At 73.0% G+C, this 112,005-nt stretch carries 102 protein-coding genes (2 of these 102 only partly in view); 48 read left to right on the top strand and 54 right to left on the bottom strand.

All coding sequences use genetic code 11. From position 1 onward, the window contains the following. The 4 genes from WMF24_RS25080 to WMF24_RS25065 all read left to right on the top strand — a co-directional run. A protein-coding gene (locus WMF24_RS25080; RefSeq protein ID WP_437729903.1) for a SulP family inorganic anion transporter crosses the window boundary here: on the top strand, positions 1–906 show its 3' portion. It extends 729 nt beyond the left edge of the window; only the last 906 of its 1,635 coding nucleotides appear in the window; the start codon falls outside the window, past its left edge; its stop codon occupies positions 904–906. Positions 907–980: 74 nt separating this feature from the next. After that, positions 981–4,052, top strand: coding sequence for a YbcC family protein (locus WMF24_RS25075; RefSeq protein WP_437729902.1), 3,072 nt, complete (start codon positions 981–983; stop codon positions 4,050–4,052). Continuing rightward, positions 4,042–5,502, top strand: a complete 1,461-nt coding sequence (locus tag WMF24_RS25070; protein WP_437729901.1) for a proton-conducting transporter transmembrane domain-containing protein — start codon at positions 4,042–4,044, stop codon at positions 5,500–5,502. Before WMF24_RS25075 ends, WMF24_RS25070 begins: the two co-directional genes overlap by 11 nt. Further along, positions 5,499–7,040: a complex I subunit 4 family protein gene (locus WMF24_RS25065; protein WP_437729900.1), complete on the top strand. Its 1,542-nt coding sequence runs from the start codon at positions 5,499–5,501 to the stop codon at positions 7,038–7,040. Before WMF24_RS25070 ends, WMF24_RS25065 begins: the two co-directional genes overlap by 4 nt. 35 nt (positions 7,041–7,075) lie before the next feature. On the opposite strand, the gene cysK is transcribed toward WMF24_RS25065, so the two are convergent. Together cysK and WMF24_RS25055 are read right to left on the bottom strand one after the other, a co-directional pair. Then, complete coding sequence (gene cysK, locus WMF24_RS25060; protein ID WP_437738852.1) at positions 7,076–7,966, bottom strand: cysteine synthase A; 891 nt, start codon at positions 7,964–7,966, stop codon at positions 7,076–7,078. Positions 7,967–8,226: 260 nt separating this feature from the next. Further along, positions 8,227–9,087: an endonuclease/exonuclease/phosphatase family protein gene (locus tag WMF24_RS25055; RefSeq protein ID WP_437729899.1), complete on the bottom strand. Its 861-nt coding sequence runs from the start codon at positions 9,085–9,087 to the stop codon at positions 8,227–8,229. 147 nt (positions 9,088–9,234) lie between these two features. Between WMF24_RS25055 and WMF24_RS25050 the strand changes: the two genes are divergently transcribed. The 3 genes from WMF24_RS25050 (at position 9,235) to WMF24_RS25040 (ending at position 12,050) form a co-directional block, all read left to right on the top strand. Then, positions 9,235–9,630 carry a hypothetical protein gene (locus tag WMF24_RS25050; RefSeq protein ID WP_437729898.1) on the top strand — a complete coding sequence of 132 codons (396 nt, stop codon included), beginning with the start codon at positions 9,235–9,237 and terminating at the stop codon, positions 9,628–9,630. A 172-nt stretch (positions 9,631–9,802) separates the two neighbouring features. Continuing rightward, a complete protein-coding gene (locus WMF24_RS25045; RefSeq protein ID WP_437729897.1) occupies positions 9,803–10,801 on the top strand; it encodes an SDR family NAD(P)-dependent oxidoreductase in 999 nt (332 codons plus the stop codon). Positions 10,802–10,904: 103 nt separating this feature from the next. Then, the gene (locus tag WMF24_RS25040; RefSeq protein ID WP_437729896.1) at positions 10,905–12,050 is read left to right on the top strand and encodes a DegT/DnrJ/EryC1/StrS family aminotransferase; all 1,146 of its coding nucleotides are present in this window, start codon (positions 10,905–10,907) and stop codon (positions 12,048–12,050) included. Here WMF24_RS25040 and WMF24_RS25035 read toward each other — a convergent pair. Beyond that, a complete protein-coding gene (locus WMF24_RS25035; protein WP_437729895.1) occupies positions 12,039–12,749 on the bottom strand; it encodes a nucleotidyltransferase family protein in 711 nt (236 codons plus the stop codon). The genes WMF24_RS25040 and WMF24_RS25035 overlap by 12 nt on opposite strands. A 189-nt stretch (positions 12,750–12,938) precedes the next feature. On the opposite strand from WMF24_RS25035, the gene WMF24_RS25030 reads away from it, so the two are divergent. Further along, on the top strand, positions 12,939–13,292 hold the full coding sequence (locus WMF24_RS25030) for a hypothetical protein (protein ID WP_437729894.1): 354 nt from the start codon (positions 12,939–12,941) through the stop codon (positions 13,290–13,292). An 11-nt stretch (positions 13,293–13,303) separates the two neighbouring features. Next, entirely contained in the window at positions 13,304–13,672 is a 369-nt protein-coding gene (locus WMF24_RS25025) for a hypothetical protein (RefSeq protein WP_437729893.1), read from the top strand. 103 nt (positions 13,673–13,775) lie between these two features. Here WMF24_RS25025 and WMF24_RS25020 read toward each other — a convergent pair whose 3' ends face one another. Beyond that, positions 13,776–14,528 carry a tetratricopeptide repeat protein gene (locus WMF24_RS25020; RefSeq protein ID WP_437729892.1) on the bottom strand — a complete coding sequence of 251 codons (753 nt, stop codon included), beginning with the start codon at positions 14,526–14,528 and terminating at the stop codon, positions 13,776–13,778. Positions 14,529–14,650: 122 nt separating this feature from the next. Between WMF24_RS25020 and WMF24_RS25015 the strand changes: the two genes are divergently transcribed. Both WMF24_RS25015 and WMF24_RS25010 read left to right on the top strand, forming a co-directional pair. Further along, positions 14,651–15,076, top strand: a complete 426-nt coding sequence (locus tag WMF24_RS25015; protein WP_437729891.1) for a tellurite resistance TerB family protein — start codon at positions 14,651–14,653, stop codon at positions 15,074–15,076. 160 nt (positions 15,077–15,236) lie between these two features. Beyond that, on the top strand, positions 15,237–16,094 hold the full coding sequence (locus WMF24_RS25010) for a serine/threonine protein kinase (protein ID WP_437729890.1): 858 nt from the start codon (positions 15,237–15,239) through the stop codon (positions 16,092–16,094). Between the two features lie 90 nt (positions 16,095–16,184). Here WMF24_RS25010 and WMF24_RS25005 read toward each other — a convergent pair whose 3' ends face one another. Then, positions 16,185–16,796: an FKBP-type peptidyl-prolyl cis-trans isomerase gene (locus WMF24_RS25005; protein WP_437729889.1), complete on the bottom strand. Its 612-nt coding sequence runs from the start codon at positions 16,794–16,796 to the stop codon at positions 16,185–16,187. Positions 16,797–16,944: 148 nt separating this feature from the next. On the opposite strand from WMF24_RS25005, the gene WMF24_RS25000 reads away from it, so the two are divergent. From WMF24_RS25000 to WMF24_RS24970, 7 genes are all read left to right on the top strand, one after another. Next, positions 16,945–18,801, top strand: coding sequence for a hypothetical protein (locus WMF24_RS25000; RefSeq protein WP_437729888.1), 1,857 nt, complete (start codon positions 16,945–16,947; stop codon positions 18,799–18,801). A 15-nt stretch (positions 18,802–18,816) separates the two neighbouring features. Then, positions 18,817–19,689: a matrixin family metalloprotease gene (locus tag WMF24_RS24995; protein WP_437729887.1), complete on the top strand. Its 873-nt coding sequence runs from the start codon at positions 18,817–18,819 to the stop codon at positions 19,687–19,689. Positions 19,690–19,780: 91 nt separating this feature from the next. Continuing rightward, positions 19,781–21,076 carry a hypothetical protein gene (locus WMF24_RS24990; RefSeq protein WP_437729886.1) on the top strand — a complete coding sequence of 432 codons (1,296 nt, stop codon included), beginning with the start codon at positions 19,781–19,783 and terminating at the stop codon, positions 21,074–21,076. A 263-nt stretch (positions 21,077–21,339) separates the two neighbouring features. Next, positions 21,340–21,681: a YciI family protein gene (locus WMF24_RS24985; RefSeq protein WP_437729885.1), complete on the top strand. Its 342-nt coding sequence runs from the start codon at positions 21,340–21,342 to the stop codon at positions 21,679–21,681. After that, entirely contained in the window at positions 21,681–22,937 is a 1,257-nt protein-coding gene (locus tag WMF24_RS24980) for an RNA polymerase sigma factor (protein WP_437729884.1), read from the top strand. The genes WMF24_RS24985 and WMF24_RS24980 overlap by 1 nt, the downstream gene beginning before the upstream one ends. A gap of 125 nt (positions 22,938–23,062) precedes the next feature. Then, the gene (locus tag WMF24_RS24975) at positions 23,063–23,365 is read left to right on the top strand and encodes a hypothetical protein (protein WP_437729883.1); all 303 of its coding nucleotides are present in this window, start codon (positions 23,063–23,065) and stop codon (positions 23,363–23,365) included. A gap of 94 nt (positions 23,366–23,459) precedes the next feature. Then, a complete protein-coding gene (locus WMF24_RS24970; RefSeq protein ID WP_437729882.1) occupies positions 23,460–24,653 on the top strand; it encodes a radical SAM protein in 1,194 nt (397 codons plus the stop codon). Positions 24,654–25,039: 386 nt separating this feature from the next. Here WMF24_RS24970 and WMF24_RS24965 read toward each other — a convergent pair whose 3' ends face one another. Both WMF24_RS24965 and WMF24_RS24960 read right to left on the bottom strand, forming a co-directional pair. Further along, a complete protein-coding gene (locus WMF24_RS24965) occupies positions 25,040–25,618 on the bottom strand; it encodes a VOC family protein (protein WP_437729881.1) in 579 nt (192 codons plus the stop codon). Beyond that, positions 25,615–26,268 carry a TetR/AcrR family transcriptional regulator gene (locus WMF24_RS24960; RefSeq protein WP_437729880.1) on the bottom strand — a complete coding sequence of 218 codons (654 nt, stop codon included), beginning with the start codon at positions 26,266–26,268 and terminating at the stop codon, positions 25,615–25,617. The genes WMF24_RS24965 and WMF24_RS24960 overlap by 4 nt, the downstream gene beginning before the upstream one ends. A gap of 105 nt (positions 26,269–26,373) precedes the next feature. Here WMF24_RS24960 and WMF24_RS24955 point away from each other — a divergent pair, with 105 nt between their 5' ends. Continuing rightward, entirely contained in the window at positions 26,374–27,006 is a 633-nt protein-coding gene (locus WMF24_RS24955; protein ID WP_437729879.1) for a TetR/AcrR family transcriptional regulator, read from the top strand. Then, positions 27,003–27,941: an alpha/beta fold hydrolase gene (locus tag WMF24_RS24950; RefSeq protein WP_437729878.1), complete on the top strand. Its 939-nt coding sequence runs from the start codon at positions 27,003–27,005 to the stop codon at positions 27,939–27,941. Before WMF24_RS24955 ends, WMF24_RS24950 begins: the two co-directional genes overlap by 4 nt. Positions 27,942–28,015: 74 nt before the next feature. On the opposite strand, the gene WMF24_RS24945 is transcribed toward WMF24_RS24950, so the two are convergent. The 3 genes from WMF24_RS24945 to WMF24_RS24935 form a co-directional block, all read right to left on the bottom strand. Next, on the bottom strand, positions 28,016–28,945 hold the full coding sequence (locus tag WMF24_RS24945; RefSeq protein WP_437729877.1) for an aldo/keto reductase: 930 nt from the start codon (positions 28,943–28,945) through the stop codon (positions 28,016–28,018). Between the two features lie 122 nt (positions 28,946–29,067). Next, entirely contained in the window at positions 29,068–29,901 is an 834-nt protein-coding gene (locus WMF24_RS24940; protein WP_437729876.1) for an ABC transporter permease, read from the bottom strand. Next, entirely contained in the window at positions 29,894–30,763 is an 870-nt protein-coding gene (locus WMF24_RS24935) for an ABC transporter ATP-binding protein (RefSeq protein WP_437729875.1), read from the bottom strand. Before WMF24_RS24935 ends, WMF24_RS24940 begins: the two co-directional genes overlap by 8 nt. Before the next feature lie 408 nt (positions 30,764–31,171). Between WMF24_RS24935 and WMF24_RS24930 the strand changes: the two genes are divergently transcribed. Then, positions 31,172–32,404 (top strand): PAS domain S-box protein, encoded by a 1,233-nt coding sequence (locus tag WMF24_RS24930; protein ID WP_437729874.1) that lies wholly within the window; start codon positions 31,172–31,174, stop codon positions 32,402–32,404. Positions 32,405–32,439: 35 nt separating this feature from the next. Here WMF24_RS24930 and WMF24_RS24925 read toward each other — a convergent pair whose 3' ends face one another. Then, positions 32,440–33,348, bottom strand: coding sequence for a LysR substrate-binding domain-containing protein (locus WMF24_RS24925; protein ID WP_437729873.1), 909 nt, complete (start codon positions 33,346–33,348; stop codon positions 32,440–32,442). Between the two features lie 119 nt (positions 33,349–33,467). Between WMF24_RS24925 and WMF24_RS24920 the strand changes: the two genes are divergently transcribed. Next, positions 33,468–33,761 (top strand): hypothetical protein, encoded by a 294-nt coding sequence (locus WMF24_RS24920; RefSeq protein ID WP_437729872.1) that lies wholly within the window; start codon positions 33,468–33,470, stop codon positions 33,759–33,761. A 26-nt stretch (positions 33,762–33,787) separates the two neighbouring features. On the opposite strand, the gene WMF24_RS24915 is transcribed toward WMF24_RS24920, so the two are convergent. The 5 genes from WMF24_RS24915 to WMF24_RS24895 all read right to left on the bottom strand — a co-directional run bounded on the left by WMF24_RS24915 (position 33,788) and on the right by WMF24_RS24895 (position 38,106). Next, positions 33,788–34,024: a hypothetical protein gene (locus WMF24_RS24915; protein ID WP_437729871.1), complete on the bottom strand. Its 237-nt coding sequence runs from the start codon at positions 34,022–34,024 to the stop codon at positions 33,788–33,790. 31 nt (positions 34,025–34,055) lie between these two features. Further along, a complete protein-coding gene (locus tag WMF24_RS24910) occupies positions 34,056–34,250 on the bottom strand; it encodes a hypothetical protein (RefSeq protein WP_437729870.1) in 195 nt (64 codons plus the stop codon). A gap of 308 nt (positions 34,251–34,558) precedes the next feature. Then, positions 34,559–36,613, bottom strand: a complete 2,055-nt coding sequence (locus tag WMF24_RS24905) for an OPT family oligopeptide transporter (protein WP_437729869.1) — start codon at positions 36,611–36,613, stop codon at positions 34,559–34,561. A 258-nt stretch (positions 36,614–36,871) separates the two neighbouring features. Then, a complete protein-coding gene (locus WMF24_RS24900) occupies positions 36,872–37,537 on the bottom strand; it encodes a hypothetical protein (RefSeq protein WP_437729868.1) in 666 nt (221 codons plus the stop codon). Positions 37,538–37,674: 137 nt separating this feature from the next. Then, positions 37,675–38,106: an STAS/SEC14 domain-containing protein gene (locus tag WMF24_RS24895; RefSeq protein WP_437729867.1), complete on the bottom strand. Its 432-nt coding sequence runs from the start codon at positions 38,104–38,106 to the stop codon at positions 37,675–37,677. 253 nt (positions 38,107–38,359) lie between these two features. On the opposite strand from WMF24_RS24895, the gene WMF24_RS24890 reads away from it, so the two are divergent. Further along, positions 38,360–39,832 carry a thioredoxin family protein gene (locus WMF24_RS24890; RefSeq protein ID WP_437729866.1) on the top strand — a complete coding sequence of 491 codons (1,473 nt, stop codon included), beginning with the start codon at positions 38,360–38,362 and terminating at the stop codon, positions 39,830–39,832. A 38-nt stretch (positions 39,833–39,870) separates the two neighbouring features. Here the strand turns inward: WMF24_RS24890 and WMF24_RS24885 are convergent, their stop codons facing one another. From WMF24_RS24885 to WMF24_RS24870, 4 genes are all read right to left on the bottom strand, one after another. Then, positions 39,871–40,665, bottom strand: a complete 795-nt coding sequence (locus tag WMF24_RS24885; RefSeq protein WP_437729865.1) for a hypothetical protein — start codon at positions 40,663–40,665, stop codon at positions 39,871–39,873. Positions 40,666–40,804: 139 nt separating this feature from the next. After that, a complete protein-coding gene (locus WMF24_RS24880) occupies positions 40,805–41,005 on the bottom strand; it encodes a YgiT-type zinc finger protein (RefSeq protein WP_437729864.1) in 201 nt (66 codons plus the stop codon). A gap of 3 nt (positions 41,006–41,008) precedes the next feature. After that, a complete protein-coding gene (locus WMF24_RS24875) occupies positions 41,009–41,230 on the bottom strand; it encodes a DUF4258 domain-containing protein (RefSeq protein ID WP_437729863.1) in 222 nt (73 codons plus the stop codon). Positions 41,231–41,466: 236 nt separating this feature from the next. Beyond that, entirely contained in the window at positions 41,467–42,312 is an 846-nt protein-coding gene (locus tag WMF24_RS24870; protein WP_437729862.1) for an aldo/keto reductase, read from the bottom strand. Positions 42,313–42,581: 269 nt separating this feature from the next. Here WMF24_RS24870 and WMF24_RS24865 point away from each other — a divergent pair, with 269 nt between their 5' ends. Next, complete coding sequence (locus WMF24_RS24865; RefSeq protein ID WP_437729861.1) at positions 42,582–43,448, top strand: SCE4755 family polysaccharide monooxygenase-like protein; 867 nt, start codon at positions 42,582–42,584, stop codon at positions 43,446–43,448. Positions 43,449–43,489: 41 nt separating this feature from the next. Here WMF24_RS24865 and WMF24_RS24860 read toward each other — a convergent pair whose 3' ends face one another. Next, the gene (locus WMF24_RS24860) at positions 43,490–44,395 is read right to left on the bottom strand and encodes a PP2C family protein-serine/threonine phosphatase (RefSeq protein ID WP_437729860.1); all 906 of its coding nucleotides are present in this window, start codon (positions 44,393–44,395) and stop codon (positions 43,490–43,492) included. Between the two features lie 57 nt (positions 44,396–44,452). Between WMF24_RS24860 and WMF24_RS24855 the strand changes: the two genes are divergently transcribed. Beyond that, entirely contained in the window at positions 44,453–45,370 is a 918-nt protein-coding gene (locus WMF24_RS24855; protein WP_437729859.1) for a phosphotransferase family protein, read from the top strand. Between the two features lie 48 nt (positions 45,371–45,418). On the opposite strand, the gene WMF24_RS24850 is transcribed toward WMF24_RS24855, so the two are convergent. Continuing rightward, entirely contained in the window at positions 45,419–45,967 is a 549-nt protein-coding gene (locus tag WMF24_RS24850) for a peroxiredoxin-like family protein (RefSeq protein ID WP_437729858.1), read from the bottom strand. Between the two features lie 75 nt (positions 45,968–46,042). Between WMF24_RS24850 and WMF24_RS24845 the strand changes: the two genes are divergently transcribed. Together WMF24_RS24845 and WMF24_RS24840 are read left to right on the top strand one after the other, a co-directional pair. Next, positions 46,043–46,993: a LysR family transcriptional regulator gene (locus WMF24_RS24845; protein ID WP_437729857.1), complete on the top strand. Its 951-nt coding sequence runs from the start codon at positions 46,043–46,045 to the stop codon at positions 46,991–46,993. A 243-nt stretch (positions 46,994–47,236) separates the two neighbouring features. Beyond that, positions 47,237–48,208, top strand: a complete 972-nt coding sequence (locus tag WMF24_RS24840; protein WP_437729856.1) for a glycoside hydrolase family 43 protein — start codon at positions 47,237–47,239, stop codon at positions 48,206–48,208. Between the two features lie 172 nt (positions 48,209–48,380). Here the strand turns inward: WMF24_RS24840 and WMF24_RS24835 are convergent, their stop codons facing one another. The 5 genes from WMF24_RS24835 to WMF24_RS24815 form a co-directional block, all read right to left on the bottom strand. After that, complete coding sequence (locus WMF24_RS24835; RefSeq protein WP_437729855.1) at positions 48,381–48,998, bottom strand: glutathione S-transferase family protein; 618 nt, start codon at positions 48,996–48,998, stop codon at positions 48,381–48,383. 137 nt (positions 48,999–49,135) lie between these two features. Beyond that, positions 49,136–49,906 carry a YkgJ family cysteine cluster protein gene (locus tag WMF24_RS24830; RefSeq protein WP_437729854.1) on the bottom strand — a complete coding sequence of 257 codons (771 nt, stop codon included), beginning with the start codon at positions 49,904–49,906 and terminating at the stop codon, positions 49,136–49,138. A 6-nt stretch (positions 49,907–49,912) separates the two neighbouring features. Beyond that, positions 49,913–50,596 (bottom strand): uracil-DNA glycosylase, encoded by a 684-nt coding sequence (gene ung, locus WMF24_RS24825; protein WP_437738851.1) that lies wholly within the window; start codon positions 50,594–50,596, stop codon positions 49,913–49,915. A gap of 5 nt (positions 50,597–50,601) precedes the next feature. After that, complete coding sequence (gene nth / locus WMF24_RS24820; RefSeq protein WP_437729853.1) at positions 50,602–51,234, bottom strand: endonuclease III; 633 nt, start codon at positions 51,232–51,234, stop codon at positions 50,602–50,604. Between the two features lie 38 nt (positions 51,235–51,272). Next, positions 51,273–52,409 (bottom strand): penicillin-binding transpeptidase domain-containing protein, encoded by a 1,137-nt coding sequence (locus tag WMF24_RS24815; RefSeq protein WP_437729852.1) that lies wholly within the window; start codon positions 52,407–52,409, stop codon positions 51,273–51,275. A gap of 1,037 nt (positions 52,410–53,446) precedes the next feature. On the opposite strand from WMF24_RS24815, the gene WMF24_RS24810 reads away from it, so the two are divergent. Further along, positions 53,447–55,810 (top strand): SdrD B-like domain-containing protein, encoded by a 2,364-nt coding sequence (locus tag WMF24_RS24810; RefSeq protein ID WP_437729851.1) that lies wholly within the window; start codon positions 53,447–53,449, stop codon positions 55,808–55,810. 211 nt (positions 55,811–56,021) lie between these two features. Next, entirely contained in the window at positions 56,022–56,705 is a 684-nt protein-coding gene (locus WMF24_RS24805) for a hypothetical protein (protein ID WP_437729850.1), read from the top strand. A 163-nt stretch (positions 56,706–56,868) separates the two neighbouring features. On the opposite strand, the gene WMF24_RS24800 is transcribed toward WMF24_RS24805, so the two are convergent. After that, entirely contained in the window at positions 56,869–57,426 is a 558-nt protein-coding gene (locus tag WMF24_RS24800; RefSeq protein ID WP_437729849.1) for an EF-hand domain-containing protein, read from the bottom strand. Positions 57,427–57,732: 306 nt separating this feature from the next. Between WMF24_RS24800 and WMF24_RS24795 the strand changes: the two genes are divergently transcribed. Together WMF24_RS24795 and WMF24_RS24790 are read left to right on the top strand one after the other, a co-directional pair. Next, positions 57,733–58,716 carry an aldo/keto reductase gene (locus tag WMF24_RS24795; RefSeq protein WP_437729848.1) on the top strand — a complete coding sequence of 328 codons (984 nt, stop codon included), beginning with the start codon at positions 57,733–57,735 and terminating at the stop codon, positions 58,714–58,716. After that, positions 58,713–59,237, top strand: coding sequence for a MerR family transcriptional regulator (locus WMF24_RS24790; protein ID WP_437729847.1), 525 nt, complete (start codon positions 58,713–58,715; stop codon positions 59,235–59,237). The genes WMF24_RS24795 and WMF24_RS24790 overlap by 4 nt, the downstream gene beginning before the upstream one ends. Positions 59,238–59,430: 193 nt before the next feature. Here WMF24_RS24790 and WMF24_RS24785 read toward each other — a convergent pair whose 3' ends face one another. Next, positions 59,431–60,183, bottom strand: a complete 753-nt coding sequence (locus WMF24_RS24785; RefSeq protein ID WP_437729846.1) for a hypothetical protein — start codon at positions 60,181–60,183, stop codon at positions 59,431–59,433. Positions 60,184–60,460: 277 nt separating this feature from the next. On the opposite strand from WMF24_RS24785, the gene WMF24_RS24780 reads away from it, so the two are divergent. From WMF24_RS24780 to WMF24_RS24765, 4 genes are all read left to right on the top strand, one after another. Further along, complete coding sequence (locus WMF24_RS24780; RefSeq protein WP_437729845.1) at positions 60,461–60,955, top strand: hypothetical protein; 495 nt, start codon at positions 60,461–60,463, stop codon at positions 60,953–60,955. Between the two features lie 109 nt (positions 60,956–61,064). Continuing rightward, the gene (locus tag WMF24_RS24775) at positions 61,065–61,946 is read left to right on the top strand and encodes a DUF2391 family protein (protein ID WP_437729844.1); all 882 of its coding nucleotides are present in this window, start codon (positions 61,065–61,067) and stop codon (positions 61,944–61,946) included. Beyond that, positions 61,943–62,383 (top strand): hypothetical protein, encoded by a 441-nt coding sequence (locus WMF24_RS24770; RefSeq protein WP_437729843.1) that lies wholly within the window; start codon positions 61,943–61,945, stop codon positions 62,381–62,383. Before WMF24_RS24775 ends, WMF24_RS24770 begins: the two co-directional genes overlap by 4 nt. Positions 62,384–62,442: 59 nt before the next feature. Beyond that, the gene (locus tag WMF24_RS24765) at positions 62,443–63,279 is read left to right on the top strand and encodes a class I SAM-dependent methyltransferase (protein ID WP_437729842.1); all 837 of its coding nucleotides are present in this window, start codon (positions 62,443–62,445) and stop codon (positions 63,277–63,279) included. A 531-nt stretch (positions 63,280–63,810) separates the two neighbouring features. Here WMF24_RS24765 and WMF24_RS24760 read toward each other — a convergent pair. From WMF24_RS24760 to WMF24_RS24730, 7 genes are all read right to left on the bottom strand, one after another. Then, positions 63,811–64,134 carry a hypothetical protein gene (locus tag WMF24_RS24760; RefSeq protein ID WP_437729841.1) on the bottom strand — a complete coding sequence of 108 codons (324 nt, stop codon included), beginning with the start codon at positions 64,132–64,134 and terminating at the stop codon, positions 63,811–63,813. After that, on the bottom strand, positions 64,131–64,784 hold the full coding sequence (locus WMF24_RS24755; RefSeq protein WP_437729840.1) for a hypothetical protein: 654 nt from the start codon (positions 64,782–64,784) through the stop codon (positions 64,131–64,133). The genes WMF24_RS24760 and WMF24_RS24755 overlap by 4 nt, the downstream gene beginning before the upstream one ends. Before the next feature lie 218 nt (positions 64,785–65,002). After that, entirely contained in the window at positions 65,003–66,013 is a 1,011-nt protein-coding gene (locus WMF24_RS24750) for a DUF6602 domain-containing protein (protein WP_437729839.1), read from the bottom strand. A gap of 147 nt (positions 66,014–66,160) precedes the next feature. Further along, the gene (locus WMF24_RS24745; RefSeq protein WP_437729838.1) at positions 66,161–67,468 is read right to left on the bottom strand and encodes a vWA domain-containing protein; all 1,308 of its coding nucleotides are present in this window, start codon (positions 67,466–67,468) and stop codon (positions 66,161–66,163) included. After that, a complete protein-coding gene (locus WMF24_RS24740; RefSeq protein WP_437729837.1) occupies positions 67,465–68,823 on the bottom strand; it encodes an AAA family ATPase in 1,359 nt (452 codons plus the stop codon). The genes WMF24_RS24745 and WMF24_RS24740 overlap by 4 nt, the downstream gene beginning before the upstream one ends. A 314-nt stretch (positions 68,824–69,137) precedes the next feature. After that, positions 69,138–69,719 (bottom strand): hypothetical protein, encoded by a 582-nt coding sequence (locus WMF24_RS24735; RefSeq protein WP_437729836.1) that lies wholly within the window; start codon positions 69,717–69,719, stop codon positions 69,138–69,140. Between the two features lie 77 nt (positions 69,720–69,796). Beyond that, positions 69,797–69,925, bottom strand: a complete 129-nt coding sequence (locus WMF24_RS24730) for a hypothetical protein (RefSeq protein ID WP_437729835.1) — start codon at positions 69,923–69,925, stop codon at positions 69,797–69,799. 171 nt (positions 69,926–70,096) lie between these two features. Between WMF24_RS24730 and WMF24_RS24725 the strand changes: the two genes are divergently transcribed. Continuing rightward, the gene (locus tag WMF24_RS24725) at positions 70,097–70,690 is read left to right on the top strand and encodes a Uma2 family endonuclease (protein ID WP_437729834.1); all 594 of its coding nucleotides are present in this window, start codon (positions 70,097–70,099) and stop codon (positions 70,688–70,690) included. Positions 70,691–70,793: 103 nt separating this feature from the next. On the opposite strand, the gene WMF24_RS24720 is transcribed toward WMF24_RS24725, so the two are convergent. The 4 genes from WMF24_RS24720 to WMF24_RS24705 all read right to left on the bottom strand — a co-directional run bounded on the left by WMF24_RS24720 (position 70,794) and on the right by WMF24_RS24705 (position 75,370). After that, a complete protein-coding gene (locus tag WMF24_RS24720) occupies positions 70,794–71,786 on the bottom strand; it encodes a hypothetical protein (protein ID WP_437729833.1) in 993 nt (330 codons plus the stop codon). Positions 71,787–71,927: 141 nt separating this feature from the next. Beyond that, positions 71,928–72,977, bottom strand: a complete 1,050-nt coding sequence (locus WMF24_RS24715; protein ID WP_437729832.1) for a hypothetical protein — start codon at positions 72,975–72,977, stop codon at positions 71,928–71,930. 398 nt (positions 72,978–73,375) lie between these two features. Further along, complete coding sequence (locus WMF24_RS24710; protein ID WP_437729831.1) at positions 73,376–74,116, bottom strand: hypothetical protein; 741 nt, start codon at positions 74,114–74,116, stop codon at positions 73,376–73,378. 45 nt (positions 74,117–74,161) lie between these two features. Continuing rightward, positions 74,162–75,370: an epoxide hydrolase family protein gene (locus WMF24_RS24705; RefSeq protein ID WP_437729830.1), complete on the bottom strand. Its 1,209-nt coding sequence runs from the start codon at positions 75,368–75,370 to the stop codon at positions 74,162–74,164. A 574-nt stretch (positions 75,371–75,944) separates the two neighbouring features. Here WMF24_RS24705 and WMF24_RS24700 point away from each other — a divergent pair. Continuing rightward, positions 75,945–78,161, top strand: a complete 2,217-nt coding sequence (locus tag WMF24_RS24700) for a TonB-dependent receptor plug domain-containing protein (RefSeq protein ID WP_437729829.1) — start codon at positions 75,945–75,947, stop codon at positions 78,159–78,161. A 238-nt stretch (positions 78,162–78,399) separates the two neighbouring features. After that, on the top strand, positions 78,400–79,461 hold the full coding sequence (locus tag WMF24_RS24695) for a hypothetical protein (protein ID WP_437729828.1): 1,062 nt from the start codon (positions 78,400–78,402) through the stop codon (positions 79,459–79,461). A gap of 19 nt (positions 79,462–79,480) precedes the next feature. On the opposite strand, the gene WMF24_RS24690 is transcribed toward WMF24_RS24695, so the two are convergent. The 3 genes from WMF24_RS24690 to WMF24_RS24680 all read right to left on the bottom strand — a co-directional run bounded on the left by WMF24_RS24690 (position 79,481) and on the right by WMF24_RS24680 (position 85,100). Next, entirely contained in the window at positions 79,481–80,143 is a 663-nt protein-coding gene (locus tag WMF24_RS24690) for an NUDIX hydrolase (protein WP_437729827.1), read from the bottom strand. A gap of 66 nt (positions 80,144–80,209) precedes the next feature. After that, a complete protein-coding gene (locus WMF24_RS24685; RefSeq protein WP_437729826.1) occupies positions 80,210–81,907 on the bottom strand; it encodes a carboxylesterase/lipase family protein in 1,698 nt (565 codons plus the stop codon). Between the two features lie 124 nt (positions 81,908–82,031). Beyond that, a complete protein-coding gene (locus WMF24_RS24680; protein ID WP_437729825.1) occupies positions 82,032–85,100 on the bottom strand; it encodes an ATP-binding protein in 3,069 nt (1,022 codons plus the stop codon). A gap of 490 nt (positions 85,101–85,590) precedes the next feature. Here WMF24_RS24680 and WMF24_RS24675 point away from each other — a divergent pair, with 490 nt between their 5' ends. The 3 genes from WMF24_RS24675 to WMF24_RS24665 all read left to right on the top strand — a co-directional run bounded on the left by WMF24_RS24675 (position 85,591) and on the right by WMF24_RS24665 (position 89,851). After that, positions 85,591–85,998, top strand: coding sequence for a hypothetical protein (locus tag WMF24_RS24675; protein WP_437729824.1), 408 nt, complete (start codon positions 85,591–85,593; stop codon positions 85,996–85,998). 164 nt (positions 85,999–86,162) lie between these two features. Then, positions 86,163–87,521 carry a hypothetical protein gene (locus tag WMF24_RS24670; protein ID WP_437729823.1) on the top strand — a complete coding sequence of 453 codons (1,359 nt, stop codon included), beginning with the start codon at positions 86,163–86,165 and terminating at the stop codon, positions 87,519–87,521. After that, positions 87,458–89,851, top strand: coding sequence for a tetratricopeptide repeat protein (locus WMF24_RS24665; protein ID WP_437729822.1), 2,394 nt, complete (start codon positions 87,458–87,460; stop codon positions 89,849–89,851). Before WMF24_RS24670 ends, WMF24_RS24665 begins: the two co-directional genes overlap by 64 nt. Before the next feature lie 118 nt (positions 89,852–89,969). On the opposite strand, the gene WMF24_RS24660 is transcribed toward WMF24_RS24665, so the two are convergent. Then, complete coding sequence (locus WMF24_RS24660; protein WP_437729821.1) at positions 89,970–90,455, bottom strand: GNAT family N-acetyltransferase; 486 nt, start codon at positions 90,453–90,455, stop codon at positions 89,970–89,972. A gap of 188 nt (positions 90,456–90,643) precedes the next feature. Next, a complete protein-coding gene (gene manA, locus WMF24_RS24655) occupies positions 90,644–91,843 on the bottom strand; it encodes a mannose-6-phosphate isomerase, class I (protein WP_437729820.1) in 1,200 nt (399 codons plus the stop codon). Between the two features lie 239 nt (positions 91,844–92,082). On the opposite strand from manA, the gene WMF24_RS24650 reads away from it, so the two are divergent. Both WMF24_RS24650 and WMF24_RS24645 read left to right on the top strand, forming a co-directional pair. Next, positions 92,083–92,703: an SIMPL domain-containing protein gene (locus tag WMF24_RS24650; RefSeq protein WP_437729819.1), complete on the top strand. Its 621-nt coding sequence runs from the start codon at positions 92,083–92,085 to the stop codon at positions 92,701–92,703. 54 nt (positions 92,704–92,757) lie between these two features. After that, positions 92,758–93,996 carry an MmcQ/YjbR family DNA-binding protein gene (locus WMF24_RS24645; protein WP_437729818.1) on the top strand — a complete coding sequence of 413 codons (1,239 nt, stop codon included), beginning with the start codon at positions 92,758–92,760 and terminating at the stop codon, positions 93,994–93,996. A gap of 66 nt (positions 93,997–94,062) precedes the next feature. Here WMF24_RS24645 and WMF24_RS24640 read toward each other — a convergent pair whose 3' ends face one another. Together WMF24_RS24640 and WMF24_RS24635 are read right to left on the bottom strand one after the other, a co-directional pair. Next, entirely contained in the window at positions 94,063–95,271 is a 1,209-nt protein-coding gene (locus WMF24_RS24640; RefSeq protein WP_437729817.1) for a DUF2272 domain-containing protein, read from the bottom strand. 128 nt (positions 95,272–95,399) lie between these two features. Further along, positions 95,400–96,053, bottom strand: a complete 654-nt coding sequence (locus WMF24_RS24635) for a peptidoglycan-binding domain-containing protein (RefSeq protein ID WP_437729816.1) — start codon at positions 96,051–96,053, stop codon at positions 95,400–95,402. Positions 96,054–96,891: 838 nt separating this feature from the next. On the opposite strand from WMF24_RS24635, the gene WMF24_RS24630 reads away from it, so the two are divergent. After that, positions 96,892–97,971, top strand: a complete 1,080-nt coding sequence (locus WMF24_RS24630; RefSeq protein ID WP_437729815.1) for an endonuclease/exonuclease/phosphatase family protein — start codon at positions 96,892–96,894, stop codon at positions 97,969–97,971. A 95-nt stretch (positions 97,972–98,066) separates the two neighbouring features. Here WMF24_RS24630 and WMF24_RS24625 read toward each other — a convergent pair whose 3' ends face one another. After that, positions 98,067–99,230 carry a hypothetical protein gene (locus WMF24_RS24625; protein WP_437729814.1) on the bottom strand — a complete coding sequence of 388 codons (1,164 nt, stop codon included), beginning with the start codon at positions 99,228–99,230 and terminating at the stop codon, positions 98,067–98,069. A gap of 696 nt (positions 99,231–99,926) precedes the next feature. Here WMF24_RS24625 and WMF24_RS24620 point away from each other — a divergent pair. Further along, positions 99,927–101,357 carry a glycoside hydrolase family 5 protein gene (locus WMF24_RS24620; RefSeq protein WP_437729813.1) on the top strand — a complete coding sequence of 477 codons (1,431 nt, stop codon included), beginning with the start codon at positions 99,927–99,929 and terminating at the stop codon, positions 101,355–101,357. A gap of 158 nt (positions 101,358–101,515) precedes the next feature. Here the strand turns inward: WMF24_RS24620 and WMF24_RS24615 are convergent, their stop codons facing one another. Genes WMF24_RS24615 through WMF24_RS24600 form a run of 4 tightly spaced genes read right to left on the bottom strand, consistent with a single transcriptional unit; the run spans position 101,516 to position 106,546 of the window. Continuing rightward, positions 101,516–102,919, bottom strand: a complete 1,404-nt coding sequence (locus tag WMF24_RS24615) for a TolC family protein (RefSeq protein WP_437729812.1) — start codon at positions 102,917–102,919, stop codon at positions 101,516–101,518. Then, positions 102,907–105,018 (bottom strand): HlyD family efflux transporter periplasmic adaptor subunit, encoded by a 2,112-nt coding sequence (locus tag WMF24_RS24610; protein ID WP_437729811.1) that lies wholly within the window; start codon positions 105,016–105,018, stop codon positions 102,907–102,909. Before WMF24_RS24610 ends, WMF24_RS24615 begins: the two co-directional genes overlap by 13 nt. Further along, on the bottom strand, positions 105,018–105,710 hold the full coding sequence (locus WMF24_RS24605; protein ID WP_437729810.1) for a DUF4956 domain-containing protein: 693 nt from the start codon (positions 105,708–105,710) through the stop codon (positions 105,018–105,020). The genes WMF24_RS24610 and WMF24_RS24605 overlap by 1 nt, the downstream gene beginning before the upstream one ends. Continuing rightward, entirely contained in the window at positions 105,707–106,546 is an 840-nt protein-coding gene (locus WMF24_RS24600) for a VTC domain-containing protein (RefSeq protein WP_437729809.1), read from the bottom strand. Before WMF24_RS24600 ends, WMF24_RS24605 begins: the two co-directional genes overlap by 4 nt. A gap of 177 nt (positions 106,547–106,723) precedes the next feature. On the opposite strand from WMF24_RS24600, the gene WMF24_RS24595 reads away from it, so the two are divergent. From WMF24_RS24595 to WMF24_RS24585, 3 genes are all read left to right on the top strand, one after another. Beyond that, positions 106,724–107,671, top strand: coding sequence for a hypothetical protein (locus WMF24_RS24595; RefSeq protein WP_437729808.1), 948 nt, complete (start codon positions 106,724–106,726; stop codon positions 107,669–107,671). Between the two features lie 43 nt (positions 107,672–107,714). Continuing rightward, positions 107,715–107,864 carry a hypothetical protein gene (locus WMF24_RS24590; RefSeq protein ID WP_437729807.1) on the top strand — a complete coding sequence of 50 codons (150 nt, stop codon included), beginning with the start codon at positions 107,715–107,717 and terminating at the stop codon, positions 107,862–107,864. A 73-nt stretch (positions 107,865–107,937) separates the two neighbouring features. After that, positions 107,938–110,373, top strand: coding sequence for a substrate-binding domain-containing protein (locus WMF24_RS24585; protein WP_437729806.1), 2,436 nt, complete (start codon positions 107,938–107,940; stop codon positions 110,371–110,373). A gap of 214 nt (positions 110,374–110,587) precedes the next feature. Here WMF24_RS24585 and WMF24_RS24580 read toward each other — a convergent pair whose 3' ends face one another. Continuing rightward, a complete protein-coding gene (locus WMF24_RS24580; protein ID WP_437729805.1) occupies positions 110,588–111,217 on the bottom strand; it encodes a universal stress protein in 630 nt (209 codons plus the stop codon). Between the two features lie 243 nt (positions 111,218–111,460). Beyond that, positions 111,461–112,005: the 3' portion of an SDR family oxidoreductase gene (locus WMF24_RS24575; protein WP_437729804.1), read on the bottom strand. The gene runs 280 nt beyond the window's last position; the window shows 545 of its 825 coding nt (coding positions 281–825); the start codon falls outside the window, past its right edge — the gene reads right to left on this strand; the stop codon is at positions 111,461–111,463.

Here is a 112,005-nt window from a genome sequence, read left to right as displayed (position 1 = left end):
CTGGTCAATCTCCCGGGCAACCTGCTCCAGGCGATCGTCTTTCCGGACTTCAGCCACGTCGGCGCGCCCGCGTCGATCAAGTACATCGTCATGTTCTCGCTGGTCGGGAGCATCGAGTCGGTCCTGTCCGCGAAGGCCGTCGACTCGCTCGATCCGGAGAAGCGCCGCTCCGACCTCGACAAGGACCTGCTCGCCACGGGCGCAGGCAACCTCATCGCGGGCCTGCTCGGCGGGCTTCCGATGATCTCCGAGATCGTCCGCAGCTCCGCGAACATCGGCTACGGCGCGAAGAGCCGCCTGTCGAACTTCTTCCACGGCACCTTCCTCCTGATCTTTGTCGCCTTCGCGCCGGGGCTCATCCACCGGATCCCCCTCGCCGCGCTCGCCGCCATGCTCACCTTCACGGGCGTCCGCCTCGCGTCACCGAGGGAGTTCGCGAAGACGCTCCGCATCGGCAGGGAGCAGCTCATCATCTTCTCCACCACGGCCGCGCTGTGCATCGCCTCCGATCTGCTCGCCGGGGTCGCGGCCGGCATCCTCGTGAAGCTGCTCATCCACCTGATCAACGGCGCGCCGCTGCGGATCCTCTTCCGGCCCGAGCTGGAGGCGCGCGCCGAGGGAGGGCGGGTCGTGCTGCGCGTCAAACACGCGGCGGTGTTCAGCAATTACCTCGGCATCCAGCGGCGGCTCGCGACGTACGCGGACGCCTCGAACATCGAGATCGACCTCTCGGAGGCCCGCCTCGTCGATCACACCGTCATGTCCAACCTGCATGAGCTGAAGAGCACGATGGCGCGCCAGGGGCGGACCCTGACCCTCGCGGGGCTCGGCGATCATTCCCAGATGTCGTCACACCCGCTCTCCGCGAGGAAGAGGGGGTTCATCACCCCCGTAGTCGGTCGCTGACTCGAGGCGTGCCCACCGGCGCGAGAGGGGCGCGCGCGGGCGGCTCTCCAGAACAACCCTCGTCCGGGATCGCCATGAGCAGCCACCGTTCTCACGATCTCCGCGCGGGCGCCGCCCGCGAGGAGCGCCTGTGCGCCGCGATCGAGCGCGTCGGGCACCTCCTGCCAGCGCAGGGGCCCATCGGCGTGTTCGTCCACCACAACACGCTGCACGCGTTCCAGCACCTGCCCTTCCACGACGCGGTGGCCGCGGCGAGCGCCGTCTTCGAGGCCGAGCCGTACCTCTCCGAGGCGGACTACTGCGCCCACATCGCGTCGGGCCGCATCGACGACGAGGACCTCGAGGCGGCGCTCTCCGAGCGCTTCGCCGCGCATCCGGACGAGCGCCGTCAAGGGTGCAAAATGCCGCTGTCGCGGTATGAGATCGAGCGGATCGCGCTGCGCCACCCGATCGAGGAAGAGACCGCGGCGGGCCTGTTGTGGCGCATCTCCGAGGCGGGGGAGACGCGCAGGCTCCGGGCGGACGTGCCCGAAGGGCGACGCCGGCGCATCGTCGAGCGCACCGAGCGCTGGCTCGAGGGGCGCCCCGAGGTCGCGGCGGGCCTCCTCGAGCGAGGCGCCCGCGACCCGGAGTCGCGCGCCGCCCTCGCGCTCTGGGACGCGTGCCGCGCCGCGCCGCTGCCGCCCGCCCCGCCCGCGGAGCCGCCCGTGGTCGATCGCGCGGGCACCGATCGCTCGCACCGCGATCTCCTGCTCGCGCTGACGGGCGAGGACCCGGCCGAGCTCACCGATCCGCTCCTGATCCGGCTCCTCTGCGCCTACCTCGACGAGGGCGTCGCGCACTGGACGATGCCCGACCGGGCGCAGGGGCTCTGGCGCTGCTTCCGCGAGATGGTCCTGGAGGGCTCGCGCCCCGCCGCCCCGGCGCTCGCGGGGCTCGACGTGGAGCTCCGCCGCGTCGACGCGGAGGGGCTGTCGCCGGCCGCCATCGCCGCCCGCGCCCTCGACGAGCTCGGCGTCGCCGAGGAGCGCTGGGAGGCGTACGCGACGCGCGTGCTGCTCGAGCTGCCGGGCTGGGCCGGCATGATCCACCGCCTCGAGCACACCCCGAGCGACCGGCCGCTTGGCGCGCCGCCCGCGTCGCTGATCGAGTACCTCGCCGTGCGCCTGACCCTCGCCCGGTGCGCGCTGCGCGACGTCGCGCGCCGGCGGCTCGGGTACGAGGGGCCCCTCGCCGGGCTCGTCGATCACGCGCGGCGCGCCGCGCGGCCTCCCGCCGCGCCGGCGCGGTCGCCCGATCACGCCCGGCCGTTCCTCCTGTTCCAGCTCGCCCAGCTCGCCGGCCTCTCGGCCGCCGAGATCGAGCCGCTCTCGACGGCCGACCGCGTCGGGGCGCTCGGGGCGCTCGAGGCGTTCGACGGGATCGCGCGCCGACGCGTGCTGCACGAGGCCTACGAGCGTCACCACCGGGTCGAGGTGCTGCACGCGGTCGCCACGAACCTCCGCCGCCCGGAGGAGGAGCGCGCCGTGAGGGAGCCCCGCTTCCAGGTCGCCTTCTGCATCGACGACCGCTGCGAGGGCCTCCGGCGCCACGTCGAGGAGCTCTCGCCGCGGCACGAGACCTTCGGCGTGGCCGGGTTCTTCGGCGTGCCGATCCGCTACCGGGGGCTCGACGACGCCGGCCACGTGAGCCTTTGCCCGGTGGGCGTCGAGCCGGCGCACGAGGTCGTCGAGCGGCCCCACGAACCGGACGCGGCGCGGCGCCGGCAGGCCCGCCGCAAGCGATGGGCGCGGCTCCTCCACGCGCTGGGGCGCGGCACCCGCACCATGGCGCGCGGGGTGCTGCTCACGCCGACCCTGGGCCTGCTCTCCACCGTGCCGCTCGTCGCGGGCACCCTCTTCCCGCGGGCGACGGCGCGGCTGCGCCGCGCGCTCGAGCGGCGCCTGCTCCCGCCGGTGACGACGCGGCTCCACAGCCCGCACGACGAGGGCTCCGCGGCGGGCGGGGAGGGGAGGCCGTTCACCGCCGCCGACAAGGCGGCCCGGGTGGCCGCCACGCTCGAGAACATGGGGCTCACGCGCGGCTTCGCGCCGGTCGTCGCCGTGCTCGGCCACGGATCGACGAGCGTGAACAACCCGCACCAGTCGGCGTACGACTGCGGCGCCTGCGGCGGCCGGCACGGCGGTCCGAACGCGCGGCTGTTCGCGGCCCTCGCGAACGACCCCGAGGTCCGCGCCCTGCTCGCCGCGCGCGGGATCGACGTCCCGGAGGGGACCTTCTTCGTCGGCGGCATGAACAACACGACCACGGACGAGGTCGTCCTCTACGACGAGCACCTCGCGCCGGCGTCGCACCGCGGCGAGCTCGCGGCGCTGCGGAGCGCCCTCGACGCCGCGCGCGAGCTGCACGCGCACGAGCGCTGCCGGAGGTTCGCGTCGGCGCCGCGCGAGGGCGACCCCGCGCGGGCGCTCGCGCACGTGGAGGCGCGCGCCGCGGATCTCAGCGAGGCCCGGCCCGAGCTCGGCCACGTGACCAACGCCGTCTGCGTGGTCGGCCGCCGCGCGCTCACCCGCGGCCTGTTCCTCGACCGCAGGGCGTTCCTCGTCTCGTACGACCCGACGCAGGATCCTGCGGGCGCGATCCTCGAGCGCGTCCTGCTCGCGGTCGGCCCGGTCGGGGCAGGGATCAACCTGGAGTACTACTTCTCCTGCGTCGACAACCGCCGCTACGGCGCCGGCACCAAGCTGCCGCACAACCTGGCCTCGCTGCTCGGGGTCATGGAGGGGTCGCTGAGCGACCTGCGCACCGGGCTGCCGAGGCAGATGATCGAGATCCACGAGCCGGTGCGCCTGCTCGTCGTCGTGGAGGCGAGCACGGAGACGGCCGCCGCGCTCTGCGCGCGGCAGCCGGCCCTCCGCGAGCTCATCGGCAACGGCTGGATCCAGCTCGCCTGCGTCGACCCGGCGACGCGCCGGATCGCGCGCTTCACGGGGGGCGGCTTCGCGCCGTTCGCTCCCCCGGATCACCCCCTGCCGGCGGTCCAGCGCTCCGCCGACTGGTACGCCGGCAGGTCCGGCTTCGTCCCGCCCGCGCTCGTCCACGCCGCGTCCACGCGGCCCCGTGAGGTCATCGGCCATGCTGTCTGACGTGCTGCTCGGCGAGCTCGCCGCGCTCGCCGTGCTCTCCCCGGCGGCGGCCTTCGCCGCGCTCGGGTCCTACCTGCTGCTCCTGCGCGCGCCGAGCGAGCGCGTCGTGTCGCGCGTCGTGCTGTCCGCGCTCTCGCTCTCGCTCGCGGCCTCGCTGGTGATCTGGGCCTCCGCCGTCGCGGCGCCCCACGCCTTCACCCCGGTGACGCTCTGCCACTGGTTCGAGACCGGAGGCTACGCGTTCGAGGTCGTCCTGCTCGTCGATCGGCTGTCGTCGACGATGATGGTGCTCGTCTCGCTGATCGCGCTGCTGGTCGGCCGGTTCTCGGTGGCCTACCTGCACCGCGAGGCGGGGTTCGCGCGGTTCTTCCTGCTCCTCGCGCTGTTCTCGACGGGCATGCTGGCGCTCGTCTCGGCGGGCACCATCGATCTGCTGTTCGCCGGCTGGGAGCTCGTCGGCGCGACGAGCGTGCTGCTCGTGGCCTTCTTCCACGAGCGCTCGGCGCCGCCGCGGGCCGCCCTGCGCGTCTACGTCACCTACCGGCTCTGCGACGTCGGGCTGCTCGGCGGCGCCGTGCTCATGCACGACGTCGCCGGCTCCTCGCAGTGGGGCGAGGCCTTCGGCGCCGCGCCGTGGCCCGGGGCGGCCGCGCCGCTCGGGCCGGGGGCCGCGACGGCGCTCGCCCTGTGCCTGCTGCTCGCGGCCATGGGCAAGAGCGCCCAGTTCCCCCTGGGGAGCTGGCTGCCGCGGGCGATGGAGGGGCCGACGCCGTCGAGCGCGCTCTTCTACGGCGCGATCTCGGTGCACGCGGGGGTGTACCTGATGCTGCGCGCGGCGCCGCTGCTCCAGCGCGCGCCCGCGGCGAGCGCGGTGATCGCCTGCGTCGGGGCGGCGACGGCCGTCTACGGCACCCTGGTGGGGCGCGTCCAGGCGGACGTGAAGAGCGCGCTCGCGCACGCGACCATGACGCAGGTGGGGCTCATGTTCGTGGAGATCGGCCTCGGGCTCTACTGGCTCGCGCTCGTCCACCTGTTCGCGCACGCGTGCCTGCGCTGCCTGCAGATGCTGCGCGCCCCCTCGGCGCTCCGCGACGCGCAGGAGATCCGGGCCGCGCACGCGGGCGAGCCGCTCTCGCCGCTCGGGGTGGCGGGTCGGCTCCTGCCCGCGGCGCTCGTGCGGCGCGCGTACTGGCTGTCGCTGGAGCGCTTCCACCTCGAGGCGCTGCAGGAGCGGCTCGTCGCCGCGCCGCTGATGCGCCTCGGGCGCCTGCTCGACCGGATCGAGCGCCGCTGGGTGGCGGCGCTGAGCGGCTTGCCCGAGCGCGCCGTCGCCGAGCCCGGGGGGCACGGGGAACACGCCGAGTACGGCGAAGAGGACGCGCGCGGTGCGCCCGCGCGCGCCATGGCCTTGCAGCACCCGGCGCGCGGCGCGAAGCGGGCCCGATCGTGAGCGCCTTTCCGCTCCTCGCGGCGCTCCTCGCGGCGCCCGCGGCCGCGGCGCTGCTCGCCTCCCGGGCGCGCAGCGACGAGGGCGCGCGCCGCGTGGCGCTCGCCGGCGCGGCGATCACCCTGCTCCTCTCGCTCGCGCCGCTCGCGCTCGCGCGCGCCGGCGTCGCGCTCGCGGCCGGAGGGCCCGCCCTCCCGCTCCTCGGAGCGCGCCTCCGCCTCGGCCTCGACGGCTACAGCGCCGCCCTGCTCCCGCTGCTCGGCTTCGTCCTGCTCGCCCTGGTCGCCGGGGGCCCGCGCGCCGCGCTCGACCGGCCCACCGCCGCGGCGCTGCTCGCCACCGGGAGCGCCATCCTGGGCGTGTTCTGCGCGCTCGACCTCGCGCTGCTCGCCGCGGCATGGATGGCCGCGCTCGTGCCGGTGGAGCGCCTCGTCGCCAGGAAGGGGGACCCGCTCCTCCGGCGCACCTGCCGCATCTTCCTGCTGGGCGGCACGGCGCCGCTCGTCGCGGCCCTCGGCGCCATGGCCGTGCTCGCCGCGCGCCGCGGCGCTGCCCTGCCGTTCGACGTCGAGGAGATCTCGCGCGTCGGCGTCCCCGAGGCGTGGCAGTCGCCCCTGTTCGCGCTCGTCGGGATCGCGGTGCTCATGCGCATGGCCGCCGTGCCGTTCCATGGCTGGCTGCCCGTGCTGCTGGAGCGGGGGCCGCTCGGCGTCACCGTCCTGCTCGCCGAGATGCAGGTCGGCGTCTGCGTGCTCCTGCGCGTCGGGGTGAAGCTCCTGCCCGCGGGCTTCGCCGAGGGCATGCCGGTCCTCGCCGTCATCGGGCTGATCAGCGCGCTGCACGGCGCGGTGCTCGCGCTCGCCCAGACCGATCTGCGCCGCATGCTCGGGTACCTGGTGTCGAGCCAGAAGGGGCTCGTGCTCCTCGGGATCGCCACGCTGAACCCGGAGAGCGTGAGCGGCGCCCTCCTGCAGAGCGTCGCGTCGTCGATCGCGACGACGGGTCTCGCGCTTGTCATCGCCGCGATCGACGCGCGCGCCGGCACGACGGACGCGCGGGAGCTCGGCGGCCTCGTGGCCCCGATGCCGCGCATGGCCGCCTTCTTCTTCCTGCTCGCGTGCGCGACGATCGGGATGCCGGGGGCGCTCTCGTTCGTGAGCGAGGACCTGCTCCTGCACGGGATCCTGCACGTGCACCCCGTGCTGGCGGTGCTCGCCCTGGCGGCGGCGGCGATCGACGGGATCACGCTGTTCCGGGCGTTTCAGCGGGCCTTCCTCGGCCCGCCCAGGCGCGACCGGCTGGGCCCGGCGGTGGAGGCGCTCGCGCTGCGCGAGCGCGCGTTCCTGCTCGCCACGGTCGCGCTCACCGCGGTCCTGGGCGTGGCCCCGACGCGGCTTCTCGCGCTGCACGAGCCGGTGGTCGAGCGGGCTATCCACGATGTCGCCCGCGGCGCGGGGGGCGCGCACGCGGCAGACGAGCTGCGACCGCTCCACGACGGCGGCCACCGGGCTGCTCGTCCGGGGGCACCTCCGTCGCCCTGAGCCCGGCGCGCGGGCAGCGCGCCGCGCCGCGCGGCTCAGAGCAGGTACCGCTCGCCCGAGTCGGGCAGCACCGTCACGATCGTCCCGCGGACCCGGCGCGCGATCTCCACGGCGGCGTGGACGTTGGCGCCGGAGCTCGGCCCGACGAGGAGCCCCTCCTCGCGCGCGAGCCGACGCACCATCCGGGACGCGCCCGCCTCGGTCACCGTGAGGATCTCGTCGATGAGCGAGCGCTCCAGGATCGCTGGCACGAAGCCGGGGCCGAGGCCCTGGATGCCGTGGGGGCCGGCGCCTCGCCCCGACAGCACGGCGCTCTTCGTCGGCTCGACGGCGCAGATGCGGACCGCGGCGCCGAGCCGGTCCCTGAGCACGCGCCCGCAGCCGGTCAGCGTGCCGCCGGTGCCCACGCCGGCGACGAAGGCCGCGATGTCGCCGCCGGTCTGCGCGAGGATCTCGAGGCCGGTGGCGCGCGCGTGGGCGCCGGGGTTCGCCGGGTTCTGGAACTGCCGGCTCATCCAGGCGCCCGGGGTCGCCTCGCAGATCTCGACCGCGCGGGCCACGGCGCCGGCCATGCCCTGGCCCTCGGGCGTGAGGACGATCTCGGCGCCGTACGCGCGGAGGATGTGCCGGCGCTCGACGCTCATGTCCTCCGGCATGACCACCACGCACCGGTAGCCGCGCACGGCGGCGATCATCGCGAGGCTGATCCCCGTGTTGCCGCTCGTCGCCTCGACGATCGTCGACCCTTTCCTGAGCGCCCCCTCGCGCTCGGCGCAGAGCACCATGCCGAGCGCCGCCCGGTCCTTGACGCTGCCGCCCGGGTTCATCGACTCGAGCTTGCCGTAGATGACGCCGCCCCCGTCGGGCGAGATGCGGGCGAGGCGGACGAGCGGCGTGCCGCCGATGAGCGACAGCGCGTCGGGCACGACCGGGCCGACGCGCACGGGCGCGGCGGGCGAGGGGGCCGAGCGCTCGCCGGGAACGTCGGGCGGGCTCGGCGGGTCGTCGCCCGGGGCTCGAGGGGTCGACATGACGGCAGTGTACACGCGGCCAGGGGATCCTCGAAGCGACCGGGGCGGGCCTGCTGCCGGACGACCCGTCGAACCGCCGTCCTGCCCGCCTGCTGTCGCGACCGCCGCGGCGCTGGGCGGCCCGTGCTCCCAGCATCACCGTCCGGCGGGCTGGATCAGATCGAGATCTCCGACAGCACCCCGTAGTGATCCGAGGCGGCGACGCCGTCCTCGAGCTCCTCGAAGACGACCCGCGACGCGAGCGGCTTGCCGCGCCCCTGCTTGTCCGGGCCGCGCACGAAGATGTAGTCGATGCGGCGCGGGTACTCGTTCGTGACCGCCGCGAACGGGTTCCGCACGGGATCGAAGGTGAACCCCGGGCCCGCGCCCGTCTGGTCGAACGTGTCGGCGAAGTACACGCTCTTCTGGTTCAGGGCGTGCAGCCCCTTCATGAACCGGATCTCCGTGGCCTCGGGCTGCGCGTTGAAGTCGCCGACGACCACGGGCGGCAGGCCCTCCATCGGCGCCTCGCGCATGACGACCTCGGCCACGGCCGCGACCTGCGCCTCGCGCACGGCCCCGTGGTGGAACTTCCAGTTCAGGTGGGTGACGAAGAACGGGAGCACGCCGTGCGGCGACGCGAGCTCAGCGAAAAGGACCGAGCGCTTCTCGTCGGTCTCGCCCGTGGGCAGCGGAAACGCCTGGCTCCGCGCGATCGGCCAGCGCGACAGCACGGCGTTGCCGAAGAGCACGCCGCCGCCGAGGTCGTGCGCCGGGCCGAAGGCGACCTCGTAGCCGAGCCCCTCGGCGATGCTGTCGGCCAGCGACCGACCCTCGTACCACATCACCTCCTGCAGCCCGACAACATCGGGCGCGAGCTCGCGGAGGCCCTTGCGGATGAGGCCGAGGCGCGCCTCCCACGGGTCGTGGCGGTTCCAGATGTTCAGCGTGAGCACCCGCAGGGAGCTGCGGGCAGCGGCACCAGGGCGGCCGTGCGCGGGGCCGCCGGCCCCGGAGCCTCCTCGAGGACCTTCCATGCCGACGGGCTACGCCAGATGCGCGCCTGGATCCAGCCGTGATACGAAGGTCCCGGCGCAAGCCGCTCCCCTTCCGGCGCGGAAGGGCGACCTTGACCGGGAGAACCCTGAATGACCGTGTGTGCTCCTCGACGGGGGCGGCCTGCAGTGGCCTCCTTCCGAGCTCGAACCTCGCTCCGCCTCGCCGGAGGCCTCGTCCTGCTCGCGCTGCTCGCCGGCTGCGAGAGCAAGATGGACCCCAAGGAGTGCGACAAGATCCGCGGCGACGCCTTCGAGATGGTGAACAAGGCGCAGCACTGCAACACGGACGCCGACTGCCGCCAGAGCGAATGGCCGGGCTGCGCGAAGCCCATCAGCAACGCGACCTTCGACAAGATCAAGCCCCTCGCGGAGAGCTACAAGACGGGCAAGTGCGAGGAGCCCAGGGTCGACTGCAAGAGCCCGCCGGAGTCCTACTGCAAGCAGGGGCTCTGCGTGCACCGCGAGCTCGGCACGACGGAGGGGGCGGGGAACACGCCGACCGACCAGATCCAGATCCAGTGAACGCGCCCACGCCGCGCGGCCCCGCCGCGCCGCGCGGCCCGGTCGCGCCGCGGCCCAGCCTGCGCTGCGCGCCGGGTCGCGCCCCGCGCCGGCCGGCGTCGCCGAGCGCAAACCGGCGCGCCGCGTCGGTCCGCGCTTGACGCGCGAACCCGCAGGGGCCACGCACGCCGCCGTGAGCGAAGGCTTCTATCGCGGCAAGCGCGTGGTGGTGACCGGCGCCGGCGGGTTCATCGGCAGCCACCTCGTCGAGGCGCTGGTCCGGGAGGGCGCGAGCGTGCGGGCGCTCGTCCGTTACACATCGAGCTCGCGGCGCGGGCACCTCGACCGGCTCCCCGAGGACGTCCTCGCGGGCGTGGAGGTCGTCCCCGGCAACGTGGAGGACGCAGGCGCGGTCCGGTCGCTCGTCCGCGGCGCCGACGTCGTCTTCCACCTCGCGGCCCTCATCGGGATCCCGTACTCGTACGTGGCCCCGCAGCAGTACGTCGCGACCAACGTGCAGGGCACGCTGAACGTCCTCGAGGCCGCGCGCGAGCACGGCGCGCGCGTGGTCCACACGTCGACCAGCGAGACCTACGGCACCGCGCGCTACACGCCCATCGACGAGGCCCACCCGCTGACCGGCCAGTCCCCGTACTCGGCCACGAAGATCGGCGCCGACAAGCTCGCCGAGAGCTATCACCTCTCGTTCGGGCTCGAGGTGGCGACGATCAGGCCGTTCAACACCTACGGCCCGCGGCAGTCGTCGCGCGCGATCATCCCGAGCGTCATGCAGCAGCTCGCCGCCGGCAGCGCCGCGCTCCGCATCGGGAGCACCGCGCCGGTGCGCGACCTCAACTTCGTGACCGACACCGTCGCGGGCTTCCTGCTCGTCGGATCGAGCCCGCGGGCCGTCGGGCAGACGCTCAACGTGGGCAGCGGGCGCGCCATCTCGATCGGCGATCTCGTCCGGCTCATCTTCGAGGTGACCGGCAAGCGCGCGGAGCTCGTGACCGACGAGGCGCGGGTGCGCCCCGACGCGAGCGAGGTCATGGTGCTGCTCGCCGACTTCCGCCGCGCCGCGGAGCTCGTCGGCTACGCGCCGCGCGTGTCGCTCGAGGAGGGGCTCGCGCGCACGTACGCCTACGTCGAGCGCCACCTCGCCGACTACCGGCCCCGCGAGTACGCAATCTGACGCTACCTGACGCAATCGGACGTTGACGTCGTCGACACCGCGCGACGCCGCGTCGAGCGCTGCCGCCGCGCGCAGCGGTGGCCGCCTGGATGGATGGAACGCCATGTGGAAGATACCTCTCAGCGATCTCTCGTTCGGGCCCGAGGAAGCGGAGGCCGCGCGGCAGGTCGTCGCGTCGGGCTGGCTGACCATGGGGGAGCGCACGGCGCAGTTCGAGCAGAAGCTCGGTGAGGCGCTCGGCACCCCGAGGGTGCTCGCCGTGACGAACTGCACCGCCGCGCTCCACCTCGCGTACACGGCGCTCTCCGTGGGCCCCGGCGACGAGGTGATCTGCCCGAGCCTCACCTTCGTCGCGACCGCCAACGCCGCGCTCCTCTGCGGCGCCAGCGTGGTGCTCGCCGACGTCGTGGGCGAGGGCGACCTCGGCATCGACCCCGCCGACGTCGCCCGCAAGATCACGCCGAGGACGAAGGCCATCGCGGTCGTCCACTACGCCGGCTACCCGTGCGACATGGACGCGATCGGCGCGATCGCGGCCGAGCGCGGGATCGCCGTGGTCGAGGACGCGGCGCACGCGCCGCTCGCGACCTTCCGGGGCAAGGCGCTCGGGACGATCGGGGACGTCGGCTGCCTCAGCTTCTTCTCGAACAAGAACCTCGCGGTCGGCGAGGGGGGCGCCGTGATCGCGCGGGACGACGCGCTCCACACGCGCATGCGGCTCCTCCGCGCGCACGGGATGACAACGCTGACCCTCGACCGGCACAAGGGGCACGCGTTCACCTACGACGTCGTCGACGCCGGCATGAACTACCGCATCGACGAGATCCGCAGCGCCATCGGCCTCGTGCAGCTCGGCCGGCTCGCGGCGGGCAACGCGCGGCGGCGCGCGCTCGTGGCGCGCTACCACGAGCGCCTCGCCGGGGTGCGCGGCGTCGGGCTCCCGTACCGCGACTTCTACGCGCGCGGGGTGGGGGAGAGCGCGCACCACCTCATGCCCGTGCTCCTGCCCGAGGGCACCTCGCGCGAGGCCGTGATGGAGTCGATGAAGGCGCGCGGCGTCCAGACGAGCGTGCACTACACGCCGATCCACCGCTTCTCCCACCACGGCGCCTCGGACCGGGTGCGCAAGGAGGGGCTCGCGCGGACGGACGCGATCGCCGGCCGCGAGCTCACGCTCCCGCTGCACCCGCGCATGCACGACGCCGACGTCGACGCCGTGTGCGAGGCGCTCGCCGCGTCAATCCGGTAGGTACCGCTGCCGGTTCTTCTCGAACTCGTCCTGCGCCTCGGCGAAGTCGTCGCTCCTGCCGATGTCGAGCCAGTGGCCCCGGAAGGGGAAGGTGGCCACCTGCTCGCCCGCGTCGAGCAGCGCGTGCATCAGGTTGTCGAACCCGAACGGCCGGCCCTCCGGGATGAAGCGCAGCACGTCGCGGCTCATCGCGTAGATGCCCATGCTGACCCAGAACGTGTACGTGGGCTTCTCGCGGAACCCGACGACGCGCCCCTCGGGGTCGAGGTCGAGCACCCCGAGGTCGATCTTCGACGCGCGCTCGCACACGGCGACGGCGAGCGGCGCGCCGGCCGCCTCGCCCGTGCGGTGGAGCGCCGCGAAGTCGATGTCGCTGAGGATGTCGCCGTTCATCACGAGGAAGCGCTCCGGCAGGTCGCGCTCGATGACCCGGAGCGGGCCCACGGTCCCGAGCGGCGTCTCCTCGCGCTGGTAGGAGATGCGCAGCCCGTACCGGCTCCCCTCGCCGACGACGGCCTCGATGAGGGCGGCCTGGTGGCCGACGCACATCACCACGTCGGTCACCCCGGCGCGCGCGAGCTGCCGGAGGAGGATCTCGACGATCGTGTGATCGCCGATCGGCATCAGCGGCTTGGGGATAAGGGCGGTGTAGGGGCGGAGCCGGGAGCCTTTGCCGCCGGCGAGCACGACTGCCTTCATGCGGTGACGTATACCCACGCGATGCTCGGACGGGGGACCATTCCGCAGAAATTCTCGCGCTCCCGGCCCGCCCCGTCCTCTCCGATTGACTCTCTTCCGGCTGCTCTTTAGTAATCGGAGAGCGTCCCGCGGCAGGTCGGCCTCCGCGAGGGGCAACTCCACTCTTCACAGTCGACCTGGGCAGCGATCATGACGATGGTACCCCCGTCCCGTACCCCCGCCAGGAAGCGCCGGAAGCTCGGTTATCGAGGCAGCGGCACCCTCGCCATGTGCAGCCCCGGCCCGCTCCCGGGCGGGCCGCTCTTCCGGCAGCTCTGCACGCTCGCCGATCGCTTCGTCGCGAGCGACGACCCGGCCGCGGCGCAGATCGGGAGCGTGCTCTCGCTCCTCGCGTTCTACGCGACAAAGCCGAACGACCGGGACTTCCGGCTGCCGCTGGGCTCCTTCCTCATGGACCTCGCCCTCGACGAGGAGGCGCGCGAGCGGGCTCGGGCGCCGCGCTCCGGGCCGATCCCGTATGGGCGCCCGCTCATCGCGCGCTGATCGGGGCTGCAATGAGCGCGCGAGAACTACCGACGCGCCCTGCGGGGCGCAGCAAGCGGACGGCGTCGGCCTCGGTCGTCCTGATCGTGAGCGCGAGCGAGCAGCTCGCCGAGCGTTGCCGCCGGCTGGTCTTCGTCGAGGGCGCCGATCTGCTCGCCTGCGACCTCGTGTCGCTGCGCGGGAGCGCCGCCTGGCTCAATCCGCTGGCGATCGTGATGACCCAGGACGTCCGGGCGTTCGACCCCGAGGGGTTCCTGGAGCTGTCGCGGCGCATCGGCGCCGAGCTCGTGGTGCTCCCGAGCGAGAGCGTCTCGGACACGCAGCTCACCGCGATGATCACGGCGGCGCTGGACATCGCGCAGCGCCGCCGGGCCGACTGACGGCAGCGTCTTGGCGCGGCCGCACCCGCCGCGCGGCGTCCGCGCGCGGCGCATCGCCGCGCGGTCGCAGCCATGGCGAAGCGGCGTCCGCGGCGCGGCCGCGTCAGTCGCGCGGAGGGAGGACGTCGCCGGACTCGCTCGCCAGCAGGCACCCCTCGTCGAGGCCGAGCTTGCACGCCTTCGTGAACAGCTCGATCGCCTTCGGGCCGTCGCGCTCGACGCCCTCGCCCTTCTCGTGCAGGTGCCCGAGCTCGACGCACGCGGGGGCATTGCCGCGCTCGCAGACGCGGCGGAACAGCGCGGCCGCGCGCCCGGGGTCGGCGCTCGCGCCCTGCCCGTGGAGGTACGCCCTGCCGGCCGCGAGGCAGCCGAGGTTCGCGCCCGCGTGGCACGCGCGCGCGTGAAAGTAGAGCGCCGCCTCGTCCGCGCCCGCCGCGCCCGCCGCGCCCGCCGCGCCCTCGGCCCCGTCCGCGCGCGCGAGCCGATCGTGGTACGCGTCGCCGAGCCGCAGGCAGCCGCGCGCGCTCCCCTCGGTGCACGCCTCCCTGAACAGCCCCACCGCCCGCTCCACGTCCATCGAGACGATCGTGCCGCCCAGGTACATCGAGCCCAGCGTCACGCAGTCCTCGATATGGTGCTCGGCGCAGCCGTTCGTGCAGCCGATGAGATCATCCCCCTCGCACGGCAGCCGCAGCGGTGGCGGGGCTGGTTCGGACGGCGCTGCGGCGCGCGGCGCCGCCGCGGGGGCAGGCTGGACGTGCTCCGCGGCGTGGCGCGGCGCAGGCGCGGCCGCGCTGCCGCAGCCGCCGACGAGAGCCGCAGCGAGGAGCGCCTTGGCGAGTTCCCGCACGTGCATGCTCGAACAAATGACACACCGGCTGCGCCCTCCCAACGCTGGCCCTCGGGATGGGTCCGCCCGGGGCGCCTGAGCTCGCTCCGGGGCTGGTCCCCCGCCGGGCCCCGGTGTACACGCATCCGATGCCCCTCGTGAGCCCTCCTCCGCTCCAGACGCTCGACGAGCCCAACCTCGAGGCGCTCGTCGAGCTGATGTTCCTCGCGGCCTTCGCCGACGGCGAGTTCAGCCAGGAAGAGAAGCTGCACTTCTTCCGGAGCGTGGAGTCGCTCACGGACCGACGGATCCCCCAGAGCACGATGGACGAGCTCATCCAGACGGTCGTGACGCAGCTCCAGAAGGAGGGGCGCGCCGCCCGGCTCGCGTCGCTCAAGGAGCGGCTCCCCGGCCCGCAGGCCCGGAAGGTCGCCTTCGCCCTGGCCGCCCAGGTCGTCGTCGCCGACGGCATCGTCAGGACCAGCGAGCGCGAGCTCCTGCTCGACGTCGCCGTCGCGCTCGAGATCGACAAGACGGAGGCCGCGGAGGTCGTGCGGAGGCTCGCTGCCACGTGAGCCTCCGGCCGCCCTCGGCGCGCCCTGCCCGGCGCGCTCGGGCGCCCCGGGCGGGGAGGACAGCGCGCGCCGCGCGGCCGGCTCGAGCAGCGCGCCGCGCCCCGGAGCGAGCGCCGCGCGGTGATCGGGCGCGGTCGTTTTCGGTTACGATGGCGCTGCCGTGACCTGGTCCTCCACTGGCAGTTTCCTGATCCCGTTTCCCGTGCCGGGCTCAGCGCTGACCTCGACCCGGGGCACGTACGTCATCGGGTCGCTCATCGGCGACGGCCAGTACGGCTCGGTCTACGAGTGCAGCGGCCCGTTCGATCAGGTGTACGCCCTGAAGATGCTGCGGCCGGCCAACAAGCCCTACCAGGTCGTCAAGGAGGAGTGGTCGCGCGAGATGCTCCGCCTGGAGAGCTTCCGCCACCCGAACATCGTCTACATCCACGACGCCTTCGAGGTGAACTACCTCTTCTACCTCGCGCTGGAGCGGTGCGACACGAGCCTCCGGGCGCTGCTCGGCACGCCGTTCCAGCCGCCGCTGCTCCTCGAGCTCGCGCGCCAGCTCCTGATGACGCTGCAGTACCTGCACGACAACGGCGTCGTGCACGCCGACCTGCACGCGGGCAACGTCCTCATCTCCCAGCTCGATCACAAGCCGCTCGTCAAGCTCACCGACTTCGGCGTGGCCCACCAGCTCGACGGCGTGACCCGCTGGTTCCGCCCGCAGGTCGCGAACCCGAAGATCCTCGTGCCCGAGCTCGTGACGGCGGGCTACACGACGACGCAGAGCGACCTCTACCAGCTCGGGCTGCTCATGTACCAGATGCACACCGGCCAGCCGGCCATCGACGTGAACGCCTCGTACGAGGAGATCACGCGGCAGATCGCCGAGGGCACGCCGCGGCAGAAGGCCGAGGCGCTCGGCACGCCGCTCAGCCAGGTCATCGCCAAGCTGCTGCGCCGTCGCGACGCCTACCGCTACCTCTGCGCCCGCGACGTCTGGGACGACCTGCGGCAGCTCCGCTGGGCGTAGCGCGAACGCCGCTGCGCCGCGCGCGGGTTCCGGGGTACACCTCGCGGGGATCTTCCCGACCCCGGCCGGCCGGGCTGGCGCCGCGCCGGCTCACTTCGGCTCCTTGGGCGCCTCCTTCTTCTCGGCCGGCGCGGCGGCGGGCTTGTCCGCCTTGGCCGCGGGCTTGGCCGCCTTGTCGGCCGCCGGTGCGGTCTTGCCGTCCTTGCCGGCCGCGGCGGCCTCGTCGTTCGCCGGCCCGACGATGCCGAGCAGCTCGATGTCGAAGACGAGCGTCGCCTTGCCCGGGATCTTCGGCGGGCTGCCCGCCTCGCCGTAGGCGAGGCGCGACGGGATCGTCAGCTTGCGCTTGCCGCCCACCTTCATCCCGGCGACGCCCTCGTCCCAGCCCTTGATGACCTCCGCGTTGCCGAGGGTGAACTCGAACGGTTCCCGGCCGACGGACGAGTCGAACTCCGCGTTGTTCTTCAGCAGGCGCCCCGTGTAGTGGACGCGGACCCGGTCGCCGTCCTTCGCCTCCGGGCCGGTGCCCACGGCGACGTCTTCCTTGATCATGTCGGCCGGCTCCGGCTCCGGGGGCTTCACCGCCGGGATGGCGCTGCCCGGCGGCAGGTCCGGCTCGGGGACCTTGTCCTCGCAGCCCGCGACGGGGCCGAGGACGACAGCGCAGGAGACGGCGAGGAGCACGTTTCGAAGAGGCTTCATGGCGCCACGTCTTACGCACCCGGCGCGGGGTGATCAACGGTCACCCGTCGCGCCCGTCGCGCCCGGCGCTCCCGGCGCTCCCGGCGCTCCCGGCGGGGCCGGGTTTCCGTTGCAGCGCTCCGCCCCGCGCGGTTAGGGTGCGGCCACCTTGGCTCGCGCGTTCTCCGTCGCCGCCCTGGCGATCGCCGAGGGCGGCGCCAATGCCGTCGGTGCGGTGCGCTTCACCTGCGCCGAGACGGAGCTCGAGGTCGAGCTCGTGCGCGTCGCCGGCTATGCCGAGGGGTTCGCCCTGGGCGCCGTGGCCGCGCCGGTCCGCTTCGGGGTGCCCTACACAGCGATCCGCGGCCTCTTCCGGCGCGGCAAGGCGCTCTGCGTCGCGCTGGATCCGTCCGCGTGCTCGCCGCACAACTGCTTCGTCCTGGCGCGCTTCGAGGGCGATCTCCCCGGCGTGCCCGGCGTCTTCTCGCCGGCGGCGATGGAGGCGATGGAGGCCGCGTACCGCGCGCGCCTCCGGGCCCGCCTGGCGAGCTGGATCGCCCCCGCGCCGCTCGGCGTGCTCGCGGCCGCCCTGTCGCCCGACTACCTCGCGAGCGGCCCGCTCGGCACCGCGTCGCTCGCGCTCCTCGTCGCGCTCGCGATCTGGCTCGCGCTGCGCTTCGCCGCGCGGCTCGTCACCTGGGGAGGGCCGCCCTCCGACCGCCTGCGCGACGCGCTCGTGGCGGAGCTGTCGCGCCGCATGGGCTTCGCGTCCGAGCGGCTGGCGGCCTCGGACCCCGGCGCGCCGGAGGCGCCCGTGTTCGCGCCCCGGCCGACGCCGCTCGGCTCGCTGTCCGCGCCGCCGTCGCGCGGCGCCGACGAGGGGCTCGACGCGCTCCCGCTCCGGGCGCGCGTGCTCGTCCCGGCGGCGCTCGCCGTCGTCGGCATCGTGGCGACGATGGCGTTCGTGCAGCGGTTCGCGACGCCGCGGGACCTGCCCCCTTCCGGGCAGCCGGCGGCGCGCGGCGTCGGGCAGGCGGCCCGCGGGGCCACCGCCGCGCTGTTCGCGCGCCAGGCCCGCGAGCGCGCCGAGCCGTCGTTCCCGCACTGCCTGTGCGACCGCGCCGACTCGCCGCTCTGGCGGGACGGGGTGCCTATCCTCAGCGTGCTCGGGGCGACCGGCCCGGACGACGGCGCGGGGGTGATCGCGCCGATCCTCGTGCGGAACCGCGCGAGCGACGCGGACGACGCGGACGACGCCGCCGACACGGAGCGGCGCGAGGCCCCCGCGGACCCGGCCGACGCCGGCGCCGAGCCGGGCGACGCCGGCCGGGACGCCGGCGTGCCAAGACCGCGGCCAGCGCGCGGGCGTTACGACTTCGAGCTCGCGGTCGTCAACAACAGCGGCGCGCCCGTCAGCGACTTCCGCGTGCTGCTCACGTTCGCGCGGCGCAACCACCGCGACGAGCGCGCCGGCATCACCGAGCGCGGGCTGTTCTGGGAGGGGGCGCTCGGCCCCGGGCGCGCGGTGAAGTGGCACGTCGAGGCGCCCGGCACGGAGGTGAAGATCGAGCCGGGCGTGACGGGCATGCTCGACGGCGAGACGGGGGTGGCCTCGCCGGACGCGTTCTTCCAGCTCACGCGTGCGCGCTACCGCGTCGTGCGCATCCACGCCGCGATGATGCTCGCCTGGCTGCGCGACCCGCGCGCCCGCGACGCCCTCGTGTCGCTCCTGCCCGCCCCGCCCCTCGAGGAGGCGAGGCTCGAGCAGATCCGGCGCGCGACGGCCGACGTCATCCCGTGCTCGGTGACGGCGGCGGAGGGGCGGCTGCGCGCGTGCCTCTTCAACGGCGGCGTGACCCCGGTGCGCGGCGTCACGCTGCGCGAGGTCCCCGCGGCCGAGGGCCGGACGCCGCGCGCCTGGCCCATCCCCGCGTCCCTGCCGGTGCACGAGGGGGTGGAGGTGAGCGTGCCCCTCGAGGGCGGCGAGGTCCCCGACGAGCTCCAGGTGGTGCCGCAGGGCCGCTGAGCCGATGATGCGCGGATGAAGCCACGCACAGGGCCCGCGCTCGCCCTCGCCGCGGCGCTCGCCGCCGCGCCGGCGCTGCTCGCCGGGGCCCGCGAGGCCGCCGCGTGGGCGCCGCTGGACCTCGAGGTCGTCCCCCGCTGGGGCGAGCTGCCGGTGCGCTACCACATCCACCGGAGGTCGATCCCGGGCCCGCTCTCCGGCTTCGCGGCTTCGGCGATCGAGGCCGGGTTCGCGGCGTGGTCGAGCCCCGCGTGCACCGCGTGGGAGACCGAGCTCCTCGGCGACACGGACGGCGGGTACGACGCCGACGACGGCAAGAACGTGTTCCTCTGGATCAGCGACGTCTGGCCGGACGGGCTCGGGGCCGCCGACTCGATCCTCGCCGTCACGATGCCGGTCTGGGGGCCCGACGGCGTCATCAACGACGCCGACATGGTGTTCAACAACGTGGGTTTCTGCTGGAACGACACCGGCGAGGGCGGCTGCACCGACGTGCGATCGATCGCCACCCACGAGCAGGGGCACTTCCTCGGCCTGGGCCACACGAACGTGCGCGGCGCGACGATGCTGGGCTTCTACCCGGGCGGCACGTCGGCGCGCACGCTCGAGGACGACGACATCGAGGGGGTCTGCGCGCTGTACCCGATCGGCGGGACGGCCGTCGCCAGCTCGGGCGCCGGCGCGGGCGGCGCGGGCGGCGCCGCGCCGGGGGCCGAGGACGGACCGAAGGACGGCGTCGGCGGCGAGGACGCCGGGAGCGACGCCGGCTGCTCCTGCGCGATCGGCGGAGGCGCGCCGGGCTCCCGGGGCGCGATGCCGCTCGCCGCGCTCGGCGCGCTGCTGTGGCGCCGCCGCCGTGGGATCGGCCAGGCCCTGCGCGAGCGCTAGCAGGCCCTCCGGCCGGGAGAGCGGTGCCCTGGCGTGGTCGTACGGACGGGGCCGCTTTACAACCCAGCGCAGCCGGGGCAAACGTCCCGCCATGCCCGAGCCGAGCACCGCAGCGTTCGACGCGGGGGTCGCGCGCGCCCTCCGCTCCCTTGGAACCGACGGCTCCGTTCCGGCCCTCGATCTCCTCGGCGATCCGGCCGGGGCGGCGAGCGCCCTCTCGGCCGAGGGCGGCGCTCCGCTGCTCCTCCGCGTGGCCCAGGAGCTCGGCGCGCCGCAGCGCGACAGGGACGTGGCCTTCGGCCCGGCGCCGCGCGACCCTGTCTGGCTCCGGTTCGAGCGCGGCGCGGGCGTCCTCCGGGTGGCGCCCCTGCGGCTCGCGGACGCCGGCCCGGCGCGGTCCGACGCCGGCAGCGCGGGCGGGGCAGGGGAGGGCGCGGCCGCGTCGCGCGACCCGGTGCGCGTCGAGGTGACCTCGGAGCAGCGCCCGTGCTGCGGCGCTGCCACGTGCACCCGCGAGCGGACCTACGTCGCCGCGTGGCTCGCGCTCGCGCCGTCCGGAGCGGGCGCCGCGGCGGCGCAGCGCCTGCTCGTCGCCGAGGCCCAGGACCTCGAGGCCGCGCGGGCCGAGGCGCTCGTCGAGGCGGTGGCGGCGCCGCTCGCGGCCGCGCTGCGCGTGCCGCTCCAGACGGCGCGGGGGACCGAGCCGCCGGACGCCATCGCGCCGCGCCCCCTCCCGGAGCCCGCGACGGCGCCCGCGCTGACGGCCGCCGCGCTTGCGCGGTTCGCGATCCGGAGCGAGGGCGAGCTCTTCGTCCTGCGCGACCACGCGAGCCACGGCCCGCGCGGCTCCGCGACCCGTAACGCGCTCATCGGCGCCGCGCTGATGCTCCTCGGGCTCGCGCTGTGGATCCAGGTCATGCGGAGCGTCTCCGCGGGAGACAGCGCCATCGCGATCGGCGTCGGCAGCGCCGCCGCGCTGCTCTCGCTCGCCGGCTACGCGTTCCTCGGCGTCGCCCGGTTCTCGTCCCGCTATGCGGCGCGCTCTGCCCCTGTCGCGTCGTTCGGCTCGGGCCGCTTCGTCGTCGCCCCCTGGGTGAGCCGCACCGGCGCGATCGATCTGCGCCCCGAGGGCAGGCTCGGCGCCGCCATCTCCGCGGGCGAGGTCCACGCCGTCCAGGTGCAGCCCCGCGGCGACCGCTTCGCCGTCGAGATCGACACCGACCACGGCCCCATCGACGCCCTCCTGACCGACAGCGAGGACGTCGCCCACTACTGGCGCGACGCGATGGAGCGCGCCGTCGCCTCGGTGCGCCACCCCGGCGGCCCCTCCGCCAGGCAGCGCCTCCGCGCGCGCGCCCAGGCGCAGCAGGCCGCTTCGGCGGGCTGACCGGGCGCTCCCTGCGTCGAGCGCGCCCAGGCGCAGCCGCGCGCGCCCGGGGTCGGATCTGGAAAAATTCATCTATATCAAAAGGCGGTGGCTCGGCCCACGCCTCGGCGCGTCGCCCTTGCCGTCGTTTGCCGTGTCTTGCCCCTGACGCCCGGCCTTCCTCATCAGGCGTCTGCCGGGCTGCTCGCGAGCAGAAAAAAAGTGTCCGGCGCGTCGCCCCTCGAACGTCGGAGGGGTGAAGCACCTGACAAGGAGGCAGACCCATGAGCGAGTTCATCTTCCTGTACCGCGGCAAAGACTGGACGACCTCCCCGGCGGAGATGCAGCAGCGCATGCAGAAATGGTCCGCGTGGATGAAGGAGCTCGGCGCGAAGGGGCACATCAAGGACCCCGGCCACCCGCTCGAGCGCACCGGCAAGACCGTCGAGGGCAGGCAGAAGCAGGTCGTCGACGGCCCGTTCGCCGAGGCAAAGGACGTGATCGGCGGTTACACGATCATCGCGGCCGAGGACCTCGCGCACGCGGTCGAGCTCTCGAAGGGCTGCCCCATCCTCGACGCCGGAGGGGCCGTCGAGGTGCGCCCGATCATGAAGCTCGCCCTGTAGTGGAGCCTGTCGAGCCGATCTTCCGGCGCGAGGCCGGCCGCATGCTGGCCACGCTGACGCGCGTCTTCGGGGTCCACAACCTCGCGCTGGCGGAGGACGTCGTGCAGGACGCCCTCTGCCGTGCGCTCGAGGTGTGGAAGCTCCGGGGCGTGCCGGAGAACCCCGCCGCGTGGCTCATGGCCACGGCGAAGCACCGCGCCCTCGACGCCCTGCGCCGCGAGCGGACCGCGCGCACCTTCGCGCCCGAGCTCACGCGGCTCTTCGAGGGCGAGCGCCCGCTCGCCCCCGCGGTCGACGAGCTCTTCGGCGCGGCCGCGATCCGGGACGATCAGCTCCGGATGATGTTCTCCTGCTGCCACCCCCGGCTGCCCGAGGAGGCGCAGGTCGCGCTCGTGCTCCACATCCTCTGCGGCTTCAGCGCGAGCGAGATCGCGGCCGCGTTCCTCTGCACCGAGGCGGCGATCGAGAAGCGCATCGCGCGCGCGAAGAAGGTGCTCGCGGGCTCGTCGCGGCTGTTCGATCTCACGGACGAGGAGTTCTCCGCCCGCCTCTCGGCCGTCCAGCGCGCGCTCTACCTGCTCTTCAACGAGGGCTACCACGGCGCGTGCCCCCGGGAGGCGGTGCGGGCGGAGCTCTGCCGCGAGGCGATGCACCTCGCGGCGCTCCTCGTCGAGCACCCCCTCGCGTCGAGGCCCGCCACGCACGCCCTCGCGGCGCTGATGTGCCTCCACGCGGCGCGCCTCCCCGCGCGCGTCGACGCCTCCGGCCACCTGAGCTCGCTGTTCCAGCAGGACCGGTCGCGCTGGGACCGCGCGCTCGTGGCCGAGGGCCAGCGCCTCCTCGACCTCTCGGCCACCGGTCCCGAGCTCACGGAGTACCACGTCGAGGCCGCGATCGCGTCGGTCCACGCGAGCGCCGGGCGCGCGGAGGACACGAGCTGGGAGACCATCGTCTCGCTGTACGACACGCTCATGGCGATCCGCCCCTCCCCGGTGGTCGCCCTGAACCGCGCCATCGCCGTCGCGCAGCGCGAGGGCCCCGAGCGCGGGCTCCAGGAGATCGGCGCCATCGAGGGCCGCGAGCGCCTCGCCGCCTATCCGTTCTACTTCGCGGCCCAGGGCGAGCTCGAGCTCCGCCGCGGCCGCCGCGAGATCGCGGGCCAGCACTTCCGGTCGGCGCTCGCGCTCGCCCGCAACGCGATGGAGCGACGCTTCTTCGAGCAACGCCTCGCGGTGTGCGGCGACGGGGCTCCCTGACGCGCGCTGCGGCGGCGAGGGCGCTCCCGGGCTCCGGACCGCTGGTATGCCAGCATGCGCCAATCGCATGCCGGCCTGTGCCAAGCCGCTCCACCGGGGGGAGCTCTGATCTGGCGCTTTTCGTCATGATCTCAGGTGGATCCGTGGTCGTGACGGGGAGGGCGCGCGGATTGGTCGGTGGAGCGTACGGAGGCGGCCCGTCGGTCAGCACGACCGGGACGGGGGGCTTCGGCGGCGACATCAACGTCGGTGCGGCATACGGAGGCGGCCCGTCGGTCAGCACGACCGGGACAGGGGGCTTCGGCGGCGACGACAACGCCGGCGGAGCTGGCGGCGAGGGCCCCTCGGTCGGCGGCTCCGGCGGGGCTGGCGGCGCGGGCGGGGCTGGCGGCGACCCCGCGGTCGGCGGGGGGAGCGCGGGGGAGTGAGCCGATGATCGCGCCGACCGAGATCCCCGTCCGCGCGCTCATGCCCGCGGACCTCATGGAGGCGAAGCCGATCTACGCGGTCTGAGAGCTCACGATGAAGTGCGACCAGCCGTGCCAGCACTGCGGGTCGCGCGCCGGCGCCGCGCGCGACGCGGAGCTCTCGACCGAGGAGGTGCTCGAGGTCGCCGCGAGCCTCGTGCGGCTCGGCTGCCGCGAGATCGCGCTCATCGGCGGCGAGGCGTACCTGCGTGACGATCTGGTCGAGATCATCTCGTGCTTCGCGCGCAGCGGCATCCGCGTCATCATGCAGACGGGCGGGCGAGCGTTCACGCTCGAGCGGGCGAACGCGCTCCGCGCCGCGGGGCTCACCGGGCTCGGGGTCTCGGTGGACGGGCCGGCGCACGTCCACGACGAGCTGCGCGGCAACGTCGGCAGCCACGCGGCCGCCCTCCGTGCGCTCGACAACGGCCGCGCCGCCGGGCTGATCACGACCGCCAACACGCAGATCAACCGTCTCAACGCGCACCTGCTGCGCGAGACGTGCGCCGAGCTGCGCTCGCACGGCATCCAGACCTGGCAGGTGCAGCTCACCGTGCCGATGGGGCGCGCGGCCGACCATCCCGAGTGGATCATCGAGCCGTGGCGCGTCGTCGAGGTCATCGACACCCTCGCTGCCATCCAGCGGGAGGCGCTCGAGACGCACGTGTCGGGCGTGCCGTTCAACGTGTTCGCGAACAACAACATCGGTTACTTCGGCCCGCACGAGCAGCTCCTGCGCTCGAGGCCCGGCGGCGGCGACGCCCACTGGCGCGGCTGTCGCGGCGGCATCAACGCGGTCGGCATCGAGTCGGACGGCACCGTGAAGGCGTGCCCCTCGCTCCCGACCGCGCCCTACGCGGGCGGCAACGTGCGCGAGCTCGGCCTCGAGCACCTCTGGGAGCGCTCGGAGGCGGTCCGGTTCGCGCGCGATCGCGACGCGAGCGAGCTCTGGGGGCACTGCGCCACGTGCTACTACGCCGACGCCTGCCGCGCGGGGTGCTCGTGGACCGCGCACTGCACGCTCGGCAAGCGCGGCAACAACCCCTTCTGCTACCACCGCGTGACGCAGCTCAAGCGGCGGGGCATCCGCGAGCGCCTCGTCATGAAGCAGCGCGCGCCGCACGTGCCGTACGATCATGGCCTCTTCGAGCTCGTCGAGGAGCCCTGGGACGCGCCGCCCCCTCCGCCGCCCGATCCGGTGGCGCCGAGGAACGCGCGCCGACGGTTGCCGGTCGTGCCGAGGTCGTAGCCGCCGCACGGCCTGGCGGGCGCCGGGCGCCCTCTGGCGGGCGCCGGGCGCCCTCTGGCGGGCGCCGGGTGCCCTCTGGCGGGCGCCGGGTGCCCTCAACCCGGGTCGGGCTCCTCAACCCGGGTCGGGCTCCTCAACCCGGGTCGGGTTCCCTGCCTCAACCCGGGTCGGGTTCCCTGGTTCCCCCAACCCCGGTCGGGCTCCCTGTCGCCGGTCGGGCTCCCTGTCGGGCTCGCTCCGGGCGGGCTCCTCAACCCGGGTCGGGTTCCCTGCCTCAACCCGGGTCGGGTTCCCTGGTTCCCCCAACCCCGGTCGGGCTCCCTGTCGGGCTCGCTCCGGGCGCCCTCAACCCGGGTCGGGTTCCCTCAACCCCGGTCGGGCTCCCTTCACCGCGCGGGCAGCGCGTAGGCCTCCCAGTATCCGGCCTGCGGTGCGATCTGCTCCACCACGTCGGCCGCCATCCCCGCCGGGTCGCGCACCTGGAACCGACGCTGTCCCCAGGCCTCGACGGTGAGCGGATACGTGATCGGCACGCCGGCTGCGCGCGCGCGCTGGTGTGCAGCCGCGGCATCCGCGACCTGCACGGTCTGCAGCATCCCGCGCCCGTCGAATGTCTCGTTCCCCGGCGGGCTGGAGGGGTGATCGTGCGCCATCAGCGCGAGGCCGATCGCATCAGCCGCCGTGCCAGGGCGCCCGAGCGCGACGAACCAGGTGCTCTCGAACACGGGCCCCATGTCGAAGAGGCGTCGATAGAAATCCGCCGTCGCGTGCAGCTTCTCCGCCGGAACCACCACCAGCGGGTACGTGTCGAGCGCCGCGGCTGGCGCCGCAGGCTGCGCGGCCGAGCGCGTCGCGCAGCCGTCGGGGGGGAACGGGGCGAGGACCAGTGATGCAAATCGCGGGATCGCGGTCATGGAGATGCTCCTGTACACACTGTTGGTATGTATGTCGCCGGCCGTCGTCACGGCCGCTCGTTCCTGCGCTGCTCGGCGCGGGCGCCGCCCGTGGTGCGCAGGCCCTCGAGCACCAGGTGGATCGCCCCCTTCGCCTCGGCGAGCGCGCGCTTGCGGTGCGGGCGCTGCGCGGCCCACGCCACCACCTCGTTGAGCGCGCCGTTGAGCGTGATGGCGAGCGGCTCGGCCGGCGTCTCGCGGATGTAACCCGCGTCGATCGCCGCTTCGACCGCCTCGATCAGCTGGCCGAGCCCGTGTGCGCGCTCGATCCGGTCCCACGCCGCGCGCCCGAGGACGGCGGGGCCGTCGAGGAACAGCACGCGCACCACCTCGGGCTCGGCCACCACGTCGGCGAAGGCGTCGCACCCGGCGACCAGCGCGGACCACGCGTCGCCCTCGCGCGCAGCGCGCGCTTCGATGGCACGCCCGACGTCGGCGTACAGCTCCTCGCACACGGCGGCGAAGAGCTCGGACTTGTCGCGGAAGTGGTGGTACAGCGCGCCGCGGGTGACGCCGGCGGCCTCGAGCAGCATCTCGGTGCTTGTGCCGGCGTAGCCGTGCTCGGCGAACAGCTTGCGCCCGTGCGCGATGAACCTGGCGCGCGTCTCCGCCCCTTGCTCGACCTTGCCACCCTTGCGGCCCACCCGTGCGTCCCTCGCCATCGCTCAATATACATACTGTATGTATGCATCCCGTGCAAGCGGGTCGGCGCGACCCCTCGCCCAGCCCCTTGCGCGTCCGGGCAGCTCATGTAATGAACATGTTCAGTGAACTCGTTCACCCAGAAGCCAGGCCGCCGCGACGCCCAGAAAGACGCGACGCGCGCCCGGATCCTCGAGGTCGCGCGCGACAGCTTCGAGCGCCACGGCTTCGAGGCCGCGAGCGTCCGCGCCATCGCCGCGGACGCCGGCGTCGCCGCCGGCACCGTCCTCCTCCACTTCGCCGACAAGCGCGACCTGCTCCACGCCGCCCTGTTCGACGACCTCGCCGCCACCGCCGCCGAGGCCGTCCGCGACGACGAGCCCGGCACCCTCGAGCAGCGGCTCCACCGGCTCGCCGCTGCGTTCTTCGCGTACTACGCCCGCAGGCCGACCCTCTCGAAGACGCTGCTTCGCGAGTCGCTGTTCGCCGACCCGCCGTGGCAGGCGCGCTTCGCCGAGCAGGTCACCGCCGCGCACGGCCGCGTCGTCGCGCTGTTCGAGGCCGCGCGCGCGCAGGGGGAGGTCGCCGACGACGCCGACGCCGCGCTCTTCGGCGTCGCCTTCTTCTCCTTCTACTACTTCGCGCTGATCGCGTGGGTCCAGGGCGCGCACCCGTCGCCCGTCGCCCTCCTCGATCGGCTCGTCGCTCAGCACCTCTGCGGCCTCCGCCCCGCAGCCAACGTCAGGAGGGCTCGATGACGTCGTCCATCATGTTCCGCAGTCCCGAGGCGCGCGCCCGCATCGCGGCGTGGTTCGACAGGTTCCACGAGAGGCTCCCGGTCCCGACCCGATCGCGCGAGGTCTCCACCCGCTTCGGCGCGACGCACGTCCTCGTCGCGGGCCCCGAGGGCGCCCCGCCGCTCGTCTGCCTGCACGGCGCGCTCGCGAGCTCCGCGCACCTGCTCGGCGAGCTCGGGCCGCTCCTCGCGCGCTACCGCGTCCACGCGGTCGACGTCATCGGCCAGTCCGTCAAGAGCGCCGACGTCCGCCTGCCGCTCGACGGGCCCGCCTACGCCGAGTGGCTCACCGACGTGCTCGACGCGCTCGGCCTCGCGCGCGCCCACCTCCTCGGCGTGAGCTGGGGCGGCTTCGTGGCCCTGCGCATGGCCCAGATCGCGCCCGCGAGGATCGACCGCCTCGTCCTGATCGTGCCGGCGGCCCTCGTGTCGGGCTCGGCGTGGCAAGGCCTCACGCGCATCGCGATCCCGATGGCCCTCTACCGCGCGTTCCCCTCGGAAGAGCGCCTCGCGCGCCTCGTCGCCGGGCTGTTCACCTCGCAGGACGACCTGTGGTGCTCCTATTTCGGCGACGCCGTGCGCAGCTACAGGCTCGACTTCCGGCCGCCGCCGCTCGCCACGCCGGCGTCGCTCGCCGGCTTCACGCGGCCCGCGCTCGTCTTCGGCGCCGACGACGACGTGAGCTTCCCCGGCGCCAGGCTGCTCGCGCGCGCGAACGAGCTCCTGCCGCGCGCCGAGACCGAGCTGCTCGAGGGGTGCCGCCACTCGCCCCCCACCGACGACGCCTTCCGCGCGCGGCTCTGCGGGCGGATCGCGCGCTTCCTCGGGAGCGACGCCGCGACCGCGGCCGACGCCGCCGAGGTCGCGCCGCCCGGGCTCGCCGCGCCGGTCGCGTGATCTCCTCCGCGTCCGGCCGGCGCGCGCGCCGCGCTCGGCCGGCGCGCGCGCCGCGCTCGGCCGGCGCGCGCCCCTCAGTGACCCGACACGTCGTCGACCCCGGCGAACGCCTCGACGAGGCGCGCGCGGACGCCCTCCGAGAGCGGCGGCCCCTCGATCGAGCGCACGTTCTCGAGCAGGTGCTCCACGCTGCTCGTCCCCGACAGGATCACGTGCGCGCCCGGCTCGTCCCGGCAGAAGCGGTACGCCACGTCCGGGATCGACCGGGGCGCCTCCCCCGCGAGGAGGCCGCCGAGCCCCTCGTCGACGAGCCGGCGCGGCACCTTGCCCCGCGCCGCCAGGTCGGCGAGCAGCTCCCTCAGCCGGTCGGGCCGGCTCAGCGCCCGCCGGACAGCGAACATGATCAGCGTGCCGACGTTCCTCGCCTGCGTCAGCGGGAACACCGTCGCGCGCGCCGACTGGTTCAGCAGGTTGAACCCGACCATCACGACGTCAAAGAGGTCGTCGCGGAGCGCCTGCTCCAGCGTCGCGTGCGACGGATCGGCGGCGAACGCCTCCGTGATGCCCAGAAAGCGGATCTTGCCCTGCTCGCGCAGGCGCAGGAGCACGGGGACGATCCGCTCGCGCAGGTCGGCGTAGTGCTGCGGGAGCACGCCGTGCAGGTGATAGATGTCGACGTGATCCGTGCCCAGCCGCTCGAGGCTCGCGTCCAGCGACGACACGACGTCTTCCGGTCGCACGGGCGCATCGAGGCGCGTCGTCTTCTTCGTCGAGATCACCACGCTGTCGCGCGGCACCTCGCGGAGCGCCTTGCCGATGATCCCCTCGGTCCCGTACGCCTCCGCCGTGTCGAAGAAGTTCACGCCGTGGTCGATGGCCGCGCGGACGAGCCGGACCGACTCCGCCTCGGCGACGCGCCCGGCGCCGAGCCGGCTGTCGCCCCCCGCGCCAAGGCCGAGCACGCTGACCTTGAGGCCCGTGCGCCCCAGGATGATGCGATTCACGTGATCGTCTCTCTTTCTCTTCTGGCTCTCTTCTGGGCTCGCGGTCGCGGGGTGATCGCCGCCGCGCTCGGATGAGAGGCGCGCCCGCGCGCCGCGCGTTACAAGCGCCGCGCGTTACAGGCTCACTCCTTCGGCGCGACCTTCCACGACGTGAAGCGCCGCTCCACGCGCATGAGCAGGTAGTTGAACGCGAGCCCGAGCGTCGTGATCGTCAGGATGCCGACATACATGCTCGGGATCTGGAAGTTGTATTGCGCGTAGATGATGAGGTATCCGAGCCCGGCCTTGGCCCCGATCATCTCCGCGGCGACGAGGACGAGCAGCGAATAGGCGCCCGCCAGCCGGATGCCCACGAAGATCGTCGGGACCGCCGCCGGCAGGATCACCTTGCGGAAGAGCTGGAGCGGCGACAGGCCCATCGTCCGCGCCGACTTGATGAGCAGCGGATCGACCCCGCGCACCCCGCTGATCGTGTTGAGCAGGATCGGCCAGGTGCACGAGTAGATCACGAGCGCCACCTTCGACGCCTCCCCGATCCCGAGCAGCAGGAGGAACACCGGGAGGAGCGCGAGCGCCGCGGTGTTGCGCAGCACCTCGAGCAGCGGGTTGATGGCGTCCGCCACGCCCCTGTACCACCCGATCGCGAGCCCGAGCGGCACGCCCATCAGGATCGCCAGCGAGAAGCCGAGCAACGAGCGGGACAGGCTCGCCCGGATGTGGCTCAGGAGCTGGCCGTTCTGGAGGAGCTGCCACCCGGTCGCCAGCACCTCGGAGAGCGGCGGCAGGAAGGCCGCCTCCACGAGCCCGACGCGCGGCGCCGTCTCCCAGAGCGCGGCGACGAACAGCAGGATCCCCGAGCGCGCCGCGGCGCGGCCGAGCCACCTCCCCACCTCGGCGACGAGCGGCGGCTGCTGCGCCTCCTCGTGCAGCGCGATCGACTGCTCCAGGCTAGCCATTGACCGCCACCACGCCCGCCACAGGGCGGCTCTCCGCCGCGCGCTTCTGCTTCTTGATCCGCTCCTGCTCCTCCGCCTTGAGCACCTCCTCGCGCAGGAGCGTCCAGATCTCGTGCCGCAGCCTGCCGAACTCCGGCGTCGACCGCGGGTCCTCGTGGCCGCGGATCTCGGGCGGGATCTCGATGATGTGCTTCACGCGGCCCGGCCGCGACGTCATGACCGCGACCCGCTGCCCGAGGAACACCGCCTCGTCGATGCTGTGCGTGATGAAGAGGATCGTCGTGCGCGACCTCTCCCAGATCCGGAGCAGCTCGGCCTGCAGCGACTCGCGCGTCTGCGCGTCGAGCGCCGCGAACGGCTCGTCCATCATCAGCACCTCCGGGGCGTAGGCCAGGCTCCGGGCGATGGCCACGCGCTGCTTCATGCCGCCCGACAGCTCGTGCGGATACCGATCCTCGAAGCCGGAGAGGCTCACGAGATCGAGGAAGCGCTGCGCGATCTCCCTGCGCTCGCCCTCCGGGACGCCCTTGGCCTCGAGGCCGAACTCGACGTTCTCGCGCGCCGTGCGCCACGGGAAGAGCGCGTATTGCTGGAACACGATCCCCCGGTCGAGGGCCGGGCCCGTGATCGGCTTGCCGTCCAGGAGGAGCCGCCCGGTCGACGGCTTCGACAGCCCGCCGAGCAGATCGATGAGCGTCGACTTGCCGCAACCGCTCGGCCCGACCAGGACCATCAGCTCGCCCGCGCGCACGTCGAGGCAGAGGTCCTCGATCGCCGTGAACCGCGCGCCCTCCTTCGCTCCCGCCGGCCCCTTGACGGCGAACGTCTTGCTCACGTTCTGGAACTGGATCTTGTTGCTCATCGCTCCTCCTGCTGCCCATCCTCGACGAGGGCCCGGTCCGATGACGGGCCGCCCTTCCAGAACGGGTTGAATCGTGCACGGCGCGTTCAGCTCGCCTGGAGCGACCGCAAACCCCGCAACCTCGCGTGCGCCCTCCGCGCGGCGCTGCGCTCCTCCGAGCGTGCCTGCGGGGCTTTCTTCTCGAGCACGCCGGGTGCGTTGAGCACGCCGCGTACCAACGGCGCGCCGCTCTGGAAGACGCAAATCCGCTATAGCAGACGGCGGCCTGCTGCTGGCGCAGCAGGCGCTGCGCACGGGGTGTTGCTGCGGCAGCAGGGGAGCAGCGCGGACGGGGTGGGAGGGCGCCGGCGGGCCGCGGAAGCGAGCCCTCTCGACGGCTGCCGCACGTTCAGGTTAAATTTTACAGCAATGACCGTATCCACTGCGTCACCGGACGGCGTCGAGGCCGATCAGCTCGCGGGCAGCCGCGCTTTCCTCTTCCAGCGGGCGCCGTTCGCCATCGTCGAGCTGGGCAGCGACCTCACCATCCGGGACTGGAACGGCGCGGCCGAGCGCCTGTTCGGCCATGCGCGGCGCGAGGCGCTCGGCCGTCGCGTGGACGAGCTGCTGCCGGCTTCCGGCGACCCCGGCGCGTGGCGGCGGCTGCTCGAGGAGGACGGTGCGGCGCCTCACGTGTGGAGCCACGTCACGAAGGACGGCGCCGTGGTGAGCTTCGAGTGGCGCCACGAGCGCTTGCTCGACGAGCGCGGGCAGGTCAGCGGGGTCGGCGTGTTCGGGCAGGACGTGACGGAGCGGGTCGAGCAGCTCCGCCGTTACCAGCAGAAGGAGCTGGTCCTGCGGACGATCACGCAGACGCTGCCGATCGTCGTCTGGGCGATCGATCGCGAGGGGATCTTCACGTTCCACGAGGGCAAGGGGATCGAGGGCGCGGGGCTCCGGCAAGGGGAGCTCGTCGGGAAGAACGTGTTCGATTACTACGCGGACAGCGACGGCAAAGCCGAGCTGGAGCGGGCGCTCGCGGGCGAGGCGACCCACTCGATGTCCACGACGCACGGGGTGACCTGGGAGAACTGGGAGATCCCCATCCGCGACGAGCGGGGCGATGTGTACGCGGTCGTCGGCTTCACGCTCGACATCAGCCCGGCGAAGCGCACGGAGCAGGAGCTCCGGAGCAAGCTGGAGCTCATCGAGCGGCAACAGCAGGTGATCCGCGACCTATCGACGCCCATCATCCAGGTCTGGGACGGCGTGCTGACGCTGCCGATGATCGGCGTCGTCGACAGCCAGCGGACCGCGGAGGTGATGGATACGCTGCTCGACGCGATCGTCCGCACGGGCGCGCGCTACGCGATCCTCGACCTCACCGGCGTCGAGATGGTGGACACGAAGACAGCGAGCTATCTGCTCGATCTCGTCGGCGCGATACGGCTCCTCGGCGCGGAGGGCATCGTCACGGGCATCCGGTCGAACGTCGCGCAGACGATCGTGAGCCTGGGGCTCGACCTGTCCAGCATCACGACGCTGACGAACCTCCGCGCGGCGCTCCAGCACTGCATCCGCCAGATGACAAGGGAGCGCGCGCCGGCCGGCGCGCTCGGGGCCGCGCCGGCCGGCGCGCTCGGGGCCGCGCCGGCGCGGTGACCCTGGCGCCCTGGCGGCTCACCCACCTCTGCTGATCACGCCGTCGCCGCGCCGGAGCTCCGCATCGCCCTGGCGAGCGCCTCGACGAACACGCGGACCGCGGCGCGCGCGGGCGCGGCGTACACAGCGAAGCTGGCGCGCTTCGATGCGCCGTATTCCGGCAGCACGCGCCGCAGCGCGCCGCGCGCGAGGTGCTCCTGAACGACGTAGTCGGGCAGGTTGGCCAGGCCGAGGCCGGCGACCGCGGCGTCGCGCAGCGTGAACGTGTCGCTGGAGCGGAAGGAGCCGCTCACCGGGATGACGCGCTCGCCCTCGGGGCCCACGAGCGTCCACCGGGCGACGGGCTCCTGGTTGAGCGTCAGGCAGTCGTGGTCGGCGAGATCCTCGAGGCGCCGCGGCGTGCCGTGGCGGCGCAGGTACCGGGGGCTCGCGCAGAGCACGCGCAGGTCGCCGGCCAGCCGCCGCGCGACGAGCGAAGCAGGGGAGATCTCGGCGGCGAGGCGCACCGCCACGTCGACGCGCTCGGCCACCAGATCGACGATGCGATCGGTGAGATCGAGATCGATGCGCAGCTCCGGGTACCTCGCGCGGCAGGCCAGCACGGCGGGCGCGACGCGGAGCGTGCCGAGGACCGTGGGCGCCGAGATGCGCAGCGTCCCGCGCGGCGTCCCGTCGAGATCCGCCACCGCGCGCTGCGCCTCCTCGAGGTCCGAGAGGATCCGGTCGGCGCGCTCGGCGTAGAGGTTCCCCGCCTCGGTGAGGCTCACGCGGCGCGTCGTGCGCTGGAGGAGCTTCGCGCGGAGGCGCTCCTCGAGCCGCGCGACCTGCTTGCTGACCGACGACGACGTGAGCCCCAGCGCCTTCGCCGCCGCCGAGAAGCTCTGCCGCCGCGCGACCTCGAGGAACGCCCTCATCTCGCCCAGGTGACCGCTCGCCGGATCCATCCCATTCTTTCCTTCCGCGACGCAATCCTCGTCGCCGGACCAGGATTATCACGCGCACACGCCAGAGCTACGTTCCTGGAGAGCGAGGCGTTCGCTGCCCCGCTGTGAAGGAGGGATCCATGCTCACGCAGGCTCGCGGCCGCACCGGCGTCGCGCTGCTGCTCTTCATCCTGGTCATCGGGCTGGCCGCAGATCGCCTCGCGGCGCTCCCCGCGGAGCCGGGCGGGGCGGCGACGCAGCGCACGCCGCCCGGGGCCGAGCAGGCCGACCGGCTCCCGCCGGGCGCGCGCGGCGCCCTCGCCCGTCCACTTCCGCGAGGCGCTCTCCTCGAACGGGCAGAGGCCGCCGGACCCGCGCGCGCCGCGCGCGACGCGGCCCCGCGGCTGGCCTCCAGCCACGACCCCGCGATGTGAGCGCGCCGGGCCGCCCGCGCGCCGGCTCACGCCACGCGATCGATGGCGCCCTGGACGCCCTCCTGCTTGGAGCAGTGCGCACAGCAGTAGAACGCCCCGCCCGCCTCGATGCCGTGGCCCACGATCCGGCAGGCGCAGTGGGCGCACACGGGCGCGAGCTTGTGAATCGCGCACTCGAAGCAGTCGAAGGTGTAGGTCGTGGCGCCCACCGTGATCTGGAAGGCCTTGTCGTAGGTGTTGCCGCAGCAATCGCACGTGTTCATCTCAGGACCTCTCGGCGGTTAGGGGACATCGTCACACCGCAACGCCAACACGGCCGGCGTCCGCGATCACGCCCGGGTCCCTGGGCGGCTGCCCCGGCGCCGGAGGATCGATGATCTCCGGAGAGGGCTCTCCAGGGGCGGGAGGAGGGGGCGGTGGATCCCGCCGCGCCGGCTCGTCCGGCACCGGATCGCGCCGCGGGGGCTCGTCGGGCCCCGGATCCTGCACCGGCGGCTCCTTCTCTGGATCACCGACCGGCGCGGGGCTGGGAGTTCCTCGGGACGGGGGCGCATTCACGGACATCGATGCTTTCCTCCTCGCACGTTCGCGCGTCCTCTCCTGGGCTCGTGTTGACGCAGCGCGGACAGGGCTGCACGAAGCGCGCCATGGCGCCATCGAGCAGGGCGGCTCGGCCGCGGCGACGCGCCGCGCGCATCCTGGCGCGCGGCGACCCCGCCACGGCGCGCATTCCTGTCACACTGGGGCGCTGTTGCGTTGGCGGGCGAACCGATGAGGCCCGCCCGGCCGGCGGCGCTTCACTTCGGCAGGAAGCTCAGGAGCTTCCCGAGCGCCTTGCCGAGGCTCTCCGCCTCGAGGACGTCGGGCAGCACGAGCACGCCGAGCACGCTGAGGCCGATGCCCATCAGCGAGCCGCCGGCGATCACGCCGGCGCAGATGGCCTCGGTGTTCTCCGCGGCCAGCGCGTACCAGGGCCGCTTGACCGGCGCGGGCCCGGCCTCCTCGACCCCGCCGGGCGCCGTCGCGCTCAGCCGCGACTCCGTCTCGCGCTTGCGGTGCCACGCGGCGGACCGGCGCTCGAGCAGCCAGAAGAGGAACGACCCGAGGAACATCGACCAGATGTCGGTGAAGTTCAGGATGAACGCGAGCCCCAGGGCGACCGCGGAGAGGGGGAATCGATTCCTCGTCAGCTGCTTCGTGACCTCGACGAGGATGCCGATGATCGCCCCGACGATCACCGCGGTCTTGGCCGTCGGGTGGAGGAAGTCGAGCCCCTTCATCAGGACCTCGGCGACCGCCTTCCACGTGAGCGCGCTCGGGACGGGCAGCTGCTCGGTCCCGTAACGGCCGATGTCCCCCTGGATGAGCACGAGGTACCAGACGGGCACCGAGAGCACGAGCCCCGCGATCGTGCCGAGCACGTGCCCCAGGGCCTGGTGGCGCGGCTTGCCGCCGAGCATGTAGCCCGGCTTGATGTCCATCAGCAGGTTCGCCGTGTTGCTCGCGACCTCCGCCGTGATCCCGGCGGTCATCAGGTTCGTCGTGATGTTCTTCGGCGCGAGGACGCCGTAGGTGAGCTGCGTCAGCTTGCCGAGCGCGCCCGTCGGGGTGATCGCCGTGATGGCCGTCGAGTTCACGGCGATGAGCGAGAAGATGAACACGAGCGGGATCGCGATGATCCCGAGCCACCAGTCGATGCCGAACCAGATCTTCCCGAGCGCGACGACGACCGCGCCGACGACCGGGACGCCGATGATCGACAGCTTCACGGGGAGCTCGATGTCCGCGAGCACGTCCCTCGTCGCGCCCTTCCTGGAGAGGCCCTTGAACGCGTCGAGGATCACCTTGGGCTTGGAGAAGAAGGCATAGAGCGACGAGGTCGTCATGCACGCGACGCCGCCCCACAGGGCCCATATCGTGATCTGCCCGAACCCGTAATGCCCGTTCTTCGGCAGGATGATGCCGTGCTGGATGAGCAGGGGGGCCAGGATCCAGTAGTTGAGCACCCCGCCGAGCAGGAGCGACACGCCGGTCCGGATGCCCATCAGGCCGCCCGTGGCGACGAAGATGATGCTCGTGTCGAAGCGGATCGTGAGCTCGTTGAACGGGATGCCCCGGAGCCCCGGGGTGATGCCCCACCGCTTGAGCAGGTCGGCGAAGCGCCCGTGATAGAGGATCTCGTCGTAGTAATGGGGGATGCTCTTCAGCGCGAAGAGCGCGCGCATCACCTTGTCGTCGCGCAGGAGCTCGAGGGCCGCGCTCGCGAGGCCGCCGCCGAGGAGGAGCTTCGCCTTGAAGAGGCCCTCCCGCTCGTCGCTCTCGTGCAGCGCGTCCATCACGACGCCGGCGGCCATCCCCTCCGGAAAGGGGAGCTGTTCGTCGTTGATGAAGCGCTTCTTCATGGGGAAGGCGAAGAGCACGCCCAGGATGGCGAGGACGAACATCCAGATCATCGCCTTCCCCATGGGGATGATCGTCGTCGTGACCATCGAGTAGGCCGCCAGGCTCGTGAAGAGCGGCGCGTTGATGTACCCGGCCGACGTCGCGATCGACTGCATCGCGTTGTTCTCGAGCACGGTCATGTCCCTGCCGAGCCCCATCCTGGAGAGGACCTTGAACAGCCCGAAGGCCAGGATGACGCTCGTGATCCCGACGCCGAGCGACCAGCCGGTGCGCGCGCCGATGTACACGTTCGTGAGCGACAGGAAGGCGCCGAGGAGCATGCCCGTGATGCCCGAGCGGAGCGTGAGCTGGGGCATGTCGCCGCGGTAGACGTTCTTCAGCCACCAGGTGTCCTTCTCTTCGAGGGACATGGTGTGGACCTGCTCCGGCGTGAGCTGCTTGATGGCCATTGCTCGGCGACCTCCGCGCACCTTGTACCATGGTGGCCGACGCCCGGTGCAGCCCCAACGGCGCGCCCCGCCGGCCGTCGGCGATGAGCGCGCTGCCGACCTCACGCAGCAGCGACGGTGCCCGCGCGCGCGGGAATCCGTGGCTGCGCCCGCGCTGGGGCTGCGCCGGCGCGCCCGCTGGAATCCGCGGCAGCGACGGAATTGCTGGGCTCGTACGGAATTGCTGGGCTCGTGTCGCGCGGCTCGCGCGCGGAGCGCTCAGTCGCTGTCTCGGCCGCTGCCGGCAAAGCCGTCCTCGCGGCGGGCGAAGAGGACGTTGAACGTGGTGAGGGTGCCGTAACAGCCGGTGATGTACGCCTGGAGCTGGACCTTCTCGGCGTCGCTCAGCCCCTCGTGCGCGTTGATCTTCTGCTCCAGCACGCGGAGCTTGTCGCGGAGCATGACGATCTTGTGGAAGAACACGTCGAGCGGGATGCGCTTCTCGGCCGTGCCCTCCTTTCCGGGGCGGAGGACGATCTCCCCGCCTTCCCAGCGGCCGCCCATCTCCGCGCGGCCGACGCCCAGCTCCTCGGACAGCACCTCGCGCAGCACACGACGGAACTCGTCGATATCCATGTCGATGTCGATCTCCCTTGGCAGCGGCGAACGGGCGGGCTGCGGCGCCGCGCCGGCCCGGCGCTCGGGCGACGGCGCCCGCTCGGGCGCCCGCGGCCTGCCGCCCGAGCCGCGCGGCTGGCCGGCGGCCCGCGGGGGCGGGGGCGGCGGCGGCGCCCCCTTGGCGCGGTAGCGGGCGCACGTCGCGGTCGCCTTGACCGGCGGCGGGTACACCTCGAGAGCGCACTCGCCGACGCGGCCGCGCGCGGGATCCTCATGCACCCGGGTGTATGCTGCGCAGCTTCCGCACCGGCCCGCGTAATCGTTCACCGGGGCGGCACTCTACCAGCTTTGCGGGCGGCGGGGGGCGCGTTCCACGCCCGGTCGAGCCCGCCCGGGGGATCGCGAAGCGGCCGCGAGCCCCGTCCGGCCCGGCTCGACGCCTCGCGGCCGCACCGCTCGACGGCTCACCGGCGGTGCTGCTCCGCTGCCGCGAGCTGCTCCCGCCGCCTCGCAAGCCACGCGCGCGCCTCGGCCTCGTCCGCGGCGAAATGGACGGGAATGTCGGCTCCCGTGGTGAGCGCATAGGCGCGCATCACCAGCTCGGTGATGACCTTCGCCCCGAAGGACGCGCGGTGGTAGACGAGGCCGCGGATGGGCGGCGCCCTGCCCGCTTCCTTCATGATCACGCGCCGGGACTCCGACGGGACGTGGCCGAGCCCGGACATCTCGCCGGTGACCAGCACGTGGCTCCGCCCCGCGAAGCGCGACTCCATGAAGTCGAAGATATGCCTCGCGTCGTCCGGCGTGACGTCGCCCCGCAGGATCAGATCCAGGGTGTCGTCCTGTTCGCCGACGCGGACCGTGTGCCTCCCTATCCTGTGCTCGTGCTCGATCATGCGGCGTTCGACCCTGATGTGTTGTCGTGGCGCACCCGGCGTCCTGCGCCGCCGCCGTCGCGCGGCGGGCGAAGGCAGCGCCGGCCAAGATTGACCATCTACGCGGAGCGCCGGCGACTCGTCAACGAGACATCCACCCTTCCGTTCACCGCGGTCGAACGAGCTTCGGAGTCGAGAGGGGCGGCCGGGGTGGGCGGCCAGCGCCCGTGTCGCAGAGAAGGCGAGGCCGCCGCAACTGCGCTACCATGCCGGCGTGCGTCCCCCGGCCTCGCTCCCCGCCCTCGCCCCTGCGCTTGTTGCCGTGCTCGCCTCCGCGCTCGCCCTCGCCGCCTGCGCGGCCAAGCCGCCGCCGCGGGCGCCGGGCGCCCCGGCGGCCGCGGCGCCCTCGATCGCCGCCGCGGCGCCGCCCGCCGTCAAGGCAGAGCCGGCCGCGGCGCTGCAGCCGATCGAGTTCATCCGCGACGACGTGCCGCGGGCGCGCGAGAAGGCCAGGGCCGAGGGCAAGGCGCTGTTCGTCGATGCCTGGGCGCCGTGGTGCCACACGTGCCTGAGCATGAAGCATCAGGTGCTGACCGATCCGTCGCTCCGCCCGTTCGCCGATCGGGTGGTGTTCGCCGACATCGACACCGATCGACCGGAGAACGCGCCCTTCCTCGAGCGACACGAGGTCACGGTATGGCCGACGTTCTTCGTCCTCGAGCCCGCGAACGGCGAGGTGGTCGGGCTCTGGCGGGGCGCCGCCTCGGTGGAGGAGCTGCGCGAGCTGCTCCGCGCGTCGCTGGCCGCCATGGATTCGCGCGCTGCCGCGGCGCTGCCGGCGGACGATCCCGGCCGCCTGCTGATCGAGGCGAAGCGGGCGCACAGCGCCGGCGATCACGCCGCCGCGGCGGCCGCCTACGAGCGCGCCCTGGCGAGGGGCGGAGAGGGCTGGCCGCGGCGCAGCGAGGCGCTGCTCGGCCTCGTGTCGGCGCTCCGCAGGAAGGACGCCGCGGCGTGCGCGGACGTCGGCAGGGCGCACGTCGCCGAGGTGAAGGGCGCGGCGCTGCCCGCCGACTTCGCGAGCGTGGTCCTCTCGTGCGCGGCCGCGCTCCCCGACCGCAACGCGCAGCGGGCCGCGCGCGAGGCGGCGGTCGCGCGGCTGCGCGCGATCGTCGCGAGCCCGCCCGCGGACGCGAGCGCGGACGACCGGGCCGACGCCTGGAGCCTGCTGGCGGAAGGCCTAAAGGCGCTCGGCGACGCGGACGGCGCCCGCGCGGCGACCGCGTCGAAGCTCGCCGTGCTGGAGCAGGCGGCGCGGGAGGCGAAGGCGCCCGAGGCGGCCGCCGCGTACGATTACGGGCGCGCCATGGCGTACCTCGCGCTCGGCCGCGGCGAGGAGGCGGTCGCGATGCTGAAGGAGCGCGAGGCGCAGATGCCCGCGTCGTACGAGCCGCCCGCGCGGCTCGCGCAGGTGCTCCACGCGATGGGCCGCGAGGAGGAGGCGCTCGCCGCGGTGGACCGCGCGATCGGCCGCGCCTACGGCCCGCGCCGCCTGCGCTACCTGAAGCTGCGCGCGGAGATCCAGGACAAGCTCGGCCGGCGCGCGGAGCAGGTCGCGACGCTGCGCGAGGAGGTGGCCGGCTACGAGGCGCTCCCGAAGGGCCTCGCCAGCCAGTCGGCCCTCGACGACGCGCGCCGGCGGCTCGCCGAGGCCGAGAAGGCGCAGCGCGGCGCGACGAAGCGCTGACGGCGGCGGCCGGCCGGGGAGCCCGGCCCCGCGCGCGGCTACAGGCAGCCGCTGCTGGACACGTGCACGCCGGTGGCGCGCAGGACCTCGGGGGCGGGCTCGCCCGGGAGCGTGACCGAGACATCGATATCGAGGGAGCACGGGACGAGCCAGCCCGTCTCGTCGAGATGAAATGACAGGCTCCCCGTGGCGCCCGTGGCGTTCACTGTCTCGCCGGCGGGCCGCATGCTCTCCGGCGTGCAATCGGCCGCCCCCTCGGCCAGCACGACGCGCGACACGCCCCATGTCTTCGGGATCTCGACGTCGAAGCCCTCCGGCGCGTCCACGGCCGGCCTGTCGGCATACAGCATCACGCAGCGGTCCGCTCCCGGAGAGGCCTTGGCCACGATGAGGTGCTCGAGCCCGCCGGACCAGTAGGTCGCGGCGTAGTCGGCCTCCTCGGGATCGCGGCAGGCGGTGCTCGTCGAGACATCCACCCCGGCCTGCTGCGCCGAGCACGCATTGCAATAGAACGTGCCGTCGCACCCGCAGACGCCCGGGCAATCCGCGGGGCAGACCCCGGGCCGCCCGGCGCACTGGCCCACGGTATCGAAGGTCGCGCACGAGTCGTCCGGGAAGTCGCAGTACTCGTCCGCGCCGCAGGTCCCGCCGCTGCGCGCGCCGCAGGCGACCGGCGTCCCGCCGCCGCCCGAGGTCGAGCTCGTGATACCGCTCGCGCCGCCCGCGCCGCCCGCGCCGTCGGCGCCGCCGCTGCCGGAAGGGATGTCGACGGAGCCGCCGCAGGCGGCGAGGAGAAAGCCGAGGAGAGAGGAGCCAAGGAGTGCGTGGTTCATGCTGTGGAGTATGCCACGGCCGGCGGGCGGGGCCCTTCTGCCGGAGAAACGAGGCCAGACCCGCGGCCTGTCGATGGCCTGCCAGAGATCGGGCAGTCCGGAGGCCGGTCGTGGCACGACCGGGCTGACGGTACGCCGATCAGGCGGCCTCGATCTCGCGATCGAGCGCTTCGAGCGCGCGTTGAATGCGCGCGACCTCGGCGGACTCGAAGTACGGCTCGCCGCATTGCTCGCACACCCATGCGGGCACCGCGTCCCAGCGTACATGGTAGCCGTTGCGGTCCACGCTGAACGGAGCATGGGCGCGCCGCATCTCTCCTCTACAGTGCATGCATTGCATGGATCACTTCCTCTTCTTGAAGTCGGCGGACCACTGATCGGGATGGGGGATGTAGGCGGTGATGATGGCCAGGTAATCCGGCTTCGGGGCGCAGACGACGTGGATGGGACGGCCGGCGTCCCCGGATCCCAGCAGCAAGCAGCTATGGCCGCGCACGTCTTCCGGGTAGTCCTCGATCAGCTCGCCGGCCGTGATCGTGGCGCTGATCTCGGCAGGCGAGATCATCCGACCGGGCGGCTCATCTGGCGCACCGCGTGGGGGAGGAAGAGGATCTTCTTCGCCGCCGCCGCCCGGACTTGGTCGAGGATGCTTGCTTCCATCGAACGGGACCGCTTCCAGCGGCAGTATGCCCGAAATCTCGATCAAGCTCCACGACCGGGCGCCTCGACGCCTCCACGCCTCCAGGCTGCACACGGTCGACGTTGCGGATGTCTACGACCCCGCGATGGCCGACGCGCCGCCTACAGGGTCGGCAGCGCGCCGCGGTCGCGGCCGAGCGGGAACGCCGTGTCGAGGCGGGCGAGGTCCTCGCTGGTGAGGCGCAGGTCGCCCGCGGCGGCGTTGTCGAGCGCGTGGGCGGCGCTCGCGGCCTTGGGGATCACGAAGACCGGCTGGCGGCGGAGCAGGTAGCGCAGCGCGACCTGCCGCGGCGTGGCGCCGCGCGCGGCGGCGATCGACGCGAGCACCTTGCCCGCCGCGCTGCTCGGATCCGGGAACCGGCCCGAGCCGAACGGGCTGTAGGCGACGACCGCGATGCCGTGCCGCTCGCAGAGCGGCAGCACCCGGTGCTCGATGGCGCGCTCGAGCAGGTGATAGAGCACCTGGTTGCAGGCGATCTCGTTCGCCCCGGCGATCGCGATCGCCTTCGAGAGCTCCGCCTGATCGAAGTTGCTGACGCCGAAATACCGGATCTTGCCCTGGGCCCTCAGGTCCTTGAAGGCGCGGAACGTCTCCTTTAGCGGGTGCGACCCGGGCCAGTGGAGGAGATAGAGGTCGAGCCGGTCGGTGCGGAGCCGCTTCAGGCTGCGCTCGCAGGCCTCGATCGTGCCGGCGTGGCTCGCGTTGCCGGGCAGCACCTTGGAGGCGAGGAACACCTCGTCGCGGCGCCCGGCGATCGCCTTGCCGACGAGCGACTCCACCGCGCCCGAGCCGTACATCTCCGCCGTGTCGATGTGCGTCATGCCCGCGTCGATCCCCCGCCGGATGGCGTCGACGCAGGCCGCCTCATCGTCGGTCTCCATCTGCCAGGTGCCCTGTCCGACGACCGGGATCTTGACGCCCGTGAACCCGAATGCGCGATGCTCCATTGACGATGCCCTCCGCTCCATCCTGAAAGGACAGCACGCGGCTCCCTCCCCTCGTCCGAGGCGAGCCTCCACCCCGGTTGGAATCGCCGAGATCACCGCGGAACGCAAGCCCGGGAGCGCCCCGACGGGGCCGAGTCCGACGGTCCGCGGCGCCGCTCGTGCGCGCCCCTTTCGTGGAAAATTCCTCGCTCGAGGACGGCACAGACAGGCGATGTGCGGCTGTGTAGATTGCCCCGCCGCGAGCCTGGAGGAGAGGGAAGAGAGGACCGATGCGCCGAGTACCGTTGGGATCGTTCGTGTTCGCCGCCGTTGTGTCGCTCGCTGGCGTGAGCCACGCGCACATCACGCTCACGTCCCCCGCGCCGAGAAACGGCCTGGACGGACCGCAGAAGACGTCGCCCTGTGGCGCCCCGAACGACGCGCGGGGGGACGATGTCACCGTGTTCGAGCCGGGCGAGACGATCACGGTGACATGGGACGAGACAATCGATCACCCGGGGCATTTCCGGATCATGTTCGACGACGACGGCGACGATTTCCCCGAGCCGGCGGGCGAGTCCGATCTTTGCGAGCCGGGGGTGGATCCGGGGTGCCTGCTCGACGGCATCGAGGACAAGCGCGGGGGGTCGTACTCGGCGCAGGTCACGCTGCCCGACATCGCGTGTGACAACTGCACGCTTCAGCTCATCCAGGTCATGACGGACCGGCGCCCGGCGACCCTGTACTACCGCTGCGCGGATCTGGTGCTCAGGTCCTCCGGCGGCGATCCCGGCGCGACGACGAGCGCGGCGAGCACCGGCGCCGGCACGGGCGGGGGCGACGCCACGGCCGCGAGCAGCAGCGCGGCGACCGGCGCGGGCGGCGGGGCGGCGACGACAGGCGCGGCGGGCTCGACCGGAGCGACCGGCGCGGGAGAGGGCGCTGCGACAGGCGCGGGCGGCGCCGGGGGCGCGGACGAGGGCTCCGGCGCGGACACGGAAGGCGGCGGCGGGTGCAGCTTCGGCGGGGCGGGGGGCGCGCCGGTGGGGGCGGCGCTGGGGTCGCTCGCCGCGCTGGCGCTCGCGGCGCGCGGGCGGCGGCGCGCGCGGCCGGCGCCGCGGAAGGACGCCGCGGGCGCCGGGCTGCGGCGCCCCTGAGCGGCCTGCGGCGGCGCCCCTGAGCCGCAGGGCCACGGCCCTCAGGGGCGGCGGCTCGGTCCTTCGGAAAATCTAGCGATTTCGATGACTTGCGGCGCGCTGTCGCCGGTCGCCGGCGCGAGCCACGGGCCGTCGAACCGCGCGACGAGCACGGTCGCGTTGTCGCGGCCGCCGGCGGCGAGCGCGGCGTCGATCAGCGCGCCGGAGGCCGCCGCCGGGTCGGGGTGGGCGTCGAGCGCGGCGGCGATGTGCCGGTCGTCGACGAGGTCGCTCAGCCCGTCGGTGCAGAGGAGCAGCGTGTCCTCGCGGCGGAGCTCCACGGCGGAGAGCGCGATCTGGAGGTGCTCCCGGAGCCCGAGCGCCTGGAGCATCACGCCCCGGTGCTCGAACGTGGCCGCCTCCTCGGGCCGCAGCTTGCCGCTCTCGAGGAGCGACTGGAGGAGCGTCTGGTCGCGGGTGATCTGCGCGAGCGCGCCGCCGCGGAGGAGGTAGGCGCGGCTGTCGCCGACCTGCGCGAGCAGCAGGCGCTCGTCGCAGAGCGCGGCCACGGTGGCCGTCGTGCCGCTGCTCCGGTGCTGCGGGCTCCGGCGGGCGTTGTCGCGGACGGCGCGCCCGGCCTCGGCGACCGCCGCGAGCAGCGCCCGCTCGAGCGCGTCGCTCGACCGCGGCGCGGCGCGGGCGAGGACGGCGTGGACCGTGCGCGCCGCGAGCCGGCTCGCCGCGTCCGGGGACGACGCGCCGCCGGAGCCGTCGTAGACGCCGAGCGAGAGGGCGAGGGGCGGCTCCGCCGACATCTGGGCGGCCGGCGCGCCGAGCGAGACCCCGCGCGCGAGATCGCTGATCAGGAAGGCGTCCTCGTTGTGCTCGCGGCTGAGCCCCACGTCGGTCAGGGCGGCCAGGACGACCGGCGCGGCGTGCTCGGTGGCGGACGAGCGGTACACGGGCATGGGCGAATCCTACTCCGGGGGCGCGCCCCGCGCCGCGGCTCGTGCATGATGGCGCGCATGAGGCTGCTCCCCAACCCGGAGCGCGCGTGGGAGCGCGCCGCGCACGTCGATGTCCTGGATCGCGCCGAGATCGAGCGGCGCGTCGGGCCGTTCACCGGCGAGGCGGAGGTGCTCTCCGGAGGGCACGCCAACGTGAACGTGCGCCTCGGCGCCGAGCGCGTGCTGCGGGTGTACCGGCGCGACCCCGCCGCGGCCGCGAAGGAGGCCCGCCTGCTCGCGCGGGGCTGGCGGCGGTTCCGCGTGCCGGCGGTCCTGTCGGCGGGCGAGGACTTCCTCGTCCTCGAGCACGTCCCGCACGTCCCGCTGGAGGACACGGCGGCGTGCGGCGCTGCGGTCGGGCGCGCGCTCGCGGAGATCCACGCCGTCGGCTTCGACAGCGCGGGCCTTCTGGGGCCGGAGCTCGCCGTCACGACGCCGTTCGGCGACTGCGTGGGCGCGCTCCGGGCGCACGTCGACGCGGTCCTCGACAGGCTGGCGGCCGAGCTCCGCGGCGCGCTGGGCGAGCGCGTGGGCGCGTTCCTCGACGCGAACGCGGGGGCGCTCCGCGGGCTGGCGTCGGCCCCCGTGCTCCTCCACGGCGACTTCAAGGCGTCGAACCTGCACTGGATGGGGTCCGGCGAGCTGCTCGTGCTCGACTGGGAGTTCGCGTATGCCGGCCCGAGCCTGATGGACGTCGGGCAGCTCCTGCGCTGGAGCCCAGGGTCCGAGTTCGTCGCGGCGTTCGCGGCCGCTTACCGCCGGAGCGCGCCGCTCCCCGACGGATTCGAGCGCTGGGCCGCGGCGTTCGACCTCGTCAACCTGGTGGGGTTGCTCGACGGCGCGGCGCCGGGCACGCGGCGGGCGGGCGATGTCGTGGGCCGGATCCTTCAGACCACCTCGCAGCCATCGATGCTCCCAGCCGCGTTCGCGGGGTGACCGTCATCGTCGCGCTCGCGCGCGAGGCGACGGGAGGGGACCGGCGCGTCACCGGTTCGCGCGCGCGAGGGCGATCACCTGCTCGAGCTCCCAGTGATCGGCGGCGTGCGCTCCGTAGCGCACGGCGAGGATCGCGCCGTCGGGCCCGACGAGGAAGTCGGCGGGCAGCCCGTCCTTGCCGCCTTCTCCGTCGAGCGGGTTGGACGGCGCGCCCACCATCCCGCGGATCGCCGACCATACGACCTTCGGATGCGCCCCCGCCAGCGCGGAGCGCTCGACGCCGAATCGCTGGTACCAGCGGCGCTCGGGATCGGGGACGACGGGGAACGGCAGATCCGCGTGGTAGGGCCGCATCGTCTCCGCGGAGGAGTGAAAGAAGGCGACGGTCTGGACCGCCGCCGCCTCGAGCTGGTCGCGCCCCCGGGCGAACGAGCGGAGATGAAGGCTGCACACCGGACACCCGGCGAAGCGGCGGAACTGGAGGTGAAGAAGACCCCCCGACGGGACCCGGAGCGACCCGTGGCTCAGGGTGTCGAGGGTGAACGGGGCGAGGCGGTCTCCGGGGCGCAGGCGGTGAGGGCGATCGTTGTCGGTCATGGACTCGACTCTAGCCATCTGGCGTCATGGCGCTCATCGATGGTTCACATCCAGATCATGGTGTAGATCGATGTCATGTTCGACGGCCTGGACGCCAGCCATCTCCACGCGCTGCACGTCCTCCTCGAGGAGCGCCACGTCACCCGGGCCGCCCGGCGCATGGGCCTCACGCAATCGTCGATGAGCCACCGGCTCCGGCGGCTGCGCGAGGCGCTGAGCGACCCACTGCTCGTGCGCGGCGACGAGGGGCTGGTGCCCACGCCGCGCGCCGAGGCCATCGCCGGTCCGCTCGCGGCGGCCCTGCGGGCGCTCCACGCCGCCGTCGCGCCGCCGCCGCGCTTCGACCCGGCCACGAGCCGCCACACGGTCTCGCTGGCGATGCCGGACCTGCTCATGCCGCTCGTGCCGGGGCTGCTCGCCGAGCTCGCCGCCGACGCGCCCGGCGTCGACCTGCGGATCTCCGGCGTCACGCCCGACCTGGGCCGGGCGCTCGCCGCGGGCAATCCGCCGCTCGCGCTCGCCCCGGCGGGCTTCGTCGGAGACGGCGCGATCGCCCGCCCGCTCGGCGAGCTGCGCTTCGGCGTGGCGGCCCGACGCGGGCACCCGGCGCTCGGCCGCCCGCTCACCGTCGCGCGCTGGCTCGCGCACGCCCACGTGGTCGTGCGGATCGGCAACCAGCGGCCGAACGTCATCGGCGACGAGCTCGGGCGGCGCGGGCTGGTCCGACGGGTGGGCGTCGAGGTGCCGTCGTTCCTCGCGGGCCTGATGATCGTCGCCAGCTCGGATCTCCTGATGAACGCGCCGATGCCCCTCGTGCACGCGGTGGCCGGGACCCTCGGGCTCGTGGTCCGCGAGGCGCCGATCGCCCTCCCGCGCGTCCCCTTCGCGCTCCTGTGGCACGAGCGCTTCCAGGCCGATCCCGCCCACCGCTGGGCGCGCGAGCGGATCGCCGCGGCGATGCGCCGCCGTCTCGGGCTCGACGACGCGGCGGGGCGCGCCTCCCCCCGGTCGCGCCGCGCCCGGTGACGGCCCGCGAGGCGACGGCCGCCATCGGGAAGCGGCCCCGCAGGCCGGGTGTGGCCTCGAACGACGGTGGCCGGTGCTACGAGGTTGGACTAGAGTCGCGCCCCGATGCGCGATCGATCCGCCCCCGTGCCGCCGCGGCCCCCGCGGCGCCGGCGCGGCGGCCGCGCACATCGCGCCCATTCCACCCCGCCGGCACGCGACCGGCGCCTGTGATCTGAACTACGTACCATCCCACGGAGCGGCATGTTGCGACCGAAGCCCCTGGTCTCCCATATCTTCACCGCGGACCCGCGCGCCCACGTCTTCGAGGGCCGCGTGTACATCTACCCGTCGCACGACGTCGAGTCCGGCATCCCCGAGAACGACAACGGGGACCACTTCGACATGCGGGACTACCACGTCCTCTCCATGGAGAGCATCCCCGGCGAGGTGACCGATCACGGGGTGGCGCTCGACGTCAAGGACGTCCCCTGGGCGGGGCGGCAGCTCTGGTCCGGCGACGCGGCGTACAAGAACGGCACCTACTACCTGTACTTCCCGCTCAAGGACCAGCACGGCATCTTCCGCACCGGGGTGGCCACGAGCAAGCGGCCGGAAGGCCCCTTCAAGCCGGAGCCCGAGCCCATGAAGGGGAGCTACAGCATCGACTGCTCCACCTTCCAGGACGACGACGGCACGCAGTACATGTACTTCGGCGGCATCTGGGGAGGGCAGCTGCAGCGCTGGCAGCGCGGGGAGTACGACCCCACCGCGCCGCCCGAGCCCACCGAGCCGAAGCCCGCCATCGGCCCGCGCGTGGCGCGCCTGAGCGACGACATGCTGCAGTACGGCGAGCGGCCGCGCGAGATCCGCATCCTCGACAAGCACGGCGAGCCCATCCTGCAGACCGACCACGAGCGCCGCTTCTTCGAGGCGCCGTGGATGCACAAGTACAACGGGAAGTACTACCTGTCGTACTCCACCGGCGACACGCACCTGCTCGTGTACGCCACGGGCGACAACCCGTACGGCCCCTTCACCTACCAGGGCGTCGTGCTCACCCCCGTGCTGGGGTGGACGACGCACCACTCCATCGTGGAGTTCAAGGGCAAGTGGTGGCTCTTCTACCACGACTGCGAGCTCTCCGGCGGCAAGACGTACCTGCGCAACGTGAAGGTGACGGAGCTCAGCCATCGGCCGGACGGCTCCATCGTGACCATCGACGGCAGCCCGTGAGTCGTCCGGCTGGGACAGCCAGCCGCGTTGCTCGCTGGTAAGATGGTTGGTTGCGCCGGGCGGGCCTCCCGAGGCCGCGCCCGGCGCCGGCGACGCGGCGGCTCCCCCGGCGCGGTGGGCTACCTGGCGCGACGGCCCTCCGGCCCGCCCGATCGAGACACGACGAGGGCGCTCAGGACGAGACCTTCACCCACGACGGCCGCGCGCTGATGCGCTTCCACCAGGCCGCGACGTTCGGCCGGTCGGTGATGAGCTCCCCGACCTTCGAGATCACGAGACACTGGAGGTACGGCATCCACGAGATGTCGGCCAGCGAGAAGCTCGATCCGGCGAGGTACTCCTGGCCAGCGAGCGCCCTGTCGGCGACGTCGAGCGTCCGGGCGATCTGGCCCTTCGACGCCTCGACGACGGACTCGTCGCCCTGCTGGCCGCGCATCGGGTGAATGACGCGCTGGTAGAGGATCTTGATCGCAGGATCGGAGAGATACGACTGCTCCACGCTCAGCCACTGATCCATGAGCGCCCTGGCCCTGAGCTCCGTCGGCGTCAGCGGCGCGCCCGGGAGCTTCTGGTCCAGGTAACGGATGATCGCCCGCGACTCGTACAGCGTGAAGTCCTCGTCCTCGAGCGCCGGAATGACGCCGAAGGGGTTGCGCGCGAGGTGCTCGGGCGCCTTCTGCTCGCCCTTCACCAGATCGACGAGCACGAACTGCGCCTCATGGCCCTTCTCGGCGAGCACCGTCATCACCTTGCGCGTACACGTGCTCATGGGATGTCCGTAGAGCTTCATGGGAGACTCCTTTCGTAGGTCGTTGTCGAGGGTTGCTTCGTGAGACGCCGCGCGGCGGCGACGTCCGCGGCGCGCTAGAGTAAACGGATTTCCCGGCCTGCCAACGCCCATCGCGTCCGCCCGGGAGCGGCGCGCGATCACGCCTCGCGCCGCCGGTCCTCCTGCCACTCGGCGTCGCGGGCCGCGGCGAAGACGGGGAGGCGGGCGAGCCACCGCTCGCCGGCGTTCGGACGCTCGAGCGCGATGCGCAGCGCGGCGATGAGCTCCAGCGGCGCGACGTCGAGGCCCCGCTCCTTCGCGGCCCATCCGAGGCCGGCGAGGACGGCGTTCGCGACCTCGTAGCTCGGGCGGTGCATGGGCGCCGTGGGGACGGCCGCGGGCGCGGCGAAGTGGCGCTCGCACGCCGCGGCGTCCAGGGAGTTCCAGCCAGCGCACACGATGGGGCGCACGGCGTGGATCGAGCAGGCGCCGCGCTCGTCGAGGAGGGGGCAGGGGACCTTGGCCTCGGCGCGCTCGAGGCGGGAGAGGCCGCGCGTGGCGGCGTCGGCGGCGCGCACGCGCTCCTCCAGCGCGGCGAGCTCCGCCGCGGTCCGCGTGGCGCGCAGGTGCGCCGCGATGCGGACCACCTCCGGCGCCAGCACGAGCACCTTGCTGACGCAGCAGGTCGCGCAGCCGGGCCGGCAGGCGATCGGCCGCGGGGGCGGCTCGGCGGCGGCCGCGGCCTCGGTCAGCGCCTCGGCGCGCGCGAGCGCCGCGCCCGCGGCCGCAACGGCGCCAGCGCAGCCGATGGCGCGCCGGGCGAGCGAGAGCCCGAGCGCGGCGCGCTCGCCGTCGGCGATGCCCTCGAGGACGGCCGGGGTGTACCGCGTCCCCGGGGCGAGCGGCAGGGCGCGCTTCTGCCGGCGCATCGCGCGCTACCCGAGCTCCGGGAGGCGCCAGTCGATCTCCGGCGCGCCGCGGGCGCGGAGCGCGGCGTTGATCGACGAGAACGGCTTGCTGCCGAAGAAGCCGCTCCGCGCCGACAGCGGCGAGGGGTGCGCCGCCTTGAGGATCGTGTGGCGGCGCGCGTCGATGAGCTTCGCCTTCTTCTGCGCGTGGCCGCCCCAGAGAACGAACACGACCCCGTCGGGCCGGTCGTTGACCTTCCTTATCACGGCGTCGGTGAACGTCTCCCAGCCCTGGTTCTTGTGCGAGTTCGGCGTGTGCGCCCGGACGGTGAGCACCGTGTTGAGCAGCAGCACGCCCTGGCTGGCCCACGCGGTGAGGCAGCCGTGGCGCGGCGTCGTGAAGCCGGGGACGTCGGCGAGCGCCTCCTTGTACATGTTGGCGAGCGACGGCGGCGGCGGGACGCCCGGGCGCACGGAGAAGCACAGCCCGTGGGCCTGCCCCTCGTCGTGGTACGGGTCCTGGCCGAGCAGCAGCACGCGGACGCTCTCGTACGGCGTGAGCCGGAACGCGGCGAAGACGTCCTCCTCGGCCGGGAAGACGCGGTGCGCCTTCCGCTCTTCCTCGACGAAGCGCCCGAGCCGCTGGAAATAGGGCTGATCGAGCTCTGCGGCGAGCGCGGCCTGCCAGCACGGGGGCAGATCGATCTTCATCGCGCTCACACCCCCACCTTCGGGCAGAGCGCGCTCATGCGGCACTCCGCGCACCGCGGCTTGCGGGCGACGCAGGTGTAGCGGCCGTGCAGGACCATGGCAGGGCCGAAGAAGGTCCACTGCTCCCGGGGCACGATCCGCATCAGGTCCTCCTCGATCTGCTCGGGTTTTTCGCGCTTCGAGAGGCCGATGCGCCCGCTGAGGCGCGCGACGTGCGTGTCGACGATGATCCCCGAGGGGAGGCCGAACGCCGTGTTGAGCACGACGTTCGCCGTCTTCCTGGCCACGCCCGGCAGCGACGTGAGCTCGTCCATGGTCCGGGGCACCTCGCCGCCGAAGCGCGCGACGAGCGCCTGGCACGCGGCCTTCACCGTCTTCGTCTTCTGGCGGTAGAAGCCGGTCGGCTTGAGCTCCTCCTCGAGCACCTCGGTGGGGGCGTCGGCGTACGCCTGCGCCGTCGGGTACTTCTTGAAGAGCGTGGCGGTCACCCGGTTGACGCGCTCGTCCGTGCACTGCGCGGCCAGGATGGTCGCGACGAGCAGGTCGAGCGGCGTCTCCCAGTCGAGCTCGTAGCGCGCGTCGGGGTAGGCTTCGCGCAGGTGCTGGAGGACGAGGGGCACGCGGTCTCGGGCGTTCATGCGGCTCGCGGCAGGGTAGCGCAGGCCGCCGCCGCCCGTCACCGCCGCCGGGCGACGGGCCCCGGGCGCCTGCGGCCGAAGTAGGTCTCGAGGAGCTCGCGGCCGACGAGGTTCGCCTTGGTGCGCCAGGTGATGTCGTTGGCCAGCATCACGGAGACGGCGATCTCGGGGCGATCGGACGGCGCGAACGACGCGAACCAGGAGAACATGCGCGCCGGGCGCCCGCCGACGAGCGTACCGGTCTTGGCGGCGACGGGCATGGAGCCGAGCGCGCGGGTGCCGTCCGGCTTGCGGAACGCCTTGGCGCACGTGCCCCGGCGCGTCGTGACCTCGAGCATCGACCGGAGGGTGCGCGCCACGTCGGCCCGGAGGCCGCGGCCGTCGGCGCTGCGCGTCGCGGGCGCGTCCCCGCGGGCCTCTGCGCCCGGCGGCGCGAGCAGCGAGAAGCGGACGCGCTCGCCGTCGTTGGCGATCGTCTGCATCGCGAACAGGGCGCCGAGCGGGCTGAGCTTGCCGCTCCAGAAGCCCGCGGCGGCGCGGGCGAGGCCGAGCGAGTCGGCCGGGACCTGGGCGGTGCTCGGCGCGACGGGGACGTCGATGGGGACCTCGCCGTCGAAGCCGAGATCGCGGGCCTTGTCGCGCAGGTCGGCGGGCGTGAGGTGCCGGGTGGCGAGGCGGGCGAACACGCCGTTGATGCTGCGGCCGAGCGCCTCGCCGAAGACGGTGCACGTGGCGCCGCGCCCCTCGAGATCCCGCGCGGTGATCGCGCTCATGCCGCCCGTGTAGCAGACGGGGCTCGCGACGTTGACCTTGCCGGCCTCGAGGAGCGCCGCCGCGGTGACGATCTTGAAGAGGCTCGCGCTCGGGGCGAGCGGCGTGGCGACGTAGTCGCGGTCGCCGCGGCTCGCCCAGACGAGGATGCGGCCGGTGCGGACGTCGGACGCGACGATGGCGCCCTCGGGCGCGCCGGAGCGGGCGAGGAGGCGCTCGGCGGCGCGCTGGAGCTCGGGGTCGAGCGTGAGGCGGACCTGCTTGCCCGTCGCGCCGACCGTGGCGTGGACGGCGCCGCCCTCGACGTGGAGCTTGCGGACGCCCGGCGGGGCCGGAGATGCCGCCGCCGGCGCGATCCAGACGGCGGCCGCGGCGGCGAGCGCGAGGTAGAGACGCGAACGCACCCGGGGCTCATGCCAGGGCGGGCGCGGGCGGGCCAAGTTTCGCGGGGTCGATGGACGGGCGGCGCCCGCGTCGCGCGCCTCCGGCGCGACCTGAGGGACATGCGCTCGAATTTTACAGAATGGGTAAAGCGGCGACGCGCGTGATGAAACGGCTGTCTCGCGTCGCGAGCGGGCGCCCAACGCGGTTGAGCTGCGCCCCACCCGTCGCGCAGCGCGCGCGGATCTCCCCGATGCCGTGCTGCTATCGATTGTCCGCGTGATGGTGGCGACGGACGCCCGGCACCCTTGCTCACGTGTCCTGGACCAGCGGGCGTCCACCATGCCTCCCATGCGACCAACGGGCCGGATCCGGTTCCCCTGCGCGCCGAGGCCGCCTGTCGCTCGCAGCGCCCCACGCGACGCGATTTGCCGCCGGGCGGAATCAAGACCTCGTCTCGCGAAAAAGATCTGGACAATCGAAGTGGGCATTCATTAAGTTGAAAAATGGTCCTGTGCGCATTCAGCATCAGATCGGGGCCAACCTCGCTGTACTCGATCCGGTTCTTGTGAGCTCCGAGCGACGCCGATAGCTGCCGCGTGCAGCTTCAGCGGTCGGCGCTGGGTGTGCCGAGATCCCCCTCGGGCACAGCGCTCCTTTTTGTGGAGCGGGAAGGGCCTGAGGCGAGGTGCCCAAAAACGTCACCGCATGGCGCAAACCGCCACGCAAGCCGCCACGCAAGCCGCCACGCAAGCCGCCACGTAAACCGCCACGTAAACCAATACCTGCGCGATGTTCTTTTTGGGGGGATTCCCCCTCGCAAATGTCTGGACAACTCGACGATCGTATTGCTAACTTGGATACTGGACCTGTGCGCATCCGCTCTCCGATTTTGAGCTGACGTCTCGCGCACCTGATCTGATCGTGATCAGTCCGCGGGGCGCGGTCCGACCGGAGCCCATCAAACCGACCTTCGCCTGACCCGTGTGTCATGGCGCATGCGGCTCGGATGACGCTCCATCGTGGTTCGATCCCAGCAAGGACCTCAAAGGAGCCACCCATGAGACAGATAACCGTCGCTTCCACCGCCGCCATGGCCATGCTGTTCATCTCCGCAACGAGCCTCGCCAGCACCGCGGCGCCGACGCCGACGTGCACCGTGATCCAGCGGGGCGTCCTCGGCGACGTGTACAACGCCGAGATCTGGAGCCTCGCCCCGAGCTATCACGTCCCGACCCCGTTCGAGGTGAACACGGGGTACTCCAGCACGGTCGGCGAGAAACGAGCCCTGTTCGGCTTCGAGCTCGGCGCCATCCCCGCGAGCTCGCTGGTCACGTCGGCCACGTTCCATGTCCTGACCTACAGCAGCACCGCCCAGATCGTCCGCGCCCACCGGGTGCTCGCGCCCTGGGACGAGAGCGACGTCACCTGGAACAACCTCGGCGGCATCGATCCGACGTCGTTCACGTCATTCCAGTCCGGCGGCTCGGTGTGGCAACAGCTCGATCTCACGGAGCTGGTCCAGGAGTGGGTGAGCGGCGTCTCGCCCAATCACGGGATCCTCCTCGAGGAGGACGAGAACGGCAAGACATCGTACAGGGGCAGCGCGCACACGGACCTGTCCCAGCGCCCTCTCCTCGAGATCTGCTACACGACGCCGAAGGGCTCGATCGGCGACCGCGTGTGGTTCGACGCGAGCGCGGACGGCGTCGAGGACGCCTCCGAGCCCGGCATCTCCGGCGTCGTCGTCGACCTCTTCGGCGACGTGGACTGCGACGGATCCTCCGATGGAGACGCCCTCGCGACGACCGCGACCGACGCGACGGGCGCCTACCGCTTCGGCGATCTCGACGCCGGCTGTTACGTCGTCAGCGTCGACGACGCGACGCTCCCGCTCGGGCACCTCCTCACCACCGATCACGAGCCGCTCGCCGTGTCCCTCGACGCGGGGGAGAACGTGACCGACGCCGACTTCGGCTATGTCACGTTCTCGTCGATCGGCGACACGGTCTGGCTCGACAGCGACGCGGACGGGCTCTATGAGCCGGATGTCGGCGAGCTCGGCGTCAACGGCGTCCTCGTCGAGCTGTACCACGACGGCATCCTCGTGGACTCCACCGTCACCGGGTTCAGCCCCTACACCGGCCAGCCCGGATTCTATCTCTTCGACACCCTCCCTGCGGGCACCTACTCGGTGGTCGTCACCGCCGACAACTTCATGGAGAGCGGCCCGCTCGCCGGACAGGAGCCGTCGGCCGATCCCGACGGCGGGCTCGACAACGTGGGCACCGTCTCGCTCGGCTGGGCGCAGGATCTGCTCGACGCGGACTTCGGTTACCAGCTCTCCTGCGGCAACGGCGTCTGCGGCGGCGACGAGAGCTGCGGCACCTGCGCCGTCGACTGCGGCACCTGCGCGCCGGTCTGCGGCAACGGCACCTGCGAGATCGGCGAGGACTGCGGGAGCTGCAGCGCCGACTGCGATGTCTGCCCGCCCGTCTGCGGCGACGGCACCTGCGACGCCAGCGAGTCGTGCGGGAGCTGCGGCGCCGACTGCGGCGCGTGCCCGGCGGTCTGCGGCAACGGCGCCTGCGAGGCCGCCGAGGACTGCGGCACCTGCTCGGACGACTGCGGCGCGTGCCCGGCGGTCTGCGGCAACAACGCCTGCGAGAACGGCGAGGACTGCGCGAACTGCGCCGGCGATTGCGGCGCGTGCCCCGCGGTCTGCGGCAACGGCACCTGTGAGGCCGGCGAGGACTGCCTCGAGTGCCCGAGCGACTGCGGCATCTGCCCGCCGGTGTGCGGCAGCGGCGTCTGCGAGGTCGGCGAGAGCTGCGGGAGCTGCAGCGCCGATTGCGGTGAGTGCGCGCCCGTCTGCGGTGACGGGGTCTGCAAGGCGGGCGCCGAGGACTGCTCGAGCTGCGCCGCGGACTGCGGCGCCTGCCAGTGCGCGTCCCCCGGCACCGGCACCCCCGGTTACTGGAAGAACCACCCGAATGCGTGGAAGGTCTCGAAGCTGACCATCGGCGGCAAGACCTACACGAAGTCGCAGCTCCTCGACATCATCAGCCGCCCGACCAGGGGCGACGTCACGTACATCATCGCGAAGCACCTCATCGTCGCCAAGCTCAACGTCGGTATCGGCAACCAGTCGAGCTGCATCGAGCACACGATCGCGAAGGCCGACGCCTGGCTGAAGCAGAATCGCCTCGGCAGCAACGTCAAGGACAAGGGAAGGGGCTGCAACTCGCCGTGGGAGATCGGCGAGCCGCTCGCCGAGAAGCTCGACGCGTACAACAACGGTCGCCTCTGCGCGCCCCATCGCGATGACGTCGATTGTGGTCACCACGATCACCACGACCACCACGGCCACAACGGCCACAACGGCCACAACGGCCACAACGGCGGGAGCTGCCGCGGCAGGTAGGGCCGCGACGGGCGAGCTGGCCCTGGGACCGGCGCGCGGGTCGCGACGACGGCCGGCGCGCGGTCCTCCTGGTCCGGCAGCGGGATCTCGCCGCCGGCGTCACCCCGTCGATCGCAGGAAGCGAGATGCGCGGGCGCGTTCGAGGTCCGCGCCGCTCGCGTGCGCGCTATGGTGTCGCCTCCCGGCCGGTGCCGGGGGTCCCCTGTTGCCCATGCCGCCGACCCGCCTGCTGCGCAGCGCCGAGATCCCCCAGGCCGATAACCTCGCGAACGTGCGGCGCGTGCTCGAGGCGCTCGCGGGCGGGGCGGCCGCGAGGGAGCAGATCGCGGAGCAGACGGGCATCTCGCTGCGCCACGTCGGCTACGCGCTCGCCGCCGCGCGCGTGCTCGGCTGGCTCGGCGACGACGACGCCTCGATCACGCCCGCCGGGCGCGCGCTGCTGGCCGCCCCGGCCGGCACCCCCGACGAGCGGGCGCACCTGCGGCGCGCGATCTTCGCGTGCGACGTCGTGAAGGAGGTCGCGCCGGATCTCTTCGAGCCCGCTGCGCCCACCACGGCGGTGCTCGCGCGGCGCATCTTCCGCTTCACCGCGGGCATCGGCAAGGAGACGGCGCGTCGGCGCGCGCAGACCCTCCTCGCCTGGCGGAAGCAGGTGCTGGAGCAGCAGCTGCCGCTCTTCCCCGGGCGCTCGCGGAAGCGCGGCGCGGCCACGCCGGCGAGCGCAGGGGACGCGCCGGCGCGCGCGGGGGAGGAGAAGGCGCCCGGCGGAGGCGAGGGCGCGGCGCCGGGCGCTGGAGAGGACTCGGCGCCACGTGGCGGGGTACCTACCGCAGACAGCGCCGCAGAGGATCGAACCGCCAAGACCCCAAGAGCGCCAAGAACGCAAAATGATTGAGATTTCTTGGCGTCCTTGGCGCCTTGGCGGTTCCCGGAGTCCCGCACGTTCGGCCAAAGTCCCGCACGACCCGGCGCCGGGCGCTGGAGAGGAGCCCGTGCCGCCCGACGCGCGACCGGCGGGCGGCTGATCAAGGGGGCCAGCGTCGCGCGCTCCCGCGGCGCTACCGCGCTGCGGGCTGCTTGCCCGGCTGCTTACCGGCGTGCTTGCGGGCGGCGTGCGCCGCGCGCAGCTCGTCGGCGCTCAGCTTGTTGTCGCGGTTCGCGTCTGCCGCCTTGAACCGCTCCCAGCGCTTGTCGCCCACCTCGTCCCTGGTGAGGAAGCCGTCGCGGTTCTTGTCCTTCCGGGCGAAGTGCTCCTTCTGCTTCGCCTCGCGCGCCTTCTTGCGCTGCTCGGCGTGCGCCTTGAGCTCCTCGGCCGACAGGGCGCCGTCCTTGTTCGTGTCCGCCTGGGCCAGCCGCTTCTGCGCCTTCTCCGGCAGCTCGGCGACGGCCAGCTTGCCGTCCCCGTTCTTGTCGAAGCGCTTGATCATGCGGGCCGGATCCCGGGGGCGGTGCTCCCGGCGGGCGTCCTTGTCGTGGCGCGGCGCCGCCGTGCCCTCCGTGCTGCTCGCGGCGAGGGCGGCTCCGCTGCCGGCGAGCACGGCCGCCGAGAGGAAGGTGCCGAGGACGAGGCGACGGATCGCGCTGCGGGCCATGGTCGAGAAGAGGGGGCGGTTCATTCTGGTCGTGCTCCTTGGTGCAAGGGCCAGCCTGTTCTTGCCGGCTTCTGTTCCTGGGACGCGCCCCGGGCCGCCCTCCCTACGCGCCCTTCGAGCTTTTTTCTTGAGCGGGCGCGGACGCGCCGCGCCGCGCCGCTGCAGCGCTCGCTGCCACGGTTCGCCGCGCTGTTCGCCGCACGGTTCACCGCGTCGTCCATCGCGTCGTCCACGAACCGTTCGCCCCCTTGACTTCGAGCGCGCTCCAACTCTTACGGTGGGCTGCGTCGACGCGCCGCGGCCCCTCGCCGCGGCGCCAAGGAGGTCACCATGCACACGCGCAAGCTCGGTCCTCTCCAGGTCTCCGCCCTCGGCCTCGGCTGCATGGGCATGAGCGATTTCTACGGTAGCCGCGACGAGGCGGAGTCCATCGCCACGATCCATCGCGCGATCGAGCTCGGCGTCACGCTGCTCGACACCGCGGACATGTACGGCCCCTTCACGAACGAGGAGCTCGTCGGCCGCGCGATCGAGGGCCGGCGCGACCGCGTCGTCCTCGCGACGAAGTGCGGCGTGGTCCGCGATCCAAGCGACCCCAACGTCCGCGGCATCGACGGCTCGCCGGAGTACATCCGCAAGGCGTGCGACGCGAGCCTGCGGCGGCTCCGCGTCGACGTGATCGACCTGTACCAGCTCCACCGCGTCGACGCGAAGACGCCCATCGAGGACAGCGTCGGCGCGATGGCCGACCTCGTGAAGGCCGGCAAGGTGCGCGCGATCGGCCTCTCGGAGGCGAGCCCGGCGACGCTCCGGCGCGCCCACGCGGTGCACCCGCTCGCCTCCGTGCAGACCGAGTACTCGCTGTGGACGCGCGACCCCGAGGACGGCGTGCTCGCCGCGTGCCGCGAGCTCGGCATCGGCTTCCTCGCCTACAGCCCCCTCGGCCGCGGCTTCCTCACCGGGCAGATCAAGCGCTTCGAGGACCTCGCGCCGGACGACTACCGCCGCATCTCGCCGCGTTTCCAGGGGGAGAACTTCCAGCGGAACCTCGATCTCGTCGCGAAGGTCGAGGACATCGCGCGGGAGAAGGGGGTGAAGGCGTCGCAGCTCGCGCTCGCCTGGGTGCTCGCGCAGGGCGATCACATCGTGCCGATCCCCGGCACGAAGCGCAGGAGCTACCTCGAGGAGAACGTCGCCGCGGCGTCGATCAGGCTCACCGAGGCCGAGCTGCGGCGCCTCGACGAGGTGATGCCGAAGGGCGCGGCCGCCGGCCTCCGGTACCCGGAGCTCGGCATGACGCTCGTGAACCGGTGAGCGCCTCGACCCGAAGAGGGGCGGCGGGAGGAGCCTCCGCGGCCGGTCGAGCGCCCGCGGCCGATCGATCGCCCGCGGCCGACCGATCGCCCGCGGCCGACGAACAGCGCGCCGCCGCGCCGCGCTCCGGCGCGGCCGGCGGGCTGACCATCGCGGAGGTCGCCGCCGCGACCGGCACGAGCGCGCACACGCTGCGCTACTACGAGCGGATCGGGCTGATCCGGTCGGTGTCGCGGGCGCGGAGCGGCCATCGCCGCTACGGGCCGGACGACGTGCGGTGGATCGAGTTCCTCCGCAAGCTGCACGCGACCGGCATGCCGATCCGCCGCATGCTCGCGTATGCGGCGCTCGTGCGGCGCGGCGACGAGACCATCTCCGAGCGCCGCGCGCTGCTCGAGGCCCACCGCGACGACGTGGCCGCGAAGCTGGCCGCGCAGCAGGCGCACCTCGCGATCATCGAGAAGAAGGTGGGCTTCTACCTGGATCTCGAGCGCCAGACCGCGCGCAAGCGCGCGTCGTGAGCCAGCCCGCGCGCAAGCGCGCGTCGCGATCGCCGCACCCCGGCGCCTGCACGGACGGACGTCCCGCGGGCGCCGGGGTGAGCGGGCGTCCTGCGGGCGCCGGGGTGAGCGGGCGTCCTGCGGGCGCCGGGGTGAGCGGGCGTCCCGCTGGCGCCGCGGTGAGCGGCGCCCCGCGGGCGCCACGGGGCGGCGATCAGGCCACGGCTTCCGGCTCCGGCACGCCGGGCTGCCGGATTACGCGCAGCGGGCCCTCGGACGAGACGAGGCCCGCGAGCGCCGGGTCGGTCATCACGTCGAGGATGTCGCGCTCGGCGCCGTCGACCGTGCACCGCCGCCGCACGAGCCGGACGACCTGCGAGTAGTCCACGTGATCCAGGTCGTGCGCGAGCCCCGGCGGTTGCCACAGCGCGTGCTGGCCGTGCCGGTGGGCGGCCTTCGGATCGTACCAGCCGTAGTTCGCGGCCCGGTCGCGGCGCCCGGCGAGGCGGTTCGTGAGCACCCAGTGCTTGCCGACGTTCTCGATGAGCCCGGCGCGCCCGGCGACCCGCTCCTCGACGCGGCGGTGGTGCTCCAGCATGCGCGATGTGTTCGCCATCGTCGGGTCCGGCGCGCCGATGCACGGCGGGATCCGCACGCTCGCCTGCTCCCAGACGAGGTCGCACAGGCGCGTCGTCAGCATCGCGCACTCGAGCAGATCCGCGATGCGCTGCGTCGTCCGCGCGGAGGCGTTGATCCGGACGGAGTCCTGCGCGTCGCCGATGCGAAGCGCGTCCGCGCTCACGAGGAACGTCGCGCGGTGGTCGCCGTGCTCGCTGTGGACCGGCGCCCAGCAGATGGGCGCCAGGAGCCCGCCCTGCACCGCCTCGAGGACGGCGTCCTCGCGCGCCGCGCACGCGCGCTCGGGCAGGCGTGCGACCCAGTCGGTGCCTCGTACGACGTCTGCCATGCTCCCCCCGGCGAGCACGCCCCGGACGGCCGCGGCAGCGCGGCGGCGTCCGGCGGCGTCGTCAGCTGATCGGCTCGCCTGGTTCATTGTGTTGAGCGCGCCGGATCGGCGCAAGGCGCGCGGGCGCGACGCTGTCGCCGGCGTCGCGTCGTCACCGGCACGGCGCCGCCGCTCGCGCGCCGCGCGGCGGCTCCGCGGCGCCGCGGCGCGGCCATCGCCCTCGCCCGCACCTCGGCTGCGCTTTGCGCAGCTCGCCCGCCAGCCCTAAGCTCCGCCCATGTCGCCCCCGGTGAGCCGGTCCTCGTTGCGCCACGCCAGGCCGTTCCGCGCTCTCCGCCTCCTCCTCGTCGCCTGCGCCGCCGCCCTGGCCGCGCCGGTCGCCGGCTGCGGCTCCGGCGGGGCCCAGGCTTCCGGCGGCGCCGCCGCCGAGATCGCCTCGATCGACGCGCGCCTGCGCGGCACCTTCCGGCTCGTCCGCTTCGAGCCCGAGGTGCCGCTCGAGCCGATGCTCGCGTCGATGCTCGAGTTCCAGTACGCGCACCTGGTCATCCGCTTCGACGGCGAGCGCATCGTCGCGGACTCGCCCGGCCTCCACGTCGACCGCGCCTACGAGATCCGCGAGCCCGCGTGGAACCGGTTCAAGATCATCTCCTACGACGAGGCGGGGCTCGCTTACGAGGCGGTGTGCGAGTTCTCCGGGGAGAAGGAGCTCATCGTGTACGCGCAGACGCCGCCCTGGAAGGGCGTGGCCACGCTCCGGCGGGCGCAGTAGCGGCCGGGCCGCCGCGCCCCTGTGCCGGGCAGCGGCCGGGCCGCCGCGCCCCTGCGCCGCATCGCGCGGCCGACCGCCCGTCCGACATGGTGTACAAGAGCGGCGCGACGTGGCCGAACCGAGAGCGCAGCAGGGCAGCGATCCGCACGGGTGGCGCCGGGAGGGCAAGGACCTCACCGCGGCGGTCGCCGGCGGGGCGATCGTGGGAATGCCCCTCTTGTACACGATGGAGATGTGGTTCCACGGCATGGGGCTCCCGCCGTGGCACCTCGGGGGCATCGTCGCGCTGACGCTCGTCGTGACCTTCCTGTGCTCGCTGGAGTCCGGCTTCCGGAACGAGGACACCCTCCTCGGCGTCGCCATGGAGGCGGTGACGTCGGTCGGCATCGGGATCGCCCTCTCGGCCGCGATCCTCGCGCTGATCGGCGAGATCACCCTCGATCGCGCGCCCCGCGAGGTCGCCGGCAAGATCATCCTGCAGGGGGCCGCGGTGAGCCTCGGGGTGGCGTTCGCGAACGCGCAGGTCCGGGGCAAGTCCCGCACGGGGGACGACGAGCAGGCCGAGAAGGCCCCGGAGGGCGATCCGGAGGCGCTGCAGCTCAGGGCGGACCTGCGCGACTTCTCGGCGGCGGCCGCGGGCTCGCTGCTGTTCACGCTGAACATCGCGTCGACCGAGGAGGTCGTGCTGATCGCGTCGCGGCTCTCGCCCTGGCGGCAGCTCGCGATCCTCGGGGTGAGCGTGGCGCTCTGCTACGTCATCCTGTTCGCCTCGGGGTTCGAGCGGCACGATGTGTACGTGAAGAGCCTGTTTCAGAGCCGGGGGTTCGAGACGGTGATGACGTGCGCCGTGTCGCTGCTCGTCGCGCTGGGGCTGCTCCTCTTGATCGGCGAGCGCGAGGCGACGAGCGACCTGCCGACGCTCGTCGCCTCCGTTGTCGCGCTCGGACTGCCCGCGATCGTCGGCGGGGCGGCGGGGAGGCTTGTCGTGTGAGCGACGCGCGGCGGCAGGACGAGGGGCCCGGCGGGGGCGGCAAGGGGAGGCGGGCTGGACGGCAGCTCGCCGAGTGGGTCTCGCTCGCGGTCAGCGCGGCGCTGATCCTCGGCCTGGCCGTGTTCCTCGTGTACGAGGGGCTGACGGGCTCCGAGGGCTCGGTGGTGCCGGAGGTCCGGGCGCTGCCCGAGCGGGCCGAGCAGCACGGCGATGTGTGGGTCTTGCCGGTCCGGGTGAAGAACCAGGGCAAGCAGATGCTCGGCGACCTCGGCGTCGAGCTCCGGTACACGCCGCCGGGAGCCCGCGAGCCGGAGCGCGTCGAGGCGACGATCGATTACCTCGGGAAGCGATCCGAGCAGGAGCTGTACTTCTTCGTGCCGGGCGATCCGAGGGGCATGTCGGTCGAGGCGCGGCCGCTTCACTACCAGGTGAAGTGAAGACAAGGCCGCTGCTCCGGGCGGGGCTGCTGCTGCAGCGGCGGTGATACGTTCGCGCCATGGCTGCCGACGCCCTCTCGCCGAACGAGCGCTTCCTGCTCGATTTTCACCGGTCCCATCCCGGGGCGACCTCCGAGTTCTTCGGTCCCGCTCGGACACCCGAGGGCGGCGACTCGTACGATCGGCTCGCCGCCCTCGTCCCCGAGGGGGACGACGCTGTCGTGCTGGACCTGGCTTGCGGCGATGGCTACCTGCTCGAGCGGATCGGCCAGCGCCGCGGATCGCGCGTGAGGCGGATCGGGCTCGACCTCTCCGCAGACGAGCTGGCCGCGGCGGCGCGACGGCTCGGGCCGGATGTGCTGCTGCTCAACGAGCGCGCCCAGGCGATCTCGCTCCCGCCCGCGTCCGTCGACGTGGTGGTCAGCCACATGGCGCTGATGCTCATGGACGATCCGGCGACCGTGATCGCCGGGATCCACCGCGTGCTGCGGCCGGGGGGCGTGTTCTCGGCGATCGTGGACGGAGGATCCGCGCCGAGCGGTGGCCTCGCGTGCTTCGTCGCGTCCATGGGGCGGACCCTCCGCACGGCGGACCGAGCGTTCCTCTCGCTGAACCATCCGATCGTCATGTCGCGGGAGGGATTGCTCGCCCATCTCGGCGAGGCCGCGGGGTTCTCGGAGGCGCGCGTGGAGGAGCTGGTCGTCTCCCGGCGGGAGCCTCCTGCACGGCTCTGGGAGCTGATGTGCCTGACGTACGACGTCGTGCAGCTCTCCCCCGCAGAGGTGGAGAGCACGCGCCGCGACTTCCTGGACGCCGTCGAGGCGCTCCGGGACGCCGAGGGCCTTGTCGGGTGCTCCGTCGGCCTGCGCCAGTTCACCGCCCGGAAGCAGGCATGAGCCCTGATTACGCGAGAGGACCTCTTCTCGCTGCGGAAATCACCTCCGACCAGGCGATGCGCTGAATCTGCATGCTGATCGGTAAAATTCGATGCGTCGTCGTAATGGGCTGTCTTGGTGCATCGCGTGTCCTGGTTCAGCGCTATTGACCTTGCGCCACCCCTCGCGCGGATCTAGGGGTCGTGGGCTCACGATCGGCTCACTCGAGGGGAGTCGATTCCACGTCGATTCCACAGGGAGACCTCGTGTCGCAACGCCACGAAAGGGCGTCGGGCGAGAAGCTCGCACGGCGCGCCACCGACGAGGCTCGGGCGGTTCATCTCCCGTCCGGCGACCGTGCGCTGGCGGATGGAACACCGCGCGCACCTCACGAAGCGAGTCGCCCGCGCGCAGGGGGCGCCGACCTGCTTCCACCGCAGCCCGCCTGGAGCGGCCGGCGGGCGGGACGCCCGTGGCTCCGCGATCCGTACCTCGTCGAGCCGTTCGTCGCGCCGTCGCCGGCGCCCCTCGGCCAGCCCGCCGAGCGCGTCCTCAGCCGGTCCGCCGAGCGCCCAGCGCCGCCTCGCCGTCGAGGCGGTCCACATCGCGCCGGAGGCTCCTGACCTGCTGCGCGAGCGTGCCGACGCGTCGCTCGATCCGCCGTCGAAAGCTCTCGAATCGTTGCTCCAGGTCGAGGAGCCGTCGCTCGTGGTCCGCGGGCGTCCTCGTCTCCGCCGGCTCTGCGTGCCTGTCGACGGCGTCGAGCGTCAGCATCATGAACTCCGGCTCGCCGCCGCTGGGGGACGGCGGCGTCGGATCGATCGCGGCCCAGTTCCTTGACGACGGGCGCGGCGCGCGGCGGTTCGGCCGGCTCACGGCGCCCTGAGGAACGGTTCGACGCCCTGCCATACCGCACCTTCCAGCGCTGCTGCCATGTCCGGGCCCAGCGGCAGCGTGTGGCGCCCCGAGGCCGCGACGACGAGCTCCCCCTCGCGGAGCCGCGCGACGGATACCCGGTGCACCGGGCCGCTCGGCGGCTGGATCGACCACGCGACAGCGGTCTGGGTCAACCGGTGTCCGCCCTGGCGCACCGGCTTCGGCTTGAGCCTGAGCGCCGGAACCGGCGCGTGAGCCGCCTCGTCGACGACGAAGGTCGCCGTCACCTCGACGCTCACGGCCTCCTTCCCCGGCGTCCCCGGCCAGCCCGCCGAGAGGTGTCGCAGCACCTCGGGCCACCCGCCGACCGCGCGGCTGGAGCTCTTGATCTGCTGCGGCGTCGGCCCCTCGGGCAGCAGCTCCCAGCGCAGCTTGAGCCGCGCGTTCGCCTCGGCGCCCGGCGAGGGGCGTAGATCGCCGTACAGGTACAGCGGCCCGATGCCGCCGGTCGGGAGCGCATAGAAGTACGACGCGTAGTCGACCTTGCTCGCGCCCGGCATCGCCGACATGCCCGCGTCCTCGACGAGCCGCCGCCACGCCTTCCGGGGGGCGCTCGCGTGGATCAAGGCCTCCAGCGAGTCGAGCACCACGCCGCGGCCCCTCGACCTCGGCTCCGACCGGTTCCCGCTACTGCCCTTCGCCCGCGCAGCACGTCCCGACACGGAAAAGTGATCTATGTCGCCTTTGTAAAACAGTCGAATCAATTGCCATGTCCAGGCAATTTATGGGGTTTTTGGTGCGTGAAGGTGACGAAAGGTGAGCGCTGTCGCGGAGCGGCATCCCCCTGTCGCAGGCGCGCTGCTTCCGCTCAGCGCCTGGGGCGGGGCGACCTGCGCGGGTCGCCGGCGGGGTCGATGACATCGAGCCGGACGCTCCCGTGCTCGTCTTCCGCCCTCCGGAGCTGCTCGCGGAGCATGCGCCTCCACGGGATCTCGCCGAGCAGGATGTCATCGATCGCCCACGCGAGGTGCTTCATGGCGGCCCCCAGCGCCTTGATGCCGTTCGTGAACACGAGCTCCGTGTCGGGCGCGATGAAGGGCCGCGGCTCCAGGGCCCCCGCCGAGGTGATCGCTGGCGTCATCAGGACGGTATCCGCGGCGATCACGTCGGGGAGGTGCTCGGCGCCGGTGCCGGCCTGCTGGATCGCGGCGATACGCCGCTTCACGGCCTCGGCCGGATCGTCCTCGAGGTCCCTGTCGACCTGGAGATGCAAGGCCCAGACGGCCGCGTACCAGGGGTTTCGGATCGCGGGGAAGCCCGGGCGACGCTGGATCGTCCCCGGGGGCAGCACGAGCCTCGGCGCGATCATGTCCAGGGGCACGGCGTCGCGCTGCAGCGTCTTCAAGCCCGCCACCTGGCTGCACGCCTTCACGAGGGATTGCCCCCTGTGCTTCACGGGGACCCGCTCCTGGACGTAGAGCGTGTGCTTGACCTCGATGTACGCGAGCACCGCCTCGGCCGGCACGCGCTCCTTCTTGTCCATGCCGCGGTCGTCCCGAAGCCTGCGCAGCGCACGGAAGCGCGCGGCGTCGTAGAGGATGATGTCGTCGCCTTGCTTCCGTCCGGTGCTGTCCACCACCCAGCCGCGACACATGCCGACGCGCTGCGGGAGGAAATCCTTGAGGGTGTCCCGGAGCGCGCTCTCCAGCTCGTTGCCGAGCTCCAGGATCTCGAGGCGGTGGAGCTTCCGGAGCTCGGCGTCCAGGTGCTCGGCGCTCTCCTCGACCCAGCCGCCGTAGAACGCTGCTCGCGGCGGGTCCTCGTTGCCGCCGGCCGGCGCGCCTCGCCCGCGCCCGGCTGCGGCTCCCCCAGGTTGCACGGCCCTCTTGCTGCTCGTACGTGCCACGACGCTCCCTGTCGCTGATCGCGCCCCATCATCGCAGGGCCCCGACCGGCGCGCGCCCCCGTCAGACGCCCTCCCTGGACCCGCCGCGCTCCTTCTCGACCGCGTTCTTGCGCTCGACCGTCACCCCCGCCGCGGTCTCCTCTCCAGCCACGCCCGCTCGCCCCACGGGCACGCGAACTCGAGCGGCTTCGTGAGGATCCACAGCACGGGCAGCGGCGGCGGCGCCGGCGGCGTGGGCCCCGCGCCGTCCGTGAAATAGATGACGCCGGAGACCCTTCGCGCCGCCAGGAACTCCGGCGCGAACACCGGCCGCAGGTCGGTCCCCCCGCGGCCGCCCACGTCGCCGAGCCGCCCCTCGAAGGCGTACACGCGCACGACCTCCGTGTCGCACTCGGCCACCGTGATGCGCGCGACCTCGCTCATCGCCTGGAGCTGCCGCGCGATCTCCTCCAGCTCGTCGCGGCGCATGCTCATCGACGTGTCGATCGCCACGAGCACCGACGGCCTCGCGATCGCCCGCGGCGCGTACGTCCTGCCGGGCACCTCGCCGACGCGCCCCGGGAAACGGCGGTTCGGCCGCGCGTACGTGTGCACGGGCGCGCGCTCCCGCGCCACGAACATCCGTAGCGCAATTTTCCAGTCGAGCGGGTGTTCGCGCGGGCCGAGGACGTCGGTGAGCTCCTCGATGAGCCGGCCCGGCGTCTTGCCCGCGAGCAGCAGGCCCGGCAGGTCCACCGGGTCGCCGTCGCCCGCGAGCGCGCTCGCCTCCTCGGCGGCGCGCAGCAGGAGCTGCCGCGTCTGCTCCACCGCGCCCGGCTCGCGCGACGGGCGGCGGAGCACCCGGTGGTCGTCGATCGCCTCGCCGCCGCGCTGCGGGAGCTTGCCCTCGCGCGCCGCGCTCACGAGCAGGTCGTAGCGCTCGAGCGTGCTCTGGCCTCCGCGCAGGCCGATCGCCGCGTAGGGCTGCCAGCGGATCGGGTCGGGCAGCGGCTCCTCGATGTACTCGTTGGCCGACATCTCGAGGGCGAGGTCCATCAGCTCGGGCTCGTCCGCGCCCGCGAACTTGGGGTGGCAGAGGTGCCCGAGCGCGACGTGGTGCACCTCGTGCAGGAGCACGCCGCGCAGGAACACCGGCTCGCTCATGAACGACTCCACGTTGACGTGGAGGAAGAAGCGGCCCTCGAACATCGAGACGGCCATGCGCTTGACCGACGGGTCGGCGACCGGCGCGAGCCGCGCGAGGATCGCCGCGTAGCAGGGGTACCGCTCCAGAAACCCCGGATCGCGCACGAACGCGTCGAGCCACGCCGCGAGCGCGTCCCTGTCCTCCGGCTCGCCGCCGCGCCCCGCGGGCTCCTGCGCTGCCTGCGCGGCCCCCGCCGCCTGCGCGGCCCTCGCCGCCTGCCCGGCCCGCCTGGCCTCGCTCATTGCGGCCGTATCGGCGTGACGCCGTGCTTCTTCAGCGCCGCCGCCAGCCGCAGGGCCCAGCGCTCGGGGAGCTGCGCGAGCAGCTGCCCGAGGCACGCCCGCGCCACGTTGCTCCGCCGCACCTCCACGAGCTTCGCCTGCTGCGCGAGGTGCGCCGACAGCGCCGTCACGACGAGGCCGATCCGGTGCTGCCGCAGCGGGTCGGCGCGCCACGCGAGCACCTTCTGCTCGGCGGCGCTGCCCGCGTAGTTCTGGAGCAGCTCCTCGGGCCGGACGTCCACGAGCTGCGTCGCCGTCGCGTTGCCGCCGAGCGCCTCCTGGAGCCGCTCGCGGTGGTCGCCCGGCAGGTCCGCGAGCAGCGCCTCGAACGCGGCGAGCGACAGCTTCCGCTGCGCCGCCAGCACGCCGACCTCGGGCCCCTCGAGCAGCGGCGCGAGCCGCGTTGTCACCTCGTCGAAGCGGTCGGTCTCCCCGCGCTCGCGCGCGGCGCGCAGCGCCTTGCCCGCGGGCGAGGTCGGGCCGTAGTCGGCGAGCAGCGCGCGCAGGTCGAACGGCAGCCTCGTCGACCAGGAGTCCTTCGACGCGAGGAGCAGCTCGACCCAGCTCGGCGGCAGGTACCCGCCGAGCGCGTCGCGCAGCAGCACGCCGTCGGCGAGCTCCTCGGGCCGGAGCGCGCCGAGCACGTGCGACGCATACGTCCAGGTGCGCGGCGGCACGTCGTCGAGGATGCGCTCGTGCGCCTGCGCGAGCGCGATGACGCCCGGGTGGATCCCGTTCTCCTGCGCCCAGGCGAGCCAGGACGCCCTGTCGGCGCGCACGCTCAGGTTGAGGAACCTCGCGCGGAGCGCGCGATCGAGGGGCGTCACCTGGTAATCGGCGGACTCGGGGTTCACGGCGGCGAAGCACACCCAGCCCGCGGGCAGCTCGTACTCGTGGAGCCGCCGGGCGCTGAGGAGCTGGAGCGCCGGCTGCTGGATGTACCGCTCCGCCCGGTTGAGCTCCTCGAGCATCAGGATGCCGGCGCCGTCCTGGGGCAGCACCGAGGGCGCCGCGTAGGCGGTCCGGTTGTCCCGGATGACGGGCAGGCCCACGAGGTCGGGCGGCTCGAGGAGGCTCAGGTCGAGCACGACGGTGGCGATGCCGAGCCGCTCGGCGAGCTGCCGGACGACCTCGCTCTTGCCGATGCCCGTGGGCCCCTCGAGGAGCACCGCGCGCCGGGCGCGGTAGGCGAGCTCGAGCACGGCCTCGAGCCGCGGCCCGACCGGGATGGGCGCGGATCGCCCTTCGAGGAGGCTGGGTGAAGTCGCCGCGGCCGGCCTGCCCGGCGCGTTGCCATCGGTTCTGGGCTTCGTCACGTGGCGTCGATCGAGGGAGGTGCGGTGGCGGAAGCGCGAAGAAAAAACGCCGCGGCCCGGGGCCGAGAGCGGCTCGACCATTCCGTGCCCGGCGGGCTCTCGGCGCTCTTGCTGCCGGGTGGACCCGAGCTCTAGCAGCCGCTGCGCGGCCTGTCATTCGCCGGAGGCGAGATAGGCGGCGCGTCCGGGCACCGAGGCGCGCTCGGCGACAGAGGGCGCGTTCGGGGCCGAGGACGCGCGCACCCGGGTGTGCCGAGGACGCGCTCACCCGCGGGTGCCGAGGACGCGCTCACCCGGGTGTGCCGAGGACGCGCTCAGGCGCCGAGGAGCAGCCCGAGGGTCGTCGCGAGCGCGGCGTCGCTCCACGTCGACAGCGCGCGGGGCAGGAGGACGGTCACCTGGTGAGGCTGGCCTCCGCAGCTCCGCGCGCCCTCGTAGTACCGTCCCGCTCGGGTGAGCTCGTAGCTGCAGCGCCCGATCACGCCGGCGAGCTGTCGCTCGTCCAGCCGGTAGTCGGACAGGGCGCCGGCCACGAGGCCGCGCGCGCGGAGCCCTGTCTCTGCCCGGGTCACCGAGAGCTCCAGCGGCATGCCGCCCACGATGCCGATCGCGCCCTGGCCGCTCGTCGTGACGCTCACGGTCTGGTTGAACGCGACGCCCCTGACGGCCTGCCCGCCGCGCCCGCTGTCCGCCGCGTACACCCCCAGGTTGACGTCCGGCCCGAGGACGCGCCCCGGCTCGATGTCCGCGCTGACGAGCTCGCCCGTGGCGGCGAGCAGGATGAACTCGCCCGGCCCCGCCGCGCCGAAGATCTCCTCACGCGCCGGCGCGTCGGCGGCCGGCGCGGGCCCGCACGCCGCCCCGACCGAGAGACAGAGCACAGGGACCAGCCTCATCCGCATCGCAACACCTCCGCGCCGCGCCGGCGCTTCCACCATGACACCTGCGCCGCGACCGCGGTAGATGCCAGCGATCAGCTTGGAAGCCCGGAGATCAACGCAAAGGCGCAAAGGTGCAAAGACGCAAAAAAGAGATCTTTTTCTTTGCGCCTTTGCGCCTTTGCGCCTTTGCGCCTTTGCGTTAAATTCTCGTTCTTCTTCACCTTTTCAGCCCATTTGCCGCGTCGGGGGAGAGCTGAGGAAGCTGAGGAGGGAGGAGAGGAGACGAGGGGCGCGGTGAACCACGTTGCCCGGAAGGCGTTATCGCGCGCGGCGCCGACGTCGCGGGGAGGGCCCGGTTTCGGGGGCGGCTCTACCGTGATACCCTGCAGCGCATGTCGACCTCCGCGAGCCGGATCCCTCCGCGTGCGACCGTCGCGGACCTGCTCGCCCTCCCGGAGGACCGGCGCTACCACGAGATCATCGGCGGCGAGCTGGTCCGGAAGGCCACCCCGACCGGCGAGCACGGCGGGACCCAGGCGGCCCTCACCGGCGTCCTCTTCGACCCCTTCAACCGCCGCCCCGGTGGTCGCCGCCCCGGCGGCTGGTGGTTGCTGACCGAGGTGGAAATCGAGCTGGAGCCTGAGGAGGTCTACCGCCCGGACGTCCTCGGCTTCCGCCGTGATCGCGTACCGGAGCGCCCGAGGGGCAACCCGTTGCGCGTGCGGCCGGACTGGGTCTGCGAGGTGCTGTCGTCCACCAACGCGCGCAACGACACCGTGAAGAAGATGCGCGTCTACCACCGCTGCGAGATCCCGCATTACTGGATCCTCGATCCCAGGGAGGAGACGCTGACGGTCTATCGGTGGACCCGCGAGGGCTATTTGACCGCGCTGCTCGCGGAGCGCGGGGAGCGCGTCCGGGCGGAGCCGTTCGATGCCGTCGAGCTCCCCGTCGGCGTGCTCTTCGGCGACGACGCCGACGACTGACGCGCTCGCCCCCGGCGAGCCTGATAGACCGACCGCCGCGGCGCGCCGGCGGACCGGCGCGCTGTCAGCCCGAGGCCAGCGCGGCTGCTCGACGGGCCCGCGTTCAGCGCGGCTGCTCGAGCGGGGCGCAGGTCGACACGCCAGCTCCGACGATGCGGAAGCCGATGTTCGTCATGTACGCCGTGTCGATCGAGCCGTCGGAGGGGCGATAGCGGCTCACGTTCGTCGTCCGCGACGGGGACCGGAACGGATCCGGGGCGGTGTAGAAATAGAAGTCGCCGCCCCAGAACGAGAACGCCCACGCGCTCGGGGTCTCGATGCCCCGCAGCTCCTTCGCCTCGATGATCTCGCCGGTCTCCTTGTCGATCTCGGCGAGCTGGACCGGCGAGGTGGTGAAGAAGCCGAACAGCCGCCCGTCGCCCGTGCCGGTGAGCTCGGCCGACTCGCCGCGCAGCGAGCCGGTGAACTCGCCGACCGGCGTCAGCGACGAGCCGTCGATCTTCCCGAGCCCGATGTCCGGCGTGTTCGTCGTGCCGGCCACGAAGAGCTCCTCCGCCTCCGGGCGCGAAAGATCGCTCGAGAAGCCCATGCCGAGCCGGGACCACCCGTCCGAGAGCTCGATCGACGTGGGCTCGCAGCTCGCGTCCTCGGTGCTGACCTTGAACAGCGTCCCGGCGCTGTCGTCGGACCGCACGTAGTTGACCCACGCGACCGCGTTGCGATCCACCGCCATCGAGTTCGGATCCATGTTGGTCTGACAACCAAGGACACCGATCCTCTTGAATTCCTTCTGATCGGGCCTGAAGCTGTAGAGCTCGTTATCCTGTGAGAGCACATACACGATCTTCGCCCGATCGATGCACCCGCTCTCGTCTTCCCCGCTCCCGCTGCCCGCGCCGGTGCTGGCGCCGCTGCCGAACACGTCGTCCTCGCCGCCTGGTTCGCCCCCGGTCTCGCCGTCTGCGCCGTTCTCGGTCTCGCCCCCGGCCCCGGTCCCCGGCTTCGGACGGTTGTCCGTGGCGGACGAGCCGCCGTCGGACGCGCTGCAGCCGCTCGCCGCGAGCGCCATCCAGAAGCACCATCGTGCGATTCGCATATCCGCTCTCCCTTCCACGTGCTTCGGTTCGCGTGATTCGGTCTTATAGCGCGCGAACCGCGCGGCCGGGTACACGAAGTCGCGCTGTTCATCGAAGGATCGCCCGCGTCGAATGATGAGCCTCCGCGGCGGGCGGAGTCATCAGGGCACAGCGATGACCTCGTCCGACTGGCAGCAGAAGAACGTCGCGCCCTTCGGTGTCGCCTCGCCGACCGCGACTCCGCCCGTCGCGGCGCACGTGCCCGGCTCGTCCTTGATCCACCGGGCCTCCATGCTCTCGATCCGCAGTTCCGGCCCCGCGACGCACTTCGGCCCCGCCAGCGTCACCGTCTCTGCCCCGAGCAGCGCGCTGCAGCCCTCGTCCTCGTAGGCCGACACGAGCGCGGTGCACGCGCTGCCCTCGAGCGGCCCACACCCGCACGGCGTGCAGCTCCGCGTGTCGTCGAACTCCCGATAGATCTCGCGCAGCTCGGGATACTCCGCCGGGCACTCCGGCGCGCCGGGCCGCAGGTAGCGGACGCACATCGCGAAGCCCGTGGGCCGCGGCACCGGCGCGGCGACGCACATCTTTCCCGGCTCTCTGCACGTGTGAACGCCCGCCTCGCCCGAGCAGCCGCGCGCCCGGACGGTCCACGGCGCGGGCAGCTCGGGCGGCGCCGCTCCGGCGTCGTTCGCCGGCGCGCAGCCGCTCACCGTCGGCGCCTGGATGAGCAGCGAGCCGAGCTCGCCCGAGCCCACGGCCGCCGGCGCGGTGCACGCGCCGCTCCACCCCGCGGGCGCGTCGAACGACGTGGGCGTCGTCCCGTCGCACGCGGCCGAGGCGCTCCCCGTCAGCCCCCCCGGCAGCTCGCACGAGGGCTCGGTGCACCGGCACTCCGGGCAGACGTGATCGGCCTCGAAGCCGCCGTACCCGTCGAACACGAGGCCCGGCGCCTCGGGCGGGCACTCCGGCACGGCCGCCTCCTCGGCCGCTTCCCCCGTCCAGAGCAGGATCGGATCGTCGTACCCGAGGAGCGGTGGGGGCAGACACTCGCCCTCGCACGTGGCGCACGGATCATCGCACTCGTAGGGATCCAGGCCGTAGCACGGGTCGTCGCACGAAAAGAGCTGGATGACGCCGCCGGTCCAGCAGCCAGCGAAGCTCCCGGCGACGGCGAGCGCGATTGCGATCGGGTACCTCTTCATGGTCATGGCCCTTCTCTGGAGCTGTCTCGGTCCGGCTCTCGGACACGGTGTCACCGCGCCGCCCTGATCTCTCGGCGCAGCCTCCCAGACCTCTCCTCGCGTTCAGCCGCGCCGGCGGGGCGACCCGACCGGGGCGCCCGACACCGGCGTCGATCCGCAGCCAAGGAGAGCGCGCACACCGGACTCATACTTGGGCCCGCGCACGCAGGAAAGCCCGATCTCGCGCGCAAACTCGATAAGTTCAGCGCATTCCGGATACGTCGCCTGGATTATCAAGTCGCGCGCGTGATGCGCAGTGGGCGAGATCCTGGCGCTGGTCGGCGGAAGGGGGGATGTGACGGGACGGGCTTCCGCGCGGGGCTGTGCGTCCGCGGCGGAGATCCATCGCGGGCGAAGGGGAGCGTCTACCTCTCGGACCGCTGCGAGCGCTCGAGGGCGTCCACGGCGGTCAGGGCCGCCTGGATCTGCGCGCGCTCCCCGTCGGAGAGCGGCGCCTCGTCGATCGCGGCGCGCAGGGCGCTGGCCCGCTCCGCTTCCCCGAGGGCGACGGCGATCTCGAGCCGGGCCGCGAGGGCGCGCGCGCGCTCGAGCGGGGCGGCCGGCGCGTCCCTTGCGAGCGCCACGTCGAGCACCTTGGCCGCCGCGGCGTCGTCGTTCTTGAAATCGCGCAGCCGCGCCGCGGTGCGCAGCGCCTTGCCGAGGTGGGAATCAGGATGGGAATGGGCGTCGGACCGCGACCCGTCCGCGCCCTCGTCGTCCTCGTCCGGCGCGCCCTGCTTGATGAAGATGACCGAGTTGCCCGCCACGTCGACCACCGTGAAGCGACTCTGCCCCTTCTTCATGCGCGAGATCCGCGGCAGACCGGCGACTGGCACCTTGCCGTACGCCTTCCGCAGGCCCTCCGCGAACGCCTCGTGGAGCTCTTCGACCTCGGGGACGAGCGCGAGGCACGTCGTGTAGGCCTGCCTGGGGTCGAGCTTCTTCATCCCCATGAAGTGCAGGTGGATATCGCCGCGGCGCGTGGCCGCGTACACGTTCGGCGCCGTCTGCTGGTGGGTGACCTCGAACCCGAGGGCGCCGTAGAACGCCAGGGTCTCGGGCAATGACACGCTGGGGAGCACGGGAATCATCATCACGTCGCTCATGCGAACACCCCTCTCGATCCGGTGGCGCGGGTGGGTGGGCGCCGGTCAATCCGCGCGCGTCCGGCCGCGGAGGCCGCGGAAGAACGCGCGCACGTCGCCGATGAAGAGGTCGGGCTCCTCCATGGCCGCGAAGGTGCCGCCGCGATCGAACTCCGACCAGTGCACGATGTTGTTGTCGCGGGCGGCGAACCTGCGGATCGGCGCGATGATGTCGCGCGGGAACACGGCGACGCCGGTCGGCACGCTCGCGGGCCGCACGTCGACGGCGAGATCCGCCTCGTCCGGCGTGTCCGGCGTCTCGACGAACGAGCGGGCCGACGAGGCCGCGGTGTTGGTGAGCCAGTACAGCATGACGTTCGTGAGGATTCGATCGCGGTCGATGGCGTCCTCGGGCGTGTCCTTGCAGTCGGTCCACTCCTTCAGCACACCGACGATCCAGGCGAGCTGGCCGACCGGAGAATCCGAGAGGCCGTAAGCCAGCGTCTGGGGCCGGGTCGACTGGATCTTCTTGTAGCCGTACAGCTCGCGCATGTAGTGGTCGGCCGCCGCGAGGCGGGCCTGTTCGACCTCCGTCAGGCCGATGAGCTCCGCGGGATCGCCGGACGGCCACGAGACGAGCCCGTTCGTGTGCACGCCGATCACGTGGTCGCGGTCGACGATCCCGACCTCGCGGGAGATCCACGTTCCCCAGTCGCCGCCCTGGGCGCCGTAACGTGGGTAGCCGAGCCGGCGCATGAGCTCGGCCCACGCGCCCGCGATCCGGCGCGCGCCCCACCCGGGCTCGCGCGTGGGCCCGGAGAGGCCGTATCCCGGGAGCGACGGGATCACCAGGTGGAACGCGTCCGCCGGATCGCCGCCGTGGGCGCGCGGATCGGTGAGCGGGCCGATGACGTCGAGGTACTCGACGACGGAGCTCGGCCATCCGTGCGTCACGATCAGCGGCAGCGCGCCGGGCTCGCGCGAGCGCACGTGGAGGAAGTGGATGTTCTGGCCGTCGATCGTCGTCGTGAACTGCGGGAGCTCGTTCAGCCGCGCCTCGTGGCGGCGAAAGTCGTAGGTGGTGCGCCAGTACGCGGCGAGATCCCTCAGGTAGCCGAGCGGGACGCCGTACGACCAGTCGCTCGACTGCAGCGAGGGCAGCTCGTCGGGCCAGCGCGTGCGGGCGAGGCGGTCGCGCAGGTCGTCGAGCGCGGCCTGCGGCGTGTCGATGCGGAACGGCCGGATGTCGCTGTCGCGGTGAACGGGCAAGTTCATCCGTACGTAGTAACGTACGATGTACGGTTTGTCAACGGGTCGGCCTGCCAGGAGGGCCACCCGGAGGGCCAGAAGGAACAGAGGGAACGACGGCGCAGCGGCAGGAGCCGCGCGCAGCCGGCGCGGTCGCCGGGAAGCGGGGGAGGAGGAGGCCCACGGAGCGACATCCGAAACCGGAGAGGCGAGCACGTCCCGCCCTCCAGCGCGCTGCGGTCTTCAGGCGTGCAACTCGAAATGTCAGGATTGAAAGGTATCGGGGCTGTCCTTAAGGCCAAGCCCGTGAACTGAGCAGGGCTGGACCTTGGCCCGTGACCTGCTAAGCAGGGAGGACAGAGCGCCTGTGACGGCTTCCCCCCCCCGCCGTCGAACGGGCGCTCTGTTTTTTGTGCCCTTCCGGTCCCCAGGCGGCGCGCCGCGGGGCGACAGGCGGTCTCCGCGCCAGGACGAGGATGTCCCTGGCGTCACGGGCGCGCCGCGCCGCCCTGGCTTTCGTCGAACGGCCGGATTTGCTAACTCCGAGGCGCCCGGGCGCGTCGTCCCTCGTCCCAGGAGGCGGCGCATCCGCGACATCCGCGTGAGATCCCCCAGCGCACTCCTCGCCATCGCGCTCGCCGCCGTCACCACCGTCCGCGCGGAGGAGGCGCGCTCCCAACCCGGGCCGCGCCCCCCCGGCGCGGCGCAGTCGCCTCCCGGCGCGACCCCGCCTCCGCCCGCCACGCCGTCGATCGCGCCGCCGTCGCCCCCGGCCGAGGCGCCGCCTTCCGCCGCCCCCACCGAGGCGCCGCCTTCCGCCGCCCCCACCGAGGCGCCGCCTTCCGCCGCCCCCACCGAGGCGCCCGTCCCGCCCGCCGAGGCGCCCGTCCCGCCCGCCGAGGCGCCCGTCCCGCCCGCCGAGGCGCCCGCCCCGCCCGCCGAGCCGCCCGCCCCGCCCGCCGGGATCGAGGTGACCGTCGAGGGCAACCGGGCCCCCGCGGGCTCCGTCTCTCTCTCGAGGCGCGACATCCGCGAGCTGCCCGGCGCGCTCGGCGACCCCTACCGCGCCATCGAGATCCAGCCCGGCGTGACGACCATCGCGAGCGGCATGCCGTACTACTACATCCGCGGCGCGCCGCCCGGGAACATCGGGTACTTCTTCAACGGCATCCAGGTCCCGCTCCTGTTTCACGTCGGCGCCGGGCCCAGCGTCATCCCGGCCTCGATGGTCCAGCGCCTCGAGATGCACCTCGGCCCCACGCCGGCGGACATCGGGCGGCTCGCCGGCGCGGCGATCGAGGCCGAGAGCGCGCCGCCGTCCGACGTCTGGCGCGGGGAGGGGAGCCTCCGGTTCATCGACCTCGGCGGCGTCGTCGAGGGGCCGATGGACCCCGACACCCACGTCCTCCTCGGCGGCCACTACGCCGCCGGCGCCGCGCTCGCCTCGGCGCTCGTGCCGAGCGTCGACGTGGGCTACGCCGACTACCAGGGCCGCATGGTCCACCGGCTCGGGCCCGAGGAGCGCTTCACCGCCCTCGCGTTCGGCGCGTACGACTACCTCGCCAGCATCGACGACGAGGACGGCGCCGAGGCGCGGAACGTCCTCCTCGACAGCGACTTCCACCGCCTCGACCTGCGCTACGACCGCGATGAGGCCGCCTCCGGCGCGCGCGTCCGCGCGGCGCTCACCCTCGGGCTCGACCAGTCGCGCGGGGTCGGCGTGGAGAGCGCGCGCGCCTGGAAGCTCAACGCCCGGATGAGCCTTGCCCGGCCCGCCCTCGGCGGCCGCGCGCTCGTGCGCGCCGGCGTCGACGCCGCCGTCGACCGCTACGACGTGACGCCGCGCCCGAGCGCGGCCGACGACTCGCCCGACGACGCGCCCGCCGAGGGGACGGCGCAGCTCGACGAGAGCTTCCCGGAGCTCTTTCGCAGCCGGCTCGACCTCGCGCTCGGCGCGTGGGCCGACGCGCTGCTCGTCCTCGACGAGCGGTCGACCATCACGCCCGGCGTGCGCGTCGACCACTACACCTCGCTCGGCCGGACCGCGGTCGCCGTCGACCCGAAGATCGTTGGCCGCTTCGGGATCGGCGAGCACGTGCGGCTCGTCCCGGCGTTCGGGCTCGCCTCGCAGCTCCCCGGCCTCGCCCCGCTTCCGGCGCTCCAGATCGGCGGCATCCCGGGCGGGCTCCAGCGGAGCCTCCAATCGAGCCTCGGCGTCGAGGTGAGCGCCGGCCCTGTCAATTTCAGCTCCACGGTATTCCGACAGCTGACCTTCGGCCTGAGCGACCCCATCGGCACCGGCCGCGGCACGACCCTCAACACCGAGCGCTTCCTCGCGCGGAGCCTCGGCGACACCTACGGCCTGGAGCTCGGCGCGCGCGGCGCGCTCCGGCGCGACATGTTCTTCCTCGCGTCGTACACGCTGTCGCGCTCCACGCGCACCCGGGAGCAGCGGACGATCCCGTCCGCCTACGACAGGACGCACGTCGCGCACGTCGCGCTCCTCTACGACCTCGGCAAGGGCTGGCGCGCCGGCATCCGCCACGTCTTCTACACAGGCTTCCCGGCCGACGAGATCACCCCGGGCCGCCCCGCGCGCGAGGACCCGGACCGCATCCAGCCGTTCTACCGGCTCGACATGCGCCTGTCGAAGCGCTGGGCCCTCGGCGAGCGCAGCTACCTCGGGCTCGTGTTCGACCTCCAGAACGCGACGCTCACGAAGGAGGTGTTCGACGTGAGCTGCGACGACAGCGGGTGTACGCCGCAGACGATCGGGCCCGTCACGATGCCGGGGCTCGCGATCGAGGGCGGGTTCTAGAGCAACAAACGGGTTGAACCCGCCTGAAACGAGCAGAACTTCGAACCGCCAGGACGCCAAGGACGCCAAGACATTGTCTTCTTCTTGGCGTCCTTGGCGTCCTGGCGGTTCATTTCTCGCTCGCTCGACGTGATCGTCGTTCTAGCGCGCTGTGAGACTCCGCCGATCCAAGGAGCGGCGCGCGGCGCGGGTCGATGTCACGACGTGGGCACGACGTGACGAAGAGGGGAGGCGTTGCATGAGGATGCGGGCCAAGGGGTGGGAGCTGGCCTTGCCGTTCGCGCTGGTGGGCGCCGCCGCCGGCTGGATCTCGGCGGGCGTGCTGGCGAGCCCGATGGTGAACGTGGCCCTGGGGGGCAAGCAGGAGGTCGCCGCGATCTGCGCCGGGATCGTCGGGGGCCTGATCGGGGCGCTGCTGCCGCGCGTCGTGGCGCCGCGTCAGGCGTGGCACGGGCGCGGCCCCGCGTGGGCCTCGCTCGCCGCGCTGGTGCTGCCCGGCGGCGCCCTCGCCGGGGCCGTGATCGCGCTCGTCACGGTGAGGAACTTGCACGGCGCGGTCCTGTTCGCCGCGGTCACGGGCGCGGTGAACGGCCTGATCTGCGCCGCGGCGACCCTGCCGATCTGCGGCGCCGTGCTCGAGGCGGCGCTGCGGGCCGAGCGGGCGCGGCTCGGGTCGATCGTCGCCGCCTCGGACCGGCGCGCCGTCTGGCAGATCCTCGCGGCCTCGATCGCCGTGGCGACGCTCGCGGCGCTGCCCGAGTGGCCCGCGGCGCGCATCGGCCGGGCGCCCCCGCCCCAGGTCGCCGAGGCCCTCGCGCTGGGCGCCTGGATCGCCGTCGGCCTCCTGATCCTCGCCGACGCCGCGGCCCTGGGCTACGGCCTCCACAGGGCGGCCGGCGCCCCCGAGCGGTGCTCGCCGGACGCGATCGCCCCGGATCCGGCCGTGCCGCGCGTCGACCTCGGCCTCGGCGACGACGTCCACGCCCGCCTCGCCCGCGGCGACGCCTACCGCGGCCGGGATCGCGCGTCGCTGCTGGTGATCGGCAGCCACGCCGAGGCCCACGCCGCGCTCGCGGGCGCGCTCCGCCGCGGCGTCGTCTGCTTCGCCCTCGGCGCCGCGGTCCTCTTCGCGCACCGGTGGGCGGCGGGCCCCAGCGCGGTCGACGCCTACCACACGGCCCGCTGCGCCCTCGGCCACGTCGCGTTCTGCGCTTCCGCGGAGGAGCCGTGCCCTCGCGCGTCGGCGCCCCCTCCGCCCCGCCGCGCGAGGATCGCCGACGAGACCGCCGTCGTCCACTGAAGGGCGGACGGCGCGCGGCTCAGCGGTGGAGCGCCTCGAAGAGCTGCTCCAGCATGCGGTAGGTCAGCCCCCAGACGACCCGCTCGTCCACGCGCACGCAGGGCAGGTGGATCACGGTGCCCTCGTGCGTGTACACGTACGTCGACGCGCACTCCCCCCGCGCGAGCGGCCCGAGCGGCGTCCAGAGCGCCTCGGCCACCTCGTGGCTCAACGTGAGCTCCGGCGACGAGCGCAGCGCGAAGACGAACGGGGAGATGACGAGCCCGACGCGCCGCCCGCGCGCGACGGCGGGGAGGTCGGGCAGGCGCGCGAGCAGGGTGCCGTGCGCGGCGAGGTCGATCCCGACCTCCTCGCGCGTCTCGCGGATCGCCGTGTCGAGCAGGCTCGCGTCCGCCGGGTCGCGCCGCCCGCCCGGGAGCGCCATGTGCCCCGACCACGGATCGCGCGGGTGCTCGGCCCGGCGGATCAGGAGGATCTCGGCCTCTCCGGGATCCCCCGCCGGGTCGACGAGCGCCGCCCCCGGCGGCGCCGCCCGGTCGACGAGCGCCGCCCCCGGCGGCGCCGCCGGCGCCCGCAGGATCGCGGCCACGGCGGCCTGCCGCTCCTGCGTGAGCGCGTCGAGCGCGGCCTCGCGCCCGGCGAGGCGGGCGACGATGGCGGCGAGGTCGTAGGAGGGGAGCACGGCGCCGAGGATAGCATAGTACCTACCGGTACTTACGGGTCGAGCTCGGCGACCGGCCGAGGGGCGCTACGGCGCGCGCTGCTCGGCGGCGAAGCTGTCCCACATGTCGCAGAGGTCCTTCTTCAGCCCGGATCCCTGCGAGATGGTCCGATCGAGCACGAGGTGCTCGTCCGTCTGCGCGTCGTACTTCGGCCACGCGAAGGCGTCGCCGCCGTTCGGATCGCCGCCCTCCGCGTGGCGCGACCAGTACCCCGCCACCGTCCGCCACAGCTCGAGCTCTTCGTCGGTCAGCGGCTCGGGCAGGAGCGTGCCGGGGGCGCCGAACACGTACCGGATCTCGGCCGAATGGAAGGCGCCGAGATCGCCGAACAGCGAGCCCTCGGGCGCGTAGGTGAAATGGTAGAGGTACGTGTCCGCGCCGGCCTCCGCGATGGCGCGCGCCGCCCGCCGCGTCGGGCACACGAAGTAAAAGTCGCCGAGGGCCGCGGTCGCCGCCTCCTGCGCCGAGCCGTGCGTGTCGCTCGGATAGGCGGCCGCCACCTCCTCGCCGTGGCCGGGGGCGAGGTGCTCGGCGAAGTCGAGGAAGGCGGCGTCGTCCGCGATCGTCGTGCCCGCGGACGCGACGAAGACCGTGCCCTCGTCGGCGTTGCTGCCGAGGATCGTCGGCACCTTCTCGAAGCTCCCGGCCTCGAGGAGCTTGCCCGGCAGGTCGGGGAGGTTCCAGCCGTCGACGACGGGGAACCACCGCGGGCCGTCGCCGAGGAGGATGTCGGCGCCCGGCGGCAGCGCGGTCGTGACCTCCTCGGCCGACTTCTCGCGCAGGCACTCGAGCACGGAGGGCGCGTCGGTGCAGCCGAGCGCCTCGACGAGCATCGCCCCCTGCGCTGTGGCCGTCGCCTCGTCGACGGCGGTGTCGCACGGCCCGCTCTGGATGATCGCGCGATGGAACAGGCCCTGGCTCGGCGGCGACACGAGGTGCGCGCAGACGCTGATGCCGCCGGCGGACTCGCCGAAGATCGTGACGTTGCCCGGATCGCCGCCGAACGCGCCGATGTTGGCCTTGACCCACTCGAGCGCGGCGCGCTGGTCCTCGAGGCCGTACGCGCCCGTCGCGGGGCGATCGGGATCCTCCGACTTGAGCTCCGGGAGGGCGAGGAACCCGAGCGGGCCGAGGCGGTAATTGAAGGTGACCACCACCGCGCCGCTGGTCTCGGACAGGCGCTGGCCGTCGTACTCGGGCAGGCCGCCGCTCCCTATCTCGAAGGCGCCGCCGTAGATCCAGACGAGCACGGGCAGCGACGAGGACGCCGGGCGCTCGGGGGACCAGACGTTCACGGTGAGGCAATCCTCGCTCGAGCTCGGGTCGAAGCCCGGCGTGAGCATCATCGACTGCGAGCAGGCCGGGCCCGGCTCGGTCGCCTTCAGCGTCTCGGTCCACCCCTCGTGGGGGGCGGGCGCCTTCCAGCGCAGCTCCCCGACGGGCGGCGCCGCGAACGGGATGCCGAGGAAGGTGCGCGTCGAGCCGACGACCGCGCCCTCCACAGGACCCTTGTCCGTCTGGACGAGCAGGGGAGCCGGCTCGACGACATCGCCGCCCCCGCCGTCGCCGCCAGCGCCGCCAGCGCCGCCAGCGCCGCCGGTGCCGCCGGCGCCGCCGGCGCCGCCGCCGGTGCCCACCGGGTTGGGCTCACGCTCACTCGAGCCGCAGGCCGCGGCGAGCAGGCCAAGAACAAGGGTGCACGAAAGCGAGAATCGAATAGGCATGATCGTCTCCGTGAGATTCAAGTCGAAGGTGCGGGGCTCGTGGGTCGCCATCGCAGGGAGGACCCGGGCGAGGATTCTGTGCACATGGCGAGCTCTTCGCGCCGATCGATGAGCGCCGCCGCCGTCAGCCGCCCTGCCGGCGCGTCGCGGCGGCCTGCGCGACGCTCGCGACGAGGCGCCGCACCTCGGCCGCGTCCACGGGCTTCGTCAGGTGGTGGTCGAACCCCGCCTCCCGGGCCCGCCGCCGGTCGTCCTCGGTCCCCCAGCCGGTGAGCGCCACGAGGACGAACCCGGCCACGCCCGGCTCCGCCCGAAGCCGCCGGGCCACCTCGTAGCCGCTCATGCCCGGCAGGCCGATGTCCAGGAAGACGACGTCGGCGCCGAGCTCCCGGGCCGCGGTCAGCGCCTCGGGACCCGTGTGGACCGCCCGGGTGCGATGCCCCGACATCCTGAGCAGCAAGGCCAGGCTCTCCGCCCCGTCGACGTTGTCGTCCACGACGAGGATCCGCAGCGCGGCCGCTGCGTCGCGCCCCGCCGGCCCCGGCGACGAGCGCCGCGACGCGGGCTCCTCGGCCGCGGCGAGCGGCAGCCGGACGGTGAACGTCGACCCGCGGCCAGGACCCTCGCTCTCGGCGTGGACCGTCCCGCCGTGCAGCTCGACGAGCCGCCGGACGAGGGTCAGCCCGATCCCCAGCCCGCCCTGGGCCCTGTCGATCGAGCGGACCACCTGGGTGAACATGTCGAACACCCGCGGCAGCATGTCGGCCGGGACGCCGACCCCGTTGTCCTTCACCCGGACGACGACCGAGGCCCCGTCCCGCTCGGCGGCGAGCCGGATGACGCCGCCCCCGGGCGTGTACTTGGCCGCGTTGTTGAGGAGGTTCGCGAACACCTGGGCCAGCCGGGTCGGGTCCGCGTCGAGGAGCAGCGGCTCCGCCGGGAGCCGGACCGCGAGCTCGTGCGCGGCCGCCTCGATCAGCGGCCGGCTCGTCTCCAGGGCGCCGTTCAGGACCGCCCGGAGGTCGACCCGCTCCCGCCGCAGCTCCACCTTGCCGCGGGTGATCCGGGACACGTCGAGCAGATCGTCGACCATCCGGACCATGTGACCGACCTGCCGCTCCATCATGTCGACGATCTTCCGGGCCTGCTCCTGGCTCCCGGCGACCTGGAGGATCTCGAGGCCCGTCCGGATGGGGGCGAGCGGGTTGCGCAGCTCGTGGGCGAGCGTGGCGAGGAACTCGTCCTTCCGCCGGTCCTGATCGCGGAGCTGATCGTACAGCCGGGCGTTCTCGATCGCGACGGACGCGATGTGCGCGAGCTGGACGAGGATCGCCTCGTCGCTGTCGGTGAAGTCCCCGGCGAGCTTTTCGGAGAGGCGGATGTGGCCGAGGTCCTCCCCGCTCCGGCCGGTGAACGGCGCGGCCAGCCACCCGTGCGTCCGCTCCGACACCGGCGCGGCGCCGGTCGCCTGCGCCCCGTCGTCCCCGGCGGCGAGGCTGGCGACCGCGTCACGGGCGCCGATGATCCGCCGCGCCTGCTCGGTGATCCCCTGGAGCACGCTCTCCAGCGAGCCGGACGCATGGATGGTGAGCGCGGCGTCGGCCACCTGCCGGAGGAGCCGACCCTGCTCCCGCTCGCGATCGAGGAGCCTCGCGAGCCGCTCTTCATCGCGCTTGCGGTCGGTGACGTCGACCGTCACCCCGTCGAACCGCCGGGGCGTGCCGTCCGGCGCGCAGGCGGTCCCGCCCAGGGCCCGGATCCACTTCAGCGCGCCGGTGGCCGGATCGACCGTCCGGTAGTCCACGTCATACGGGATCCGCTCGCGGATCGACGCGTCCATGGCCCGCCGCGTCGGCTCCCGATCGTCGGGGTGCAGCCGGTCGTAGAAGGTGTGAATGGTCACCTCGGCGTCCCTGGGCAGCCAGAAATGGTCCTTCACCCGGTCGTCCCAGATCAGCCTGTCGAACGGCAGGTCGCAGTACCAGAAGCCGACCCCGGACAGGCGGACAGCGTAGTCGAGCCGCTCGTCGCGCTCGCGCACCGCGCGGGCCACGCGGGCGCGCTCGATGGCCTCCCAGCAGCGGCCCACGACGAGCCGGACGAGCCCCACCTCGTCGGGCGTCCAGCGCCGCGGCGCCTTCTGGTGGACGGCCATCGCGGCGGTGAGCTTGCCGGACTTGTGCAGCGGGACGCAGATGACCGCCTGGATCCGCGTCGCCCGGTACGCCGTGAGGTCGTGTCCGGCCCGCGGGTCGGCGTCGACGTCGTCCATCACGTACGGCTCGTTCGCGAGCATGCACCGCACATGCTCGGCCCCGAAGTCGGCGAGCGGCCACCGGCCGACGATGCTCGGGACGCCGCGCGTGTGGTCGCCCGTGATCACGTAGACGCGCTCGTCCTCGACCTCGGCGTAGGCGCACCGGTCGGCCCCGAGGTGCTCGGCGAGCATGCGGGCCACGACGGCCATGACCTCGTCGGGGTCGGTGAGCGGCTGGGTGGCGGCGGCGAGGTCGGCGAGGAACCGGTGCCGTCCCTCGCTCACGCGGAGCGCCTCGGCCGCGCGCCAGGCGTCGCGCGCCCGGCCGAGCGCGCGGACGGCGGTGGCGGCGAACCGCGACAGGCTGGAGATGAGCCGGGCGTCCTCGGCGTCGAACTTCCGCGCGTCGGTGTGGGCGAGGACCCAGACCGTGCCGATCGGCGTGTCGTTGTCGTGGAAGGGGACGGTCAGCGCCTCGATGACCGGCGGGTCGAAGCAGGTATTGGCCCCGAAATGGTTGGCAGGGCGCGAGAAGAGGACCGCCGCATTGCGGTCGACGACGATGCCGCAGGGGCTCGGGCTCCGGGGCATCGTGCCGCCGAGGTTGTGGGCGAACATCCCGGCGACGGCCCGCCACCGGAACACGCGCCGGCCGTCCTCCTGCTCCTCGAGCACGCTGACGCCGGCCGAGTCGGCCCGGCAGAGCTCGAGGAGCAGCGATGCCAGCCTCGGGAGCACGTCCTCGAGGGGCCCGGCCATCGCGCTGACGAGGGCGAGCAGCGCGCGGTTCTCGGCCGCGTGATCGGGCGATCGGGCCGGGCGGCGCGCCAGCTCCTCGGTCCTCTCCACCTCGTCGAGGCCGACCGCTTCCGGATCGGGCGCCTCCCCGGCGGGTGGACGGTCCCGGAGGTCGGTGGGGGGCGGCTGCGTGTGCATACCTCGTCGGAAGCCTGCTGAGCTGAAGGGGGCCCAGGGTACCCGGAGCCGTGGCGCAGCGCAAAGCCGCCGGACGCGACGTGGGTGAGCCTGGGCGCTCGGGCGACGGGCTGTGCAGTTGGCTGTGCAGCTGGCGTTACAGTTCCGGGGGAGAGGGGCTCTTTCGCTTCTCGCACTCTCAGTCTCTCATCGCTCGTTCATCCGCCATCCGCGCGGCTCGATCCCGCGCGGATCGAGGGGCCCGCCGGTGTTCTTTGCGCTCGGCGCGCGTGCGCGCGCTTCCGTTTCGCTGCGCGCTCCTCCGTGTTTCACGCGCGTTCTTCTCGCTCCTCCGCGCTCGATCTTCTCGCTCCTGCGCGCCCGGTTCGAGCGGATGTCGCATTCCGACCGCGCATGCGCGCCAGCGGCCGGACGCGGCAGACTCGACAGCTCGCGAGGCGGGGAGCGGCTCGATTCGACAGGCCGTTGTTGGTAAACTACGTGTGACATCATGCTGGAGATCCTGCGCAATGCCCATTACGTCGTCACCGTCAACCCGGCGGTGAAGCTCGCGAGGATCATGCGGAGCGCGGTGCCGTCCGAGTCGGCTGCGCAGTTCGAGGAGGGGTGGATGGAGGTGAGCCGCGCGCTGGACCGGGTCGGCCGCGAAGGGCTGTGTCTGCTCGTGGACCTGCGCTCGGCGGTGGGGCGGAACGATCCGGCGTTCGAGGCGGCGATGCAGCGGATCCGGCCGGTCGTGATGCGGGGGTTCCGGCGCGTCGCCGTCCTCGTCCGGACGCCCGCGGGGGCGCTCCAGATCCAGCGCCATGTCCGGGAGGACGGTGTCGAGCGGATGATCGGCAGCGACGAGGCCCGGCTCCTCGAGTACCTCGCCGAGGCGCCGCCGCGCAGCCGCTGAGGAGCATCACGGCCGGCGCGCGGGCGGCGCCCGGCGGGGTCGCGACCGGGGCCGCCCGGCCAGCGCACGGCGGACATCGCTTGCCCCGGCGGCTCCAGGCGCGACGGCACCGTTCCGTTTGCCAGGCGCACGCCGTGCGACGCGGCCTGTGCTAGCTTCGCGCCGTGGAAAGGCGAGACGTCTGGGAGGAGATCTACCGCCGCTTCGACCCTGTCGAGCCCGTGAAGGATCCCGCCTGGCGCGCTCCCCGGCCGCATACCCCGGTCGACCGCATCGCTCGGCGTCTTGACCTGCCTTTCGCTGACCCTCGTATCCTCCTGGCGGGTACGGTGGGCACCGGCAAATCGACCGAGCTGCTTCGCCTGAGGGAGGCGCGGGAGAGCAAGGAGTTCGTCCTCCTGCTCGATCTGCACCGGCACTTCGCGTGGATGGGGGACGGCGAGGCCATTCAGCGCGTCGCGTCCTGGGAGGTCATCTTCCTCGTCGGGCTGTCCGTGCTCGGCGCTGCACGGGAGATCCTGCCGTACGAGGTGCCGCCGCAGCACGTCGAAGATCTCCGGCTCGCCTGGGAGCAGGTCGCCGACGCCACAAACACACCGAGGACGACCGAGATCGACCTGGGGAAGGTGGCCTCGGGCATGATCACCGCTGCGGGATCGGTGCTGGTGCCGGCGCTCGGGCTCACGGGCGGCGCAGCGGCGGGCATGGCAGCCGGGGCCGGGGCGACCAAGGCGATCGCGGAGGGGATCCGACGCATGGTGCCCATCGGACGCAGCGGACGTACGCTGCCCGATCAGGACGAGGCCATGCAGACGCTGCTCGGGGCGGTCAACGTCCTCGTGGGTCACATGCAGCAGCACCACCGGCGCGTCCTTCTGCTCATCGACGGCCTCGATCGCATCCGCGATGAGGAGCGCGCGCTCGGCCTCTTCCTGCGCTCCGAGCTGCTCAGCCAGATTGCCTGCCCCACCGTCCTGTGTGCTCCCTTCGCGCTGCGGAGCGCGCCTGTGGGGGCGGCGATTCCGCGCTTCGATACGGTCGTGCTCGCGAACGAGCCCGTGCTGGACAAGGCCCATCCGGACCGCATGGGCGAAGGGGTGCCCTTCTTCGTCGAGATGTACCGCCGGAGGACACAGGATCTGCCTGCGCCCGATGCGATGGAGCAGGGCTCGCTGGAGCGCCTGGCCTATGTGTCCGGCGGCCGCGCGCGGGACTTCGTCAAGCTGGTGCGCGGCGTGGCCGAGCGCGCCTGGACGGCCGACGTCACCACGGCGACCGCGGAGATCGTGGAGGACGCCGTGGACGAGGCGCGCCGCGACCGTGAGCGCGGGCTGGACGTGGGGCACCTCGGCGTGCTGCGCGCGGTGATGGCCGATGTGCAGCGGCAGCTCCCCGAAGACGCCCGCGCGCGACAGCTCCTCGATTGGGGGCACCTGCTCCCGTATCCCAACGAGTCCGAATGGTACTACCCGCATCCGCTGCTCACGCTGCACCTCCTGCGGGCGCCTGGCTCGACCGGCTGAGCCTCATCCTGCGCCTCGCCGGGCGCGGGGTGATCGTGCTCCTGGATCGGGCGCGCCCCGAGCGGCTGGGCGAGCTCGTGCGCCATCTGATCCGAGCGCGACCGGACGCCGATGTGATGACCGAGGCGCCGGCGCTCGCGTCGGCGCCGGAGGGGAGCACCGTCGTCCTCTGCGTGCGCGCGGCGGACGCCGCGTGGCTCAACCAGGAGCGGCCGGTGGTGCAGCAGCGGGCGCTGCGCCTCGTGCTGTTCAGCGACGAGGAGACGACGCTGCATCTCGCGCGATGCGCGGTGGACTTCTACGACTGGATCTCGCACCGCATCGACTGTCCTGAAGGGCCGCCCGCCTTCGCCGTGCGTGCCCTGCGGCGCGCGGCGTGCGCGCGGGAGCCGGCCATCGGGTGGTACGGCGGCGAGGACGAGATCGAGGAGAGCTTCGCGCTGGCGCTGCCGGGCCGGAGGATCGCGCGCGTGTCGGCCGCGCAGCCGTATGCGGCGCTGGTCGAGGCGCTCCGGCCGAAGCCGAGGGCGTGGGTCGCCGTGGAGGATCTAGAGACATCTGCCCGGCTGCGGCGCGCGCGCTGGGCGGCGGCGGAGGCCGGACGCAGGGGAGGAACTCTGCTGGTTCGGCCGCCGAGGGGTGTCTCGGGGCTCGCCCGGGTGCATGGCCGGGCGCTCGCCCTGGACGAGGGCGCGGAACGGCTTCGCGCGGCGGGAATCCAGGGCTGTGTGCGGCTCGCGGCGCTGCTCGAGCTGGCGCCGGATGCGATTGATGATGCGGCGAGGCTGGCGCGCAGGGGGGTGTCGGAGGCGGAGCTCTCAGCGATCGCGCTCCGGGAAGATGAGCCGGGCGGTGCGCTCGCGCGCCTCGCTCTGCAACACGGGCGAGATGGCGAGGCTGCGGAGCAGCCTGATGGCGAGGAGAAGAGCGCTGAGCTGAGCAAGCGCTTCCCTCTGCCCGACTGGCCGGAGCGCATCGAGCTTGCGATCCAGGAAGGCGAGCCGGAAGTGGCAGCTCATTGGGCCGCTGGCTGGGTGGAAGCGACGGGGGGCAGCGCGAGGGCCACGGCGGCGCTGGCTCGTGTGCGCGATCTCTTGGGCGAGCTCGGCGAGGCAAGAGCGCTGCTCGAGCAAGCTTGGCGCCGCGCAGGAGACGGCGCCGACGAGGACACGCTCTTCGAACTGCTTCGGGCGCATGGGTTTGTGTTGTCATCGGAGGAGCACACCGGCGAAGCGATACGGACCCTGAGCGGCGTTTTGGACATGGCGCGGCGCCTTGGACGCACAATCGATGAACGCAGCGATCTGTACGACGCCGTGGTGCGCGCTCTCATCCAAGCGGGACGCCTCAGGGATGCGCAACGAATGCTCGACGAGTGGACGGGGCTAGTCCGGCATGCGCAGGCGCCCCTATCACTCAAGCCGATGCTGGAACGGTCGAGAGCAGAGTTGATGCTGGCGCGAGGGGACGTGCAAGCGGCGTCTCAGCTCCTGGAATCGATACTCCAGCGAGTGCCGGATCCCGAGCACCAGGGCCGCGATGTGATCGAGCACGCCCTGGCCCAAAGCTGGCTAAAGCAGCGGCGCTTCCACGAGGCGGAACGTCTCCTGCGTCATTCGATCGAGCGTGCTCGGCGTTTCGGTCGTCCGACCACTTATCTTCGCCACGCGCACGGCGTGACGCTCCTGGAGCTCGGTCGCTTTCAAGATGCCGAGCAGGAGCTCCGGCAGGTGCTGGAGGAGGTGCCCGAGACTCAAGTCGCCGCGTCGACTCGTCACCAACTTGCGCGGTGCGTCCTGGCGCAGGGACGGTTCGACGAAGCCGAGGCGCTCCTCGACGAGGCCCTTTCGGAGCTGCGACGGGACGGTGCCACAGATGGAGAGCGGTACGCCGCGTCTCTTTTCGAGAAGGCACGTATCTGTCGTCTGCGCGGTGAGCTCGCTCGATCCGAGGAGCTGCTCCGCGAGGTGCTCCGTGTCGAGAAGAACGCCTTCGGTAGCGAGCACCCGACCCTTCTCTTGACCCTTTCAGCGCTCGGCCGGACGCTGGTTGACCTCCAGAAACCGCGCGATGCGGAGCCTTTGCTTCGCCGTGCCGCGCATCTTGCCGAGCAGATGGGCGATCAAACGGCCCTGGCAGAAGAACTGGGAGCTCTCGCCCGTGCGCAGGCTGCCCAGGGCTTCGCGCACGCCCGCGATACGGCGCGTCGTGCTCTGCGGGCGTGGGAGGCTGCCGGAGGCGAGCCCACGCCCGCCCTTCGCAACGAGCTGGCGACGATCGCTGCGGGCGCACTGTCGCCTTCCGGAACCTCATCACGCCGGAGCCAGTAACGGGGCCGGGCGCTCCAGCTGCACTCACATCGGAGCACTGCGAGCCGCTGCGCCCAGCGGTGGTATGCCGCCGCAGCGTGCCCTGGATCGTCCCGCAGCACCACCCGGCGGCACGGGACTACCCTTCGTACTTTGGCCCAGGTGCGAGCCATTTCGTCATGAGCCGGCGCTCGTGGTCGGCGAAGCCGCGGCGGCGATACCACGCGTACGTCTCCGCCTTGTCCGGCTCGACCTCGAGGTGGAGGGCGCGCACGCCCGCCTCGCGACAGCCCTGCTCCGCGCTGTCGAGGAGCCGCGCCGCGTGGCCGCGCCCGCGCGCCTCGGGCCGGACGTACAGCTCGTCGACGAACGCGTCCCGCCCGTGGAACTCGAGCGAGAAGCCGAACCCGACGGCGCAATAGCCGGCCACCTCGCCCCCGGCGACGAGGACCCATACGTCCCCGAGCGAGCGGTCCGCGACGAGGGCGCTCAGCGCCGCGAGCGCGCGATCCGGAGAGAAGGGGTATTCGTCCTCGGCGTAGTAGGCCCGCATGAGCGCGTGGACCTCGGCGACGTCGGCGCCCTCGGCGCGACGGACCTCGATGGACGTGGGGGAGAGTTGCATGCCGCCTCCTGCGCGGCGCCGCGCGCTCGTCCCTCCCGCGGGCCCGCGCGACGCCTTCACGGACTCCGTTCTTCACGGGCCCCGTCCGATGATAGCCTCTCTCGGGATGCGCGCCCTCTCCTGGGGTCCTCGATCCGCGCTGAGCGCCGGAGCAGCCCCTCACGCGCCGTGTCGTCCGTGTCCGGGCCTCAGAGGCCGACGGTGGCGCGGAAGAGCTGGCCTTCTCCCTCGATGGCGTAGCTCCCGGAGGCGAACGGGACGAAGGCGGACTGGCCCTGGCCGAGCTCGCGGACGGCGCCGCGCGCGTCGGCGAGCGACGCCTGTCCCCGGGTGCACAGCACGATCTCGGGGCCTCGCCGGTCGTCCGTCCGCCAGCCGGACGCGGCGTCGAGATCGATGCGGGAGAGCCGGAACTCCGGCGCCGGGGTGTCGTAGAACGACTCCACGCCGACCCGGCGCGGCGCGACGGGCTCGACGCGCCACGGGGAGAAGTCGAGCACGCGCACGAGCTCGTCGACGTTGATGTGCTTCGGCGTGAGGCCGCCGCGAAGCACGTTGTCGGAGCTCGCCATGATCTCGATCCCGACCCCGCGCACGTAGGCGTGCAGGCGGCGCGGCGGCAGGTACAGCGCCTCGCCCGGCTCGAGGTGCACGTCGTTGAGGAGGAGCGCGATCGCGACGCCGACGTCGCCCGGGTAGAGCTCGTGCAGGCGGAGCGCCCACCCGCAGGCCCGCGCGAGCCACCCGCCCGCCTGCGCGCGCGCCCGACACGCCTCGACCACCGAGGCGACGACCTCCCGCCGCGCCGCCGCGTCGAGCCCGAGGAGGCCCTGGACGAGCCGCGCGACGGCGGCCGCGTCGACGGGCGCGGCGCCGCGCGGGACGAGCGCCTGGGCCGGGCCGCCGGCGAGGAGCGCGAAGACCTCGGGCAGGGCGTCGGCCGGCCGGAAGCCGCAGAGCGCGTCGAACGGGGTGAGCGCGCAGATGAGCTCGGGCTTGTGGTGCGGGTCGCGGTAGGTGCGCTCGGGGGCGTCGACGGGGATGCCCGCCGCGTTCTCCGCGTCGAACCCGCGCCGCGCCTGCGCCTCGTCCGGGTGCGCCTGGAGCGACAGGGGCTGATCGGCCGCGAGCACCTTGAGCAGGAACGGGAGCCGCGCGCCGAAGCGATCGACCGTGGGGCCGCCGAGGAAGGCGCCCGCGCGGTCGGCGATGGCGTCGATGAGGCGCTCGCGGCGCCCGTCGAGCTCGATGCTCGACGAGGCCGCCGGGTGGGCCCCCATCCAGAGCTCCGCCTGCGGCCTGCCGGAGGGGGCCTGTCCGAGCAGCGTCGCGATGGCGTCCCGCGAGCCCCAGGCGTACTCCTGAACACGGTTCTCGAGCGAAAACATGGGCAGCTCCTGTGGGGCCCACCCTACAGGATGGCTCCGGGAAAGTCAGCGAGCGAGCGCGCGCGATGCGCTCTCCAGCGTCGACGGGGGGCGATGCTGGACAGATCGGCGCCGCACCCCGAGAGCGCGCGTCCCGCCGTCTCGGGACAGCGCGTGTGCCGCGTGTGGCGGGCCATGGTAGCCTGGCTCGCACGTGGGTTGATGGCGGGGCCGGCGGGCCTCGGTGGAGGGCGGAGCGCATGAGGACGATCGAAGTGAGCGGGCACGGGTTCGTCTACGCGATTCCTGACGTCTCGGTCCTGGAGGTGCAGTGTCGGGTGGTCGACCCGCAGGCGACGAACGCGCGGGCGACGTACACGGCCACGATGGAGAGGATCTCCGCCGTGATCCGCAAGGCGGGTGTCCGGGGGGACGACATGCGCTCTTCCCGCTTCACGCTGGGTGAGTATTACAAGGAGCACCGCCACGGCGCGGCGCGTGAAGGCTTTTACGTGGAGGGTCGCCTGTCTTTCCGCGTCCGTGAGCTGACCGAGGTGGCGCCGCTGTTCGACGAGCTCGTGGCGGCCGGGGCGACGAGGATCGAGGGGCCCAACCTCGAGATCTCCGATATCGAGCCGTACCGGACGGCGGCCCGGAAGAACGCGTACGAGGACGCGCTGTCGAGGGCGCGCACCTACTGCGAGGTGGCGGGCCTCAGGATCGTGGGGCCGCTTCAGATCCAGGAGGACGAGTCGTCGTCCGCTCCTGCGCGCCTCGTGGCTGGCAAGATGGGGATGGCCGGTGAGGACCTCCTCGTGGGCAGGCAAAGGGTCTCGGTGGACGTGAAGGTGACCTTCGGGATCGAGCCGCTCGGCCCCTGAGGCGGCGCGCGGCTCCGGCTTTACGCGATCGGGCGAGCGCTCTAGGCTCGCCGGATGAGCATGACGAACGACGACGCGAGGTTCACGCCCATCCTTGCGCGCCTGCGCGACGCCGCGCTGGCCTATCCCGAGGCGGTGGAGGAGTTCCCCTGGGGCGACCGTGTCGCCAAGGTGCGCGGGAAGATCTTCGTCTTCCTCAACACGCACGAGGGGAAGCTCACGGTGACCGCCAAGCTCCCCGAGTCGGGCGAGGCCGCGCTCATGCTGCCGTTCGCGGAGCCGACCGGGTACAACCTGGGCAAGAGCGGGTGGGTGACGGCGCGCTTCGGACCGAAGGACAAGGTGCCCGAGGCGATGCTGATCGAGTGGATCGAGGAGAGCTACCGCTCGGTGGCGCCGAAGCGGGCGCTGCAGTTGCTGGGCGGCGGGGCTGCGGCGGCGGGGAAGAAGGGGGCGCGGGACGGCGCGGCGGGCAAGGGCGGAGCGAAGAAGGCCGCGGCGGCGGGGAAGAAGGGGGCGGTGGAAGGCGCTGCGGGCAGGGGAGGAGCGAAGGAGAAGGTCGCCGCGGGGAAGAAGGGGGCGGTGGAAGGCGCTGCGGGCAGGGGAGGAGCGAAGGAGAAGGCCGCCGCGGGGAAGAAGGGAGCGGCCGTGAAGGGAGCGGCTGCGGGGAAGAAGGGAGCGGCCGTGAAGGGAGCGGCTGCGGGGAAGAAGGGAGCGGCTGCGGGGAAGAAGGGGGCGGCCGTGGAGGCCGCCGCGGCGGGGAAGAAAGGGGCGGCCGTGAAGGCGGCGGCGGCAGAGAAGAAAGGGGCGGCTGAGGAGAGGAAGGTCGCCGCTGCGGGAAAGAAGGGGGCGATGGAGAGGGCCTCGGCGCAGAAGGCGGCGCCGGCACAGAACGCGGCGCTGGCGAGGAAAGCGGCGGGGGCGAAGGCGGCAGCGCCGGGGAAGAAGGCATCGCCCGTGAAGAAAGCGGCGGGGAGCAATGCGGCAGCGCCCGCGAAGAAAGCGGCGGGGAGCAATGCGGCAGCGCCCGCGAAGAAAGCGGCGCCGGCGCAGAAGGCAGCGCCCGCGAAGAAAGCGGCGCCGGCGCAGAAGGCAGCGCCCACGAAGAAAGCGGCGCCGGCGCAGAAGGCAGCGCCCGCGAAGAAAGCGGCGCCGGCGCAGAAGGCAGCGCCCACGAAGAAGACGGCGCCGGCGCAGAAGGCAGCGCCCACGAAGAAGACGGCGCCGGCGCAGAAGGCAGCGCCCACGAAGAAGACGGCGCCGGCGCAGCGAGCGCAGCCCAGCCGTACATGACACCGCGCCAGGCGGATCGAGGCCGAGGAGTCGCCCCCCGGTGAGCGCGCTGGAGCGCTGTCGCGCTCAGCGGAATTGACGAACGATGGTACCAGGAAACCGCCGTCTCTCTTCGCCATCGAGTCTGTTCAACAGGTCGTCGCGCTCGCTTCGCGCCGCCTCCTCCGAGTCGAAGGGGCCGACGTAAAGTACGGTTCTCGTCCCCTCAGGCACGAGGTGCATCCGGTCCCTACGAACGCCGCGTCCCTCGAGGATGTCCCTTGATCTGTCGATGTCGGACCGGTCTCGACCGGTCTGCATCCTCATGTAGTATCCTCGCGCTAGCCGCGGTGATTCCACGTGCGTGGTAGGCTGATTGGGCGCCGCATGGACCGTGGTCGGCTCCTGCTGGACAGGGTACAGGCTCAGTACGGTGAAGACCGCCTGGTGTTCGGTCTTGGTGTTTACAAAGAATGTCGGTGTGGCGCCTGTTGCGTCCTCGTGGTGCGTCGTTGCTTTGCGCGCTGTTCGTATCAGCTTGCCATCGTTGTCGAGGGCGTAACATCGGAGGCGCACCGAATCTATGGTGTCGTTCGGATCGCCGCGGGTCGCGATCTCTCTTCGGTCGAAGACCATCAAGTTGCCCCCGACCACCCACGCCCAGCTTCCATCGACGGCGATGACGATGTCGCCGTGCGTGCTCGCCGATCTGCTCGCTTGCGGGATGGTGTCGTAGGTCACGTCTTCGAGCTGTCCGTCCGACCGTAGCCGATTCCTGACGATGATGTCGCCTACTCGAATGCTGTTGGTGTTCGGTCGAGACGCCTTGTATCTGTAGTTCTGGCGCGCGCGGAGAGCTGCTTTTGTGTAGCCGATGTGCGCGCCGAACCCTCGCCTTCCCAGCGGCATGATCCGGGGGTGTTCTGGGGTCGCCTGCCAGCCCATCCATACGCAATAGCAGATGAATGCGCTGCTCCACGCGGTGCCGATGCTGCTCGCGGAGATGCCTATCGTGTTCCAGTAGCCCTGGGGGCCCAGGATTCTCGCGTGGGCGCCGGCGTCTATCGCCACGAGCGGCCCACCGCCCCCTTCTGGCGCTCGCGCCTCGTCCGTGTGGCCATCGCTCGGGAACGGTCGCCCTCTGAGGAGCGCGGCTTCTTCAGGGGCCTGGTTCGATGCGGAATACGACGGATGCCGCTCGGGTGGTTGGAAGATGTTGTTCCACCAGCGGAGCTCCTCCCTCGCTACGCGCGCGATCGCTTCCGCGAGCTCCTGTGTGATGCGTTCGGCGGTCATAGGGTGATCGTGGCTGCCTGGAGTGGACCTTGGTTCGGTGTCTTGCGACGTTTGCAGGAGCTGGGGTGCGTGTCGATGGATGATGCGCCGTCGAGCCGAGGCGCTCGCGCTGTGTCCATCGATTCACCTCAGGAGCCGTGCGCCTGTACGATCGCGTCGCGCGTGGCGTCATCGAGCGTGCCTGTCACGGCGAGCCCGTGCGCCTCCTGGAAAGCCGCGACAGCGTCGGTCAACTCGCCGGAGGACGGCCCCGCCTCGCCGACCTCGAGCGTCGGGAGGTAGCCGAGGTGCGCGAGGCGCTTGATGATGCCGCTCGGCTCGTCGGCGGGATCCATGTGTCCGATGCGTACCCGGTAGCGAAGGCCCACCCCGTCGAGGGAGACGCTCACCTCCTCCAGGTGCGCAGGCACCGGGAAGAGCGCGAGCCCGGCGCCGTCGGTGGTGCTCTCGAACGGCTCCGGCCCCGTGCCCGTCACGCGGAACGGCTCGTCCGCGACGGGCGTGCCGTCGGCGCGCTTGAGGATCAGCTTGATCTCGACCGTCGGGACCCGCGCGGTGAACCGGTTCTGGCCGCCGGTCGTGAGCGGCAGCGAGCCCTCGGTCTCGGGCGCGTCGGGCAGGTAGAGGACGTCGCCGGGCTGAAGGATCTCAGGGCTCGGCCGCTTTCTTCGCAGCGCCTCGTTCGAAGGGTGCTCCCACACCCTCTCGGCGGAGAAGCCCCGCCGGTGTGCGAGCTGGGTCAGGTAATCGCCCTGCCGAACGACGTACGGTCGGATGCCCATGCCTCCTCCTCCGCGCGGCCCGCGGGCCCGATCGAGGCGGAGCCCTCGATGCGCATCGCGCGCTGCGCCCGCGGTCGAGCTGCCGCGGGGGCACGCTTCCACGTGGACGCAGCGGTCATCGCGGACGATGTTAGTCCAGCCGGCGCCGTCATGGCTCCTCTTTCGATGCCATCAGCGAGATCTCCTGCGCATCGGGTGCCCTTGCCGTGCCCGAAGAGGCGCTCGCTCACTCCGGGGTCACGGCACGCTGCGCGTTCGTTCCGAACGGCATCACGAGCACCGTGGAAGGCCCGGGAGGGCGGCTTGCCGGCGAAGCAAGAATTCGACCCGGAGCCTTCCGGGAGCCCCGGGGTGAATTGAAATTCAACCCGGAGCCTTCCGGCAGGCTCGGGGAGAATTGAAATTCAACCCGGAGCCTCCCGAGAGCCCGGAGGCTGAATTGAAATTCAACCCGGCGAGCCATCCGAACGTCGGACTGTAGCGCAGGTTACACTCGGCTTCGGCAGCGCGCGCAACCCGAGGGACCCCGACGTCCTTCTGGCCCGGGGAGCGACCGCGCTGGCGCCCCGCGCCGGAGCCTCGCGCCCGCTGCCGCGGCTGCGCCGGACCCCGTCGTGTGGGCCAGCGGCTGCGTTCGGGGTATCCTGGCGCCGTGACCGCGACCGCTTCGGCCTTCCGGCGTGCGCTCCTCGACGCTCCCGCTCGTTGACGGCGGCAAGTACACACCCACGGGAGCACAGCGATGCGCCAGAGCGATTCCTCCAGGGAAGTGTCCTCCGACGCGCGGCGTCCCGCTGCCCCGCGTCCTGCGCCGCGCTGGCGCCGGCTCCGGGCGGTCGTGCTCGCGAGTGCCGTGCTCTACCTCCTCGGGGTCGTCGCTGTCTGGCTCGCCTTGCCCATCGCGGGCGACCGGTGGTGGCCGGCGACGCTCTTCCTCTTCGGTCCCCGCCAGGTCATCGCGCTCCCGCTCCTCGCGATCGTGCCCGCCGCGCTGCTCGTGCAGCGCCGCGCCCTCGTCCCGGCGGCCCTCGCGTCGCTGATCGTGGTCGGGCCCATCCTCGGGTTCACCGTCTCGCTCCGGGCGCTCGTGGGCGGGGCGGGGCGCGGCGATCTGCGCGTCGCCTCCTTCAACACGGGGAGCCGCCCCATGAGCGTGGATCGGCTCAAGGGCTTCGTGGCCGAGGCCCGGCCCGACGTGCTCGCGCTGCAAGAGTGCGGCATGCCCGAGGCGGAGCTGACAGCGGCCTTCCCGGGGTGGTTCGTCCACGTCGACCGCGGGATGTGCCTGGTGAGCCGGCATCGTATCCTCCAGGCCGAGTCGAGGGACCGCCGCGATGTCTGGAATGCGGGCGGCCACGGCGCCATCGTCCGCTACGCGATCGCGCTGCCGGACCGCGCGGCCGTCGCAGCGCCGGCCGCCGCGCCCGGCCCCGGCGCGCCGGAGGCGCCGCAGCCCGACGCGCAGGTCCCCCCGGGGACGCGCGCCTTCTGCTTCCTCAACCTGCACCTGGAGACGCCCCGCGAGGCGATCGAGGCGCTGATGCACGGCCTGTGGAAGCAGGAAGCGGAGCACGACCGGGTGATCGCGCTGCGCGTGTGGGAGTCCGAGCTCGCGAGGCAGTGGGTGGACGAGGCGCCCTATCCGGCCATCGTCGTCGGCGATCTCAACATGCCCGTGGACAGCGCCATTTACCGCCGCTTCTGGGCGGGCTTCGAGAACGCGTTCTCGCGCGCCGGCCTGGGGTTCGGCGCGACGAAGCGGACGCGCTGGTTCGGCGTTCGCATCGACCACGTGCTCGCCGGGCCGGGCTGGACGACCGAGCGCGCATGGATCGGCCCCGATCTCGGCTCGGATCACCTCCCCATCCTCGCCGACCTGCGCTGGACCGGCACCCCGCCCGCGCCAGAACCGCGCTGACACCGGCCAGCTCCGCCGCCGATTCCGCATCACGGCCGTCTGCCGGAGGCACCGCAGTCCCCGGAACCGCGCAGTCTGCCGGACAGCTCGCCGCCTCAGCAGATATGGTAGAGCATCGAGAAGTACGCCTGCGAGAACGCCGCATCCACGAGCGCCCCGCTCGCGTCGAAGCACCGGATGCCGACGCGGATCGCGTCCCGGTCCACGGCAGGGAACTCCCAGCCCACCACGTTGCAGTACGCCGACCCCGCCCCGAACGCGGTGGCCAGCGCCGCCCCGCCCGGGACGCCCGTGAGGCCGCCCATGTCCGGGTACGTGATCTGGTATCGCCCGGGCGAGATCCGGTGCGCGGCCAGCGTCCCGACCTTGTCGTTGCACTCGGACGTGATGCGGTGGCTCTGCAGCGCGGGCGTGTAGTCCGTCGTCGTCGGCTGGTCCGCCAGCGCGTAGCCGCCGCTGCCGTAGGGCGCCTCGCGCGGCTCGCGGATGTACCGGAGCGAGAACCGCGTGTCCGCCGGCGCGCCGCCCTGGCCGAAGCAGCCCACGTCGATGTGCGTGTCCCCGAACAGCCCCAGCATTCCCTGCGCCTTGCAGTACTCGGCCCCCGTGCCGTACGCCGTCACGAGCGCGACGCCGCCCCGCTCCTGCCCGGAGAGCGTGATCGTGTAACGGCCCGCGCCGAGCCGCGCGACGGCCGCAGGCGCGCCCCACTGGAACGCGCTGGAGAGCGCGCCGCCGCCGGGACGGTCCATGAGCACGTACGCCCCTGCGTCCGAGACCGCGGTGCCCCCCGCGAAGCGAGCATACGAGACGACGAACGGCGAGCTCGTCGCCACGCCGGCCGCCGTGTGGCAGCGGATGTGGACCTGGAGGTCCGTCTCGACGGTCCGCCACGAGGACACCTTGCACCGCTGGCCCTCTCCGCCCGTCGAGTTCACCTGGACGTTGCCGCCGCTGCCGCCCAGGCCGTCGAACGTGATCGTGTACACCCCGACTCCGGAGCTCGCCAGGCGGTTCGCGCCCCCGGACGAGTTGAACGAACGCGACGAGAGCAGCCGCGTGCCGTCATGGAACGCCCAGCCCGAAGCGTCGCGCCCGAGCAGCGCCTCGCCGCTCGCCTCGATGGGCTCGTCCCTGGCCTCCTCGCCCGCCTCTTCCGCCGGCGCCGCGGCGCACGCGGGCGCCGCGGCCGCGAGGAGCAGCGCGAGGAGAGACCGGATACCCCGACGAAGCGAGCCGTTGTTCAGATTCGTGTTCATGCGTTTCTCCACTCCTGCCATTGCGGCCACCTGCGGCCGCACGACCTGACGGCGGAGCTGCCCTGTCGAGCACAGGAGCGACCCCGCCCGCCTTCGTGATCGGGCTGAATTGCAACGCGGGTGCCAGTGTGATCCGCTTGTGGATCCGAGCACTTGTGCGGCGGCGAGGCGCACGGTTGGGCAAGGCGCTGCTCGACGGTGCCGGCGCTTGCTCAACGGAGGAGCCGGTGGCTGCAACGGCGGATCGGAGCAGCCGAGCACGGAGCAGCGGAGCGATAACGCAAGGATCCGAAGGTGCCCGCCCTACATCGTCACATGACGCAACGCGGGATCCCTCGACCCGACATCCGCGCTCGCGATCGAAAAATCTGCCGCTGTCGCACATGGCACCTCCTGGAAATTGATCTTCCGAGTTGCGACAGGAATGTGCTAATAGACATCCCATGCTTCGTTTCCCGCGCCCGGGGGGCGTCTCCGGGGCTGCGGGCGCTTTCAACGTTACTTAGCCAGGGACTGGTCGCGCGTCGGCACCTCGCGGACGGCTCCCCGCGACGTTCGCCCTCTGCGGCTTCACCGCGTCCGCTCGGCGCCTGATCCCGGATCAGGTCCTGCTGCGCCGTGGGGAGGTCTGGAGCGCGCGTCGCCGTGTGCTGTCTTGCCCTGACTCGCCAGCTCCGGCTCCTTCGGGAGGATACGATGAAGAGCTCGTTTCTCGGGATGCTGATGGGATCGGGCCTCCGGCTCGGGTTGTGCGTCGCCGCGGCGCAGGTGGTCACGCTGTGTGGCTGCGTGGCGCCGTCGGAGGACGTGGGGCAGGGCGAGGTCGTCGAGGGCGAGCTCACGGACGAGGGGGCGTTCGCGGCGAGCGCGCGGCCGGTGGACGCGCACGGAAAGCTCCAGATCGTGGGAAGGGAGCTGCGGGACCAGCACAACGCGCCCGTCCAGCTCCGGGGCATGAGCCTGTTCTGGAGCCAGTGGGGCGGCTCGTTCTACAACGCGAGTGTCGTCAACTCGATCGCGGACAGCTGGGGCGCGACCGTCGTCCGCGCCGCGATGGGCATCGAGTCGGGCGGGTACCTCACGAACCCGACGGCCGAGAAGAACAGGGTGAAGGCCGTCGTCGACGCGGCGATCGCCAGGGGCATCTACGTGATCATCGACTGGCACGATCACAGCGCCCAGGACCACAAGGCGCAGGCCCAGGAGTTCTTCCGGGAAATGGCGACGACGTACGGGAACCGGCCCAACGTCCTGTTCGAGATCTACAACGAGCCGGACAACGAGTCCTGGAGCACGATCAAGTCCTACGCCACCGACGTGATCCGCACGATCCGCAACGCGGGCTCGAACAACGTGATCATCGTCGGCACGCCGACCTGGTCGCAGGACGTGGACATCGCCGCCAACGACCCGATCACCGGGTTCACGAACATCGCCTATACCCTGCACTTCTACGCCAACACGCACAGGGAGAGCCTGCGCGCCAAGGCGCGGACGGCGATGGACAAGGGCCTCGCCCTGTTCGTCACCGAGTTCGGCACCTGCGACGCCTCCGGGAACACCGGGCTCAACCTGCCCGAATCCCAGAACTGGATGAACTTCCTGAACGCCAACAAGATCAGCTGGGCCAACTGGTCGCTGTTCGACAAGAACGAGACCGCCTCCGCGCTCGTCCCCGGCGCCAGCACCACAGGAAACTGGGATGACTCGAAGCTCACCGAGTCGGGCAGGTGGGTCAAGGCGAGGATGCTGGAGGGCAGCGGCGGCTCGGGCGGCGGCAGCAGCTCCAGCACGACCAGCAGCAGCAGCAGCGGGACGGGAGGCAGCGGCGGCTCGGGCGGCGGCGGCGGCGGTGGTGGCGGCGGCTCCACGACCTCGGGATTCCAGTTCTCCGTGTCCCCGAACATCAACCGGTGGTGGATCCAGGTGAAGGTGACCGAGCCGGGCTACAGCATCACCCGCGTCACCGCCCGGGTGAACAACACGACGCACACTCTCGAGCGCCAGTCGTGGGGCGACGGCGAGTTCGCCATCAGCCGGGAGGTCCCCGCCGGCACGCGGGTGGTGTTCACGGCGACCGACAACCGCAACGTCTCCGCGAGCTTCACCTCCAACCCCTGGCCGTGAAGCGGGCCGAGGCCCCCTCGGGGGCCTCCCTCGCGCGGCTGCGCGCTTGCGCTGAGCTTGCTCTGAATCGCAGGGCGCGCCGCCCTGGCGCTCGGCGCCGGGGCGGTCGCGCGCCGCCCCGGCGCTCAGCGCCGGGCGGTCGCGCGCCGCCCCGGCGCTCAGCGCCGGGCGGCCGGCCCGGGCGCCGCGATCGGGCCGCCGACCACGGTGCGCAACTCGGCCAGCGCCTCGCGGTAGTTGCGCACGAGGCGCAGGAGCTTGACCTGCGCGTCGGCGCGGCGCTTGTCGAGGTCCAGCGCCTCCATCACGTCGATCTGCCGGCTGTCGAGCGCGCGCGCGACCTCCGCCCCGGCCCGCTCGGCGGCCGGGAGCGCGCGCGCCTTGAACTCCTCGACGAGCGTCGCCGCCGCGCGCACGTCCCGGAGCCGATCGCGCACCTCCCGCGCGATCCGCTGGACCTCCGCGGCGAGCGTGCGCTCGGCCGCGACAGCATCCGCGGCCGCGGCCTCGACGGCGCTCGAGTACGTGTCGAACAGCGGCAGCTCGAGCCCGGCCTCGAGCGTCCAGCCGAGCGGATCGCGCGTGGCGGGCGAGAACTCGTAGCCGATCTCGATGAACGAGAGCCACGGCCAGCGCTGCCCGCGCGCGATCGAGCCCTCGGCGTCCGCGGCGTCGAGCTGGGCGGCCGCGAGCGCGATCTCCGGGCGGCTCCGCAGCGCGGTCTCGATCAGCGCTTCCTCGGGCAGGAGCGCGACGAGCGGCGCCGACCCGAGCGGCTCGCCCACGAGGCGCACTGGCGCGGCGGGGTCGATCCCGACGCGCTCGAGGAGCGCCGCGCGCACCGCCTCGCGGCGCGCGCGCGGCTCGGCGCTGTCCTCCGTGGCCACCGCGGCCGCCAGCGCCGCCATCGCCTCGTCGAGGGCCGTGCCGTTCCTGGCGGAGGCGAGCGCCCGCTGCTCGTCCGCGAGCCGGCGGCGCGTCGCGGCGACCGCCTCGAGCGCCTCGAGCTCGGCGTCGAGCAGCAGCACCTCGTCGAACAGCAAGCGCACCTCGGCCTCGAGCTCGAGCTCCGCGATCCGACCCTCCGCGCGCACGCCGGCCGCCTCCGCGCGCGCGACGTCCGCGGTCGCGCCGGCCTCGCCGGGCCGGGGCGGGCGCACGCGGACACCCGCGGAGAGGCGCGGGACGCGGTCGAGGTACTGGTCGAGGCGGATCTGCGAGACCCGGAGCTCCGGGTTCCTGTACGTGCCCGCCGACGCGGCGGCGATGTGGGCGCGGGCCGCGCTCTCGCGCGCGCTCGCCGCCGCGAGCGTCGAGCTCCGCTCCTTCGCCAGCGCCACCGCGTCGTCCACGCTGAGCTCGCGCGGCGCGGCCCCGCGCGACCCGCGGTCCGCGCCGCCGCGCGCGCCCGCCCTGGCCTTCGCCTGCGCTTGCGCCTCGCGGTAGAGCGCGACAGCGCGGTCGGACCCCTCGAGGCGCGCCGGCGCCGCGCAGGCCGTGAGCGAGAGGCACGCGATGATCGACAGCGCCGGCAGCGCCCGCGCGCCGATCAACCTTGCCACGGGAGCTCCAGGAACGAGGGCACCTCGGCGCCGGCGTCGAACACCACCATCAGGTTGCCTGCCTTCAGCGACAGCGAGACGCCCTCCGGCTTCAGGCCGGGGAAGCGCCGCACGAGGCGCGGCGAGAGGACGCCGGCCTCGGGGCGGAGCACGTGGAAGAGCGCCCCGGCGTCGCCGTCGGCGGTCGACGGCGTCGACGTGATCGCGAGCGACCCGTCCGGGAGGAAGCACAGATCGGAGATCCCGCCCGGCGTCGGCGCGCCGTTGAGCTCGACGTCGACGCGCGCGCGCGCCCAGAGCGAGAGCCCGGCGCCGTCGAGCCCCTTCTCGAGCAGCGCGCGCGGCGCGTCGAGCTTCCAGATGAGCGCGTTGCCCTGCGCGTCGAGCGGCGACTTGAGCCCGAAGTAGAGCGCGCCGTCCCGGTACGTCATGCCCTCGATCTCGAGCGGGCGCGTGCCGCCCGGCAGCCCGAGCCCCGCGAGGACCCCAGGGCCCGCCGCGTCGAGGAGCTCCGCGAGGTACGCCGCGGCGTCGACGCGGAAGCCCCGGCCGTCCGGCTTCAGCCGGAGCAGCGCGGTGCGCGCCTTCTTGCGCTTGCCCTTCGCGCTGTAGCCCTGCGACGACAAGAGGTACACGTCGCCGCCGTCGCCCGCCGTGATCGACTCGATGTCGACGAGCTCCTTCACGCCGCTCACCGGCACCGGCTCCGCGGCGACGGCGCCGGTCGCGGACATCGCGAAGAGCAACGGCGCGCCCTCGCCCTCGCCCTTGTGCCCCGTGTCGTCGCTGACGAGGAGGTAACGCGACTCCGCGGGGCGGGGCAGGACGCCGGACGGCTCGAAGCGCGACAGCTGCCGCAGCTCGGCCGGGACCGCCATGCGGAGCGCCTCCGCGCCGGCGCGCGGCGCCGCCGCGGGCACGACCGGCGACGCCGGCGCGCCCTGCGCGGGCGGCGCGCCCTGCGCGGGCGGCGCGGCCTGCGCGACGGGCACGGCGGGCAGCGTGGGCACGGCGGGCGAGCCCGGCACGGCAGGCGACGACGGGCGCTCGAAGGTGACGTCGAACGCCTGGCCGGCGAGCAGCTCGGCCGGCTGATCGAGCTCGATCTGGACGTCGCGGCCCCACGCGGGGAGGTTCAGCGAAGGCCAGCAGCGCGTCGGCAGCTCGAGCACCGACGGCCCGACCGTGACGGCCCTGCCGATGAGCGGCGCCCCGCTCCCGCCGCGCACCCAGGCCTTCGCGACGTCGCCCGCCTGGACGTCGAGCGCCGCGCGCTCCGGCACGCAGGCGACGAGCCGGCCCCGCGAGCTGACGATCTCGACGATCGGATCGCCCGGGATGGCCACGTCGCCCGGCCGCTTGCGGATCGCGGCGACGCGCCCGGCGCGCGTCGCGCGCAGCGTGGCCTGCGCGCGCATGAGCTCGAGCTGCTCGATCTCCCGCCGCGCCACCGTGAGATCCGCCTCGATCTTCGCCATCTGCGGGCCCGCCTGCTCGCGCACCTTCCGCCGGCGCTCCTCGGCCGCGGCGATCTGCGCGCGCAGGAGCTTGATGGTGCGGGGCTTCTCGCTCGCGACCGCCGCGACACCAGCGCGCTGGACGTCGAGCGCGCTCAGCTCCTCGGCGCTCGCCTGGCGGTCCTCGATCATCCGCTTCACGCGGGAGATCTCGCCGGCGAGGACCTCGCCCTCGGCGCTCGCGCGGCGCTGCTCCTCTACCTCGCGCGCGAGATCGCGCTCTATCCCCTCGATGTTCGTCGCGATCTCCTGCTCGACCCGCGCGAGCTCCGCGGGGATCATCGCCTGGAGGCGCGCCTCCTCGGCGCGCGCCAGCGCGAGCTCGGCGTCGATCGAGCCGCTGTCGAACGTGACGATCACCTGACCCGGGGCCACCTCGGCCCCGACCTCGACGTCGATCGACTTCACGCGCGCGGGCTCGACCACGGCGATCGCCTCGATCTCGGACTGCGCGAAGGCGACGATGCCGCCGGACGGCCCGGTGGAGGAGTAGAGCCACGCCGCGAGGCCGAGGGTGCCCAGCATCGTCAGCGCGGGGACGGCGGAGGAGATCGTGGATCGGATTCGCCCGGGGATGTTCATCAGAGGTCCAGCGTCGGCTCCTGGAGCATCAGGCTCACGTCCTCCACCCCGGGGAGGCCCTGCAGGCTCGTCACGAGGCGGACACGCGATTCGGGGTGGTGCACGCTGATCTGGTAGGCGTGCTCCATGACGGTACCCTGCGCGGCCTCGCGCAGCGTCACGAGGGAGAAGCTGCGGCAGTGCTCGCGGAGGATGCTCGTGATGGCACCCGAGATGTCCGCGCCCGCCTGCCCGGCCGGCGCGACGAACCTGAGCAGCCCGTCCGGCTGCCGGCGCGATCCGTAGCCGGTGAAGTGCAGGAGCAGCGAGGCGCCGGCGAACATCCCGGCCCCGGCGATCGCCGCGCCGTAGGCCTGCGCGCCGCTCGCCATGCCGATGGCGAGCGACGCGAAGACGAACACGACGTCGCGCGGGTCGCGCATCGTGGTGCGGAACCGGATCGCCGTGACGCCGCCCGCGACCCCGATGCCGGCCGCGATGTTGTTGCCGACCGCGAGCATCAGCGTGCACGTGATGATGCTGCCCATCGCCATGCTCTGGACCACGGTCCGCGAGTACGAGAGGCCGCGGAACGTGAGCATGTAGACGCCGGCGATGCCCTGCGTGAGCCCGAAGGCGACGAGCAGGGCGATGAGCGCCTTACGCCATTCGACCGCCCCGCCGTGCGAGAGCGTCGCCAGCAAATCCGTCACGCCCTGAGCCCTCCCTCGATCCGCGCCGCGCGCACCTCCGGGAGCGTGAGCTGCGCGGTGACGCCGTAGCAGTACTTGGAGAACGAGCGCCGGACGAGCTCGAGGCGCCGCACGAGCGCGACCATCCACGCGGGCGGCCTGCGCTCGAACTTGAGCTCGACGACGCAGACCGGCTCGTACGTCGAGGTCTGGACGGGGTGATCGACGGGGCGCCACCCGCCGCGCAGGGGCGCCTCGAGGTCCAGCGTCTCCCGGCGCTGGGACGCGATCTTCCGGTCGAACGTGATGCGCGCGTAGCGGTCGAGCGTGCTCTCGTACGCCTCGCGCTCGTAGTCGACGAGCAGCTTGGGCTGGAGATCGTGTCGGTGGACCGCGGTGATGAACTTCTCGGCGCCCTTGCGCACGTGAGGCGGGAGCTTGTCGAGGAGCGCGGGGCTGCCGGTCGTGACCAGCTCCTGCCACCCGTCCGCCGACACCGACGCGCGCGACTTGACGATCACATCCTGGACGCGCCGCTTCACCTCGAGGAAGACCGGGCTCTTCTTCCCGGGGTAGGAGCGCACCCGCACCTTGAAGCGATCGCGCTGCTCGCGCTCGTTGGCCCAGTACAGATCGAACCCGCTCGTGTCGAGGTAGAGCGAGCGGATGCGGTACACGCCCCGCTCGTCCGCGTACCGGTCCCGCCGGCCGACCGCGCAGGCCGTTGCCCGGATCTCCGGGACGAGCCGCTCGGGCACCAGGTACTTGAACTCGTATCGTTCGATGAGGTCCAAGACTCCGCCCTCCTCGAGCGTGAAGGCGAGGCCCGCGGCGCCGCCGCGGGCCTCGATGGTCAAGGTGAGGCCCGCGGGCCGCGGGTCTCGATGGCCAAGGTGAAGCTCGCAGCGCCGCCGCGAGCTTCACGAAATTGTTACTGTACAACAGTTATAATGACACAAAACAAGCCGAGCGCTGCAAGCGGAATCCATCGCAAGACCCCGAGATTGCCGCGCTTTCACCGCCGATTCCATTCGATGCGCACAGTTACAGCGGCAGCGCTGGCTCGGCGCTCCGCAGGGCTCGGGCTGGCGCTGGCGCTCGTCGTGTCGGGCTGCCGGGGCTCGGCTCCGCCGCCGGGCGCGCTGCGGACCTCCGGCTGCCCGCGTTGCGGTCCGGTGGCGCGGGTCGGCGCGCTGCCGCGGGGCGATCTCGACGAGTGCTCGGGCGTCGTCGCGGGCGGGGCGCACCCGGACGCGCTCTACCTCCACAACGACTCCGGCGACGGTCCCCGCTTCTTCGCGGTCGGGGGCGACGGCGCGCTGCGCGGCGAGCTCCAGGTGCCGGGCGCGACCGCGGTCGACTGGGAGGACGCCGCGCGCGGCCCGTGCGGCGCCGGCGGGGGGAGCTGCCTGTTCTTCGGTGATATCGGCGACAACGATCGCGAGCGCCGCGGCTATGCGATCTACGAGGTGAAGGAGCCCGACGCCCTCGGGGGAGCGCCGCGCGCGCTCGCCGCGCGCGCGATCCCGTTCGCGTACCCCGACGGGAGCCACAACGCGGAGACGCTGCTCGTGCACCCCGTCACCGGGGCGATCACCCTGGTGACGAAGGTCAAGGGAAAGAAAAAGGGCGCAGCGGGCGTCTACGAGCTGCCGTCGCGGCCCGCCGCCGACGCCGGGACGGCGACGCTCGTCCGGGCGGGCTCGATCGAGGCGCCGACGGGGAGCCCGCGCTTCACGGGGGGCGATGTGCACCCGGCCGGCGCCGGCGTGCTGCTCCGCACCTACACACACGTTTTCTTCTATCCAATGACGCAGGACCAGACCGTGGCGCAGGCGCTCGCCGGAGCGCCGTGCGAGCTGCCGGCGGCCGAGGAAGACCAGGGGGAAGCGATCGCGTGGGTGCCCGGCGGGTGGGACTACGTGACGATCGGCGAGGGGGCCGAGGCGCCTGTCCACCGCGTCTCGTGCGAGGCGCCCTGAGCGCCCTCACCGGAGAAGCACGCCGCAGGGAAGGGTGAGCGCGATGGAGCGTCTCATCGTCGATGTGGTGGTGGAGGGCTCGTCGGCGCTGGACTCGAGCCCTCCGGTGATCTCCAGCTTGCTGGCGTTGGATATAGGGAAACCGGCCCAGGACACCCGTGTGTTCACGGTCAGGATCCGGCCACCGAGATGATGACTCTTCATGACGCCGTAGGTTTCTCGACCAGCACACCGCGCTTTGCTAGAGGCCGCTCGGAACGAACCGCATGCTCAAGGTGCCCGACCTCCTCGCCGTCCTTCAGCAGATCGTGCGTCGGGCCATGGCCATCTCTCCTCGCGCGCCGCGCGGCGCCCTGCTGCTCCGCGACGATCACCGCTTCGCGCTCCGGGCGCTGATAGGGGCTGACGGCCCTCGCGAGCGTGCGCCGTACATGCCCGCCGCAGGGGCGCTGGCCGGAGGCGGCGCCCCGCTCGCCCCCGCGGCGGCGCCCGACGCGGCGCGCGGGATCTGCGTCGTCGCCGCGCGCGCGTGGTACGGGGCGTTCCTGCCTGCGCCGATCGAGGTGAGCGGCGGCGTCCCCGAGGGCGCCGGCGTGCTCGTCGCGCCCATCCACGCGCGCGGCGAGCCGGTGGGGTATCTCGCGGTCGAGCAGCCGACCCTGGAGCCTCCCGGAGAGGAGCGGCGCGCCATGATCGAGGTGATCGCGGACGCCGCCGGAGACGCGCTGGAGCGGAACAGGCTCCATGACGACAAGGCGAGATCGGCGCAGGAGATCCGCCTGTTCGAGCGGCTGCTGGGCGCGGTGGGCACGACGGTCGAGCTGCACGATCTCATCGAGACCATCGCCCACGGCATCAAGAGCGTGCAGCTCGATGAGGACTGGAAGACGGTGGAGCTCTGGGCGCTCGAGGACGACAGCCCCCCGGGCGCCGCCGCGCCGGCGCGGGGCTCCCGGCGCGCCCGCGTGTACCGGGCGCCGCCGTCGGAGCCGACGACCTACTGGCAGAACATCCGCGCCGGGGCCGTCAGCGCCGGGCGCCCCCTGGGCATCGCCGTGGACTTCCGGACGGGCGACGGCGGCGGCGGCGAGGGGTCCCAGCGCGCCCTGCTCGACGAGGCGATCCGCCGGCGCGTGTCCGGCATCCTCATCGCGCCGAGCAACCCCGAGGACGCCGAGGAGGCGTTCCGACAGGCGGCGGAGGCGGGCATCCCGGTCGTCGTGATCGACACGCCGCCGGTCGCGGGCAGCCGGGCGCAGCTCTACATCGGGACGGACAACGTGGCGTCGGGCAGGCTCGCGGCCGCGATGATGAAGCGGCTGCTCCCGGGCGGCGGCGTCGTCGCAGCGCTCGGCGCCGTGGACCTCGCGCGGAACGTCGGCGAGCGCGTCGAGGGCTTCCGCGCGGAGATGCTCGGCTCGAGCGTCACGGTGCTGCCGACCGTCGCGTGCGACTGGGGCCTCGCGGCCGGGACGAGGCTCGCCACGGCGGCGCTCGGGGCGCGGACCGACATCGCCGGCGCGTTCGGGGCCGCGGCGGACAACGGGCCGTGCTGGGGCCTCTCCGCGAAGGCGCTCGGCAGGAGCGGGGATCTCAAGATCGTCGGGTTCGATCTCATCGCCAGCACGGTCGCCCTGCTCCGGCAGGGCACGATCCACGCGACGATCGTCCAGCGCGAGCACGACATGGGCTTCCGCGGCGTCGAGGTGCTCCACCGGATGATCACCCGGGGCATCTCGTCGACCCTCGCGGAGCTGCCGCCGTCGCGCGTCCTGCACACAGACGTCGATTGCGTCACCCTCGAGCCGACGCCGTGGTCGACGGCGCTCGGCGACTACCTCACGCGCGAGGCGGCCCGCCGCGTCGACACCGAGCAGGGCGGCGTGAGCCCGTCCGCCGGTGATCCGGCCGAGATCATGCTGATCGGGTTCCCGCCGCCGTCGCGCTCCGTCATCGAGGACGAGGTCTCGATCGCGGCGCGCTCGCTGGTGGGCCGCGCGCTCGACGCGGGCAGCCCGCTCGTGATCGACCCGGACGAGGGCGACGGGCGCGCGGAGGCGGCGCTGCCCGCGGCCCACGCCGGCGCGCGCACGGTCGTGGTCTTGCCGCTCCGGGCCCGGGGCAATGTCCTCGGCGCCCTCGTCCTGAGCAGCGAGCGCAGGGAGGCGTGCGGGCGCGACGACGTGTCGTTCCTGGTCCGCGTCGCCAGCACGGTGGCGGTCGGCGTGGAGAACGCGCGGCTCTTCCGCCGGATCTCCGAGCGGAGCGCGGAGCTCGAGCGCGCGAACCAGCAGCAGGCGTCGCTGCTCCAGACGATCCGCGAGCTCTCGAGCCCCGTGGTGCCGATCGCGGACGGCATCCTGGTGATGCCCGTGGTGGGCGTCATGGATGCCGAGCGCTCCAGCCACTTCATCGCGTCGATGCTCCGCGAGATCGACGCGCAGAGGGCGCGGGTCGTGCTCATCGACGTCACCGGGATGGCGACCGTGGACGCGGCGGCGGCGTCCCAGCTCGCCCAGGCGGCGCAGGCGGCCGGGCTGCTCGGGGCCGAGGCGGTGCTCGTCGGCCTGCGGCCGGGCGCCGCGCGCATGATGGTCGATCAGGGGCTCGACCTCGGCGCGATGGTGACGCGCAGCGACCTGGCGAACGGCTTCCGGTACGCGCTCGCGCGGACGCGCGGGCGCGCGGAGCGGCGCGGCTGATCGAGGCCTGGAGCAACAAGCGGGTTGAACCCGCCTGAAGCGAGCAGAGCTTCGAACCGCCAAGACGCCGAGGACGCCAAGAGCTTGTCTTCTTCTTGGCGTCCTCGGCGTCTTGGCGGTTCATTTCTCGCTCGCTCATCGTTGTTGTTCTAGCCCATCGACGGCCGCCCGCTGCGCACAGGGCCGATGGCGCGGCGCTCCCGTCGGCGCGACGTCAGGGCGAGAACCCCCAGGGCACCACCGCCTGGCGCACCCTCCTCGTCGTCTCGGCGCCGGAGTAAACGTGCGTGCGGATATGGCCCTGGTGCCGCTGGCACCAGAGGCTCGCCCCGCCGCTCTCGTTGCGCTCGGCGAGGCAGTCCGGGCAGGGCGGCTCGATCTCCGGGACGCGCCAGGACTGGTCGTGGTGCTTGTTCCGGACGACGCAGACAGGACACCCCGCGGTCCGCACGACGCGCTCGGCGACCGAGCCGAGCAGCAGGCGCTGTACGCCCGTGCGCCCGTGCGTACCCATCACGATGAGATCCGCGTCGATGTGCGCCGCGAGCCAGACGATCTCCTGCGCCGGGTCGCCCGTGAGGAGGTGCGTGATCACCCGCTGGACGTGCGCGGGCCGCGACGGCACGGCGAACTCCTGGACGGCGCTCGTCGCGAGCTGCTGGAGCCGCGCCGCGGCGTCCGAGGCGCCGGTGTCCGCCACCGTGACGACATGGACCTCGCCGCCCGTCTCCTCCGCGTTCGCCAGCCACAGCGCGCGGAGGAGCACGCCTCGGCTCGCCGGCGAGAGATCGATCGCGGCCAGAACGTTGAACGGCTTCGCGTTGCTCGAGGTGTTCGACTCCATGGATTCCTCCCGTGACGTGGTCTCGACTCGATGGCTCGATCGCGCAGCATCGCAACGTCCGTGCCGCTCGCCGTCCGTCGCGTCGAGGCCGGATCCGCGCGCGCGGAGCCGCTCGGGCGCGGCGGATGCGCCCGCCGGCGCAACCCGTGCGCGGGCGCCTCGTGACGTCGAACAGAGGGGGGATGTGTCGCGCCGGCGCGCAGCCGGAGCGGCCGCGGGAGAGCCCGCGCGGCGGTCCTGCGCTCAGCCCGCGGCGGGGCCGGCCTTGCGCTGCGCGCTGTCGCAGACCCAGCGGACCACGCCAGGGAGCACCCCCTGCGCGATCGCGCTCACGCGCGAGCCGACGTCGGGGTAGATCTCGAATCGACCGCGCGCCATGCCGTCGGCCATGCTGCGCGCCACCGCGTCCGGCTCCAGCGTCTTCACGTTGCCCGCGATGGCCTTCGTCTCCGCGGGCTTGTACCGGTTCTCGAACGCGAGCTGCGGCGTGTCCGTGTCGGGCGGCAGGCACACGCTCACCCGGACGCCGTGCGGCCACATCTCCGCGCGCAGCGCCTGCGAGAAGCCGGTAAGGGCGAACTTGCTCGCCGCGTACGGCGTGTAGCCGTAGATGCCGATCACGCCCGCCAGCGACGAGACGTTGAGCACGTGGCCGCTGCCGCGCGCCACCATCGACGGCAACACCGCCTTGCACAGGTGGACGGCGCCGAAGAAATTGACGTCCATCATGCTCCGGAACTCCTCGATCGGCAGCTCGAGGAAGCGCCCCGGCATCACGGCGCCCGCGT

Source organism: Sorangium sp. So ce1335 (assembly GCF_051521615.1).
Classification (GTDB): Bacteria; Myxococcota_A; Polyangia; order Polyangiales; family Polyangiaceae; genus Sorangium.
Note: the sequence above shows the minus strand (reverse complement) of the source record. Positions and strands in the feature narration are given on the sequence as shown.

Excerpts from the sequence above, each read along its gene's own strand:
- WMF24_RS24795 (WP_437729848.1), top strand. The coding sequence starts at position 57,733 with ATGCACACGCGCAAGCTCGGTCCTCTCCAGGTCTCCGCCCTCGGCCTC.
- WMF24_RS24710 (WP_437729831.1), bottom strand. The coding sequence starts at position 74,116 with ATGAGCGACGTGATGATGATTCCCGTGCTCCCCAGCGTGTCATTGCCC.
- nth (WP_437729853.1), bottom strand. The coding sequence starts at position 51,234 with ATGAACGCCCGAGACCGCGTGCCCCTCGTCCTCCAGCACCTGCGCGAA.
- WMF24_RS24950 (WP_437729878.1), top strand. The coding sequence starts at position 27,003 with ATGACGTCGTCCATCATGTTCCGCAGTCCCGAGGCGCGCGCCCGCATC.
- WMF24_RS24925 (WP_437729873.1), bottom strand. The coding sequence starts at position 33,348 with ATGGATCCGGCGAGCGGTCACCTGGGCGAGATGAGGGCGTTCCTCGAG.
- WMF24_RS24875 (WP_437729863.1), bottom strand. The coding sequence starts at position 41,230 with ATGATCTCGCCTGCCGAGATCAGCGCCACGATCACGGCCGGCGAGCTG.
- WMF24_RS24680 (WP_437729825.1), bottom strand. The coding sequence starts at position 85,100 with ATGCACACGCAGCCGCCCCCCACCGACCTCCGGGACCGTCCACCCGCC.
- WMF24_RS24920 (WP_437729872.1), top strand. The coding sequence starts at position 33,468 with ATGCTCACGCAGGCTCGCGGCCGCACCGGCGTCGCGCTGCTGCTCTTC.
- WMF24_RS25055 (WP_437729899.1), bottom strand. The coding sequence starts at position 9,087 with ATGGAAGGTCCTCGAGGAGGCTCCGGGGCCGGCGGCCCCGCGCACGGC.
- WMF24_RS24870 (WP_437729862.1), bottom strand. The coding sequence starts at position 42,312 with ATGGAGCATCGCGCATTCGGGTTCACGGGCGTCAAGATCCCGGTCGTC.
- WMF24_RS24990 (WP_437729886.1), top strand. The coding sequence starts at position 19,781 with ATGCCCGAGCCGAGCACCGCAGCGTTCGACGCGGGGGTCGCGCGCGCC.
- WMF24_RS24765 (WP_437729842.1), top strand. The coding sequence starts at position 62,443 with ATGGCTGCCGACGCCCTCTCGCCGAACGAGCGCTTCCTGCTCGATTTT.
- WMF24_RS25025 (WP_437729893.1), top strand. The coding sequence starts at position 13,304 with ATGAGCGCGCGAGAACTACCGACGCGCCCTGCGGGGCGCAGCAAGCGG.
- WMF24_RS24975 (WP_437729883.1), top strand. The coding sequence starts at position 23,063 with ATGATCTCAGGTGGATCCGTGGTCGTGACGGGGAGGGCGCGCGGATTG.
- WMF24_RS24635 (WP_437729816.1), bottom strand. The coding sequence starts at position 96,053 with ATGGGCATCCGACCGTACGTCGTTCGGCAGGGCGATTACCTGACCCAG.
- WMF24_RS24935 (WP_437729875.1), bottom strand. The coding sequence starts at position 30,763 with ATGAGCAACAAGATCCAGTTCCAGAACGTGAGCAAGACGTTCGCCGTC.
- WMF24_RS24685 (WP_437729826.1), bottom strand. The coding sequence starts at position 81,907 with ATGCCTATTCGATTCTCGCTTTCGTGCACCCTTGTTCTTGGCCTGCTC.
- WMF24_RS24780 (WP_437729845.1), top strand. The coding sequence starts at position 60,461 with ATGTCGCCCCCGGTGAGCCGGTCCTCGTTGCGCCACGCCAGGCCGTTC.
- WMF24_RS24725 (WP_437729834.1), top strand. The coding sequence starts at position 70,097 with ATGTCGACCTCCGCGAGCCGGATCCCTCCGCGTGCGACCGTCGCGGAC.
- WMF24_RS24745 (WP_437729838.1), bottom strand. The coding sequence starts at position 67,468 with ATGAGCGAGGCCAGGCGGGCCGGGCAGGCGGCGAGGGCCGCGCAGGCG.
- WMF24_RS24625 (WP_437729814.1), bottom strand. The coding sequence starts at position 99,230 with ATGAACACGAATCTGAACAACGGCTCGCTTCGTCGGGGTATCCGGTCT.
- WMF24_RS24645 (WP_437729818.1), top strand. The coding sequence starts at position 92,758 with ATGAGCATGACGAACGACGACGCGAGGTTCACGCCCATCCTTGCGCGC.
- WMF24_RS24880 (WP_437729864.1), bottom strand. The coding sequence starts at position 41,005 with ATGCAATGCATGCACTGTAGAGGAGAGATGCGGCGCGCCCATGCTCCG.
- WMF24_RS24940 (WP_437729876.1), bottom strand. The coding sequence starts at position 29,901 with ATGGCTAGCCTGGAGCAGTCGATCGCGCTGCACGAGGAGGCGCAGCAG.
- WMF24_RS24785 (WP_437729846.1), bottom strand. The coding sequence starts at position 60,183 with ATGGCAGACGTCGTACGAGGCACCGACTGGGTCGCACGCCTGCCCGAG.
- WMF24_RS24885 (WP_437729865.1), bottom strand. The coding sequence starts at position 40,665 with ATGAACCACGCACTCCTTGGCTCCTCTCTCCTCGGCTTTCTCCTCGCC.
- WMF24_RS24810 (WP_437729851.1), top strand. The coding sequence starts at position 53,447 with ATGAGACAGATAACCGTCGCTTCCACCGCCGCCATGGCCATGCTGTTC.
- WMF24_RS24610 (WP_437729811.1), bottom strand. The coding sequence starts at position 105,018 with ATGAACATCCCCGGGCGAATCCGATCCACGATCTCCTCCGCCGTCCCC.
- WMF24_RS24855 (WP_437729859.1), top strand. The coding sequence starts at position 44,453 with ATGAGGCTGCTCCCCAACCCGGAGCGCGCGTGGGAGCGCGCCGCGCAC.
- WMF24_RS24800 (WP_437729849.1), bottom strand. The coding sequence starts at position 57,426 with ATGAACCGCCCCCTCTTCTCGACCATGGCCCGCAGCGCGATCCGTCGC.
- WMF24_RS24665 (WP_437729822.1), top strand. The coding sequence starts at position 87,458 with ATGGTACTACCCGCATCCGCTGCTCACGCTGCACCTCCTGCGGGCGCC.
- WMF24_RS24845 (WP_437729857.1), top strand. The coding sequence starts at position 46,043 with ATGTTCGACGGCCTGGACGCCAGCCATCTCCACGCGCTGCACGTCCTC.
- WMF24_RS24650 (WP_437729819.1), top strand. The coding sequence starts at position 92,083 with ATGAGGACGATCGAAGTGAGCGGGCACGGGTTCGTCTACGCGATTCCT.
- WMF24_RS24915 (WP_437729871.1), bottom strand. The coding sequence starts at position 34,024 with ATGAACACGTGCGATTGCTGCGGCAACACCTACGACAAGGCCTTCCAG.
- WMF24_RS24705 (WP_437729830.1), bottom strand. The coding sequence starts at position 75,370 with ATGAACTTGCCCGTTCACCGCGACAGCGACATCCGGCCGTTCCGCATC.
- WMF24_RS24735 (WP_437729836.1), bottom strand. The coding sequence starts at position 69,719 with ATGAGGCTGGTCCCTGTGCTCTGTCTCTCGGTCGGGGCGGCGTGCGGG.
- WMF24_RS24585 (WP_437729806.1), top strand. The coding sequence starts at position 107,938 with ATGCTCAAGGTGCCCGACCTCCTCGCCGTCCTTCAGCAGATCGTGCGT.
- WMF24_RS24835 (WP_437729855.1), bottom strand. The coding sequence starts at position 48,998 with ATGAAGCTCTACGGACATCCCATGAGCACGTGTACGCGCAAGGTGATG.
- WMF24_RS24620 (WP_437729813.1), top strand. The coding sequence starts at position 99,927 with ATGAAGAGCTCGTTTCTCGGGATGCTGATGGGATCGGGCCTCCGGCTC.
- WMF24_RS24830 (WP_437729854.1), bottom strand. The coding sequence starts at position 49,906 with ATGCGCCGGCAGAAGCGCGCCCTGCCGCTCGCCCCGGGGACGCGGTAC.
- WMF24_RS24715 (WP_437729832.1), bottom strand. The coding sequence starts at position 72,977 with ATGACCATGAAGAGGTACCCGATCGCAATCGCGCTCGCCGTCGCCGGG.
- WMF24_RS24595 (WP_437729808.1), top strand. The coding sequence starts at position 106,724 with ATGCGCACAGTTACAGCGGCAGCGCTGGCTCGGCGCTCCGCAGGGCTC.
- WMF24_RS24640 (WP_437729817.1), bottom strand. The coding sequence starts at position 95,271 with ATGACCGCCGAACGCATCACACAGGAGCTCGCGGAAGCGATCGCGCGC.
- WMF24_RS24720 (WP_437729833.1), bottom strand. The coding sequence starts at position 71,786 with ATGCGAATCGCACGATGGTGCTTCTGGATGGCGCTCGCGGCGAGCGGC.
- WMF24_RS24675 (WP_437729824.1), top strand. The coding sequence starts at position 85,591 with ATGCTGGAGATCCTGCGCAATGCCCATTACGTCGTCACCGTCAACCCG.
- WMF24_RS24590 (WP_437729807.1), top strand. The coding sequence starts at position 107,715 with ATGGAGCGTCTCATCGTCGATGTGGTGGTGGAGGGCTCGTCGGCGCTG.
- WMF24_RS25015 (WP_437729891.1), top strand. The coding sequence starts at position 14,651 with ATGCCCCTCGTGAGCCCTCCTCCGCTCCAGACGCTCGACGAGCCCAAC.
- WMF24_RS24995 (WP_437729887.1), top strand. The coding sequence starts at position 18,817 with ATGAAGCCACGCACAGGGCCCGCGCTCGCCCTCGCCGCGGCGCTCGCC.
- WMF24_RS25070 (WP_437729901.1), top strand. The coding sequence starts at position 4,042 with ATGCTGTCTGACGTGCTGCTCGGCGAGCTCGCCGCGCTCGCCGTGCTC.
- WMF24_RS25035 (WP_437729895.1), bottom strand. The coding sequence starts at position 12,749 with ATGAAGGCAGTCGTGCTCGCCGGCGGCAAAGGCTCCCGGCTCCGCCCC.
- ung (WP_437738851.1), bottom strand. The coding sequence starts at position 50,596 with ATGAAGATCGATCTGCCCCCGTGCTGGCAGGCCGCGCTCGCCGCAGAG.
- WMF24_RS24660 (WP_437729821.1), bottom strand. The coding sequence starts at position 90,455 with ATGCAACTCTCCCCCACGTCCATCGAGGTCCGTCGCGCCGAGGGCGCC.
- WMF24_RS24850 (WP_437729858.1), bottom strand. The coding sequence starts at position 45,967 with ATGACCGACAACGATCGCCCTCACCGCCTGCGCCCCGGAGACCGCCTC.
- WMF24_RS25040 (WP_437729896.1), top strand. The coding sequence starts at position 10,905 with ATGTGGAAGATACCTCTCAGCGATCTCTCGTTCGGGCCCGAGGAAGCG.
- WMF24_RS24985 (WP_437729885.1), top strand. The coding sequence starts at position 21,340 with ATGAGCGAGTTCATCTTCCTGTACCGCGGCAAAGACTGGACGACCTCC.
- WMF24_RS24695 (WP_437729828.1), top strand. The coding sequence starts at position 78,400 with ATGAGGATGCGGGCCAAGGGGTGGGAGCTGGCCTTGCCGTTCGCGCTG.
- WMF24_RS24970 (WP_437729882.1), top strand. The coding sequence starts at position 23,460 with ATGAAGTGCGACCAGCCGTGCCAGCACTGCGGGTCGCGCGCCGGCGCC.
- WMF24_RS24805 (WP_437729850.1), top strand. The coding sequence starts at position 56,022 with ATGCCGCCGACCCGCCTGCTGCGCAGCGCCGAGATCCCCCAGGCCGAT.
- WMF24_RS25005 (WP_437729889.1), bottom strand. The coding sequence starts at position 16,796 with ATGAAGCCTCTTCGAAACGTGCTCCTCGCCGTCTCCTGCGCTGTCGTC.
- manA (WP_437729820.1), bottom strand. The coding sequence starts at position 91,843 with ATGTTTTCGCTCGAGAACCGTGTTCAGGAGTACGCCTGGGGCTCGCGG.
- WMF24_RS24840 (WP_437729856.1), top strand. The coding sequence starts at position 47,237 with ATGTTGCGACCGAAGCCCCTGGTCTCCCATATCTTCACCGCGGACCCG.
- WMF24_RS25030 (WP_437729894.1), top strand. The coding sequence starts at position 12,939 with ATGACGATGGTACCCCCGTCCCGTACCCCCGCCAGGAAGCGCCGGAAG.
- WMF24_RS24895 (WP_437729867.1), bottom strand. The coding sequence starts at position 38,106 with ATGATCGAGCACGAGCACAGGATAGGGAGGCACACGGTCCGCGTCGGC.
- WMF24_RS24865 (WP_437729861.1), top strand. The coding sequence starts at position 42,582 with ATGCGCCGAGTACCGTTGGGATCGTTCGTGTTCGCCGCCGTTGTGTCG.
- WMF24_RS24905 (WP_437729869.1), bottom strand. The coding sequence starts at position 36,613 with ATGGCCATCAAGCAGCTCACGCCGGAGCAGGTCCACACCATGTCCCTC.
- WMF24_RS24860 (WP_437729860.1), bottom strand. The coding sequence starts at position 44,395 with ATGCCCGTGTACCGCTCGTCCGCCACCGAGCACGCCGCGCCGGTCGTC.
- WMF24_RS24930 (WP_437729874.1), top strand. The coding sequence starts at position 31,172 with ATGACCGTATCCACTGCGTCACCGGACGGCGTCGAGGCCGATCAGCTC.
- WMF24_RS24960 (WP_437729880.1), bottom strand. The coding sequence starts at position 26,268 with ATGGCGAGGGACGCACGGGTGGGCCGCAAGGGTGGCAAGGTCGAGCAA.
- WMF24_RS24580 (WP_437729805.1), bottom strand. The coding sequence starts at position 111,217 with ATGGAGTCGAACACCTCGAGCAACGCGAAGCCGTTCAACGTTCTGGCC.
- WMF24_RS25075 (WP_437729902.1), top strand. The coding sequence starts at position 981 with ATGAGCAGCCACCGTTCTCACGATCTCCGCGCGGGCGCCGCCCGCGAG.
- WMF24_RS25020 (WP_437729892.1), bottom strand. The coding sequence starts at position 14,528 with ATGCACGTGCGGGAACTCGCCAAGGCGCTCCTCGCTGCGGCTCTCGTC.